Here is a 112,482-nt window from a genome sequence, read left to right on the forward strand (position 1 = left end):
TCGCCCGCCCAGTCGGTCGCGAACGCGCGCTCGGCGGACTACCCGTTCGTCGGGCTCTCCGGGAACGGCATCGACGACACCGTCCTGCGCGCCTCCCAGACCTTCCGCGAGTACCTCGAGCAGCCCGCCCAGCAGGCCGACTTCGCCGCCGCCGGGATCAAGTCCTAGACGCGCGTCCCGTTGTCGAGCTCGGCCACCACGGCGAGGTCGTCGTCGGCCAGCTCGAAGTCGAAGATCCCGAAGTTCTCGCGGGTCCGGGTCGTCGTGGCCGACGCCGCCACCGCGACCGTGTCGGCCTGCAGGTGCCAGCGCAGCACGATCTGGGCCGGCGTCTTGCCGTACTTCGCCGCGAGCGCGGTGACCGTCTCGTCGGCCAGCAGGCCGGCGTTGGCGGCCGGGCTCGACGCCGCGGTCACGATGCCGCGCTCGGCGTGGAACTCGCGCAGCGGGACCTGCTGCAGCCACGGGTGCAGCTCGACCTGGTTCAGCACCGGGACCGCGCCGGTGGCGTCGATCAGCCGGCGCAGTTCCGCGACGCCGAACCCGGCGACGCCGACCGCGCGCACGCGACCGTCCGCGCGAAGCCGGCTCAGGGCGCGCCAGGTGTCGGTGAACGCGCCTTTCGTGCCGTCGAGCAGGCACAGGTCGGCCCGCTCGAGCTGGAGCGCGGCCAGTGCCTGGTCGGCGGCCCGGCGGGCGGCGTCGTAGCCCTGGGCGGGCACCTTCATGCTCACGAACAGCTCGTCGCGGGGCACGCCGGCGAGCGCGTCGCCCACCGCGGCCTCCGTGCCCGGTGCGGTGTCGAACCCGCGGTAGCCGGTGTCGAGGGCGATGCGGACGGCGCGGCCGACTTCGGACGCGGTCAGTCCCGCGACACCGAACAGCAGCTGGGGGATGCGGACTCCGTCGGACAGGGCGAGCGAAGGCGGGACGGCCATCTACCGGTGATCCTCACGTCGGATGCTGCGCGGGTGTCCCCCATCATTCCACCGACGCGGCCCGCTCGCGCAGGTATGCGGCGGTCGCCGCGTCGGCCGGGAAGAACGACTCGATGACCAGTTCCGCGACCGTGACGTCCAGCGGGGTGCCGAACGTCGCCACCGTGCTGAAGAACGTCAGGTCGGTGCCTTCGTGGCGGAACTTCAGCGGCACGAAGATGTCACCCGGTCCAGGGACCTCCACCTCGGGCACCGGCTGGTCGCACGGATAGCCGCGCAGCTCGTCGAGGAGGCCGGTGAGCCCCGGGTCGGCGGTCTGGCCCACCTGGCGCCGGAGCCGGCCGAGCAGGTGGGCGCGCCACTCCCCGAGGTTGAGGACGTGCGGGGCCATGCCGTCGGGGTGCAGCGTCGCGCGCAGGACGTTGGTGGTCAGCTCGGCCGGGATCCCGGCGACGAACAGGCCGGTGGCGGCGTTGGCGTCGACGAGGTCCCAGTTCCGGTCGACGACGGCGGCCGGGTAGGGCTCGTGGCTCGCGAGCAGCTGCCGGACGGCCTGGCGGACGGCGCTCATCTCCGGGTCCCCCAGCGCGTTCTCGGTGTAGGCGGGCGCGAACCCGGCGGCCAGCAGCAGCCGGTTGCGTTCGCGCAGCGGCACGTCGAGGTGCTCGCCGAGCCGCAGCACCATGTCCCGGCTCGGCCGCGAACGCCCGGTCTCCACGAAGCTCAGGTGGCGCGTGGAGATGTCCGCCGAGATCGCGAGATCGAGCTGGCTGATCCGGCGCCGGTCGCGCCATTCCCGGAGGAGCTCCCCGACGGGCCGCTGCCGAGCGGTCTGCACCGTAGTCGTCACGCGAGCGACGCTACGGCGATCACCGGGTGGCTGCCATTACTTCGGGGGTAATGGCCGCAGCTCCGCGCCGGGTGAGCACCAGCCTTCGAGGCGATCCATCAGGTCGCGGAGGGCGTCGTCGGCCGGATCCTCGGCCCCCTCCGGCAGATCGGCGACGACGGCGTCCAGCGCGGCCCCACTTGCCTGCAGCATGGCTTCGCGCGTGACACCGGCCGCGAAGCCGGCCTTGGCGACCGCTTCGAGGGCATCCCACGCCTGCGCGGTCCGAGCCGCGGCGGTCAGGTCCCGGATCAGGTGCTGATCGGCGGGAGCGGATTGGTTCGCCATTGCCCGATTGTGTCGAGCGGCGGCGTGGACGCGCCAGTGATTTCCTGCCGCCGCGGCATTACCTCGCGCGTAATCGACGGGCCGCCGCCGCGCCAGCAGAGTGGGGCTCAGCGCAGGACGACGAAAGCCGTTGTCCCCCAACCGAAGGAGCCCGCCATGAGCGACGTCCGCACGATCGTCGAGCAGTACATCGCCGTCTGGAACGAGACCGATGGCGACAAGCGCCGCGCCCTCGTCGGTGAGCTCTTCACCGCCACCGCCCGCTACACCGACCCGCTCGGGGCCGTCGCCGGGCACGACGGGATCGACCAGTTCGTCGGCGGCGCGCAGCAGCAGTTCGCCGGGCTCACCTTCAGCCTGCCCGCCGAGCCCGACGCGCACCACGACCTCGCGCGGTTCCAGTGGTACCTCGGGACCCCGGGCGCCGAGCCCCTCGCGATCGGGTTCGACGTCGTCGAGCTCGAGGACGGCAAGATCGCCAAGGTGCACGGCTTCCTGGACAAGATCCCGGGCTGACCGCGAACGTGCGGGCTCCCCGCGCCGGGGAGCCCGCACGCGCCGGCTAGCTCTTCAGCGCGCCCCGCCAGCGGACGGTCGGGCGCAGCTTGTCCATGTTCACGCGGTGCTTGTTGGCGCCGACGATGTCGAACATCGACTCGATCAGCGTCTCCGAGACCAGGTGCGGCTCCAGCCCCAGCCCGACCAGCCCGGTGTGCTTCACGTTGTAGTAGTGCTCGAGCGCCTCCGAGCGCGGGTTCTCCAGCTGCTCGATCTGCACCGGGCCGGGGAACCGTTCGGCGACGAGGTCGGCGATCGCGGCCACCGACATGCTCTCGGTCATCTGGTTGAAGACGCGGAACTCCCCCGCTTCGGCCGGGTTCTCCACGGCGAGCCGGATGCACTCGACGGTGTCGCGGATGTCGATCAGGCCGCGCGTCTGGGCGCCGTGGCCGTACACGGTCAGCGGCTGGCCCAGCACCGCCTGGATGACGAACCGGTTCAGCACCGTGCCGAACACCGCGTCGTAGTCGAAGCGGGTCGACAGCCGCGGGTCGAGCGCCGTCTGCGGCGTCTGCTGGCCGTACACGATGCCCTGGTTCAGATCCGTCGCGCGCAGCCCCCAGGCGCGGCACGTGAATTCGATGTTGTGGGAATCGTGCACCTTCGTCAGGTGGTAGAACGACCCCGGCCGTTTGGGGAACAGCACGCGATCGGAGCGCCCGTTGTGCTCCAGATCGAGCCAGCCTTCTTCGATGTCGATGTTGGGCGTGCCGTATTCGCCCATTGTGCCCAGTTTGACCAGGTGGATCGCCGGATCGATCTCCGCGATCGCGTACAGCAGGTTCAGATTGCCGATCACGTTGTTGTGCTGGGTGTACACGGCGTGTTCGCGGTCGATCATCGAGTACGGCGCCGACCGCTGCTCGGCGTAGTGGACGATCGCGTCGGGCGCGAAGTCGCGCAGCGCCCCGAACAGGAACTCCGCGTCCAGCAGGTCGCCTTCGTAGCTGCCGATCGTCGCCCCGGAGACCTCGTGCCACGCGGCGATCCGATCGGCCAGCGATTCGATCGGGACGAGGCTTTCGACGCCGAGTTCGGCGTCATAGCCGCGGCGGGCGAAATTGTCGAGAACGGCTACCTCGTGGCCTTTGTCCGATAAGTGCAACGCGGTCGGCCAGCCCAGATATCCGTCACCGCCGAGAACCAGCACTCGCATTGTGCCGCCTTTCCTGCTCGTTTACGCCCCCCGACGCTATCGATCACCTGCTGATGAAGACCTGGCAATGAGCTGTGAATCTCCTATGCGTAGGGGACCCGGGCGGCGGCGCCCCGGGCCCGCGGGGAGGATGGGGGCATGACGACCGTAACCAACGGCGTGCGGCCCCGCACAACGGAGAAGACCCGCCGCCGCGGCTGGGCCCGGCTGGCGCGCGCCGCGGCGACGTCGGTCGCGGCCACGGTCGTCAGCCAGGTGGTGCTGCTGGCGGTCCTCGCCACCGGCGGCGCCGCGGCCCTGGCGAGCACGCTGGCCTGGGCGGCCGGCGCGGTGCTCAACTTCGTGGTCACCCGCCGCTGGGTGTGGGGCCGCACCGGACGCCCGCGCGTCCGCCGCGAACTGCTGCCCTACCTGGTCGTCATCGGCCTCGGCGGCCTCGCGTCCATCGGCCTGACGACGCTGGCGGGCGCGCTCTTGACGCCCCTCAACCTGCCGCACCTCTGGTGGGTCGTGCTCGTCGACGGCACGTACGTGGCCAGCTACGCGCTGGTGTTTGTCGTCAAGTTCACCCTGCTCGACCGGCTCGTGTTCGGCCGCGGCGCAGCACGTACCCCCGCCACCACGTCCCCGTCATGACCCGGGCGTAGTTGGCGCCGTAGACGACGCTGCCGCCCTTCTTGCTCTTGCCCGCCTTGCGCAGCCGCATGCTCATCGGCAGCTCGACCACCCGCGACCCGCGCGCGGTCACCCCGAGCATCAGCTCCGACGACTGGTACTGCGGCTCGTTGAGCGGCACCGAGCACGCCAGGTCCGCCCGCATCGCCCGGAAGCCGAACGACGTGTCGGTGATCCGCCGGGCGGTCAGCACCGAGGCCAAGACCGCGAACACGCGCACGCCCAGCCACCGGACGCGGCTGTCGGCCTCCTCGTGCCCGAGCCGCCGTGACCCGGTGACGAAGTCCGCGGTGCCGTCGACGACCGGGCTGACCAGGGCTTCGAGCTCGCTGTTGTCGTACTGGCCGTCGGCGTCGGTGGTCACGACGTACTCGGCGCCCGCCTCGGCCGCGAGGTGGTAGCCCAGGCGGAGCGCGGCGCCCTGGCCGCGGTTGCGGGGTGCGACGCAGACGTACGCGCCGTGCTCTTCGGCGATCGCAGCCGTGTCGTCGGTGCCGCCGTCGACCACGACGAGCACGTCGACCCGCATGCCGAGGCACTCGTCCGGCATCTTCTCCAGGACCTCGCCGATGCCGCCGGCCTCGTTGTAGGCCGCGATGACGACGGTCAGCGGCGCCAGCTCCAGGTCCGGGTGACGGCCGTGGAAGTCGTCGAGGGCGCCAGCGTCGACGTCGTCGGGGAACGCGGCGAGGCGCTTCCGGCTGGCCGACGTCAGCGTCGTGAAGCCGAGTGCCCCGGCCACCGAGAAGAGCACGAGCGCGGGAATCTGGTAGCGCCAGGAGAACTGGAACACCGCCGAGGCGAACAGCAGGATCAAGCCGCTCGACGCCGCCAGCAGCGCACCCGCCCGCGCCCGGTCCAGCGGCTTCTTGCGCCGGAACACCGTCAGCAGGCCCAGCAGAGCGCCGATGCCGAGCACCGCGCCGGGGACGTAGCCACCGCCGAGCTGGTAGTCCCGGAGGATCTTGGCCAGCGGCTGGTCGACGCTCGCGTTGATTCCGTCGTTCTGCTGCGTGACCAGGTCGATCAGCGACTGGTCGGCCCACTGCGGGTAGGTGAGCTGGAACTGCCACCGGTCCAGCGGGACGTCCGTCGGGTCCTGCTCACGCGTCCAGGCGAAGCTCTTCGAGAAGTCCTTCAGGATCGCTTCGGCGACGTCGCCGGGCTGTTCCTTCAGGACGTCGATCGCGAACTCGTGCGCCAGCGCGGCCTTGTCCGCGCCCGGCGGCAGCGGTCCCGGCCAGTTCGGGTCGAGGTCGGCGTGGGTGTAGTTGTCCACGAGCCGCGTCTCGCGCGGTTCGGTCGGGCAGAACACCTGCAGCTCGGGCGAAAGGTGGAGGTTCGCGCAGTCGGCGACGGCGGCGGTGCGGCCGTAGAGCATGTTCCCGGACGGCCCGGTCAGCCCCCACTTGCCGGTCTCCGAGTGCACCCGCGCCGCGTAGGGCACGAGCACGACGAGCAGGCCCAGCACGCCCGCGCCGGCTCGGCGCCAGCCCGCCCAGTGCCGCCACGCTCCCCCGACGACGACCAGGTAGACCAGCAGCGGCAGCGCGAGCGAGATCCCGATCAGCCGCGTCAGCACGGCGAACCCGACCAGCAGCCCGGCGGCGCCGGCGCGCTTCCACCCCGGGGCGCCCCAGCCGAGCAGCAGCCAGAGGAGCCCGAGCAGCACGGCTTCGAAGACGACCTCGGACATGATGTTCTGCTCGATCTGCAGCTGGTACGCGTCGAGCAGCACCGGCACCGCGGCGAGCGCGGCGACCCACGGACGGCCGCCGAGGCGCAGCACCAGCGCGTACACACCGATCGCGATCAGCAGACCGCCGACGTGCTGCACCGCCGCGACCCAGGCGAGCCCGCCGACGGCCAGCAGCGGCCGCAGCACCAGGTCGTAGCCGATCGGGTCGAGCTGGTCGGCGCGCAGCGCGTGCAGGTTGTCGATGTAGCGGAACGAGTCGATGTACAGCAGCGCGGGCCGGTAAGCGAGCCACGTCAGCACCCGGAGGGCGATCGCCGGGACGAGGAGCAGGAGCAGCAGCCAATGCCGGCGCAGGAACACCGTCACGGTGTCGCGTTTGGACGGTCGAGGCCGGAGAAGTACTTCCACGCCGTCGCCAAGCCGTCGGTGAGCGAGACTTCCGGGCGGTACCCGATGGTCTCCGCGCTGGCCGAGACGTCGACGACCACCGCGGGCATCTCCCCCGCCGGCGCCTCGACGTGCTCGACCGGCAGCTCGGCGCCGGTCACCTCGCGCACGGCCTCGACCATCTCCAGCACGGAGACCGAGCGTCCAGCGCCGACGATCGCGCGGCCGGTGTGGCCGCTGTCGAGGGCCAGCAGGAGGGCGCGGACGACGTCGTCGACGTGCACGAGGTCGCGGCGCTGGCGGCCGTCGCCGTAGATCTTGACGCTCGCGCCGGTCAGCGCGGCGCGCATCATGCGGGGCACGAAACTGTCCTTGTGGGACATTCCCGGGCCGTAGACGTTGGTGAACCGCAACGCACACGTCGTCATGCCGTACGCGCCGGCGTAGCCCGAGAGCAGCATTTCGCACGCGGCCTTGGTGGCGCCGTAGGGCGTCAGGGGCCGCAGCGGCAGGTCCGGGGTGATCGTCGCGGTGCCGACGTTGCCGATCACCGCGTTGGTCGACGCGAGCAGGAACTTCGGCACCTCGCGGCGGCGCGCCAGCTCCAGCAGCTCCTGGGTCACCAGGACGTTGTCGGCGAAGGTGTCCTCGGGCAGCTCGACCGACTTCAGCACCGACGTCAGCGCGGCGAGGTGCACGATTCCCGCGGTCTCGCGCGTCACGGCCTCCTCGCGGACGGCGGCGTCACGGAGGTCGCCGATCACCACGCGGACGCCGTCTTCGGGGAACGGGACCCGGTCCACGACGGTGACCGGGACACCCCGGTCGCGAAGGGCGTGCACGACGGCCCGGCCGATGAAGCCGCTGCCGCCGGTCACGACCACGGACGTCCGATCAGGACCGTGCGCACTCGCCATGGCGTCAACCTACCTCCCGTTCCTGTGCGGGCCCGGCCCGGCGTACGCACTACTGCGTACGCCGTCGCCCCGGCCGGATCGGTGTCCTTGAGGGGTCATGAAGCCCTACAGCGCGGCGGCCGGGATCAGCGGCATCGCGCAGTCGATGGTCAGCGCCTGCTCGAACACCACGCTGAACGTCCGGTAACCACCGGTTCGTATCGCCCTCGGCTCGCCCGGGTCTTTCTTCACCGGACGAGCCGAGGGGATCACCGGTGGGCAGTGAACTGACGGCGCGGCACCTGGACCGCGCCCTCGAAGTCGTGCGCGAGTTCCGGTCGGCGGCCGGGCTCGGCCGGCTGCGACTTTCGTGTCGTGCACGAGCGCGGAGCACACGACGCGGCGGCTGACCGGTGCGGTCACCGAACGGCCGGAGGACAACCTGATGCGCCACCCGGAGTTCCGGGCGCAGGTGAGCAGGCACCCGGCGTTCGCGGCGCACCGGAGCGGGCGGTTGCCGCTGGGGACGTCGGCCGCGCTGACCGACCTGGCGGACCTGCGCACGCGGCGGGCACTGTCGCTGTACACGGACTTCTACCGCCCGCGCGGCACGATCGACCAGCTGCTGTGCGTGGTCGAGGTCGACCGACCGCGCCGGGCGCATCCTGACGCTCAGCCGGTCACGGCCCGGGTCCTCCTCCCTCGACCGGGCGCTGGCCGACCTGCTCGCGCCGCACCTGGCCCAGGCGCCGGCCCGCGAGGAACGACCGCCGGTCGACGCGGCGGCGACGGAGCTGCTGACCGCCCGCGAGCGGCAGGTGGCGGACGCCGTGACCCGCGCCGCCTGCGACCGGCAGATCGCCCGTCACCTCGGCATCAGCCCGCGGACGGTCCAGAAGCACCTGCAGCGGATCTACCGGAAGCTCGGCCTGACGAGCCGGACCGAGCTGCTGGTCCGGCTGTCCGGCGCCGGCTCGTGAGCGCGCTAGGCGAAGGCCTCCGGGGGCGGGCAGGAGCAGACCAGGTTGCGGTCGCCCGCCGCGCCGTCGATGCGGCGGACCGGCGGCCAGATCTTCGCCGCGCCCGGGCCCGCCGGGAACACCGCCGTCTCGCGGCTGTACGGCCGGTCCCACTCGCCCGCGACGCAGCGCGCCGTGTGCGGGGCCTGCCTCAGCGGCGACTCCGCCAGCGCCCACTCCCCCGCCGCCACGCGGTCGATCTCCGCGCGGATGGCGATCATCGCGTCGCAGAAGCGGTCCAGCTCGGCCAGGTCCTCGCTCTCGGTCGGCTCCACCATGAGCGTGCCCGCCACCGGGAACGACATCGTCGGCGCGTGGAGGCCGTAGTCCGCCAGCCGCTTCGCGACGTCGTCGACGGTCACCCCGGTCGCCTTCGTCAGCGGCCGCAGGTCGAGGATGCACTCGTGCGCGACGAGCCCGCCGTGTCCCGCGTACAGCACCGGGAAGTGCTCGCCGAGCCGGCGAGCGACGTAGTTCGCGTTGGCCACGGCCACGAGCGTCGCCCGGCGCAGGCCGTCCGCGCCCATCATCCGGACGTACGCCCACGAGATCGGCAGGATCGACGCGCTCCCCCACGGCGCCGCGCTGACCGGCCCGACGCCGGTCGCCGGGCCGGCCGCCGGCTGCAGCGGGTGGTTCGGCAGGAACGGCGCCAGGTGCGCGCGGACCCCGATCGGCCCGACCCCGGGTCCGCCGCCGCCGTGCGGGATGCAGAACGTCTTGTGCAGGTTGAGGTGCGAGACGTCGGCGCCGAACCGGCCGTACTGCGCGACGCCGATGAGCGCGTTCAGGTTGGCCCCGTCGACGTACACCTGCCCGCCCGCTTCGTGCACCAGCTCGCACACCTCGCCGACGGTGTCCTCGTAGACCCCGTGCGTCGACGGGTAGGTGATCATGATCGCGGCCAGGTCGGCGCGGTGGTCATCCACAGTGGACCGCAGGTGCGCGAGGTCGATGTTCCCGTCGTCGTCGCACCGGACGACGACCACCCGCATGCCGGCCATCACGGCGCTCGCCGCGTTCGTGCCGTGGGCACTGGCCGGGATGAGGCAGACGTCGCGCTCGCCCTCGCCGCGCGAGCGGTGGTAGGCGCGGATGGCCAGCAGCCCGGCGAACTCGCCCTGGCTGCCCGCGTTGGGCTGCAGGGAAACCGTGTCGTAGCCGGTGATCCGCGCGAGCCACGCGCTCAGGTCGCCGACCACCTCCAGGAGCCCGGCGGCGTCTTCGGCGGGCGCGAACGGGTGCAGCCCGGCGAACTCCGGCCAGGTGACCGGTTCCATTTCGGCCGCGGCGTTGAGCTTCATGGTGCACGAGCCGAGCGGGATCATGCTGCGGTCGAGCGCGACGTCCTTGTCGGACAGCCGGCGCAGGTAGCGCAGCAGCGCGGTTTCCGAGCGGTGGGCGTGGAACACCGGGTGGGTGAGGAACGCACTGGTGCGACGCAACGGCGCCGGGAGCGCGTCCGCCGTGTCCGCGTCGAGGCCGTCCACATCGGACACCGAGACGCCGAATGCCTTCCACACGCACGAAAGCCGCTCGCGGGTGGTCGTCTCGTCGCAGGCGACGCCGACGTGGTCGTCGTCGACGAGCCGCAGGTTCACGCCGAGGTCGCGAGCCGCCGCGACGACCGCTTCCGCCCGCCCGGGCACCGACGCGGTCACGGTGTCGAAGAACTCGCCGTGTCCGACGTCGATGCCGCCTTCGGCGAGGCCGGCGGCGAGCACGGTGGCCATCCGGTGGGCGCGCAGCGCGATCCCGCGCAGCCCGTCGGGCCCGTGGTACACGGCGTACATCGAGGCCATCACCGCCAGCAGGACCTGCGCGGTGCAGATGTTCGACGTCGCCTTCTCGCGGCGGATGTGCTGTTCCCGGGTCTGCAGGGCGAGCCGGTACGCGGGTGCGCCGTCGGCGTCCTTCGAGACGCCGACCAGGCGTCCCGGCAGCTGCCGTTCCAGGCCTTCGCGGACCGCGAGGTAGGCGGCGTGGGGGCCGCCGAAGCCGAGCGGGACCCCGAACCGCTGGGTGGATCCGACGGCGACGTCGGCGCCGAGCTCCCCCGGCGGCCGCAGCAGGGTCAGGGCGAGCGGGTCGGCGGCGACGATCACCGCGGCACCGTGCTTCTTGGCCTCGGAGATCGTCAGGTCGAGCTCGTGCACCGCACCCGACGCACCGGGGTAGGACAGCAGCATCCCGAAGAAGTCGCCGCCGAGGCCAAGTCCGGTGAGACCTTGGGAGAGATCCTCGACGACCAGCTCGATGTCCAGGGGTTCGGCCCGGGTCCGGAGCACGGCGAGGGTCTGCGGCAGGGTGTCCTGGTCGACGACGAACCGGTTCGAAGCGGACTTCCCGGCCCGCCGCACCAGCGTCATGGCCTCGGCGGCAGCGGTGGCCTCGTCGAGCATCGACGCGTTGGCGACGGGCAGCCCGGTCAGATCGGCGACCATGGTCTGGAAGTTGAGCAGCGCCTCGAGCCGGCCTTGCGAGATCTCGGGCTGATACGGCGTGTAAGCGGTGTACCAGGCCGGATTCTCGAGCACGTTCCGCCGGATGACGGGCGGAGTGATGGTGTCGTGGTACCCGAGCCCGATCATCTGGGCCATCGTTCGGTTACGGCCGGCAAGCGCCCGAAGCTCGGCGAGCGCCTGAGCTTCGGTCGCGGCCGGCGGCAGTTCGAGCGGACGAGCGGAGGACCGCAGCGACTCAGGTACAGCACGCTCGGAGAGCTCGTCGAGAGAAGCGACACCGACGACATCGAGAATACGGCGAAGTTCGTCCGGCCCGGGACCGATGTGCCGCTCGGCGAACGGGATGCCCTGTTCCAGCGAGGCGAGTGACAGTTCCACGGAGCCTCCTGGGGACCGCCGAGCCGGGCCGGGGACGATGTCCCCCGGCCTCCCCACTCTGTCCGTACCCCGAGGGGCGCCTGAGAGTTTCGCCCGAGGTTGAGCCGGGCTTGCACCGTCGGCGGGGCCATCAGGTTGTGTCCTGACGACCCGCTTTCCAGAGGCGTCTCGTCCGCGCGGTCCAGGGTGCCTGAGAGGTTCCGGGGAGGACTTGCTCCTTCGGCGCCGAGCTCAAGGTGTGACTCGGACTCTCCCGCGCGGATTCGTCGACCGCGAGGAGAACCTTACTCGACTCCTCGCGGCGGTGATCACCCGGTCTTGCGGGCGTTGCGGCGCTGGGTGAGCTCGTCCGGCTGGTGCGTCTCGACGACACCGCCGTCGGCGCGTTCGGCCTGGAACTCGTGGATGGTGCCGCTGATCTCCTGCATGGCGCCGCTGACCGCGATGCCGAAGACGCCTTGGCCGCCCTGGAGCAGATCGACGATCTCCTCCGGCGAGGTGCATTCGTAGACGGTGGTGCCGTCGGAGAACAGCGTCACGCGCGCGAGGTCACGGACTCCGCGGACGCGCAGGTGGTCGACCGCGACCCGGATGTTCTGGAGGGAGACCCCGGTGTCCAGCAGCCGCTTGACCACCTTGAGGACCAGGATGTCCTTGAACGAGTACAGCCGCTGCGAGCCGGAACCGTGCGCCGTGCGGATGCTGGGTGCGACCAGCTTCGTCCGGGCCCAGTAGTCGAGCTGGCGGTAGGTGATCCCGGCGATCTGGCACGCGGCCGGACCGCGGTAACCCACCAGCTCGTCCGGCAGCGAGTTGTCGGGGAACAGCTCACCCTGCTCGCCAGCCGCGACCTCAACAGGCTGCTTCTCGGAACCAGCCTCGACCACGCAAGCCTCCCCTCGCCCGACCGGACGGCCGGCGAATGACAGTCGGCCGGTCCCAGGAGCGGGACCCACCGGAGATCCATCGCCGCGATCCGGCCCCAGACCGTGAATCACATCGTGGCGATTTACCTCCTTCGACGGTAAGCGCCAGGAGAACACCGGTCAACGCGACGCGCGGCAAGCCTCAACGGTCGGATGAGCGTTTGAGCCGTTCGCCGTACCCCCGAGCCGGTGGTTCAAACCTCTTGACCGGATTTACTCAGCCGAGTAACATTTTACTCATGCAAGTAAACACCGACCTCATGGCCGAGATGGGGCTCAGCGCCGCCGAGGCGGCCCGCCGCGCCCAGATCATCGGCGCCACCATCGGCGTCATCGCCGACCTCGGTTACCGGAAGGCGACGTTCGCCAAGATCAAGGAACGTGCCGGGCTCAGCAGCACCCGGATGATCTCCTACCACTTCACCAACAAGGCCGGCCTGATGCAGGCGGTGCTGAGCACGGTGGTCGAGACGAAGGGCGAGTTCCTGAAGGAGCGCACCGGCGGCGGCCTCGACCCGGCGGACCGGCCCGGCCACCTGCGGGCCCACATCGAGACGTCGATCGCGTTCCTGCGCGCGTACCCGGAGTGCGTCCGGGTCCTGACGGAGCTGGCGGCCAACGCCGACGACGCCGACGGCTGGGTGATGACGAAGGTGCTGGTCGACGACATGCGGGTGCACGGGCTGGCCCGCCAGCTCAAGCAGGGTCAGGCCGAAGGGCTGTTCGGCGACTTCACGCCGGAGGTGATGGCGATGTCCATCGCGCAGGCGATCGACGGGGTCGCCGCGGCCTACGCGGCGGACCCGTCGCTCGACCTGGAGAAGTACGAACGCGAGGTCGCGGACGCCTTCGTCAAAGCGACCGCGCCATGAGCGCCCGGTCGAGGCGGTCTTCGATGCGGGCCTTCGGGAACGCGCCGACGATCGTCTCGACCGGCTCGCCGCCGGCGAACAGGATCATCGTCGGCAGGGACATGACCTGGTAGGAGCGCATGGTCTCCGGGTTCTCGTCCGCGTTGATCTTGCGGACGGCGAGCTTCCCGGTCCGCTCGTCCGCCAGCTGCTCCAGCACCGGGCCGACCATCCGGCACGGTCCGCACCAGGTGGCCCAGAACTCGACCAGCACCGGGACGTCGCTGTCGACGACCTCGGTGAACGTCGCGTCGGTGACTGCGGCGATTTCGGACATGACGGGCTCCTTCACGGGCGCGGGGAATCGGGCACGACACACGGATCCGGCGCCTGCCGGGCCAGGGCGGTGGCGAGCTTCCCGGCCAGTTCGGCGCGGATGCCGCCGAGGCGGGCCAGCAAGGCGTCGGCTTCTTCGAGCTTGCGGCGGTAGACCTCGATCGACGTCAGGCAGGAGTCGCCGGTCTCGTGACCGCTGCGGAGGCAGTCGACGAAGGGGCGGGTCTCGTCGAGGGTCAGGCCGATCGTCTGCAGGGTCTGGATCTCCCGGACCAGCTGCAGGTCGTCCTCGTCGTACTCGCGGTAGCCGTTGGCCGAACGACGGGCCTCGATCAGGCCCTGGGCCTCGTAAAAACGCAGCGCCCGGGTGGTGACACCCGTGCGCCGCGCAAGCTCTCCGATCCGCATACCCCGACGCTAGACGTTGACGTCCGCGTCAAGGCAAGTTCTCAGGTGTCGGCTCCCCGGAAGTCCTCGGGCGAAACGGAGTCGAGGAACTCGCGGAACTTCTCGACCTCGTCCTCCTGCTCGTCCGGGATGATCAGGCCCGCCTCCTCCAGCACCGCGTCCACGGCGTGGATGGGGACACCGATCCGCAGGGCCAGCGCGACCGAGTCGCTCGGCCGGGCGGAGACCCGGATGTCGCCGTCGAAGACGAGCTCGGCGAAGAACGTGCCTTCCTTGAGGTCGGTGATCACGACCTGCTCGAGCTCCCGGCCGAGCGCCCCGATGACCTCTTTCAGCAGGTCATGCGTGAGCGGACGGGCCGGCCGGACTCCCTGTTGCTCCAAGGCGATGGCGGTGGCTTCGACCGAGCCGATCCAGATCGGCAGGTACCGCTCGCCCTCGGTCTCCCGCAGCAACAAGATCGGCTGATTCGCGGGCAGCTCGACCCGCACACCGACGACGCGCATCTCGCTCATCGGGCTTCGCCTCCCTCTCGTGCACACGGGCGCAGGCGCTGATTCGGCCGGACGCCGTCATCGCCGACGCTACCCGTCATCCGTGCGCTGTGCTCGCTGTCGAGACTATCTCGGTTCGCCTGCCGCAAACCCTTGCCTTCACGGTACGGCATGCGGTGCCGAACATTCAGTCATTGACATGGGGCCGCAAAGAGGATCTCAGCGCCCCATCGTTGATCAACACCCCGCGACGCCGCGGATTCCCGCCTTGACGAGGAGCGTGTGGAGGGTCACGGACAGTGCCGCGAGCTCCCGCACCACCTCGTCCGCCCTCGACTTCGCTTCCGGGTCACGGTGCCGATACACCGGTGTCACGATCTGCTCCAGCAACCCGACCTCGCGGTCGGCCGCGGCGCGGAAGGCACGCAGATGTCTCGGCTCGATACCGAATTCGGTCATCGCCTTCACCGTCCGCGCGACCAGCACCGCGTCCGGGTCGAAGAACCCGGCGGGACCGGGCCGGACCAGGCCGTACTGCTGCAGCTCGGCCAGGGCGGGCTCGTCGATGCCGGCCTGCTCCAGGAGCTCCTCCTGGGTCAGGCGCAGCTCTTTGCCGGTGGCGAAGTCCGCCGCCTCCGGCAGGCCGACGTTCTCCGCCGGAGCGTCGATCGGCACCAGCCGGCGCGGCGGGCGGGGCACGGCCGCGACGGGCCCGGCACCCGAGTCCGCCGCGTCCAGCTGCTCCTTGATGACCTTCAGCGGGAGGTAGTGGTCCCGCTGGGCGGCCAGGACGAATCGCAGGCGCTCCACGTCCGCCGCGGCGAACTGCCGGTACCCCGAAGCCGTCCGGCCCGGCTGGACCAGGCCTTCCGCTTCGAGGAACCGGATCTTGGAGATGGTGACATCGGGGAAGTCCGAGCGCAGCTGCGCCAGGACGGCCCCGATGCTCAGTCCGTGATTCTGTGGCCGCCCGGCCGCCGTCACTGCGCTCCCTGGCCCCCGTGACCCGGGCCGGTCAGGAAGACCAGGCGGAACTTCCCGATCTGCACCTCGTCGCCCCCCGCGAGGACGGCCTGGTCGACCGGCTCGCGGTTGACGTAGGTGCCGTTGAGGCTGCCGACGTCGATGACGACGAACTCGCCGCCCTCACGCCGGAACTCGGCGTGCCGGCGGGAGACCGTGACGTCGTCCAGGAAGATGTCGCTGTCCGGGTGGCGCCCGGCGCTGGTCGTGTCGCGGTCGAGCAGGAACCGCGAACCCGCGTTGGGGCCGCGCTTCACCACCAGCAGCGCCGAACCCGCGGGCAGGGCGTCGACGCCCTGGACCGGCGCCTCCGCGGCCGGGGCGGACTCGTGGCCTTCGGCTTCGGCCAGGAAGTCGGCCCGGAAGACAGAGGTCCGCTCCGGAGACTGCTCCGGGGGAACGCCGCCGGGCCCGTCGTTCGTGCTCACCTGAGCTCTCCTCCACACATGCTGTGTTGCCTAGTACTCAAGAACGTGTAGCTGCCAACGTACCGTGCCTGATCGATTCTCCGAGCCCCGGCTCCCCGAACCGGCGCAGTGCCGGCCGGGGCGGCCCGGAGCCGGGCTCAGCCCTTGGTCAGTGCGTCGTACGCCTCGGCTTCCAGCAGGGCTTCGAGCCCCGCCGGGTCGTCGAGCCGGATCTCGATCAGCCAGCCCTCGCCGTAGGGGTCGCTGTTGATCAGCTCCGGCGACTCGGCGACGGCGTCGTTGATCGCGACGACCTCCCCGTCGACCGGCGCGAACAGCTCGGACACGCTCTTCGTCGACTCGACCTCGCCGAAGACGTCGCCCGTGCTCACCTGGCGGCCGACCTCCGGCAGGTCGACGAACACGACGTCGCCGAGCTGGTCCTGCGCGTACTCGGTGATGCCGATGCGGACGAGGGTGTCCTCGCCCCGGGTGGCGACCCACTCGTGTTCCTCGGTGTAGCGAAGCTCTTCAGGAGCGGACACCGCCGGTCCCCTTTCATGCCCTCACTGGCGAAAACGTGCTGGGCGAAGTCTTACACCCACACGGCGCAGCGCGCGGCCCGACCCGGGGATAACCGTCGCGCTCAGTCGCCACCCGCGCCGCGCAGGGCGTTGCGCGCCTGGACCACGTAGAGGACGCCGGACCAGACGTACAGCACGCCGCCCCAGATGGTGAACGCGTAGCCGATCGGCCGGGCGACCGCGGCGACGTCCGAGCCGCCCTGCGCGAGCAGCAGGAACGGGAAGGCGTACATCAGCACGAACGTCGCGCCCTTGCCGATGTAGGTCACCTCCGGTGGGGCGAACCCGCGCCGGCGCAGCGTCAGCACGCAGACGCCCAGCACCGCTTCGCGCACCAGGAGCGGCACCACGACCCACCAGGGGATGATCTCCCGGACCAGGAACGCGATCAGCGTGGCGAGGATGTAGAGCCGGTCGGCGGCCGGGTCGAGGAGCTGGCCCAGCCGGGACATCTGGTTGAGCCAGCGGGCCAGCTTGCCGTCGAGCCAGTCGGTCAGCGCGCTGAAGACCAGCAGCGCGAGCGCCCAGCCGTCCTCCTCCGGACCCAGCAGCAGCCACAGGAACACCGGCACGCCGGCGAGCCGCAGCAGCGACAGCATGTTGGGGACGTTGAAGGCCTGCTTGAGCAGGGACGGCTCGGCGGCGCTCGCCTGCGCGGCTGGTTCGGGTGCGGCTGTGCTCACCCGGCCAGCGTAGTCAGCACGCGCGGCGGCGGCTCCAGCCGCGCCGCTGCAGTTCGGCGCTGCTCAGCGCCTCGGGACGGCCCCGGTAGTCAGTGCCCATCCAGCGGGCGCGGCCGGGGCGCGCCTCCAGGACGTACGGGCGCCCGCAGCACCAGACGACGCTGCTGGGGACGGTCGGGGGGCCGGACGGGCCGGTGGTCTCGTCGGTGCTGGTTTCGGGGCTGGTCACAGCGTCGGCGTTCATCGCTCTCACGGGCTCGGGACGGGTATCGGGGACAGGAAGCTCGTCGGCCTCCACCAAGATCTTCGGCACGCGGAGCCGGATTGTTAACCGATGCGGCCGGAATTAGACCGATCGATTCTTCTTGGCAGTGTGAGGTTTCGGAGCGTGAACGGAATGTTAATTGTCCATTGTGGACACTGTTGGGGCGGCCACCGGACGGGGCCGCCACCCGGCTGGAGTAATCTGCCGCACACCTGTGGGCGAGTCGGCCACGGGGCCCCGGCCCGGATGGGCCAGAATGACCGGGCCAGCCTGACCGGGGAGGACAAGATCGCGGTGCCCCATCCGACCACCACGAGGACGTGGCGGCCGTTGCTCGCCGCCTGCCTCGCCGTGCCCGCGCTCGCGGCCTGCTCCGGCGAGCCAGCCGCCCAGGCGCCGTCGTCTTCGGCGGCCGCCCCGAGTTCGGCGCCGCCGGCTTCCCCGACGACCACTCCCCCGCCACCGCCCACCGGCGGCAGTCCGGCCGCGACCCCGCCGGCGTCCAAGCCGGCCGGGGCCCCGCCGACGGTGCCCGGGGCGTGCGGCACCGTGACCGCCGCCAGCGGGCTGACGCTCTACGTGTTCGACAGCGGCTCCGCCGGCGTCAGCTGCGTCGCGGCGACGAAGCTCGTCGGCGACTTCCACCGCAAGATCGCCGGCCGCCAGGGCGCCGGCTCGAACGACGCGGTGAACGAGACCGTCGACGGCTGGCTGTGCACGTCCGGGCCACCCGCCGCCCAGGGCGGCACCACCTGCACCAAGGGCGAGCAGACGGTGTTCGCCGCCGTCGTGCCGTCCGAGTGACCGCTCCCGATCCGCTTCCGTTCCTGAAGGGCCCATGAAGACACTCGCGTACCCCCTGCTGCTCGTCGCCGCGGCCGCCGCGCTGGCCGGCTGTGGCGCCGACCCCGCGCCCGCGGCGCCGTCCGCCGAGGCGCCGGCGCCCGCCGCGGCCGCCGCGGCCGCGTCGACGGCACCCGGCGTGCCGTGCGGCGACGTCACCGCCACCGGCGGCGCCAAGACGGCGGTCGTCGCGCACGGCAACGTCGACTGCGCCGCGGCCCAGACGCTGCTGAAGGACTACTTCGCGAAGCTGACCCCGGCCGAGGCCGCGTCGGCCGACGGCCCGGGCCCGGTCGTGCTCGACGAGTGGACGTGCGGCAGCGGCCCCAACGACCCGGTGACGGCGTGCTCGACCGAGGACGGCCGCCAGGTCGAGGGCACCCGCTCCTGAGCGGTCCGCCACCGCCGGTCGTGAGTGAGAAACAGTGTTCTGACCCTGTTTCTCACTCACGACCAGCGACCGTCAGGACTTGAGGTCGGGGAAGTCCTCTTCGCGGTACTCGGTCCCCTCCGCGCGCTTCGGGTCGCTCTCGCGGCCGCGCAGCTCGACGCGGCGGATCTTGCCCGAGATCGTCTTCGGGAGTTCCGCGAACTCGAGCCGCCGGATCCGCTTGTACGGCGCCAGGTGCTCGCGGCAGTACGCGAGGATCGCCTTCGCCGTCTCCGGGGTCGGCTCGTGGCCGGTCGCCAGCACGACGTACGCCTTGGGCACCGCGAGCCGGATCGGGTCGGGGGCCGGAACGACCGCGGCCTCGGCCACCGCCTCGTGCTCGATCAGCACGCTCTCCAGCTCGAACGGCGAGATCCGGTAGTCCGACGCCTTGAACACGTCGTCCGTGCGCCCGACGTAGGTGAGGTAGCCGCGTTCGTCGATCGAAGCGACGTCACCGGTGTGGTAGAAACCGCCGCCGAAGGCCGCCGACGTGCGTTCGTCGTCGTCCGCGTAGCCGGTCATCAAGCCGACCGGGCGGTGGTCGAGGTCGAGGCAGATCTCGCCCTCGGCCGCGCGTTCGCCGCTGACCGGGTCGACCAGCGCCACCACGAACCCGGGCAGCGGGCGGCCCATCGAGCCGGGCACGACGTCCTGGCCGGGCGTGTTGGCGATCTGGACGCTGCTTTCGGTCTGGCCGAAGCCGTCGCGGATGGTGACGCCCCACGACTTCCGGACCTGCTCGATCACCTCGGGGTTGAGCGGCTCCCCCGCCCCGACGACCTTGACCGGCGGAGTCTTCAGCGCCGTCAGGTCCGCTTGGATGAGCATCCGCCACACCGTCGGCGGCGCGCAGAAGCTCGTCACGCCGCACCGGTCCATCTGCGCCATCAGCGCGTTCGCGTCGAAGCGGTTGTAGTTGTAGAGGAACACCGTCGCCTCGGCGTTGAACGGGGCGAAGAAGTTGCTCCACGCGTGCTTCGCCCAGCCGGGCGAGGAGATGTTCAGGTGGACGTCGCCCGGCTCCAGCCCGATCCAGTACATCGTGGACAGATGGCCCACCGGGTACGAGACGTGCGTGTGCTGCACCAGCTTCGGCTTCGCCGTCGTGCCGGAGGTGAAGTAGAGCAGCAGCGGGTCCGCCGCCTTCGTCGGACCGTCCGGGGCGTACTCCGGCGACTGCGCGAACGCGGCCGAGTACGGCTGCCAGCCCTCGACCGGCTCCCCGACCGCGATCCGCGTGTAGTCGCCCTCGACGTCGGCGAACTTCGGCGCGTCGACCGACCGGACCACGACGTGCTTGGCGGCGCCGCGCTCGACGCGGTCGGTGAGGTCGGCCGGCCCGAGCAGCGTGGACGCCGGGATGATCACGGCGCCGAGCTTGATCGCGGCGAGGATCGTCTCCCACAGCTCGCCCTGGTTGCCCAGCATCAGGATCAGCCGGTCGCCGCGGCGGACGCCGAGGCTCCGCAGCCAGTTCGCCACCTGGTTGGACCGGCCGGACAGCTCCGGGTAGGTCCAGCGGTTCTCGGTGCCGTCCTCCTCGACGATCCACAGCGCGTACCGCTCGGCGTTGTCCGGGTCGTGCGCGACGACGTCGAACCAGTCGATCGCCCAGTTGAACTCGTCGAGCTCCGGCCAGGTGAAGTCGCGGTACGCCGTGTCGTAGTCCTCGCGGTGGGTCTGCAGGTAGTCCCGCGCCACCCGGAACGCGTGGTGGACCTCCGAAGCGCTCACGCTGCCTCCTAGTTATTCGCCCTTGAACTCCGGCGAACGACGCTCCATGAACGCCTGGACCGCTTCGCCGAGGTCCTTGCTGGGCAGGAACGCCGAGTTCCACGCCGCGACGTACCGGAGGCCGTCGGCGACCTGGCGCTCGGTGTTCGTCGCCAGTACCTGCTTCGTACCCTGCACCACGAGCGGCGGGTTCGCAGCGATCTCCCCGGCGAGTTCGCGCGCGGCCTTCAGCAGCGCGTCGGAGTCCGGGTGGACATCGTTGACGAGACCGATCTTCTCGGCGCGCGCGGCGTCGATGTCCTTGCCGGTCAGGGCCAGTTCCCGCAGGTGCCCTTCGCCGACGATCGAGGCGAGCCGCTGGAGGCTGCCGAGGTCGGCCACGATGGCGACGCGCACCTCGCGGACGCTGAACTTGGCGTCGGCGCTGGCCAGCCGGATGTCCGCGGCGGCGACGACGTCGACCCCGCCGCCGATGCACCAGCCCGAAACGGCCGCGATGACCGGTTTGCGGCATTCCGCGATCGAGCTGACCGCCGCCTGCAGCGACCGGACCTGGTCGAGGAACGCCGTCCGCGGCCCGGCCAGGTTGTCCCCGCCCAGCATCGGCGCCCAGTCGCCCATCATCGCCGGCAGGTCGAGACCGTAGGAGAAGTGCTTGCCGCTGCCGGTCAGCACGACCGCCCTGACCTGCGGGTCGGCGTCCAGCGCGCGGAACACCAGCGGCAGCTCGCGCCAGAAGTCCGGCCCCATCGCGTTGCCCTTGGACGGGCCGAGGAGCGTCACTTCGGCCACGGGGCCGGCGACGTCGACCTTCAGGGAGACGAGGTCGGGCAGACTGTCAGCAGTAGCGGTCATGGGGTCATCTTGACCCATGCCCGCGACGAGCCGCCATTGGCACGTTGTCAATTGATGCGATGGTCACTGTGCCGACGTGGTCATGGGATGTTTTCCTGGACGTAGGTGACCACGACGCGGGGAGGACGGTGGGAGATGAGCCCGGCCGGCAGCGCGACCCTGATCGAGCCGGAGCCCCCGGCCGTCCCGGCGCGGCGCGAGTCCCGCCCGATCGAGCTGACCGGCTCGTTCGACCACGAGGGCCACCGGCTCTGGTACACGGAGTTCGGCAGCGGCGACAAGGTCGTCGTCCTCACCCACGGCATCATGCTGACCCGCCGGATGCACGCCCCGCTCGCGCGCCGGCTGGCCCGCGCCGGGTTCCGGGTGGTCACGCTCGACCTGCTCGGCCACGGCGACTCCGACCGGCCGACCGAGTCGTGGCTTTACTCGATGCCGTCGTTCGCCGAGCAGACCCTGGCACTGCTCGACCACCTCGAGGTCGGCTCGGCGGTGGTCGGCGGGACGTCGCTGGGCGCGAACGTCTCGCTGGAGGTGGCGGTCCAGGCCCCCGACCGCGTGCACGGGCTGATCGTCGAGATGCCGGTGCTGGACAACGCGATCGTCGCGGGGCTGATCACGTTCGCGCCACTGCTGATGGCGGCCCGGTTCCTGCCGGTGACGGTCCAGGCGGTGTCGCTGGTGGCGTCCCTGGTCCCGCACGGCAACCAGTGGGTCGACGTCGTGACGGACACGCTGTCCCAGCGCCCGGCCCCGATGGCGGCGCTGCTGCACGGCGTGCTGTTCGGCCGGATCGCGCCGCCGAAGTCGGTGCGCCGCAAGATCACGACGCGAGCGCTGGTGATCGGCCACCAGGGCGACCCGATCCACCCGTTCGGTGACGCCGACACCCTCGCGGTGGACATGCCGGACGCGGAGTTCGTCCAGGCCCGCAGCCCGGTCGAGCTCAGGTTCGACCCGACCCGCCTGTCGGACGCGATCCGCGACTTCGCCGCGAGCTGCTACGAGGACTGAGCCGATGCCGCTGGTCTGGGTGACCGGCAACGCGGGAGCCGGCAAGTCGGCGGTCTGCGCGTTCCTGAAGAGCCGGCGGAAGTTCGCGGTCGACGCGGACGGGGACGGCTTCAACCACTGGGTGGACCGGACGACGGGACAGGCCGTCGTCGATCCCCCCGATCCGGTGCCCGCCGGCTGGCTCGACCGCTTCGGCTGGCAGACCAGCCGCGCGAAGGTCGAGACCCTGGCGGCGAAGGCGTCCGGCAGGGTCGTGTTCTTCTGCGGTTCCGCCGAAAACGACGCGGAGGTGCGGGACCTCTTCGACCTCGTGATCTGCCTGGTGGTCGACGACGACACCCTCCGGGACCGGCTCCTGACCCGCACCTCGAACAGCTTCGGCAAGCACCCGGAGGAGCTGGCGGCGGCCCTCGACGCCAATGCCGGCGCCGAGGTGGCCTACCGGCGGCTCGGCGCGACGGTCGTGATCGACGGCCGCCGCCCGCTGTCCGAGGTCGCCGACGCGATCCTCGCCGCCGCCTACGAAGCCTGAACCGGCGCGAGGCCGGCCACCGGGCCGATCACGATCACCGCGGGCGGCCGGACCCCCGACGCCGCCGCGTCGGTGACCACCGTGTCCAAAGTGGACCGCAGGGCGCGCTGGGTGCGCATCGTGCCGTCCTCGACGATGGCCACCGGGGTGTCGGCCGGGCGGCCGCCGTCCAGCAGGGCCTTCGCGAACTGCGGGAGCCGCTCCACGCCCATCATCAGCACGATCGTGCCGCGCATGCGGGCCAGCAGCTCCCAGTCCACCAGGGACCGGTCGTCGCCCGGGGCGACGTGGCCGGACACCACCACGACCTCGTGCGCGACGCCGCGGTGGGTCACCGGGACGTCCGCCACCGCCGGGACCGCGAACGCGCTCGTGATGCCCGGGACCATCGTCACCGGGACGCCCGCCTCGGCGCAGGCCAGCACCTCTTCGAAGCCGCGGCCGAACAGGTACGGGTCGCCACCCTTGAGCCGGACGACGAACTTGCCCTCCTTGGCCTTCTCGATCAGCGTGCTGTTGATGACGTCCTGGCTGGCCGCGCGGCCGTACGGGATCTTGGCCGCGTCGACGATCTCGACCTCGGGCGCCAGCTCGTCCAGCAGTTCGCGGGGGGCCAGCCGGTCGACCACGACGACGTCCGCGCGCGACAGCAGCCGGCGGCCGCGGACCGTGATCAGCTCCGGGTCGCCGGGGCCGCCGCCGACCAGCGCGACCCCGGGCAGGCTGCCCTCGGGGTGCGGCTGACGGCCGTCTTCGATCGTGCCGTTGTGCAGGCCGTCGAGCATCGAGTCGCGGACCGCGGCCGAGCGCAGCGGCTCGCCGCCGGACAGGACGCCGAACAGGAGGCCGCCGTGCCGGCCGGAAGCCGGGGTCACCGCGCTGCCCGACTCGCCCTCGTCGGCGCGGACGCAGAACACGCGCTCGCGCTCGGCTTCGGCGCAGATCGCGGCGTTGACCTCGGGATCGTTCGTGCAGGCCAGGGCGTACCAGGCGTCGCGAAGGTCACCGGCGGTGTAGCCGCGTTCGTGCCAGACCAGCTCGCCCGCGTCCACCATCCCCTGCACCGACGGCGTCGTGTGCGGCGACACCAGTTCGACGCGGGCGCCCGCGCTGATCAGCCGGGGCAGCCGCCGCTGGGCGACGGAACCGCCGCCGAACATTACAACGCGGCGGCCCGTGAGCTGGAGGCCGGAGAGGTAGTGCGGGTCGTCCATGGGCCGGAGTTTATTGACGGTTCACCCGCGCGCCAGCCCAGCGTGGGTCACGCCACGCGGAAGACCGGCCCGCGGGCCGCGAAAGCCTCGGCACCAGGTAGGCGTGCTCGCGCCGGGCCGGACGTGGTCGCACCGCGCGTCGGTGATGATCAGGATCGGGCCGTCGGCGGGGAAGTCGTCCGCCCGCCGCAGGAGGTCGACGCCGGGCTGCAGGATCTTGCCGCCACCGCCGCGGACCTTCACCCGGCCAGCGATCTCCTCCACCGCGAGGTACCCGGCGTCGGCGTCGCAGAACACCACGCGCGCCGCCGGGACGTCGCGGGCGAGCGCGTACGACGCGATCGCGCCGAGAGCCTTCCCCAGCAGCTCGGCGTTCATCGACCCGGACGTGTCGAGCACGACGCCGAAGGTGGCGAGCCGGTCGAGCCGCTCGGGGCGGATGCGGCCCGGGCGCGGGATGTCCGGGGTCGCCGACTGGCGGCGCGTAGCTGCGCACCGGCAGCTCCACGCGGACGTGCTCGTCGAACCAGCGGGCCGGCCGCGCGTCCCACGGCAGCGGCGGGTGGTCCAGGGCCCGGATCTCCTGCTCCAGCCCGAGCGGCAGCAGCCCGCGGCCCTGGGCGTGGTGGTCACCCCACGGCAGCGGCCGGCTCTTCCGGGACGGCCGGCGCTGGGCCGCGTCGGGCTCGGAAAGCCAGTCGCCCAGGACGTCGCCGGCGGAGCGCGAGCCGAGGGTGAGCAGCTTGCGGGCGCGGCGGAAATCGGCGGTCAGCGTGTCGTAGACCGACTCCGCGGACATCCCGGTCAGCTGCTGGTCGGGCAGGCTGCCGTCGAGCAGCTCGCCGACGCCCATGGCGACCAGCCGGCCGTTGACGACGTAGTCGCAGGCGACGTTCCACAGGTACGGGTCACGGCCGTGCGCGCGGCGATCGTGGCGCAGGGCAGCGTGCAGCATCTCGTGGGCCGGCACGAACCGCCATTCCTCGGCGGTCAGGGCGGCACCCGGGTTGACGTGGATCCCGCCGTGCTCGGCGTCGAGCGCCGCCATCGCGCCGAGCAGCGGGAACGACGAGACGAACCAGGACAGCGCGTGGTCCCACTCCCCCATGGCCCGCCGGTGGCGGGTCTGCCCCCGCGTGCCGGCGGCGCGTTCCATCGCCTCGGTGGCCGACGCGATCAGCCCACGGGCGAACCGTTCGATCCACGGCTCCGGCTTCCCGCGGGCGGTTGACCGTGAGCACGTCCCAGCCGCCGGCGCTCTCCGTGCTCAGGCTGACGCCGCGGGCGAGGTGCTCGAGGACGGTGTGCGAGCGGGCCCGCGCCCAGCCGTCGTCGATCGCCTTGGTCCGGCGCTCACGGCGTTTGGTCTCGAGGTTCATGTCCGGGCGGCGACCAGCCGCGGCAGGTCTCGGGCGGCTTCGACCAGGAACCACGACGGCAGCCGCGGGTGGCCGGCTTCGTCGTCGGCGATGACCAGCTGGGCCATTTCGAGGGAGATCTCGGCCAGCAGGCTCTTCGCGCGGAACGCGAACTGCCGCACGGCCGTCGACGCGTGACGCTTGTCCGCGGGCAGGTCCTTGACCAGCCGAGCAGGTCGTGGTCGCCGGGCTCGGCCGGCCGGCGCGCGTCGCCCTTGAGGATCGCCTCCAGGTCGAAGGCGTGCCGCGCCACCTTGAGGTACGCGCGGAACGCACCCGCGTGCTGCGGGGTGAGGGTGGCGTAGGCGAGCAACGCGATCGTGTCGTCGCTGTCCGGGTCGCCGTAGGAGTGCAGGAGATCCGAGAGCATGTGCCAGGACCGCGGCGTCGAGAACGGCTCCTCGGTCTTCGGCGGCGGGCTCCACAGGTGGTCCGGCCGGACGACGGCGGTGTTCAGCAGGACTCGGGCAGCTGGGCGGGCGTGACCGTGAGCTGGGCGTGCAAGCGTGGACCCGAGTCAGGACATCCCGGTGCGACGCTCCCCTTCGTTCGCCCATGATCACCCAGCCGCCCAGCCGCCCGCATCCGATTTTACTGAGCGCGCCCCGAAGCCGGGTACGGCAGCAGGGCCATCTCGCGCGCGTTCTTGATCGCCGTGGCGAGCTGTTTCTGTTGCTGCGGCGTCAATCCCGTCACGCGGCGGGCGCGGATCTTGCCGCGGTCGGAGATGAACTTCCGCAGCAGGTCGACGTCCTTCCAGTCGACGTGGGTGATCCGGTGGGCGTGCAGCAGGTTCACCTTGCGCTTGCCGGGACGGTCGCGGTTCGGCTTCGGCATCCGGCTCACCAGCTCGACTTCGTGACGCCGGGCAGCTCGCCGTTGTGCGCGGCCTGGCGCATCTTCACCCGGGACAGCCCGAACTTCCGCAGATACCCCCGCGGCCGTCCGTCGGCGGCGTCCCGGTTGCGGATGCGCGTCGGGCTCGCGTCGCGGGGCAGCTTCTGCAGCGCGACAACGGCTTCGGCCTTCTCCTCCGCGGACGACGACGGCGAGGCGACCAAGGCCTTCAGCGCGCGGCGACGTTCGACGTACCGCGCCGCGACCACCTTTCGCTGCTCGTTCTTCGCGATCTGCGACTTCTTGGCCATCAGCGCTCTTCCTTGAACTCGACGTGCTCGCGCGCGACCGGGTCGTACTTGCGCAGGACCATCCGGTCGGGGTCGTTCCGCCGGTTCTTCTTCGTGACGTAGGTGTAGCCGGTGCCCGCGGTGGACCGCAGCTTGATGATCGGGCGGATGTCGGTGCTCTTCGCCATTACAGCTTCACTCCCCTTGTCTTCAGTTCGGCCACGACGGCCTCGATGCCGCGCTTGTCGATCGTCTTCATGCCCTTGGCGGAGACGCGCAGGCGCACCCAGCGACCTTGGCTGGGCACGAAGTAGCGACGGTTCTGCAGGTTCGGCTCCCAGCGCCGCGACGTGCGGCGGTGCGAGTGCGAGACCTGCTTGCCGTAGCCCGGCTTGCGGCCGGTGACCTGGCACACGGCGGACACGGACCCTCCCGAGTTGATAGTGGTTGTCGTTTTCATCTACTCTACGCACCGTACCCCGCCCGTATTCCTGGAGCCGTAGTGACCCCTGAACCCCGCATCCCGCTCGTCTTGGTGAGCGGCCTCGCCCCGGGACCGAACGCCACGCTCGCCGAGCTGCTGCGCGTCGCCGAGCCCGGCACCGCCGTCGTCCACCACGACCTGCGCGAGATCCACGCCGGCGTCGTCCGCCGCCGGCTGCGGCTGGAGCAGCGCGACCAGCTGACCGTCCTCGAACTGGCCCACGGCTGCGTGTCCTGCACGCTGCGCGAGGACCTGCTGCCCCTGCTGCGGCACCTCGCCCGAATGCCTCAGGTCCGCCGGATCGTCGTCCGGCTCGACGAGGCCATGGAGCCGGAGCCGGTGAGCTGGGCGATCCGGAACGTCCTGGTCGGCGACCACCCGGTGAGCGACGACGTCGACCTGCGCGCCGTGCTCACCGTCGTGGACTGCGCGACCTTCCTCGCCGACGCGACCGGCGACGACGTCCTGGCCGAGCGGAACCTGCAGGGCAGCCCCGAGGACGAGCGCACGGTCGCCCAGGTCGCGCTGTCCCAGGCCGAGTTCGCCGACGTCCTCGTGCTGGCCGGCGCGGCGACCGACGCGTGGACCGCGGCGAAGGCGTCCGCGGTCCTCGACCGGGTCGCGCCCTCGGTCCCGCGCGTCGAACTGAGCCGGAGCGACGGGCACAGCGTGCTCGACGCCGTGCCGAAGGACGCCCGGCGCGGCGAGGTCACCGACATGCACGGCGCCCTGTTGCGCGGCGAGCCGCCGGTGCACGTCGACTGCGGCATCGGCCTGGTCACGTTCACCGCCCAGCGGCCGTTCCACCCCGAACGCCTGCACGACGCGCTCGACGTCCTGCTCGACGGCGTCGTCCGGACCCGCGGGCGCGCGTGGGTGGCGAGCCAGCCGGACGTCGCGTTCTGGATCGAGTCGGCCGGCGGCGGGCTCGGCATCGGGCACGCCGGGCCGTGGCTCGCGGCGCCGGACGGTCCGGCGTGGACGGACGTCTCCCCCGAGCGCCGCACGCTCGCGTCCCTGCGCTGGGACCCGGTGCACGGCGACCGCGCGCAGGAGCTCGTCGTGGTGACCGACCAGACAACGCCCGATGAGATCGACGCGGCCCTGCGCGGCGCTCTACTGACCGACGACGAACTGGCCGCCGGCCCGGCGGAGTGGCAGCGCTACCCCGACCCGTTCGGCGACTGGCACGAAGAGCCGTGCGAGGACACCGAAACCGACCCGGCGCGGCATGACGCGACCGCGGTGAACCGAAAGGAAGACCAGTGAAGACAGGCATCCACCCCGACTACCACCCCGTGGTGTTCAAGGACTCGTCCACCGGCGACGCGTTCCTGACCCGCTCCACCATCACCTCCGACAAGACGGTCGAATGGTCCGACGGGCAGACCTACCCGCTGGTCATGGTCGACATCAGCTCGTGGTCGCACCCGTTCTGGACCGGCACCCAGCGCATCATGGACAGCGCCGGCCAGGTCGAGAAGTTCCACCGCCGCTACGGGAAGCGGGGGACGCGCTGATGGCCGTCCCGAAGCGCAAGAAGTCCCGCAGCAACACCCGGTCCCGGCGTTCGCAGTGGAAGGCCGCGGTGCCGGACCTGGTGCCGATCAAGGTCGACGGTGAGGTTCAGCTGGTCCCGCGCCGGTTGATGCGGCACTTCCACTCGTGACCGTCCCGGTCACGGTGCTGTCCGGCTTCCTCGGCGCGGGCAAGACGACGCTGCTCAACCACATCCTGGCCAACCGGTCCGGGGTGCGGGTGGCGGTGATCGTCAACGACATGAGCGAGGTCAACATCGACGCGGGCCTCGTGCGGTCGCGGGAGCGCCTCGTCGAGCTGACCAACGGGTGCATCTGCTGCACCCTGCGGGAGGACCTCCTCGAGGAGGTGGCCGCGCTGTGTTCGGACGGCCGCTTCGACCACGTGCTGATCGAGTCGAGCGGCATCTCCGAACCGATGCCGGTGGCGGCGACGTTCACGTTCCTGGAGTCCGTCGCCCACCTCGACACCATGGTGACGGTGGTGGACGCGGCGAACTTCGCCCGCGAACTGGCCGCGGGCGACTCGCTCGTCGAGCGGCGGCTCGACCAGTACGCCGGCGACGAGCGGACGGTCAGCGACCTGCTGGTGGACCAGGTCGAGTTCGCCGACGTCCTGCTGCTGAACAAGACCGACCTGGTGCCCGACGTCGACCGCTTGGTGGCGACGCTGCGACGGCTCAACCCCGCCGCGGACGTCGTCACCGGCAGTTTCGGGAAGGTGCCGCTGGAGCGGGTCTTCGGCACCGGCCGGTACGACCCGGTGCGGGCGCAGGAGGCGCCGGGCTGGGTGGCCGAGCTGAACGGCGACCACGTGCCGGAGACCGAGGAGTACGGCATCTCCAGCGTGGTCTTCCGGGCGTCGGAGGCGTTCGACCCGGCGGCGCTGTGGGACCTCGTGACGCGCCGGCTGGACTCCGGCGAGTTCGGGACCGTGCTGCGGTCCAAGGGGTTCTTCGCGCTGGCGTCCCGGCCCGGGGTGACGGGGCTGTGGTCCCAGGCGGGGGCGGTGGCGCGGTTCGAACCCCAGGGCGTGGCGGCCGAGCCGCGTCAGGAGCTGGTGTTCATCGGCGTCGACCTCGCCGGTGACGCGCTGCTGGCCGCGCTTCGCGACTGCCTCGGCGAAGTCAGCGGGCCGGACCGGTTTCCGGAGTGGGGCCCGGTCCACGTCCACTAGTGGTCGTCGTAGTGGTCCTCGTGGGACGCGTGGCGGTGGCCGTCGTGCAGGTAGTCGACGTGCTCGCCGTGGGGCACCGCCACGTGGCCGCAGCCGTCGCCGTGGGCGTGGTCGTGCCCGGTGTGCGGCACGTGGCCGGTCATCTCGCACTCGTCGAAGTGCCCGTCGTGCGCCCGGTGGAGGTGGCCTTCGTGGGCGTAGTCCACGTGGTCGCCGTGCGGGACGGCGGCGTGGCCGCAGCCTTCGCGGTGGACGTGGTCGTGGCCGGCGTGCTCGACGTGGGCGATGGTCATCGGCTGTTCCTCCCTGCTTGTGTCCACTTCGGACGCTAGCCCCGGCGGCCGCGCGAGGCCGGGCGAAAGCTCCCGGCTCACCCGATAGCGGCCGGTCCGTCCGAGTTGATCAACCCAGGTTTATCAGTCTAGGTTGACGATTGTGACGGACGAGGAGCTCCTCCAGGCCAGCGCCGACCTGCGCGTCGCACTGGGGCGGCTGATCCGGCGGCTGCGGCAGGGCTACGTCGTCGGGGAGCTGACGCTGCCCGAGCGCTCGGTGCTGTCCCGGCTCGACCGGGAAGGCCCGGCCACGCCGGGCTGTCTGGCCGACCTGGAACGCGTCAAGCCGCAGGCCATGGGCGTCACGCTCGCCGGGCTCGTCGACCGCGGGCTCGTCGAGCGGCGCAAGGACGACTCCGACGGCCGCAAGGTGCTGATGTCGGTCACCGGCGCCGGCGTCCAGCTGCTCACCGACCGACGATCGCGGACCACCGAAAAGATGGCGACCGCGCTGGCCGAGAAGTTCACCGCGGCCGAGCAGGACGACCTCGTCGCCGCCATCCCGCTGATCGAGCGGCTGGCGGACGAGCTGTGACCGTCACCGGAACGCACAGCCGCTACAAGTGGGTCGCCCTCTCGAACACCACGCTCGGCGTGCTGATGTCCGCGCTCGACGGCTCGATCGTCATCATCTCGCTGCCCGCGATCTTCCGCGGCATCGGCCTCGACCCCCTCGCGCCGGGCAACATCGGTTACCTGCTCTGGATGATCCTCGGCTACCTGCTGGTGCAGGCCGTGCTGGTGGTGACGCTCGGCCGGCTCGGCGACATGTTCGGCCGGGTCAAGATGTACAACCTCGGCTTCGTCGTGTTCAGCGTCGCGTCGGTGGCGCTGTCGTTCGACCCGTTCCACGCCGGTGGCGGCGCCCTGTGGCTGATCGGCTGGCGGATCGTCCAGGCCGTCGGCGGGTCGATGCTGACGGCGAACTCGGCCGCGATCCTCACCGACGCCTTCCCGGCCGAACAACGCGGGATGGCGCTCGGCGTCAACCAGATCACCGCGCTGGCCGGGCAGTTCCTCGGCCTGGTCGCCGGCGGGCTGCTGGCCGAGATCGACTGGCGCGCGGTGTTCTGGGTGAGCGTCCCGTTCGGGCTGCTCGGCACGATCTGGTCGATCCGCAGCCTCCGCGAGGTCGGCACGCCGAAGCGCGCGAAGGTCGACTGGGGCGGCAACATCACCTTCGCCGCCGGGACCGCGTTGCTGCTGGCCGCGATCACCTACGGCATCCAGCCCTACGGCGGCGCGGCGACCGGCTGGGGCAGCCCGTGGGTGCTCGGCGGGATCGGCACCGGCGTGCTGCTGCTCCTGCTGTTCGGGCTCATCGAGACCCGCGTCGCGGCGCCGATGTTCCAGCTGAGCCTGTTCAAGATCCGTGCGTTCGCCGCGGGCAACATCGCCGCTTTGCTGACGTCGGTCGCCCGTGGTGGCATGCAGTTCATGCTCATCATCTGGCTGCAGGGGATCTGGCTGCCGCTGCACGGCTTCGACTACGAGCGGACGCCGTTGTGGGCGGGCATCTACATGCTGCCGCTGACCGTCGGGTTCCTCCTCGCGGGGCCGGTGTCGGGCTACCTGTCCGACCGGTTCGGCGCGCGGCTGTTCTCCACCAGTGGGCTGCTCCTGGTCGCGGCCGCGTTCCTGGGGTTGCTGGCGCTGCCGGTGGACTTCCCGTACCCGGCGTTCGCCGCGCTGCTCGTCGTCAGCGGCATCGGCCAGGGCATGTTCTCCGCGCCCAACACGTCCGCGATCATGAGCAGCGTGCCGACCGAGCAGCGCGGGGTCGCGTCCGGGATGCGGGCGACGTTCCAGAACTCCGGGACGTCGCTGTCGATCGGCGTGTTCTTCTCGCTGATGATCGCCGGCCTCGCGTCGTCGCTGCCGCAGACGCTGACCAGCGGGCTGCAGGCCCACGGCGTCCCGGCGGCCGTCGCCGACGGCGTCGCCCAGCTGCCGCCGGTGAGCACGCTGTTCGCGGCGTTCCTCGGCAGCAACCCGGTCGGGCACCTGCTCGGCCCGGACGTCCTGGCCGGGCTGTCGCCGGCCGACCGGTCGGCCCTGACCGGCGGGGAGTTCTTCCCGCAGCTGGTCTCCGGACCGTTCCACCACGGCCTGGTGGTCGTGTTCACGGCGGCCGCGGTGATGGCCGTCGTCGCCGCGGTGGCGTCCGCTTCGCGCGGCAAGCGCTACTTCCACACCCCCGAGGGATCGAAGGAGAACCGATGACCGACGAGATCGTCGCCGGGACCGTCACCATCACCGGCCACGGCGGTGACGAGCTCGAGGCCTACCTGGCCAAACCGACCGACGCGACCCCGCGCGGCGGAGTCGTGGTGATCCACCACATGCCCGGCTACGACGCGGCGACGAAGGAGATGGTGCGCCGCTTCGCCGTCGAGGGCTACAACGCGCTCTGCCCGAACCTGTACACGCGCGAAGCACCGGGCGCGGACCCGGACGACGCGGCCGCGACGGTCCGCGCGGCCGGCGGCGTCCCGGACGACCGCCTGGTCGGCGACGTCTCCGGCGCGGCGGACTACCTGCGCGCGCTGGAGAACGCGAACGGCCGGATCGGCGTCATCGGGCACTGCTCCGGTGGCCGTCAAGCGTTCCTGTCGGGGTGTTCGCTCGACATCGACGCGGCGGTCGACTGCTACGGCGCGTTCGTCGTCAACGACCCGCCGGAGGCCATGAAGCAGATGAAGCCGCTGCTCGGCCTGTCGTCGCAGCTGTCGTGCCCGCTGCTGGGTCTCTTCGGTGCCGACGACCAGTTCCCCGGCCCGGACGAGGTCGCGGTCCTGGCGGCCGAGCTGGAGAAGCTGGGCAAGGAGCACGAGTTCCACACGTACGCGGGCGCCGGCCACTCGTTCTTCTCGGTGGACCGCCCGAGCTACCGCCCCGAAGCCGCGAAGGACGGCTGGGAACGCATCTTCGACTTCTACTCCCGCACCCTGACGGTCTGAGAGGACTTCGCCATGTGCACTTACCTGACCGAGAAGTTCGCGCTCGAAGGCAGCGGCAAGGGCGCCCGCGGCTGGTTCCGCCTGAACGAGGGAACCGTGTACGTCGACCACCCGGTCCACGCCCCGTACGGCCACACGGTGAACATCGACTTCCGCAACCCGGGGTTGGGAGCTTCGGCGCGGGTTGCGTTGGAGCTGACCGAGGAGGACGCGCTGGCGTTGGCGGATGCCATCGTCGCCGCGGTCAAGTCCGCCCCGGCTGGGTTGGCTTCGCGGAACCAGTGATTCAGGGCGTGTAGAGCGCGCCCAAGAACTCGAGCAACAGCCGCTCCCGCAACGGTCCTGGCGCCGTTGCGAGGAGCGCGTTGATCGGGGCCATTCGCTCCGGAAGCCCGGACGCGCCGCCGAGACCCGCCGCCGCCAGGAGACCCGCGAACTGCTCCGACGTCAGCGTCTCCGGGTCCAACGCCGCCACGAACTCGGCCACGGCCGCGTCGATGACCACCGGACCCGAAGCACGCGCGGCGTCGACCGAAGCCGCCAGGTCCGTCAGGAACTCCTTCTCGCTGCCGTGGTTGGCCGCCGCCACCGTCAGGTGGAGGTTCGCCGGGGACGACAGATGCGCGAACTGCGGCTGGACGTACCAGCCACGCACCTTCATCTCGTCGGCCACCGTGAACAGGTCGAAATCATCGGAACCCGTGAACGCGATCAGCGTCGACACCGGGTCGCCCAGCACGCGCAGGCCGTCGATCTCGGCGATGCCGGACCGGATGTGCGACACAGCTGAACGCGTCGAGGTGGCCAGCTGGAGGTACCCCTCCGAGCCGAGATGACGCACCACCGCCCACGCCGCCGCCAGCGGGCCGCCCGAACGTGTGCTCTGGATCGTCGTGTTCAGCATCGTGTAGCCCGGCCACGCCGCGCTCGCGAAGTAGTGCGAGCGCCGCAGCTCCGCCGACCTGTGCAGCAGCACCGACGTGCCCTTCGGGCAGTACGCGTACTTGTGCAGGTCCACCGAGATGCTCGTGACACCCGGGACGCGGAAGTCGAACGGCGGGACGTCGGCGCCGAGGCGGGCGAAGTACGGCAGCACCCAGCCGCCGATGCACGCGTCGACGTGCATCCGAACGCCCCTGGCAGCAGCCGCCGCCGCGATCGGAGCGATCGGATCCAGGACGCCATGGGCGTACGACGGCGCGCTCGCCACCACCAGCACCGTCGAGTCGTCGATCGCCGCGGCCATCGCCGCCGGGTCGGCGCGGAACGTCACCGGGTCGACCGGGACGTCGATCCGGCGCAGCCCGAACAGGTGCGCCGCCTTGTGGAACGCCGCGTGCGCGGTCGTCGGCAGCACGATCGACGGCGACGCGACAGACGGGTGCGCGTCCCGGGCGGCGAGCACCGCGAGCAAACACGACTCCGTGCCGCCGGAAGTCACCGAACCGACCACACCGGACACCGAGCCGAGCAAGGACGAAGCCGCCGAGACGAGGTCGTTCTCCATCCGCAGCAGGCTCGGGAACGCCGTCGGGTCGAGACCGTTCGCCGACGACGCCAGCGCGTGCGCCGCCGCCCCGAGGGTGTCCACTTCGGACAGACCGCTGTCGTAGACGTAGGCCAGCGTGCGGCCGCCGTGCGTCGGGAGGTCACCCGCGCGCAGCTCCCGCAGCTCCGCCAGGACGTCCTCAGGCGGGTTCATGGCGCGGCTCCAGCACCTTGCGCCGCAGCAGCGGCAGGGCCAGCGCGATCAGCACACCGGGGATGATCGACGCGCCGAACAGGATCGCGACGATCGCGCTGTGCGGCTGGGCCGTGGTCGCGTCGGTGCTCGACACGTACCCGCCGAACGCCAGGATGATCGCCCACAGGCCGCCGCCGAAGGCCAGCCCGAGGGTCTCCCCCGCGGTCCAGACGCCCGCCGCGATCCCCGCCCGGGTCTCACCGGTGCGCTCCTCCTCGGCGGTGATCAGGTCGGGCAGGATGGCCAGCGGGAACACCGAGATCCCGGCGTAGCCGACGCCGCAGAGCGCGACGAAGAGCAGCGTCACGACCAGCGGCAGCGACTGGGCGAAGACCAGGCCGAGCAGGCCCACCGCGAACGCCGCCGTGGCGATCCGGAAGCCGTTGAGCTTGCCGACGCGGTCGCCGAGGCGCGGCCACAGCGGCATCGTGACCAGCGCCGGGCCGACGAAGATCACGAAGATGATCGTCCCGTAGCCCTCGTCGCCGAGGATGCGCTGGGCGAAGAACGGGATCGCGGCGAGCACCGTGCCGATGCCCAGCGCCTGGATGAAGTACGAGCCCAGCAGCCAGCGGAACGGGCGCCAGCCGGCGAGCGTGCGGACCAGTTCCTTCAGGTTCACGGTGTTCGGCCGCAGCGAGCCGACCGGCGCGTCCTTGAGGCCGAAGTACACCAGCAGCGTCGCGGCCAGCACGATCAGCCCGATCACGACGGCCATCACCCGGTAGCCCGCGACCCCGCCGATGCCGGTGCTGATCGCGGGCGCGCCGCCACCGCAGATCAGGATCGTCACGGCCAGCACGCCGATGCGGACACTGGTGAGCTTGGTGCGCTCCGCCCCCGACGAGGTGAGCTCGGCGGGCAGCGCGTTGAACGGCACCTGGAACAGCGCGTACGCCGTGGCGCAGAGGGCGAACGTGATCGCCACGTACAGCGCGTCCGGCAGCGGGGCGCCGAACCCGGGGTGGGCGAACATCGCCGCGAACAGGATCGCGACGCCGATGCCGCCGACGAGCAGGAAGCGACGGCGGCTGCCGGTCTTGAGCAGGTCCGCGTCCGACATCCGGCCGGCGATCGGGTTGAACAGGACGTCCCAGGCCTTGGGCACGAACACGATCGCGGCGGCCCACCCGGCGGGGACGGCCATCGTGTCGGTCAGGTACTTGACCAGCACGAGGCCGGGGACTGTGCCGAAGGACCCGGTGACGAACGAGCCGAGCGAATACCTGAACCGCGTCCGGCCGGACAGCGTCGTCATGGTTCTCCTCGCAGAACGAATACGATGAGGGATCAGTAGTGGATCTCGGCCCGCACCGGGTAGTGGTCGGAGGGAATCGTGCCACCGTCGTAATGCACCAGCCGTACCGGGCCGACCTCGGCGCGTCGCAGCGAGCCGACGTAGTCCAGCGAGTCGCGGTAGGTCGCCGGGACGGACTTCGCCGCGGCCGGGTTGGTGACGGCGTCGAAGGTGTACTCCCCCGCGCCCGTGGTGCGCAGCGAGCCGCCGAGCGCGGCCGCGCCCTGCTCGGCCTGGGTGCGGCCGGCGGCGTCGCGGCGGTCCTGCCCGGCCCGGTACTCGATGTTGAGGTCCCCGGCGACGGCCACCGCGTCCCCGGCCGGGACGCGCGCGGCGGCGAGGTCACGCAGCTCGCCGAGCTGGGCCATCCGGGTCGTGTGCGCCTTCGGCAGGGTCTCCGGGCCTTCGTCGGCCTGCAGGTGCGTGCCGGCGAGCCAGAGCGCCTTGCCGTGGGCGAAGATCCGGACCAGCGCCGCGCCCTTGTTCGCGAGGTAGTCGGCCGTGCCGGAGTAGGAGGTGCGGTAGACGAGCTGGTGCTTCTCGGTGATCGGGTACTTGCTCAGCACGGTCACGCCGCCGTTGACGACGATCGGCGAGTTCGAGCAGTTGCCGCTCACCGACGTCCAGCCCGGCGACGTCGAGCAGGACTGGCCGACCAGCGGCGTCCGGAAGGGATACGCGTCCACGAGCCGGTCGCGCAGGTCCTCGGCCTGGGCGCTGAAGGCCTCTTCGAGGACGACGACGTCGGTGTCTTGAGCGCGGATGACGCGCTCGGCGGCCTGGGCCCGGGCTTCCTTGTCGGAGGTGTTCGGGTTGGCGATCCACGGCAGCTGCCAGAGGTTGAAGCTGAGCACGCTCACCGCGGCGTCCGCGGCCCGGGCGGGCGTGGCGACGAGGGCGAAGGCGGTGACGACGGCGGCGAGAAGGGTGGTCCTGCGCACGCGGGGTCCTTTCCGGGTCAGGAGACGACGAAGGCGCGGGAGGTCCCGCCGAGCTGGGTGATGGCTCCGGTGAGGCCGTGCTTCCAGGCCCCGGAGTGGACGACGCGGTACTTGCCGACCGGGGTGTTCGCGGGGATGTCCCAGGTGACCTCGGCGCGCGACTCGCTGACGAACGTCCGCGTCCACCGGAACTTCGTCGCCCAGTCGCCGTCGTCGGCGTAACGGACCCAAGCGCCGTTCACGTACTGCTGGATCTCGAGGAACGTGCCGTCGCGGCGCAGGTCGTTCTTCGGGTGGCCGGTCACGAAGGCGACCGACACCCGCTCGCCGCGCCGGTAGCTGCTCTTCGCGTCGGTGACGACGTCGCCGAAGCTCTTCAGCAGCGGCGCGCTGTCGAAGACGACGCCGGGCTGGAAGTTCACGAGCTTGCCGCGCAGGTCGCGCGGGACCGGCCCGTGCGGCACCGGCGTCCCCGCCTTCATCGCCTCGGCGAGCTTCCCGAACTCCTGCTGGTACGCGGGCAGCGTGTAGCGGCCGAAGAGCGTCGACGCGCCTTCGTACTGCTGCGAGTCGTACTCCTCCGGGGTCGTGACGTACTGGCTGTAGGCGTTGGAGTAGCCCTGCATCAGGACGTTCTCCAGCGGCACGCCCAGCGCCTCGGCGACGGTCTTCCGGATCCGCAGCCCGGCGACGATCGTGTACTCCGCGGGCCCGGCGACGAGGTGCAGCTGCCCGATCCGGACGATCTGCAGCGGCAGCACCTCGGGCGCCCACGGGTAGGGCTTCATCGCGCCGAACGGCACGGCGACGACCTTCGGCGCCTGCGCGTCGGCGAGGGCCCGCGGGATCGGCGCGTCGATGCCGCCGAGCCAGTCGATGAAGGGGTTCTTGACGCCTTCGGGCAGCGGCAGGCCGGGCCCGTCTTCGGTGCTGCCGGCGAGCATCGAGACGCCGATGGCGGCGGTGCAGGTCCGATGTGGACGGCCGTCCGGGGTGAACGTCGGGTCCACGTCGACGCCCGCCATGTCCACGTAGGTCAGCCGGTGGTCGACGCCGCCGGTGATCGTCTCGGTCGCCGCGTCGAACGCGCGTTTCGCCGCCTGGAACTGGAGTTCGCCGATGCGCCGGGTGTTCTCGAACTCCGTCTCGGGCGTGCCGGGCTTCAGGTTCAGGTTCGGCGTCATGTCGCCGGAGTTGGTCTGGGCGAAGGCGGCGACGAACCCGGGCGGGCCGTCGAGGTAGCGGACGCCGGCGTGGTCGTGCTCCCACGTGTAGGCGGCGTACCCCTTGTTGTCACTGCTGATCAGGTGGTTGCCGTTGCTCATCGACGTGCCGTGCGTGGCGAACCAGGTGATCGCGCCGACGTCCCGGCCGCCTTGCCGGAACCGCAGGACGGTGACGGCGGGGTCGATCGAGAGCGGGAAGTGGTCCTTGTCCGGGTTGAGCTCGAAGGCGACCCTCGACCGGTTGGCGCTGGCTTCGGTCAGCTCGGTGCGGCCGAGGGTGAGCTCGCCCGGCTTGAGGTCGTCGTGGGCCCGGCCGATCGCGTCGGTGATGCCGGCGACGACGGCGTCGTAGGTCTGCTGCTGGAACCCGAGGATCGACAGGTCGTAGGCGGCGTAGTGCGAGTCGCCGCCGCACGCCGAATGCGTGTGGGTGGCGTTGAGCAGGACGTTCTGCTCGGTGTAGCGGTCGCCGTACTTCTTTGCCAGTTCGCGGAGAACGCCCTGGTGGACGGACTGGAACAGGGCGCCCAGCTCGGCGGTGACGAAGACGATCCGCTTCGTCCCGTCGTCGACGATGTAGGCGCGGGCCCGGGTGCGCAGGTGGATGCCGGCGGTCTGCTGCTGCGGCATCGAGTAGCCCATCATGCCGTTCTCGGCGGCGGGCCCGGTGACGTCGCCGATCCCGACGCCGACCAGGAGCGGGGTCGCGGCTTCGGCGGTTCTCCCGCCGAGCGCGGCGGCGAACGGGAGCGCGGTGGCTCCGGCCAGGACGGTACGACGACTCACCCGCATACGGTCTCCCGACTAACGTGAACGACTTTCGCGTTAGTCGGGGACCGTACGTGAGCCCCGCCACCCGGGCAACCCGACAAAAGTGCCGTCAAGCCGCCCGGGCGCCGTCGATTCGCCGGTCAGCCGAGGGCTTCGGCGATCTTCGTCAGCGTCGCCGCGTCCCCGCGGAGCAGCAGCTGGGTCACCACCGTCTCCTCCCAGGCCTGCAGTTCGTCACGGATCTTCGCCGCCGGCCCGATCAGCGACGTGTCCTCCACGAGCGACGTCGGGATCGCGGCGGTCGCTTCGTCCTTGCGGCCCGCCAGGTACAGCTCCTGCACCTTGTCGGCCACGTCCTCGTAGCCCAGCCGGGCGAAGACGTCGTGGTGGAAGTTCACGCTCTTCGCGCCCATCCCGCCGATGTACAGCGCCAGCGACGGCTTGATCCACGAAGCCGCCTCCTCGACGTCGTCGTGCACGATCACCGGGATCGAGCACGGCACCTCGAACGTCTCCAGCGTGTGCCGGGCACCTTCGCGGGCGAAGCCCTCCTCCAGCGCCGCCTTGTAGAAGGCGTTGCTCTTGGGCGAGAAGAACAGCGGCAGCCAGCCGTCGCCGATCTCGGCGGAAAGGGCGACATTCTTGGGGCCCTCCGCGGCCAGGTGGATCGGGATCTCCTTGCGCAGCGGGTGGACCGTCGGCTTGAGCGCCTTGCCGAGCCCGGTGCCGCCCTTGAGCGGCAGCTGGAAGTGCTGGCCGTCCAGGGTCACCGGGGCCTCGCGGGCGATCACCTGCCGGACGATGTCGACGTACTCCCGGGTCCGGGCGAGCGGCTTCGGGTACGGCTGGCCGTACCAGCCCTCGACGACCTGCGGCCCGGACGCGCCGAGCCCGAGCACCATCCGGCCGCCGGAGAGGTGGTCGAGGGTCATCGCGCTCATCGCCGTCGCGGTCGGGGTGCGCGCGGCCATCTGCACGATGTTCGTGCCCAGGCGGATCCGGCTGGTCGAGGCGCCGTACCAGGCCAGCGGAGTGAACGCGTCCGAGCCGTACGCCTCCGCCGTCCACACCGAGTCGAAGCCGAGCTCCTCGGCCTTGAGCACCGCTTCCAGTGCGCCCGGCGTCGGGCCGCTGCCCCAGTACCCGACGTGGAATCCCAGCTTCACGAATGCCTCCTAGACGTTCGGCGCGTAGTGCTCGGGCTTGCCCCGCTCCGACAGCGGCGGCAGGTTCCTCCGTGGAGTCTCGACCAACGCGGCCCCGGGAGCCACCTCGCCGCGCACGCGACGCCAGCCGGCGCGGGCCCGGGGGTGGTAGCGGCGGTCGTGCGGGACGAGCTTGAAGACGGCGTTGATCAGCTTCCCGACCCGGCGGTGCCGGCGCGCGTCGCGATCGGACCAGCGCAAGCCCAGCAGGTCGCGGATCTCGGGGTCGTAGAGGCCGGTCGTCAGCCAGCGGAAGGTGCGCGCGATCAGCGCGCTCACCGGCCGCCACAGCGGGTCCGGCAGCCACGGCAGGAACGGCGGCTTCGAGATCCCGCGCAGGTCCAGGACGTCGCGGGTCGCCTTGTTGTCCTCCAGGACCTCGGCGCACATGCGCTTCCAGTACCGTTGGAAGTCTTCCCAGCTCGCCGGCACCGGCCGCATCGTCATGGCGTACATCCGCCACCACGTGACGTGCTCGTCGAACAGCCGCCGCTTCTCCGCTTCGCCGATGCCGCCCATGAAGTGGTCGGCGATGAGGATCGTGCTGACGAAGAACGTCGAGTGCGCCCAGTAGTAGGTGTCCGGGTCGAGCGCGTGGTACCGGCGTCCCCGGGCGTCGACGCCCTTGATGCGGTCGTGGTAGCCGCGCACTTCGAGGGCCGTCGCGTGGGCGCGCGGGCCGTCGTAGACCACGCCGCCGATCGGGTAGAGCGAGCGGAACAGCCGCTGCCAGCGCTCCTCGAAGAACCGCGAGTGCTGCTCGACGCCGGCGCCGAGGCCCGGGTGCATGTTCTGCATCGAGCCGGCCCACAGCGCGATGAGCAGGCCACGCCAGTCCCCGAAGTACTTCCACGTCAACGAGCCCGGGCCCAGCGGTTCGGGGGCGTCCATCGGCACTCCTCGTCGAGTCGAACTGACTACGTGTGTTGTCAGGCTAGGATCTGACAACACACGTAGTCAACCGAGGAGTGACCATGCCGGGCCGCACGTGGGCGGGCACGACCCTGGACGACCGGAAGGCGCTGCGGCGCGAGCAGCTCGTGTCCGCGGGCCTCGAGCTGCTCGGCACCGAGGGCTCGGCCGGGACGAGCGTGCGCGCGGTCTGCCGGCACGCGAAGCTCACCGAGCGGTACTTCTACGAGAGCTTCGCCGACCGCGAGGAGCTCGTCGCGGCGGTCTACGAGCACGTCGGTGAGCAGGCCCGGCAGGCGCTGGTCGACGCGGTCCGCGACGCGCCGACCCCGGCACTGCGGGCCGAGCACGCCGTGCGTGCGTTCGTCGAGCTGATCGTCGACGACCCGCGCCAGGGCCGGGTCCTGCTGCTCGCGCCGCTGACCGACCCCGCGTTGACCCGCCGGGGCCTGCACCTGCTGCCGGTGTTCGCCGCGCTCGTCGGCGAGCAGCTGTCCCACGGGGACGAGACCGAGCGCCAGATGGTCGCCATCGGTCTGGTGGGCGCGCTGAGCAACGTCTTCATCGCCTACCTCGACGGCTCGCTGAAGGTCTCGCGCGACCGGCTCGTCGCCCACTGCGTGCGGCTCGTGCTCGGCGCCGACCACCACTGACCTCACCTCCGACCTCGTGACAGTGCTCGTGACACTGGCGGGGAAGATCGGGCACACTCAACCCATGCGTACCGCTGGGCGGAACGACGGCACGAGCGGCGACGGTCTCGTCGCGGCCCGGCTCGCCGCGCTCCTGGAAGCCTTCCGGCCGGGTGACGAGACCCTCGGCGTCTCCGAACTGGCCCGCCGGACCGGGCTGGCGAAGACGACCGTCCACCGGCTGGTGGGTCATCTCGCCGACACCGGCCTGCTCACCCGTGAGGGGGGTGCGGTGCGGCTCGGGCTGCGGCTGTTCGAAATCGGCCAACTCGCCTCGCCCCGCCGTGGGCTGGTCGAAGCGGCCCGCCCGTACCTCGCCGACCTCCGCGAAGCGACGCGCAACACCGTCCACCTCGCCATCCTCGAAGGCACCGAAGTCGTCTACCTCGACGTGCTGCGCGGCCCGGACGCGCCGACGCTGCCGTCGCGCATCGGCGGCCGGTTCCCCGCGCACGCCACCGGAGTCGGGAAGGCGATCCTCGCTTTTTCTCCGGAATCCGTGGTTAACCAGGTCATCGACGCCGGATTACCCAGGATGAGCCCGAAGACGATCACCGCGCCGGGTCTGCTGCGCCGCCAGCTCACCCGGGTCCGGGAGGACGGGATCGCGCTGGAGCGCGAGGAATCCGGCGTCGGCGTCGTGTGCGCGGCCAGCCCGCTGCTCGACGCCCGCGGCGTCGCGGTGGCGGCGGTCTCGATCTCCGGCTGGGCCAACCGGATGCGGACCGAACGGGTCGCGCCCGCCGTCCGCACGGTCGCACTCGCGTTGACCCGCACACTCTCCGGATCCACTCGGGACAGTCGGAAATAATCTTGCGGGACAACGCTTTCGCGATCTCTAGGCCGTCCGGCTGACGTAACCGTCCCGAGCTGGACGGGTGATCGGAAGCGGCTACGATCCGTCGAATGGCCCAGCACAGCTGGGGGACGACGTTCTCGGGCCGCTCCCCCGCGACCCTTTCCGAGCCGGCGGCCGGTCACCGGCTGCTGTCGCTCGACATCGTGCTCGCGCTGCTGGCCCTCGCCGGCGGCCTGCGGGTGCTCTACCTCGCCGCGCCGAGCCCGGCCCTGCCCGCCGAAGCCGCGAACGTCGCCCACGCCTACGCGCTCGGCCACTTCACGCCGTTCACCGACGCGGGCGGCGCCGGCGTCAGCCCGTTCGGCTGGTGGCAGCTCTCGGCCTACACGATGGTTTCGGACGCGTTCGGCCGCTCGGCCACGGCGCTGGCGGCGGTCCGCGAGACGATGCTCGTCGCCGCGGTCATCGGGGCCGTGCTGCTGTGGGTGCTGGCGCGCCGGCTCGGCCTGACGCGGTGGGCGTCGGCGGCCGCGGTGCTGCTGCTCGCCGCGTCCCCGCTGGCGCTCGGCCTGCAGCGGCTGGTCGTCGTCGAGCACCTGGCGGCCGTGTGGGCGCTGGGCGCGCTGGTGCTGGTCACCCGGCCCGACGCCCGGATCCGGCACGACGTCCTGGCCGCGGTGTGCCTGCTGGCGGCGGTGCTCACTTCGCCGCTCGCGCTGGTCTTCCTGCCCGCGGCCGGCTGGCTGCTGGTGCGCCGCGCGCCCGTGCGGGCCGCGCTGGTGGCGGTGCTGCTCAACCTCGGGCTCGGCATCGCGTTCGGCCCGGCGGCGGGGATCCTCCGGCCGCACCTCGCGGCCGCGGGCCGCCCGTCGGTCGCCGACTGGGTCGCGCTCGACCCGGCGTGGGCGGTGCTGTCGACCTTCGCGCTGGTAGCCGCGCTCGCCGTGACGTCCCTGCGGCCGTTCGCGGTGTCCGGCCTGCTGCTCGCCGCCACCTTGGCCGTCCCGGGTGTGCCGCACACCGCCGTGCTCGCCCTGCTGCTGCCGGTGACGCCGCTGCTGCTGGCCGGGGTCGTGCAGGCCGTGACCCGGCAGCGCGCGGCCGCGCACCGGTCGGCAGACGGCAGGCGGCGCGGGACCGGCGTCGCACTCGCCGCGGTCGTCCTCGTCGCCATCGTCGCCGCCGGCTGGGTGTACGGCTACCCGGCGCTGCGGCCGACGACCGACCGGGGCGGCCCGATGGCCGACGCGCAGGAGTGGTTGCGGGTCAACGCTTCCGGCTCTCGCGTGCTCGTCGACGACGCCGCCTGGGCCGAGCTGGCCAAGGCAGGCTGGCCGACCGGCATGCTCGTCGCGCCCGCCGCGTGCGTCGCCACGTGCCCGCCCGCCGAGTGGGCGGTCTTCGCGGACGACGCGACGGATCTCCGCCGGCACTACCCGGCCCTCGACGCCGCTTTCGACAACTCCGGCGCGACCGCCGTGTTCGGGACCGACCCCGCGGTCAAGGTCACCGTCTCGCGCCTCGGCCTGCCGCCGGCCGACCCCGCCGCGTCGTCGGAGTCGTCGGCGCGCGCCCACGCCGGCGAGGCCCTCCAGGCGTCGGCCCGCATCGCGTTCGCCCCCGACGCCGCCGCCGAGCTCCGCGCGGGCCATGTCGACCCTCGGCTGATCGCGACGATCGCCGCGCTCGCGGCCCTGCAGCCGGTCCGGGTCGCGGCGTTCCCCGAGGTCCCCGGCGAAGACCCCGCCGGGCAACCACGCCGCCGCGTCCTGCTGACCGGTGGCGAAGACGGCGCGGCCGCGTTCTACACCGGCCAGCGCGACCTGTTCCGCCCCTCGTCGGTCGCCCGGACCGGCGGTGGCGTGCTCGTCACCTATCCGCTGTTCGCGCCCCCGGGACTGCTCGTCCCGTTCTCCTCCCCCTGACCGGCGAAAGGCCTTCCGATGCGCACCCTCCCCAAGCTCCTGCTCAGACCCGGCGGGCTGGCCGCCGCGGCGTTCCTGCTCGTCGCGCTGACGCCGGTGACGGCCGAGGCGGCGACCGCCCCCGGCCCGGGCGTCGGCTGGATCCGGGTCGGCCACCTGTCCCCCAAGGTGCCGCCGGTGGACATCTACTTCGCGCCGTTCGGCCAGGCCGAGAAGGTCGTCATCCGCAAGGCGGGCTACGGCGCGGTCACGCCCTATTCGTCGCTCGACCCCGGCAAGTACACGCTGTCGATGCGGCCCGCCGACGCCGCGTCCAGCACCCCGCCCGCGCTGTCGGCGACCATCGAGGTCGCCGAGCGCAGCGCCTACTCGCTGCTGGTGTTCGCGAACGGCCCGGACGGCACGCTCAAGGGCGACCTGGTCACCGACGACCTCAGCGCGCCCGCCGCCGGCAAGGGCCGGGTCCGGGTGGTCGAAGGGGCGGCGGCGATCACGCCGGTCAGCGTCGCGGGCCCGACGGGCCTGTCGATCGCCAAGGACGCGGCCTACGGCCAGACGTCGTCCTATGTGGACGTTCCGGAAGGGCGCTGGCCGCTGCAGCTCACCGGCGGCACCGTGCAGTCGACCGCCAACGTCGACGTCAAGGCCGGGACGTCGACGACGCTGCTGGTCACCGAGAACGCCGGGGCGCTCAAGGCGAACCCGATCTCCGACGGCGCGTCGCTGCCCGAACCGCCGAGGCTCGGCGTCGAGACCGGTGGTGGCGGCACGGCGCCGTCGTCCGGTCTGCCGCTCTGGCCGGTGTTCGCGGCGGCCGGGCTGCTGGCCGCGTTCGTGGCCGGGCGCCGGTTGGTCCGTGCGCGCTGACCTCGGCGCGCTGCTCGTCGCGGTGCTGCTGGCCGCGGGCTGCTCGGCGGCCCCGGCCGCGGCCCCGCCTCCGTCGCCGGTCTCCCCGACGACGGCACCGGCGCCGACCGGCGGGCCGCAGCCCCTGCCCCGGGCGGCCGACGTCCGCCCGGTCCGCCTGCGGATCCCCGCCATCGGCGTCGACGCGCCCGCGCTCGTCCCGCTCGGGCTGGGCGCCGACCATGAACTCGAGGCACCCGCGCGCTTCGAAGACGTCGGCTGGTACGCCGCCGGTCCGGTGCCGGGAGACCCCGGGCCGGCGGTGATCGCCGCCCACGTCGACTCCCGGTCCGGGCCGGCGCCGTTCTTCCGGCTGCGCGACCTGCGCGACGGCGACCCGGTGTTCGTCACGCGTTCCGACGGCCAGGAGCTCCGGTTCGTCGTGGACACCGTCCAGCGCTACCCGAAGAACGCCTTCCCGACCGACGCGGTGTACGGGCCGGCGCCGGGCAGCGCGCTGCGGCTCATCACCTGTGGCGGCAGCTTCGACGCGGCGAAACGGTCCTACCGCGACAACATCGTCGTCTACGCCTCGACGCGCTGGGGCTAGGACTCCTTGATCAGCCCGCGCCGGGCCAGCTCGGGCCGGACGCCGTCGCCGAACCAGTACGCCTCTTCGAGGTGCGGGTAGCCCGACAGCACGAACTCGCTCACGCCGACGCTGTGGTACTCCTCGATCAGGTCCGCGACCTCGCTGTGGCTGCCGACCAGCGCGGTGCCCGCGCCGCCGCGGACCAGGCCGACGCCGGCCCAGAGGTTCGGGTGGATCTCCAGCCCGCGCACGCCGCCGTCGGTCCGGCCGCCGTGCAGCGCGACCATCCGCTGCTGCCCGATCGACTCGCTCGCCGCGAGCTGCGCCTGCGCCTTCGCGACCTGCTCGGGGCTCAGCGCGTCCAGGAGCTTCTGCGCCTCCGCCCACGCTTCGGCCGGCGTGTCCCGCGAGATCGTGTGCAACCGGACGCCGAACCGGATCGGACGGTCGCCGGCCAGCTCGCGGACCTTGCCGATCTTCTCCGCCACCTGCGCGGGCGGCTCGCCCCAGGTGAGGTAGACGTCGGCGTGCCGGGCCGCGACCGGGAGCGCGGCCGGTGACGACCCGCCGAAGTAGATCGGCGGCACCGGGTCCGGCGCGGCCAGCGTCGTCGCGCCTTCGACGCGCAGGTGCTCGCCCTCGAAGGTGAACGGCTGCCCGGACCAGACGCCGCGGACGATGGTGAGGAACTCGTCGGTGCGCGCGTACCGGGCGTCGTGGTCGTGCCAGTCGCCGAAGCGCCGCTGCTCGACCGCGTCGCCGCCGGTGACGATGTTGAGCAGCACGCGGCCCGCCGAGAGCCGCTGGAAGGTGCCGGCCATCTGCGCGGCGAGCGTCGGGGAGATGACGCCGGGCCGGAACGCGACCAGGAACTTCAGCCGGGTCGTCTCGCGGATCAGCGCGGCCGTGGTCAGCCACGCGTCCTCGCACCACGTGCCGGTCGGGGTCAGGACGCCTTCGAAGCCCTGCCGCTCGGCGGCGCGGGCGACCTGGGCCAGGTAGTCCAGGTCGGGTTCGCGATGGGCCGACGGGCCCGCGGACCGGTTGGCGTGGAAGCGTTCCACGATCGTGCGGCCGTCGCCGCTGGTGGGCAGGAACCAGTGCAGCCTGATGCTCATCCGTTGCTCCTCGCCTGATCCAGGTCGGAGGCGAACCGCCGGTCGGCGAACGCGGCGAAGTCCACCTTGCCCGGCAGAGTCTTCTCGTCGGTGAAGGCGTCCGCGAGCTGCTGTTCGGACGCCACCACGGCGTCGTCCAGCGGGATCGGCTGGTCTCGGCCCGCGTCGACGGCCTTCTGGGCCACTTCGAGCTTCAGCCCGGTCTCCTTGGCCCAGGCCGCCGCCCATTCCGGCCGGTGCGTGTCGGCCCACTTCTGGGCCTTGACCACCCGGATCACGAAGTCGCGGATCGCCGAGTTCCGGCCGGGATCGGCCAGCGCCGCGGTGCTCGCGGTCTCGAAAGCCAGCCCGTTGGACGCGCCGCGCCCGTCCGCCAGCACCCGGGCCTTGGCCTCGATCTGGGCCTGCGCGGTGTAGGGGTCCCAGATCGCCCACGCGTCGATCGTGTGCTGGGTGAACGCCGCGTAGGCCTCGGCCGGCTGCAGGAAGCTCACCTTGATGTCCTTGGTGGACAGTCCGTTCTTGTGCAGCGTGTTCAGCAGCTGGCCGTGCGCGGAACTGCCCTTCGCGACCCCGACCGTCTTGCCCTTCAGCGAGGCGACGTCCGTCAGCGGTGAATCGGGCGGGACCAGGATGGTCTCCCGCTCGACGTTGCTGCGCGCGACGCTGACGACCGCGATCTTGGCCTTCGCCGCGGCCGCGAAGATCGGCGGCGTGTTGCCGACGCGGCCGATGTCGATCGCGCCCGCCGAGGCCGCTTCGAGCAGCGGCGGTCCGGAGGTGAAGGTGGACCATTCGATCTTGTACGGCGTGCCGTCGAGCTGGCCCGCCGCGGTGAGCAGCGACTTCACGCCGCCCTTCTGGTCGCCGACCTTCAGCGTCACCTTCGCCAGGTCGGCCGCACTCACCGGACCCGGAACGGCAGCCGGTCCCGAGCCGGAGCTCGCCGCCGAGCCGCACCCGGCCAGCACGATGGCCGCCGCCACGAGCGCGATTCCGTTACGCCACCGCATCTTCGGTCACCCCCAGGTCCGCCAGCACGCGCCGGCGGAGGTCGTCGTGGTCGGCTTCGCGCGGCCGGTGCTCGGCCACGATCCGGCCGCCGTCGAGCACCAGGACCCGCCCGGCGAGCCGCAGCGCCTCGTCGACGTCGTGGGTCACCAGCAGCACGCCCGGCTGGTGGCGCCGCCAGAGGTCCTGGACGAGCCCGTGCATCGCGATCCGCGTGAGCGCGTCGAGGGCGCCGAACGGCTCGTCGAGCAGGAGCAAGTCGGGTTCCCGCACCAACGCGCGGGCGAGCGACACGCGTTGCGCCTCACCGCCGGAGAGGGTGAGCGGCCAGTCGTCGGCGTGGTCGGTCAGGTGGACCTCGGCGAGCGCTTTCTCCGCCAGCGCGCGGTTGCGGGCCTTCGAGACGCCGTCCTGGCGCAGGCCGAGGACGACGTTGCGCCAGACCTTCCGCCACGGCAGCAGCCGCGGCTGCTGGAAGGCGACCGAGACGGTGCCGGTGACCTCCGCTTTACCGTCCACGTCGTCGTCGAGCCCGGCCAGCACCCGCAGGAGCGTCGACTTGCCGGAGCCGCTGCGGCCCAGCAGCGCGACGAACTCACCGCGGTCGACCGTCAGGTCCAGTCCGCTGAGGATGGTCCGGTCGCCGAACTTCTTCGTGAGGTTCCGGACCTCGGCTACCGGGTTCGCCACCGCAGCACCCTCCGTTCGAGCAGCCGGACCAGCGCGTCGGTGACCAGGCCGAGCAGGGCGTACAGGACGAGCCCGACGACCACGACGTCGGTGCGCAGGAACTCGCGGGCGTTGTTGATGAGGTAGCCGACCCCGGCGTCGGCGTTGACCGTCTCGCCGACGATCAGCGCCAGCCAGGCGATGCCGAGCGACTGCCGCAGCCCGACGAGCGCCTGCGGCAACGCACCGGGGATCACCACGTGCCAGAGCCGTTCCGCCCGGCTGAACCCGAGCGCCCGGGACGCCTCGACGAGGTTCGGGTCGGCACCGCGGATTCCCGAGTGGACGTTCAGGTAGAGCGGGAAGGCCACCCCGAGGGCGACCAGCACGATCTTCGTTTCCTCGCCGATGCCGAACCACAGGATGAACAGCGGGATCAGGCCGAGGAACGGCAGCGTCCGCAGCATCTGCACCGGCGGGTCGACCAGCACCTCGCCCCAGCGCGACAGCCCGGCCACGATGCCCAGCACCACCCCGACCACGGCGCCGATCGCGAACCCGGCGCCGACTCGCCCGAGCGACACCGCGAACGCCTCACCGAGCTCGCCGCTGCGTGCGACTTCGACGCCGGCCCGCACGACCGTCCACGGTGAACTGAGCTTGTCGGACGGCAGCACTCCGGTGCCGCTGGCGAGCTGCCAGGCGGCGACGAGCACCACCGGGCTGATCCAGCGCCGCAGGTCGGGCCGGCGCAGCGTGCGGCGCGGCGCACCTTCGGCGCGTTTCCGGGCGCGCGGAAGCACGCCCGTGGTGGAAATCGACACGGATTTCTCCCGGGGACGGGGATGTTCGGGCTTGCGTGATCCCGACATTCGGGCCCCGGGCCGGCAAAGTCAATCGGTGCCCAGTCCGTGAAATCGCGGGGTTTCACCCCGTGGACGCGCTTGCTCAGCCGCCGAACATGACCTTCCATTCGTCCAGCGACCGCGGCCGGTAGACGAAGTTGGTGCGTTTGACGTCGGACAGCGCGGCCGACGGTTCGGCCGAGTACTGGTGCCCGGGGTAGACGACGGGGTCGCCGTCGAGGCCGGCGAGGGCCTGCAGGCTGCGGTAGATCTCCTCGGCGTCGCCGCCGGGGAAGTCGGTGCGGCCGCAGCCTTCCAGGAAGAGCGTGTCGCCGGAGACGAGCTTGTCCTCGACGAGGAAGCACTGGCTGCCGGGCGTGTGACCGGGGGTGTGCAGCATCCGCACCGGGATCGCCCCGACCTCGAGGACGTCGTCGTGGTCGTGCGCGCGCAGATCGGTGTCCGAGACCCCGGTGACGCGCCGGACCCACTCGCTTTCGGCGCCGTTGACGTGGATCGGCACGGGCTTGATCGCGAGCAGCTCGGCGATCCCGGGCAGCTCGAAGCCCATCATCGCGCCCCCGACGTGGTCGGGGTGGTGGTGCGTGGCGAGCACACCGGTGAGCCGCATGCCATCGGCCTCGAGGACGTCGAGCAGGTCCTGCACGGCATAGGCCGGGTCGACGACCACGGCATCCCGGGTTTCCCGGTCGCCGATGAGGTAGGCGAAGTTCACCATCTGCGTCGCGACGGGATCGCCGACGGCGAAGTCCCGCCCGGCGAGCAGCTGCCGGAAGTAGAGCCGATCTGCCATGGCCACACCCTACGGGTCAGCTTTTCGACGGGGTCAGCACGATCCTCCCGAACACCTCGCCGGCCTGCATCTTCCGGTGCGCCACCACCGCTTCCTCCAGCGGCAGCACCTCGTGCACCACCGAGGTCAGCTCGCCCCTGTTCGCCGCGGCGAACAGGGGCGCGGTGACCGCGCGCCGGTCGGCTTGGGGCACGGTGTTCGCGCTGAACGTCGCGAACGACCACGACTGCTGGAACGACGCGAACAGGTGCTTGCCGAAGTCGGCCGGTGGGTCGCCGGCGACCGCGCCGACCGCCACCAGGCGGCCGTTCGGGCTCAGCTTCGCGAAGAACGATGGCAGGCCCGGGCCCGCGACGACGTCGAGGATGACGTCGTAGGTGTCCGCCGTCCCCTCGCCGGCGCGGTCCAGCACGCGGGTCGCGCCGAGCTCGCGCAGGCGGTCGGCGCGCTCGGGCGACGACGTCGTGACGGCGATCGCGCCCGCCCCGGACCGGGCCGCGAGCTGGACCGCCATGATCCCGATGCCGCCCGCCGCCCCGCGGACCAGCACCGACTCGCCCGGGGCGAAGTGGGCGTGGCGGAGGCCGAAGTGGGCCACGGCGCCGGAGCTGCCGAGCGTCACCGCGTCCACGGCGGACGTCGCCGCCGGGAGCGGGACGAGCGTCTCGGCCGGGGCGACCGCCTGCTCGGCGTAGCCCCCGCCCACGCCGGTGAAGGCCCACACCCGCTGCCCGAGCCAGTTAGGGTCGACGCCCGGCCCGGTCGCGGTCACCGTGCCCGCGATCTCGCCGCCGAGGACGTGCCCGTCCCGGAACCCGTACGCGGCGAGGGCGCCGCTGCGGATCACGGCGTCGACGCCACCCACGCCGATCGCCTCGGTGGCGACGAGCACCTGTCCTCCGGCCGGTTCCGGCACCGGGAGGTCGATGACCGCCAGCCCCTCGGGACCGCCGAACGCTTGCACCGCAACTGCTTTCATGCGTCCGACGGTAGTGGACGCCGGCGTCCGGTTGGCTAAAGTGAGAGCGTGGCCGATCACTTGCCTCACCTGCTGCGCTCCGACGCCCGCGACAACCGCGAGCGCATCCTCGACGCGGCCCGCGCGGTGTTCGCCGCCGACGGCCTGGACGTGCCGATGCGCGAGATCGCCCGGCGCGCCGGCGTCGGGCCGGCCACCCTGTACCGGCGGTTCCCGACCAAGGAACTGCTGGTCACCGCGGCGTTCACGGACCAGATGCGGGCGTGCTACGCCCTCGTCGACGAGGGGCTGGCCGATCCCGACCCGGGGCGCGGCTTCGCCCGGATGGTCGAGCGGCTCTGCGAGCTGCACGCCCGCGACCGCGGCTTCACCGCGGCCTTCGTGTCGGCGTTCCCGCACGCGATCGACTTCGCCGCGGAGCGTCAGCGGGCGCTCCGGTCGATCGCCGAACTGATCCGCCGCGCGCAGGAGGCCGGCCACGTGCGCCCCGACGTCGTCCTCGACGACCTCGTCCTCATCCTCATGGCCAACGGCGGCATCCAGGCGGCGTCACCGGAGGCGCGTGTCCTCGCGTCACGACGCTTCGCCGCGCTCGCACTCCGCGGGCTGCGAACCTGACCCCTGGTGCAAGGCGGCGTACGCGCGGTCGCGCAGGACGTTCGCCTCGCGGTCCGACAGGGTCGTGTCCAGCGGCCGCAGCACCAGCCGGACCAGGAGGTTCTTCTGGTCCGCGGTGGTACCGAGCCGGGCAAGCGCCTGGGGCGGCAGGTCCGCACACGGCGTCTCCTGGAGTATTTCGACCGACTCGACGACGTCGGCGTCGTCACCGAGGGCAGTGCGGACGCGGTCGCCGAGGTCCTCGGCGCGGTCGTCGTGCGCCACCGCGATGGAGAGGTCGCGGCGCACCGGCGGGAGGGTCGAGACCGGACGGTACGGCTCGAGGTCGCCGAGCTGCGCGGCGACGGCCGGGTGCGGCGACCGCAGGAGGCGGATGTCCGGGATGTCCTTGAGCAGCATCAGCATCCGGTCGAGGCCCATGCCGAGGGCGAGCCCGGACCAGCTCTCTTCGAGGCCGGCCCTCGCGAGGACGTCGGGGTGGGCGAGGCCGCATTCGGCGATCTCGACCCACTCGCCGTGGTGGCGGACGTCGAGCTGGGCACCGTCCACTGTGTACGGATGACGGCGGGGTTCGAGCCGCCACCGGCGTCCCGGCAGGAGCGCGGTGGCGAGTCCTTCCACCAGCCGCTCGAGGTCCGGCTTGTTCGTGCGCGTGATCCGCCAGAGGTCGAGCTGGTGCGGAGTGCCGGTGTGCAGCCGGTCGATGCTGTCCCGCCGGTAGACGATGCCCGGGCAGACGAGCAGGACGTCATCGGCGGGGCAGGCCTTGAGCGCCCGCAGGGCGGCGGGGACGAGGGCGCTGGAATGGCTGCGCAGCACGTGACCGGCGTCGACGTAGCGGGTGTAGCGCGCGTCGCGGGTGACGTCGGCGGGGTCGTAGCCGAGGTTGTCGTAGTTGTCGGCGACGGTGACGATGCGATCGCCCGGCCACCACCGCACTTCGGTCCGCGGCCCCTTGGCGGCGGCGACGGCTTGCTCGACGACGAGCTGGAGGGCGTGCGGGCCGGCCGCGGGATCGGTGAGATCGCGGATGGCGAGGTCGCGGGTGAGCTGGGTGGGGGTGAGTGTTTCGGGCATGACGGGACCTTCCTGTGGTGAACGGGGTGAGGGGTGACGGCTCCCCCTGGCCCGGACACCAGGCGAGGTTCGTTGCGGCTTGGTCATGGCTCGGCTGTAGTGGTGCAGACCGAACCGCGCGGGCAACGCTCAGACAGCGCCGACCGCGGACATGGCACCGGAACCCCGCTGGCACCCGCAAAGGGCCAGGGGGCCGGTAAATCGGCGGTACTCCGCAACGACGGCCACGAACCCAGGCTATCGGGCCGTGTCACGCGGATTTCGCCCACGGGCGGCCGCAGGGACCGGTCGTGGAGCAAGCCGCAGCCGGCCGCGAGCCACGGCCGCTAACCGCCCCGGGCACAGGCCGGCCGAAAGCCGCCGGCCGCCGCCACCGACAAGCGTCGAGCACCCGACTCAGCCCGACCGCGGCGGAATCGGCCCCGCTGGCAAGCCGCGGCCGCCAGCGCACAGGCACAAGCCAGCTGCTAGCCGCCGGCGCCGCAAGCCCGCTCCGCCAGCTGCCATCACCCGGCACCCGACTCAGGTCCACCGCGAGCGGAATCGCTCAGCGGGCAAGTCACAGCCGGCCGCCGGCCACTGCAACCAACCACCCCCAGCACAGGCCGACCGCAAGCCGCCAGCTGCAGCCAGCACCCATCAGCCGAACGCACCCCCTTCGCCCAGCCAGCACCTCACCCCTCCATCACTCGCCCACCTCCCCGTCGGCCAGCTCCCGCAGCAGATCCAGGTGCCCCACGTGCCGGGCCGTCTCCTGTACGACATGCCCCACCACCCACCGGACCGTGAACTCCGACCGTCGCCGGGTCCGGTCGTCCGGGCCCAGCCGGCGCAACGACTTCTCCGACCGTGCCCACTCGGCCTTGTACGCCGCCACCACCGAAGCCGGGGTGTCGTCCGGACCCACGTCCCAGCTCGGGTCCGGGGACCCCGCCCACAGCGACGGCAGGTCCGCTCCCCCCGCCTCGATCGACAACCACCAGCGCTCCACCGCCGTCAGATGCTTCACCACCCCCAGCGCGCTCAACCGCGGCGATGTCGAGAACGGGGTGGCCGCCGCCAAGTCCGCCGGCAACCCCGCCAGCTTGTTCACCGCCGTCGCGCGGAGGAACTGCAGGAAGTCCAGCTGGAGGCGCAGCTCGTCGCCGGCCAGTGGGGCCGGCCAGGACCGATGCGTCTTCGAACTCGTGTTCGACATGACCGGAACGTACCGCACCGGTCCGACAAAATAGAGTGATCGGCATGTGGTGGGGACTCCTCTGCGCCCTCGGCGCCGCAATCGCGTACGGCGTGGCCTCGGTCATGCAGTCGGTCGCCGCGCGGGCGACCGAAGACTCCGGTGCGGCCGGGGTCGATCCGAAGCTGCTCGTGCGCGTCCTCGGCCAGTGGAAGTTCGTGCTGGGCCTGGTGCTGGACGTCCTCGGCTTCGTCGCGCAGATCGCCGCCCTGCACGTCCTGCCGCTGTTCGTCGTGCAGGCCGCGCTCGCCGCGAGCCTCGCCGTGACCGCCGTCGCCGCGCGGTTCCTCGGGATCCGCCTCGGCAAACGGGAATGGGCGGCCGTCGCCGTCGTGTGCGCCGGGCTCGGGCTGCTCGGCGCGGCCGCCGAGAGCGAGGGCTCCGACCCGGTCGGGCTCGGCTTCCGGCTCGGGCTGATCGGGGCCGTCGTCGTGCTGGCGGCCGCCGGGATCGCCGCCGGGAAGGCGAGCCGGCACATCAGGACACCCGCGCTCGGGCTCGTCGCCGGGCTCAGCTTCGGGGTCGTCGCCATCTCCGGGCGGATCATCCCCAGCCTCGCCCCGCTGGACCTGCTCACCGACCCGGCCACCTACACCGTGGCCGTCGCGGGCGGGATGGCGATGCTGTTCTACGCGACGGCGTTGCAACGCGGGAGCGTCACGACGAGCACCGCGATGATGGTGCTCGGCGAGACGATCTTCCCGTCGCTGGTCGGCGTCTTCGTCCTCGGCGACCGCACCCGGCCCGGGTTCGCCGTCGTCGCGCTCGCCGGGTTCGTCCTCGCCGTGGCCGCCGCGCTCGCGCTGGCCCGCTTCGGGGAACCGGCGACCGAGGGAAATGAGACGAAGCCGACCGTGTTCCCGTAACTTGTTTACTTAGACTAGCCTTACCTATCCCACAACCAGGACAGGGAGGCGCGGGTGAGCACGACCGGACGGGAAGTCCTCCGCCGTTCGATCACCGGGCAACGACGATCGGTGACCCTCGCGGCGCTGCTGACGGCGGGCCACCAGGGCGGCGAAGCGCTGGTGCCGGTGGTGATCGGCGTGGTGATCGACCAGGCCGTCGCGGGCGGCTCGGTGGGCACGCTGCTCTTCTGGCTGGCGGTGCTGGGCGTGCTGTTCGCCGCGCTGTCCACCAGCTACCGCCTCGGTGCCCGGTTCGGCGAGCGCGCCGCCGAACGCGCCGCCCACGACCTGCGCCTCGACGTCGGACGCCGAGTGCTGCACCCCGGCGGCGGCGCCGAGGCCGGCAACCTCGCGGGCGAGCTCGTCAGCATCGGGACGTCGGACGCGAAGCGGGTCGGCCAGCTCAACGGCGTCCTGCCCTTCGGCGTCGCCGGCCTGGCCGGGCTCCTCGTCAGCGCGATCGTGCTGCTCACCATGAGCGTCCCGCTCGGCCTGCTGGTGCTGCTCGGCACGCCGCCGATGCTGTACCTGGCGCACCTGATCGGCAAGCCCCTAGAGCGCCGCAGCGAGGCCGAGCAGGAGCGCTCCGCCTTCGCCTCAGGCATCGCCACCGACCTCGTCGCGGGCCTGCGCGTGCTCAAGGGCGTCGGGGCCGAACGCGCCGCCGTCGACCGCTACCGCCGCACCAGCCAGGATTCGCTGCACGCCACCCTGCGCGCCGCACGCGCCCAGGCCTGGCACAACGGCGCACTGCTCGCACTGACCGGCATCTTCATCGCCGTCGTCGCGCTCGTCGGCGGAAACCTCGCGGCGGCGGGCGACATCAGCGTCGGCGACCTCGTCGCCGCGGTCGGCCTGGCGCAGTACCTGATCACGCCGTTCTCGATCTTCTCGTGGGTCAACGGCGAGCTCGCGCAGGGCCGCGCGTCGGCCGCGCGCATCGCCGACGTGCTGAACGCACCGCCCGCCGTCGGCACCGGTGACGCCACGCTGCCCTCGCCGGCCGCCGGGCACGTGCGGCTTTCCGCGCTCGGCCGGGGTGCGCTGCGCGACGTCGACTTCGAAGCCCGCCCGGGTGAGCTCCTCGGCGTCGTCGCCACCGACCCGGCCGCCGCGACCGACCTCCTGGACTGCCTCGGCCGCGCGGCCGACCCCGCGACCGGCTCGGTGTCGGTCGACGCGGTCGACCTGTCCACTGTGGACCCGAGCCGGGTCCGCGAGGTGGTGCTGGTCGCCGCGCACGACGCGGACCTGTTCGCCGGGACCGTCGCCGAGAACTTCGAAACCGGTCCGCTCAGCGAAGAAGCGCTCACCGCGGCCGCCGTCGACGAGGTGGCCGGCGCGCTGCCCGACGGCGTCGCGACCGAAGTCACCGAACGCGGGCGGTCGCTGTCGGGCGGCCAGCGTCAGCGGGTCGCGCTCGCCCGCGCCCTCGCCGTCGACGCGCCGGTGCTCGTCCTGCACGACCCGACGACCGCCGTCGACACCGTCACCGAGGCCCGCATCGCCGCGGGCCTGGCCGAGCTGCGGCGCGGCCGCACGACCATCCTCGTGACCACCAGCCCGGCGCTGCTCGCCGCGACCGACCGCGTCGTCATCTTGGACGGCGGGCGGATCGCCGGCGTTGGCAGCCACGCCGAGCTGGCCGGTCGCGCCGACTACCGGGCGGCGGTGCTGTCATGACCCGTGAACTCCTCCCCGTGGCCGACGGCCGGCGGATCCGCGCCGTCGTCGGCGAGCTCGTCGGCCGGTCGAAGGGCCGCGCCGCCGCCGCGTTCACGATGCTGGTCGCGGCCACCGCGATCGGGCTGCTCACCGCGCCCCTGCTCGGCCGGGTCGTCGACCTCGTCGCGACGCGGCGGCCGGCGGCCGACCTGGTCACGCCGGTCGTCGAGCTGGTCGGCGTCGCCATCGGGCAGGCCATCGCGACCGCGGTCGGCGTGTCGCTGGTGGCGCGGCTGGGCGAGACGATCCTGGCCGAGCTGCGCGAACGCTTCGTCGAGCGCGCGCTCGGGTTGCCGCTCGACCAGCTCGAGCGCGCCGGGTCCGGCGACCTGACCACGCGCGTGACGAACGACGTCTCGGTCGTCGCGGAAGGCGTCCGGCAGGCGCTGCCCGAGCTGGGCCGCTCGGTGCTGACGGTCGTCCTGACGCTGGGCGCGCTGGCCGTGCTGGACTGGCGGTTCCTGCTGGCCGCGCTGGTCGCCGTGCCGATCCAGCTGTGGACGGTGCGCTGGTACGTGCCGCGCGCGAAGCCGCTGTACGCGAGCCAGCGCGAGGCCGTCGGCGCGCAACAGCAGCAGCTGCTGGACACCATCGGCGGCGCGAAGACCGTCCGCGCGTTCCGGCTGGCGGACACGCACCTGGACCGGGTGCGGCAGCGGTCCGACACGGCCGTCGACCTGGCGCTGCGCGGGATCCGGCTGGTGACGCGGTTCTACGCGCGGCTCAACCTGGCGGAGTTCGTCGGGCTGTCCGCCGTGCTGGCCGTGGGGTTCCTGCTGGTCGGCGCGAACGCGGTGACGGTCGGCGTCGCGACGGCGGCGGCACTGTACTTCCACAGCCTCTTCGGCCCGATCACGACGGCGCTCGCCCTGGTCGACGACGCGCAGGCGGCCGCGGCCGGCCTCGCGCGGCTGATCGGCGTCGCCGACCTGCCCGCCGAGGCGTCGCCTTCGCAGCCGGCGCGGCCGGTGGACGCGTCGGTGAAGACGGCGGCGACCGGTTTCTCCTATGTGGACGGTCACCCGGTGCTGCGCGACGTCGACCTCGGCGTCGCGCCCGGCGAGCGGGTGGCGCTGGTCGGGGCGAGCGGGGCCGGGAAGACGACGCTGGCCAAGCTGATCGCCGGGATCCACCGCCCGTCCTCGGGTTCGGTGACGCTCGGCGGGGTTCCCCTGGACGAGCTCGGCCCGGAAGCCACGCGCCGGACCGTCGCGCTGATCAGCCAGGAGGTCCACGTCTTCGCGGGACCGCTGGCCGAAGACCTCCGCCTCGCGCACCCGTCGGCGTCCGACGCGGACCTGCGGGCGGCGCTGGCGAAGGTGGGCGCACTGTCCTGGGTGGACAGTCTGCCCGACGGCCTGGCGACGGTGGTCGGCGAAGGCGGTCACCAGCTGACGGTGACCCAGGCGCAGCAGCTCGCCCTGGTCCGGCTGGTGCTGGCCGACCCGCCGATCGCGATCCTCGACGAGGCCACGGCGGAGGCCGGCAGCGCCGGTTCACGGGTCCTGGAGTCGGCGGCCGCGGCCGCCCTCGAAGGACGGACGGCGCTGGTGGTGGCCCACCGGCTGACCCAGGCGGCGGCGTCGGACCGGATCGTGGTCCTGGACGCGGGCGCCGTGGTCGAGTCCGGCACGCACGACGACCTCGTCGCGGCGGGCGGCCAGTACGCGAAGCTCTGGGCGGCCTGGTCGGGCCAGCGCGCCTGACCCCGTGTCGTCCCGCCGATCACGCGTGTCGACCTTCTGATCACGCGAGTCGCCCCTTCGGGCACACGGGATTCGCTTACGCCAACCGGATCCCGCGTGTCCGGCGGGGCATCTCGCGTGATTGAAGAGGCATCACGTGTGATTGGAGGGGCATCACTCGTGATTGGGGGGTCGACACGAACGAAAAGCGCCGGGAGCGGACGAGCTCCCGGCGCTTTTCTCGGAGAAGGGTCAGTTGTCCATGGCGTCAGCCAGGGACCTGGGCCGCATGTCCGTCCAGTTCGCTTCCACGTGGTCCAGGCACTCCTGGCGGCCGGACGGGCCGAAGGCGACCGTCCAGCCGGCCGGGACCTCCACGAACTCCGGCCACAGGCTGTGCTGGTTCTCCGCGTTCACCAGCACCAGGTACGTACCGGACGGGTCTTCGAACGGGTTGGTCATGCCAGGCCTCCTCAGGCGGTGATGTCCGTGCGGGCGCCCTTGACGACCTCGGTCAGCTTCTGGAGGACCGGGGTGGCGAGGACCGGGTTGAACCGGGGTTCGGTGGACCAGTCGGCGAGCTGGTTCGCCTTCACCGCGGGCAGCTGCGCCCACGTCGGGATCGCCGCCAGCTGCGCGCGCGACAGCGCGTACGTGCGGCTGTCGGACAGGATCAGGTCGGCCGGGTACTTGCCGGCCTGCTCCCAGCTGAGCGTCTCGAAGTAGTCGTCGGAGCCGGCGCCGTCGACGATGTCCAGGCCGAGCTCGCGGTAGTAGGCCAGGTCCGCGAAGAACTCCGGCTTGCAGACGTAGAGGTTGTCCTTGTCGCTGGACACCACGAGCACCTTGAGGCCCGGCTTGGCCTTGATGGCCGCCTTCAGGTCGTCGGACGCCTTCCGGAAGTCGTCCTTGCCCTTCTTGATCGCGGCGGAGTTCGCGTCACCGCCCAGCGCGACGGCGAGCTGCTCGAAGCGCTCGATCACCTTGGGCAGCGTGACCTTGTACTCCGAGATCGCGACGATCGGCGCGATCGCCTGCACCTTCGGGCCGAGGTCGTCCTTCAGCACCCACAGGTCGGTCGGCTTGGTGCCGGTCAGGCCGGTGACGACCAGGTCCGGCTTGAGCGCCGCGAACTTCTCCATGCTGAAGTCGTCCCAGGCGTTGCCGATCGACGTGACGGCGTTCAGGTCGATGTTGCCGGCCTGGATCTCCTTGGCGCCGTCGGCCGTCTTCTGCGGGCCGAACACGCCGAGCGGGTGGACGCCGTAGTCCCACAGCGCGGCGGCCGAGCTCGCGTAGGCCACGACGCGGGTCGGACGCTGGTCGCGAGACGCCTTCTGGCCGCGGTCGTCGGTGAACTCCCACGGGCCCGAGGCCGCCGGGGCGGCCTTGTCGTCACTGCTGCCGCACGCGGTGAGGACCGCGGTCGCCGCGAGGCCACCCGCCCCGATCAGGAAACCACGCCGGCCGAACCCGGGCCCACCTTGAAACACGGACATGAGAACCTCTCGCAGAGCTTTAGGATAGGCACACCTTATTTAGGGCAGCCTGTCAAAAGCAACCACCGCAACCGTCCTGTGTCCACGCCCACGCACGTCAGCTTCGGCCGGACAACTGGGCCTCCGCGCCGGGCACCGGCTCGGCCGGGTCGTGTCCCAGGTGGACCTGGCGGTTGTCCGCGTCCACGTGCACCACGCGCGGCCGGTGCCGCGCGCGCTCGGCCTCGTCGACCTGGGCGTAGGTGATGATGATGACCAGGTCGCCGGGGTGCACGAGGTGCGCGGCGGCACCGTTGACACCGATGACGCCGGTGCCCGGATCGCCGGTGATGGCGTAGGTCTCCAGGCGGGCGCCGTTGGTGATGTCGACGACCTGGACGCGTTCGCCCTCGACGATGTCCGCGGCGGCCATCAGGTCCGCGTCGATCGTCAGCGAACCCACGTAGTGCAGGTCGGCCTGCGTCACGGTGGCGCGGTGGATCTTGGCGTTCATCAGGGTGCGGTGCACGTCTACCTCGCGTCTCGGTTCAGCAGCGCGGCCAGTCCGGCTGCCGTGGGGGTGCGGAAGAACTCGGCGATCGGGAGCTCGGTCCCGAGCCGCTCGGTGATCCGGTTGCGCAGGACCACCAGCAGCATGGAATGCCCGCCGAGGGCGAACAGGTCGTCGTCGGCGCCGACGGCGGCGACGTCCAGCACCTCCGCGAAGATCTCGCAGAGGGAATTCTCCAGCGGCGTCTCGGGTGCCCGGCCGCGGGCCTCGAACTCGGGCACCGGCAGAGCGGTCTTGTCGAGCTTCCCGTTGGGCGTCACGGGGAACGCTTCGAGGGGGACGATCGCCGCGGGCACCATGTACTCCGGCAACGACCGGGCCACGAACTCCCGCAGCCGCACGGGATCCGCCGTCGCCGGCCTGGTGTAGGCGACCAACCGGTCGTCCCGGACGACGACGAGCGCCTGCTCCACGTCGTCGTGGCGCGCCAGGGCCGTCTCGATCTCGCCCGGCTCGATCCGGAAGCCGCGGATCTTGACCTGGTCGTCGGTGCGGCCGAGGTACTCGAGCTGCCCGTCGGGCCGCCACCGCACCAGGTCGCCGGTGCGGTACATCCGCTCCCCCGGCGGCCCGAACGGGTCGGCGACGAACCGGTCGGCCGTGAGCGCGGGACGCTCGTGGTAGCCCCGGGCCAGCCCGGCGCCGGCCAGGTACAGCTCGCCGGGCACGCCGGCCGGGACCGGCGTCAGGCCGCCGTCGAGGACGTACGCGCGGGCGTTGTGCACCGGGCGCCCGACCACCGGCCGGTCCGCGTCGGCGAACCGGCCGACGAGCGCGTCCACCGTGGCCTCGGTCGGGCCGTAGAGGTTGTACGCCTCGGTTCCCGGCATCGACCGCAGCGACTCCCACAGCGTCTGCGACACCGCTTCGCCGCCGACGCCGACGACACCCAGCGCGCACTTCCCGTCTTCGACGACGCCGGCCGCGGCCAGCTGAGCGAAGTGCGACGGCGTCAGCTCGAGGAAGTCGAGCCCGCGGTCGCGCACCACCGCGGCGAGGCGATCGGGGTCGCGGCGCGTGTCGTCGTCGACGACGTGCACCTCGTGCCCGTCGAGCAGCCACAGCTGCGGCTGCCAGGAGGCGTCGAAGAAGAACGCCCACGCGTGCCCGACCCGCAGCCGCCGCCCGCCCGCCGCCGCGACCGCCGGGCGGTAGAGCGTCTCGCGGTGGCTGTGGAACAGGTTCACCAGCCCGGAATGCGGGATGACGACGCCCTTGGGCTTGCCCGTGGACCCGGACGTGTAGAGCACGTACGCCGGGTTCGCGGGCGACGGCGGGGTCAGGACAGCGTCACTGTCCACAATGTCCTCGACGAACAGCGCTCCGGGGACCGGCGAAGCCAGCGCGCGGCTCGTGAGCACCAGCGTGGCACCGGAGTCGTCGAGGATCGACGCGATCCGGTCGGCCGGCTGGTCCGGATCGACCGGCAGGTACGCCGCACCGGACTTGAACACGCCGAAGATCGCCTCGACGACGGACGCCGTCCGCGGCAGCACCAGCGCGACGACCTTCTCGGGACCGGCACCCTGGGACGCGAGCCACCGGGCGAGCCGGTCGGTCCGCCCCGCGAACTCCGCGAACGTGACACTCGAGACCGCGTCGCTCAGCGCGGTCGCGCCCGGCGTCGCCGCCACCTGCGCGGCCAGGCGGTCGACGACCGTCGGCGCGGACGTCGTCAGCGGTTCGCCACGCCCCCATTCGGCGACGATCCGGTGCCGCTCGGCCGTATCCAGGACGTCGATCCGGCTCAGCGGCCGGTCCGGGTCGGCGACGACGGCGGTCATCAGCCGCACCAGCCGCTCGGTCAGCGTCCGGGCGGTCGGCTCGTCGAACAGGTCGAGGCTGAACTCGAGGTCGCCCTCGATGCCCTCGGGGGTTTCGACCAGGTCGAACGACAGGTCGAACTTCGCCTGCCGCAGCCCGGTGTCCCGGTAGGACGACTCGAGCCCGAGCAGCCGCTCCGGCGCCGAACCCGCGTGGTAGACCGCGAGCATGACCTGGAACAGCGGGTGCCGCGCCAGGGACCGGGCGGGGTTGAGCAGCTCGACGAGGTGCTCGAACGGCAGGTCCTGGTGGGCGTACGCGGCCAGGTCGGCCTCGCGGACGCGGTCCAGGAGGTCCCGGAACGTCGGGTCGCCTGCGGTGTCGGTGCGCAGGACCAGCGAGTTGACGAAGAACCCGGCGAGGTCCTCCAGCGCGTGGTCCATCCGGCCGGCGACCGGCGTGCCGAGCGGGATGTCGGTGCCCGCGCCGAGCCGGGTGAGCAGCGCCGCGAGGGCGGCCTGCAACACCATGAACGTGCTGGTGTCGCTGCCGTGGGCCAGCTCGCGCAGGCCGCGGTGGACGTCGGCCGGCACGGTGAACGGCACGGCCGCGCCCCGGTTCGTCGAGCGCGCCGGGCGGGGCCGGTCCACCGGGAGCGCCAGCTCGTCGGGGATCCCGGCGAGGGTGTCGCGCCAGAAGGCCGCCTGCCGGCCGAGGAGGCTGTCCGGGTCGTCGGACCGGCCGAACATCTCCCGCTGCCACAGCGTGTAGTCCGCGTACTGCACCGGCAACGGCGTCCACTGTGGACGCTCACCGCGCAGGCGCGCGGCGTAGGCGGTGTCGAGGTCGCGCTTCAACGGCGGGAGCGACCAGCCGTCGCCGGCGATGTGGTGCACCAGCAGGACGAACACGTGCCGGTCGGGCCCGGCCGAGACGAGCGTCGCGCGGACCGGGATCTCGGCGTCGAGGGTGAAGCAGTACGACGCCGCGGCGGTGACGCTCTCCTCGAGGTCGGCGGCCGTTTCGGTGACCAACACCGGCCGCGCGCGGGCATCACCCGCCGCCAGGACCACCTGCGACGGCGTGCCCTGCTCTTCGACCAGGATCGTCCGGAGAATCTCGTGCCGGGCGACGACGTCACCCAGCGCCGCCCGGAGCGCGTCGGCGTCGACCAGTCCGGTCAGCTCCCACGCCCACGGGATGTTGTAGGTCGCGCTCAACCCGTCGAGCCGGTCGAGGAACCACAGCCGCTGCTGGGCGAACGACAGCGGCAGCACCTCGGGCCGCTCGACCGGCACCAGCGCGGGACGGCTTTGCCGCCCCGGATCCAGGAGCTCGGCCAGGCGGGCCGGGGTGGGTGCGTCGAACACCGCCCGGATCGGGACCTCGACGCCGAGCAGCGCGCGGATCCGGCTGACCAGCCGCGTCGCCAGGAGCGAGTGCCCGCCGAGGGTGAAGAACCCGTCGTCCGGGCCGACCCGCGGCACACCGAGGACGTCGGCGAAGAGGTCGCACAGCGCCTGCTCGGCCGGGGTTCGCGCGACGCGGCCGGAGGTCCGGATCTCCGGGTCGGGCAGCGCGGCGCGGTCGAGCTTGCCGTTGGCGTTCAGCGGCAGCTCCGGCAGCACGACGATCGCCGAGGGCACCAGGTACTCCGGCAGTCGCTCGGCGACGCGCGCCCGCAGCGCGGCCGGGTCGCCCGCCGGCGTGACGTAGGCGATCAGCCGGTCGTCCCGGGCGATCACCACCGCGCGCGCCACCGAGGCATCGGCGGTCAGTGCGGCTTCGACCTCGCCCGGCTCGACGCGGAAGCCGCGGATCTTGAGCTGCTGGTCGGCACGTCCCAGGAACTCGAGCGCGCCGTCGGCCCGGCGGCGGACGAGGTCGCCGGTGCGGTACATCCGCTCCCCCGGCTCGAACGGCGACGCCACGAACCGTTCCGCGCTGAGCGCCGGACGGCCGAGGTAGCCGCGGGCGAGCCCGGCGCCGGCCAGGTACAGCTCGCCGCGGACGCCGGGCGGGACCGGCCGCAGCGCCGCGTCGAGGACGTACGCGCGGGTGTTCGCGACCGGCCGTCCGATGGCCACCGGCCCGCAGACCTGGGCCAGGCTGTCGCCCGCGACTTCGGAACAGCCGTACAGGTTGACCAGCTTCGCCGACGGCCACCGCCGGGCCACCTTCTCGGCCAGCACGCCGGAAAGCGGCTCACCACTGGTGATCCACGTGGTCACGGAGTCGAACGCGTCGGCCGAGGTGTCCTCGGCGAAGGTGTCGAGGAGGCTCGGGACGACGGTCAGCACCTGGGCGCCGGACGTGCGCACCAGTTCGGCGAGCGCGTGCGGGTCGGTGGCCGTCGCGTCGTCGGCGAGGACCACGGCGTCGCCCGCGACGAGCCCGCCGAGCAGCTCGGTCGACCCGTCGATGAAGGTCAGCGCGCTCTTGGCCACGCGCACGCCGTGGGCGACGTCCCGGCCCCAGTGCAGCCGGTTGGCCAGCGCGCGCTGGGTCCCGGCGACGGCCTTCGGGCGCCCGGTCGAGCCGGACGTGAAGATCACGTACGCCGGGTTGTCCGGGCTGATCGACGGCCAGACCGGCTCGGCGCCCGTGTCACTCGGCCGGACCAGCCGATCTCCGAAGCCGTCTTCCGCGACGACGAGGTGCGGCGCGGCGTCGGCGAGCATCAGCTCGACGCGCTCGGCCGGGTGGTTGAGGTCCAGGGGCAGGTAGGCGGCGCCGGTCTTGAGCACCGCGAGCAGCGCGGTGACCAGGCCGGCCGACCGCGGCAGCGCGACGGCCACCACCCGCTCCGGCCCGGCACCCCGCGCGAGCAGCGCCCGGGCAAGCGTCGTCGCGCGTGTGTCCAGGTCCGCGTAGGTCAGGCGCTCCTCCCCGAACACCAGCGCGGTGGCGTCCGGGGTGCGGGACACCTGGGCGGCGAACAGCTCCGCGACCGTCTCCGCGGGCAGCGGCGTCGCGGGGGCGGCGGCGAGCTGGTCGTGTTCCGCCTCGGTGAGCAGGTCGATCGTGCCGATCCGGGTGTCCGGGTCGCCCACGACGGCCCGCAGCAACGTCCGGAGCCGGTCGAGGATCGCTTCGACGCTCGCGCGGTCGAAGACGTCGCTGTTGTACTCGGCCGTGCCGCGGATGCCGGTCTGGTGACCGGGCCGCTCGCCGACGAAGAACACCAGGTCGGCGCGGGCGGTGCCGGTGCGGACCGGTTCCTCCGCGACGGTCAGGCCGGGCAGCGCGAGGTCGGCGACGGCGTTGTTCTGCCAGGCCAGCATCGTCTGGAACAGCGGGTGGTACGACAGTGACCGCGCCGGGTTGAGCACCTCGACCAGGCGCTCGAACGGGACGTCCTGGTGGGCGTACGCGTCGAGGCTGCGGTCCCGCACGCGGGCGACGAGGTCGCGGAACGACGGGTCGCCGCCGCTGTCCACGCGCAGCACGAGGGTGTTGACGAAGAAGCCGACGAGGTCGTCGAGGGCCTGGTCGGTCCGGCCGGCGATGGACGTGCCGAGCGGGATGTCGGTGCCCGCGCCGAGCCGGGTGAGCACGGCGGTCAGCCCGGCGTGCACGACCATGAACACGCTGGCCCCGCAGGCACGCGCCAGCTCGACGAGTCCACTGTGGAGCTCGGCGTCCCAGCCGAACGCGAACTGCTCGCCCCGGTAGGACGCTTCCGCCGGGTGCGGCCGGTCGGTCGGCAGCTCGATGCGCTCCGGCAGGTCCGCCAGCGCGTCGCGCCAGTAGGCCAGCTGCGGTTCGATGACCGGCTCGCCGAGGACGTCCCGCTGCCACAACGTGTAGTCCGCATACTGCACCGGCAGCGGAGTCCACTGAGGAGCTTCCCCGGCCTGCCGGGCGGTGTAGGCCGTCGCGAGGTCGCGCCACAGCGGCGCGGTCGACCAGCCGTCCGAGGCGATGTGGTGAAACACCAGAACGAGGACGTGCTCCTCGGCGCCCAGCCGCAGCAGTTCCGCGCGCAGCGGGATCTCGGACTCCAGCTCGAACACCGTGCCCGCGACGTCCGACACCGCCGCGGCGAGCGTGGCCGCGGTGACCTCGCGGACCGGCAGCGGGATCGTGACGTCCTCGAGGATCTGCTGCCGGGCTTCGCCGTCGATCTCCGGGAAGACCGTGCGCAGGGCTTCGTGGCGTTCGACCACATCGGACAGTGCGATCTTCAACGCGGAAACGTCGAGGTCGCCGGCGAGCCGGACCGCGGTCGGCATGTTGTACGTCGCCGACGGACCTTCCAGGCGGTGCAGGAACCACAGCCGCTGCTGGGCGAACGACAACGGCAGCACGTCCGGCCGCGGCTCGGCGCGCTCCAGCGCGGGCCGGGCGGCCGTCGAGTCCGAAGTGGACAGCAGCGTGGCCAGGCCGGCGACGGTCGGCGTCTCGAACACCGACCGCACCTGCAGCTCGACGCCGAACACCGCGCGCAGCCGCGCGACCAGGCGCGTCGCCATGAGCGAGTGCCCGCCGAGGGCGAAGAAGTCGTCGTCGACGCCGATCGTCGCGGTGTCGAGGACCTCGGCGAACAGGCCGCAGAGGACTTCCTCGACCGGGGTTCGCGGCGCCCGGCCGGCCGTGACGGCCTGCTGGTCGGGGCTCGGCAACGCGCGGCGGTCGAGCTTGCCCGAGGCGAGCAGCGGCAGCCGGTCCAGGACGACGAACGCCGACGGCACCATGTACTGCGGCAGCCGGTCGCGGACGTGCGCCCGCAGCGCCGTGACCAGGGCACTCGTGTCCCGCTGCCCGGCCGGGTGGTTGCCCAGCGTGGCCAGGGCGGCGCGCACCGGACGGGCGCGGTGGATGCGCGTCGGCTCGCCGGAGGTGAACACGACTTCGAGCACGCCTTGCTGCCCCGGTGCCGCGTAGACGCTGTAACCGAGGTCTCGCAGCGTCTCGATGTCCACTCCGGACGGCTCGGCGTCCAAAGCGGACAGTGCCGCGTCGGCGTCGCCGTCGGCGAGCGCGGCGACCGCGGCCAGCTCACCGGACAGCCGCGCGTCCGGCACACCGGTGACCCGCAGCCGCGCCGGACGCTCGGCCAGCAGCCGCTCCAGCTCGTCGAGCGTGGTGAACGCGACGACGGTCTCCTCGACCGGCGCCGGCTTCGGCGCCTTCCGCAGGACGACGTCGTAGCGGTGCCGGGTCAGCTCGTTGTGCGCGTGTCCCCGCTTCATCCGGAGGTCGACGTCGTCGAAGCCGTCCAGTTCCCGGGCCAGCGCGCCGAAGAAGTCCGGGTCGAGCACGAGTTCGCCTTCGCGCGCGATGGCCTGGTCGACCGCGGCCGCGCTCCGGCGGCCGTGGCGCAGCTCGGTCGCCGTCCGGAACGCCCGCAGCGAACGCAGGTTCCGGATGTCGCCGAGGAAGAGCACACCGCCCGGCCGGACGTGCGCCGCGGCGGTCCGGATGACCTCGGCGAGGTAGTCCACGCTCGGGAAGTACTGCGCGACCGAGTTGATGATGACGGTGTCGAACGGCTCGTCCGGCAGATCGCCGAGGTCGTGCGCGGGGCGGGCCGCGACGTGGACCTTGTCCGCGTACGGCGTCCCCGACAGTTCGCGCCGGAGGTTGGCGATCGCCTTCTCCGACAGGTCGACACCCCAGTACGCCTCGGCGTCCGGGGCGATCCGGGACAGGATCAGGCCACTGCCGACGCCGATCTCGAGCACCCGCTTCGGCTTCAGCGCCTGGATGCGCTCGATCGTCGCCGCGTGCCACTCGCGCATCTCGCCGAGGGGGATTTCGGTGCCGTCGTAGCTGGAGTTCCAGCCGGTGAAGTTCTCCTCCAGCCCGCCGGACGCCGCTTCGGTGAAGACGTTCTCGTGCAGCTCGCGCCACTCGCCGACGTGGTCCAGCTCGGCCTCTTCGTCGCGGCCGGCGGCCGGGACGGCGTAGGCGATGAGCCGGCCGTCCTGCGCGAGGACGACGGACTGCCCGACCGCCGGGTGCTCGGTGAGCACGGCTTCGATCTCGCCCGGTTCGATGCGGTAGCCGCGGATCTTGACCTGGTCGTCCGCGCGGCCCAGGAACACCAGCCGCCCGTCCGGCAGCCATTTGACGAGGTCACCGGTGCGGTAGAGGCGGCCGCCGTCGGCGAACGGGTCGGCTACGAACCGTTCCGACGTCAGCGCGGCGCGCCCGAGGTACCCGCGGGCCAGGCCGGAGCCGGCGAGGTACAGCTCCCCCACCACGCCGGGCGGGACCGGCCGCAGCCCGGCGTCGAGCACGTACGCCCGCGTGCCGGGGTCGGGGATGCCGATCGGGACGACGGTCGCGTCCGCCAGCTCGACCGGGTCGCTCTCGCCGAGCGTCGAGTTGGTCGTGGCCTCGGTCGGGCCGTAGGCGTTGAACATCCGGCGCCCCGGTGCCCACCTTTTGACGAGCTCGGGCGACACGCGCTCGGTACCCGCCAGCAGGACGCTGTCACGCGGCAGGTCGCAGTCCGCCGGCATCGCGTCGAGCAGCGCGGGCGGGAGGATCATGAAGTCGACGCCGTGCTGGTGCGCGTACTCGGTCAGCGCGGACCCGGCGACTCGGCGCTCGGCCGGGACCACAACCAGCCGTCCGCCGGAAAGCAGACCGAGGCAGAGGTCCCAGAACGCGACGTCGAAGCTCGGCGACGCGAACTGCAGCACCCGGCTGTGCGGCCCGATCCCGAAGCGCTCGACCTGGGTGGCGACCAGCTTCGCGACGCCCGAGTGCTGGAGGACGACACCCTTCGGCCGGCCGGAGGAGCCGGACGTGTAGATGACGTAGGCCGCGTTCTCCGGCTTCACGACGACGTCCGGGTCCGCTGTGGACATTCCGTTGAGGACGGTGTCGTCGAGGAGGACGCGGGGAACGTCCGCGGGGAGCTTTGCCTCGATCTCGCGGGTCGTCACGACGCAGACCGGGCGGGCGTCCTCGACCATGTAGGTGATCCGGTCGCCGGGGTAGTCGACGTCGATCGGGAGGTACGCGGCGCCGGCCTTGAGCACAGCCAGCTCCGCGACGATCATGTCGACCGACCGCGGCACGGCCAGCGCGACCACGCGCTCCGGCCCGGCACCGCGGTCGAGGAGCAGGCGCGCGAGCCGGTTGGCCCGGGCGTTGACCTCGGCGTACGTCAGCTCGACGTCCTCGAAGACCAGCGCGACGGCGTCCGGAGCTTCGGCGACGCGGCGGGCGAACAGCCCGGGGAACGTCTCGGTGCCGGCCGGTTTCAAGGACCCGGCCCATTCGGTCAGGACCTGGTCGCGCTCGTCGCCTTCGAGGAGGTCCAGGGCGCCGACCGGGCGGTCCGGTTCGGCCAGTGCCGCGCGCAGCAGCACTTCGAGACGGCGCAGGATCGCGTCGGCGCCCGGGTGGTCGAAGACGTCGGCGTTGAACTCCAGGACGCCCGCGATCCCGGCCTCGCGCTCGGTCAGCGAGATCGCCAGGTCGAACTTGGACGTCCCGGTGGTCACCGGGATCTCGGTGACGGTCAGGCCGGGCAGGGTGACGTCGGCGCGGGTGTTGTTCTGCCCGGCGATCATCACCTGGAACAGCGGGTGGTAGGACAGCGAGCGCGCCGGGTTGAGCACTTCAACCAGGCGTTCGAACGGGACGTCCTGGTGGGCGTACGCGTCGAGGTTGCGTTCGCGGACGCGGGCCACGAGGTCGCGGAACGACGGCTCGCCGCCGGTGTCGACCCGCAGCACGAGGGTGTTGACGAAGAACCCGACGAGGTCGTCGAGGGCCTGGTCGGTCCGGCCGGCGATGGGCGAGCCGATCGGGACGTCGGTCCCCGCGCCCAGCCGGGTGAGCAGGGCGGCCAGCGCCGCGTGGACGACCATGAACACGCTGGCGCCGGACTCGCGCGCCAGCTCGGTCAGGCGGGCGTGCAGCTCGGCGTCCCAGGTGAAGGTGTGCAGCTCACCGCGGAAGGTCGCGGTCGCCGGGTGCGGGCGGTCCAGGGGCAGCTCGATGCGGTCGGGCAGACCGTCGAGGGTGTCGCGCCAGTAGTCCAGCTGGGTGCTGAGCACGCTGTCCGGGTCGTTCTCGGCGCCGAGGAGATCCTGCTGCCACAGCGTGTAGTCGGCGTACTGCACCGGCAGTGGCGTCCACTGTGGAGTCTCGCCGACGCGCCGGGCGGCGTAGGCCGTGGCGATGTCGCGCCAGAGCGGGGCCATCGACCAGCCGTCGGAGGCGATGTGGTGGAACACCAGGGCCAGGACGTGCGCACGCTCGTCGAGCCGCAGCAGTTCCGCGCGCATCGGTGCCTGGCGTTCCAGGTCGAACGAGCCGCGGACGAGACCGGTCAGCGCGGTGTCGAGGTCGGTGACCTCCCGGACGGGCAGGTCGACGTCACCGGCGGGGAGGATGTCCTGGTACGGAACGCCGTCGTGCTGCGGGAACCGCGTCCGCAGCGCTTCGTGGCGTTCGACCACATCGGACAGTGCAGTGCGCAGCGCCTCGACGTCGACCTCGCCGTCCAGGCGCATGATCAGCGGGACGTTGTAGGTGGCCGACGGGCCTTCGAGGTGGTGCAGGAACCACAGCCGCTGCTGCGCGCCGGACAGCGGCACGAGCGCGGGCCGGGCCATCGGGACCAGCTCCGGCCGCGCGGTCCCGGTACCGGCGCCGACCAGCGCCGCGAGGCCGGCGGCGGTGGGCGTCTCGAACACCGACCGGACTTCCAGCTCGGCGTTCAGCGCCGTGCGGATGCGCGCGATCAGGCGGGTGGCCAGCAGCGAATGGCCGCCGAGGGCGAAGAAGCTGTCGTCCGGGCCGACCCGAGGGAGGCCCAGGACGTCGGCGAACAGCTCACACAGCTGCCGTTCGACGGGCGTGCGCGGCTCGCGGTCGGACGTCGGCGCGACCGGGTCCGGCGAAGGCAGGGCACGGCGGTCGAGCTTGCCGTTGGCCGTCACCGGCAGCGCGTCGAGGACGACGATCGCCGACGGGACCATGTGCTCCGGCAGCCGGTCGACGGCGAGGGTCCGCAGGTCCGCGGTGAGCGAGCTGATCCGGCGGAAGCGGCCGGGGTTGCCGGTGTAGGACAGCAGCGGAGCGGTTCCGGGCCGGAAGGCGCCGGCGGTCTCGCCGGTCGTGAACACGACATCGACGGAGCCGTCGCCCTCCGCGGACCACGTGACGACCGTGCGGTAGCCGTGCGCGTCACCGAACGCGTACCAGTCTTCGGGGTCCACCCCGCCCGGTGCGGTGCGGCCGTTCGGAACGCGTTCGATCCGGCTCGGACCGGCGACCTCGTCCACAGTGGAGAGATCGGTACACCACGCGAGCGCCGGGAGCTCGGGAGCCTCAGTCGAGCCGGGGCGCAGGACCACGTCGTAGCGGTACCGGGTCAGCTCGTTGACCGCCCGGCCGCGCTTGACCCGGATGTCCGCGGTGACCCCGTCGAGGCCGGCGAAGAACTCGGGCGCGACGAGGAGTTCCTTCTCCCGCAGGAGGTTCTGCTCGACATCGCCCCCGCGCGCTTCGGCGACCGCCGTGTGGAACGCCCGGACCTGACGCAGGTCGCGGACGTCGCCGACGAACAGCGACCCACCCGGCGCGAGCAGTGCGAGGGCCTGGCGCAGCACCTCCAGCAGGTACGTCCCGCTCGGGAAGTACTGGACGACGGAGTTGAGCACGATGGTGTCGAAGAACCCGGACGGCAGTCCGGTGACGTCGGCGGCGTCGCCGGTGCGCAGGTCGACGCGCCCGGCGAGCGCCGGGTCGGCCGCGACCCGTTCACCCAGGGAAGCGATGACCTCGGCGGAGAAGTCCTTGCCCCAGTAGGACTCGCAGTCCGGGGCCAGCTCGGTCAGCAGCAGGCCGGTGCCGACGCCGATCTCCAGCACCCGCTTCGGCCGCAAGTCACGGATCCGCGTGACAATTGCGTCCCGCCACTCCCGCATCTCTTCGCGCGGGATCGGTTCGCCGGTGTAGCTGGAGTTCCAGCCTTCGAACTCGTCGGCGGCGCCCGCGTACATCGAGTCGTACAGTTCGCGCCACTCGCCGACCTGCTCGGTCTCGTCCGATGGAGACAGTTCGGCGGGCACGACATACCCGACCAGACGGACGTCGCCGGGCCGGTCCTCGCGGGCCACGACCACGGCGTGGGCGACGTCGTCGTGCGTGGCGAGGGTCGCGGCGATCTCGCCGGGCTCGACGCGGAAGCCGCGGATCTTGATCTGCTCGTCGCCGCGGCCGAGGAACTCGAGGACGCCGTCGGGGCGGAAGCGGGCGACGTCACCGGTGCGGTACATCCGCTCCCCCGGTTCGAACGGCGAGGCGACGAACCGCTCCGCGCTCAGGCCGGGACGGCCGAGGTAGCCGCGGGCCAGCTGGACGCCGGCGAGGTACAACTCGCCGGCGGTGCCGGGCGGCACCGGGCGCAGGGCGGCGTCGAGGACGTAGGTCCGGGTGTTCCACACCGGACGTCCGATCGGGACGGTCGTGTCCTCAGGAGACGTCCGCCACGACGTGACGTCGACCGACGCTTCGGTGGGGCCGTAGAGGTTGTGCAGCTCGGCGTCGAGGACCTGTCCGAACTGGACGACCGCGTCGGCCGGCAGGGCTTCGCCGCTGCACAGGACCCGGCGCAGGCTCGTGCACTCCCCCGCGGCCGGCTCCTGCAGGAAGACCTGGAGCATCGACGGGACGAAGTGGACGGTCGTGACGCCGCGGTCGCGGATCAGCCGGGCCAGGTAGGCCGGGTCCTTGTGGCCGTCCGGCCGGGCGACGACCTCGGTGCCGCCGGTGATCAGCGGCCAGAGGAACTCCCAGACGGAGACGTCGAAGCTGGACGGCGTCTTCTGCAGCACGCGGTCGTCGCCGGTCAGGCCGTACTCGTCCTGCATCCACAGCAGCCGGTTGACGATGCCCGCGTGCGGCACGACGACGCCCTTGGGGCGGCCCGTCGACCCGGACGTGTAGATGACGTACGCCGGGTTTTCCGGCCGGAGTACGACGTCGAGCGGCGCGTCCGAAACGCCGTCGAGGAGGTCCGGGTCGTCCAGCCGGACCGCGTGCGGCAGGTCGTCGCCGGTCGCCAGGACCAGCGCCGGAGCGGCGTCTTCGAGCATGAACGCGAGGCGCTCGGCCGGGTAGCCCGGGTCGAGCGGGAGGTAGGCCGCGCCGGTCTTGAGCACCGCGAGGACGGCCGTGACCAGGTGCGTCGACCGCGGCAACGCCAAGGCGACGACGCGCTCGGGCCCGGCACCGCGCCCGGCCAGCACGCGGGCGAGGCGGTTCGAGACGGCGTCCAGCTCGGCGTAGGTCAGCTCTTCGTCCTCGAAGACGAGCGCCGTCGCGTCCGGCGTCCGCGCGACCTGGGCGGCGAACAGCTCGGGCACGGTGACCGCGGGGACGTCCTCGACGGTCCCCGACCAGACCGCGGGCAGGGCCTCGCGTTCCGCCGGGGTGAGGACGTCGAGGCTGCCGAGCCGGCGGTCCGGCGCGGAGACGACCTGACGCAGCAGGACTTCGAGGCGGTCGAGCAGGCCGGTCACGGTGGCGTGGTCGAACACCTCGGCGTTGAACTCGGCCTGGCCGTGGATGCCGTCGGCGCGCTCGGTGAGGGAGAACCAGAGGTCGAACTTGGCCGTGCCGGTGCCGACGGGCCGCTCGGTGACGGTCAGCCCGGGCAGCTCGACACCCGCGCCGGGCGTGTTCTGCCAGGCGAGCATCGTCTGGAACAGCGGGTGGTGCGCCAGCGACCGCGCCGGGTTCAGCGCCTCGACGAGGCGTTCGAACGGGACGTCTTGGTGCGCGTAGGCGTCCAGGCTGCGCTCCCGCACCCGGGCGACGAGGTCGCGGAACGACGGGTCGCCGCCGGCGTCGACGCGCAGGACGAGCGTGTTGACGAAGAAGCCGACGAGGTCGTCGAGCGCCGGGTCGGTGCGGCCGGCGATCGGGGTGCCGATCGGGATGTCCGTCCCGCCGCCGAGCCGTGAAAGCAACGCGGTCAGGCCCGCGTGCACGACCATGAACGGGCTCGCGCCGCACGCCCGCGCGAGATCGGTCAGCCCGGCCTGCAGACCGGCGTCCCAGGCGAAGGTGAAGAACTCCCCGCGGTAGGCCGACACCGTGGGGTGCGGCCGGTCGAGCGGGAGCGGGATGCGCTCGGGCAGGCCGTCGAGAGCGGACCGCCAGTAGTCGAGCTGAACCGTCTCTTCGGCTTCCAGGAGTTCACGCTGCCAGAGCGTGTAGTCCGCGTACTGCACCGGCAACGGAGTCCATTGTGGAGCGTCCCCTCGCAGCCGGGCGCGGTAGGCCGTCGCGATGTCGCGCCACAAGGGAGCGAGCGACCAGCCGTCGGCGGCGATGTGGTGCACGACGAGGACCAGCACGTGCCGTCGCGGGTCGACGGTCAGCAGTGCGGCCCGCACCGGGACGCCGGCGCCGAGGTCGAAGACACCGCGAACGAGTGTGTCCACTTCGGATTCCACTTCGGACACCGTGCGCACGGTCAGCTCGACCTCGGCATCGGCCAGAACCTGCTGATACGGCACGCCGTCGGCGGTCGGGAACACCGTCCGCAGGGCCTCGTGCCGATCGAGGACGTCGTGCAAGGCCGCCCGCAGCGCGTCGACGTCCAGCTCACCCGCGAGCCGCATGACGAGCGGGACGTTGTAGGTCGCCGACCCGCCTTCCAGGCCGTGCAGGAACCAGAGGCGCTGCTGCGCGAACGACAGCGGCAGCCGCTCGGGCCGGTCGGTGACGGGGGTGAGCGGGCGCCGATCGGTGCCGGTCACCGCCCCCGCCAGGAGCTCGGCGAGCGCGGCCGGGGTCGGCGCGTCGAACACCGCCCGCACCGGCACCTCGGCGCCGACCGCCGCCCGGATCCGCTGGATCAGGCGCGTCGCCAGCAGCGAATGCCCGCCGAGGGCGAAGAAGTCGTCGTCCGGTCCGGCCTGCGGTACCCCGAGGACGTCGGCGAACATCTCGCAGAGCAGCTGCTCGACGGGGTTGCGCGGCGCGCGGCCCGGCCCGGCGGTGAACCGCTCCGGGCTCGGCAGGGCCTTGCGGTCGAGCTTGCCCGAGGCGAGCACCGGCAGCTTGTCCAGCACGACGAACGCCGAAGGCACCATGTACAGCGGCAGCCGGTCGCGCACGTGGGTACGCAGAGACGCCACCAGCGCACCGGTCTCCCGCCGGGCCGCCGGGTTGTTGGCGTACGACGCGGGTGTGCCGGTCTGCCGCCCCGGGCGGTAGGCGGGGCCGTCCTCCCCCCTCGAGAAGACGGCCTCCAGCGCACCGGCCTCGGCCGCCCAGGTCACCGCCACCCAGTACCCGGCGCGGTCGCCGAGGTCGTGCAGGGCTTCGGGATCGACGCCGTCGCGGCGTTCGAGCGCGGTCACCGCCCGCGGATCACCCTCGTCCAGGGCCCGCACCGCCGCCAGCTCGCCGGCCAGCCGCGCGTCGGGGATCCCGGTGACCCGCAGCCGGACGGGCGTCTCGGCGGCCAGGAACCGTTCCACCACCCCGAGATCGCCGAACGCGACGACCTGCTCGTCGGCCGCGGCCGGTTTCGGCGCCTTGCGGAGGACGACGTCGTAGCGGTGCCGGGTCAGCTCGTTGTGCGCGGTGCCGCGCTTGACCCACAGGTCGACGTCGTCGAAACCGTCCAGGTCGCGGGCGAGAGCCGGGAAGAAGTCCGGGTCGAGCACCAGCTCGCCCTCGCGCGCGATCGCCTGGTCGACCGCAGCGACGTCGGCCCGGCCGTGCCGCAGCTCGACGGCGGTGCGGAACGCGCGCAGCGAGCGGAGGTTGCGGATGTCGCCGAGGAAGATCGTGCCGCCGGGCTTCACGAGACCTGCCGCGGTCCGGACGACCTCGGCGAGGTAGTCGGCGCTCGGGAAGTACTGCGCGACCGAGTTGATGATCACCGTGTCGAACGGCTCGTCCGGCAGGTCACCCAGGTCGTGCGCCGGGCGGGCGGCGAGGTGGACCCGGTCGGCGAAAGACGTCGCGGCGACCTCGCGCCGGACGTTCTCGATCGCGCTCTCGGACAGGTCGACGCCCCAGTACGTCTCGGCGTCCGGCGCGATCCGCGAGAGGATGAGCCCGCTGCCGACGCCGATCTCGAGGACCCGCTTCGGCCGCAGGGACCGGATCCGCTCGATCGTCGCCGCGTGCCACTCGCGCATCTCTTCCAGGGGGATGTCGGAGCCGTCGTAGCTGGAGTTCCAGCCGGCGAAGTTCTCCTCGATGCCGGTGGACCCGGCGAGCATCTCCTCGTGGACGTCGTGCCATTCCTCGACGTGCCCTCGCTCGGCCGCCTGGTCGCGGTCGGGCACCGGCACGGCGTAGGCGACGAGCTGCCCGTCCTGCGCGACGACGACCGACTGGCCGACGCGCGGGTGCTCGGCGAGGACCGACTCGATCTCGCCGAGCTCGATGCGGTAGCCGCGGATCTTGACCTGGTCGTCGGCCCGGCCGAGGAACACGAGTCGGCCGTCCGGCAGCCACTTCACGAGGTCACCGGTGCGGTAGAGACGGCCGCCCGAACCGAAGGGGTCGGCCACGAACCGTTCCGCCGTCAGCCCCGGCCGCCCGAGATACCCGCGCGCGAGGCCGGATCCGGCGAGGTACAGCTCGCCGACGACGCCGACCGGGACCGGCGCGAGGGACGCGTCGAGGACGTACGCGCGGGTGCCGGGGTCCGGCACGCCGATCGGCACGGCCGAGCCGGGCGCGATCTCCGGGTCGCACAGCCCGAGCGTCGAGTTGGTCGTGGCCTCGGTCGGGCCGTAGGCGTTGAACATCCGGCGGCCCGGCGCCCACCTTTTGACGAGTTCCGGCGACACGCGCTCGGTGCCGGCCAGCAGCACGCTGTCGCGCGGCAGGTCGCAGTCGTCGGGGAACTCGGCGAGCAGCGCGGGCGGCAGGATCATGAAGTCGACGCCCTGGGCGTGGGCGTAGTCCGCCAGCTCGGGGCCGGGTACCCGCCGTTCGGCGGGGACGATCACCAGGCGCCCGCCCGAAAGCAGGCCGAGGCACAGGTCCCAGAACGCGACGTCGAAGCTCGGCGACGCGAACTGCAGCACCCGGCTGTGCGGCCCGATACCGAAGCGCTCCGACTGCGTCGCGACGAGCTTCGCGACCCCGGCGTGGGACACGACGACGCCCTTGGGCCGGCCGGTCGAGCCGGAGGTGTAGATGACGTAGGCCGCGTTGGCCGGGACGATCACCGCGGCCGGGTCCGTGTCCGGGGCGGCGTCGAGGTCGAGTTCGTCGAGCAGAAGAGCACTCTCGAAGTTTTCGGCGAGCTCGGTGGTGGTCACGACGCAGACCGGGCGGGCGTCGGTGACCATGAACGCGATGCGCTCGGCCGGGTAGTCCGGGTCCAGCGGCAGGTAGGCGGCGCCGGCCTTGAGCACGGCCAGCTCGGCCACGATCATGTCCGGGGAGCGCGGCACGGCGAGCGCGACCACCCGTTCCGGCCCGGCTCCCCGCCCGATCAGGACGTGGGCGAGCCGGTTCGCGCGGGCGTCCAGCTCGGCGTAGGTCAGCTGCTCGTCCTCGAAGACGAGGGCCACGGCGTCCGGCGTCTCCCGGACGCGGGCGGCGAAGAGCTCCGACAGCGTCGACAGCGGCGTGTCGAGGTCGGTGTCGTTCCACTCTTCGACGATTCGGCGCAGTTCCGGCTCCGGCACGAGGTCCAGGCGTTCAACCGGCCACTGTGGACGGTTCAGGGCGTCGTCGAGGAGGTGCTCGAGGTGTCCGAGCATCCGGTCCACTGTGGACTCGTCGAGGACGTCGGCGCGGTAGTCGGCGACCAGCGCTTCGCCGTCGACGCGCAGGTTCAGGTCGAGCGGCAGGCCGGTCTCGGCGCCGAAGCCGACGTTGACGAGCACCGATCCCCCGCGACCGGGCTCGGGCTCGACCTCGGCGACCAGGTCGGCGAAGGGAACTTGGTGGCTCAATGCCTCTTCGCGCGCCTCGCGCACGCGCGCGACGACATCCGCGAAACCGGGCGAGCCACCGAGGTCGACCCGCAGCGGCACCAGCGAGCCGATGCCGAGCACGACGTCGGCGGTTCCCGCGTACCGGGACAGCAGCACCGCGAAGGCGGCGAGCAGCGTCAGTTCGTCGACCGCCGGCAGCGGCCGGGTCACCCGGGCCGGGACGGGCTCCGCGACGTACGGCCGGTCGACCGGCAGGGCGAGCTCCTTCGGCGCCGAGGCGAGGCGGTCACGCCAGAATCCGAGCTCCGCCATCTGCTGCACAGCGTCACCGTTGCTCACCGGTAGACCAGCCTCCCGCTGCTCACGACGCCCCGAACGGGGCGCAAACTTAGGTGACCCTAACAAACGGATGGTGAGGATGCACTCCTGTACCATCGGTTAGCCTTACCTAAAAGAAGTACCAGTCGGAGGTGCGGTGCGAACAGACCCCGGAGGGATCGCTCTCACGCGACGCCCGCCACACACGGGCCGCGCCCTCGGTCTCTTGGCCGCCTTCGGCGTCCTCGTTCTCCTGTGCCTGCTGAGCATCTGGCTGGGGTCGAAGGAGATCTCGTTCGGCGCCGTCTGGCAGGTGCTGTGGCACGACGACGGCTCCGCGGACGCCGTGATCATCCACAGTGTGCGGATGCCGCGGACGCTGCTCGCGGTGCTGGTGGGCGCCGGACTCGGGCTCGCCGGCACGGTCATGCAGGCGCTGACCCGCAATCCGCTGGCCGACCCGGGTCTGCTCGGCGTCAGCGCCGGGGCCGCGTTCGCGATCGTGTTCTCGATCACCGTGCTGGGCATCAGCTCGCTCTACGGCTACATCTGGTTCGCCTTCGCCGGCGCGCTCCTCGCCACGGCCGTCGTCTACTACCTCGGCACGCGCGGGCGCGCGGGGTCGAGCCCGGTCAAGCTCGCGCTCGCCGGCGCCGCCGTCACGGCTCTGCTGTCGTCGTTCACCAGCGCGATGGTGCTGTCGGACCCGGTGGCGCTCAACCGCTACCGCTTCTGGTCGGCCGGCTCGCTGTCCGGTGTGGACGCGAACGCGTTGCTGCAGGTGCTGCCGTTCCTCGTCATCGGGGTGGTGCTGGCGGTCGCGAGCGGCCCGGCGCTCAACAGCCTCGCGCTCGGTGACGACGTCGCGATCGCGCTCGGCCGGAAGCTGGGGCCGCTGCGGCTGCGCGGCGCGCTGGCGATCACCCTGCTGACCGGCGCCGCCGTCGCCGTCGCCGGGCCGATCGTGTTCCTCGGCCTGATCGTCCCGCACGCGGTGCGGTTCCTGATCGGACCGGATCACCGCTGGTTGCTGCCCTACACCGCGATTCTCGCGCCGTGCCTGCTGCTCGCCGCGGACATCCTGGGCCGGATCATGGCGCGCCCGAGCGAGATCCGCGCCGGTGTGATCGTCGCGTTCCTCGGCGCGCCGTTCTTCATCTACCTGGTCCGCCGCCGCAAGCTCGTGGAGTCCTGACATGAGCCTGCTGCAGATCCGGACCGACCGCGTCACCTTCCGCGCCGGCGCGGTGTCCGGCCGCGTCCGGCCGCGACTGCTGCTCGTCTCGATCGTCCTCGCCGTGCTCGTGTTCGTGCTCTTCTGCGTGGGCATGACGATCGGCGACGTCCCGATGAGCGTGTCCGACGTGCTGTCCGGCCTGTTCGGCGGTGGCGACAGCGGGAACGGCTACATCGTGCAGGAGCTGCGGCTGCCCCGGGCGCTGACCGGGCTGCTGGCCGGGCTCGCGTTCGGCGCGTCGGGCGCGGTGTTCCAGACGATCACCCGCAACCCGCTGGCCAGCCCGGACATGATCGGCATCAACGCGGGCGCGGCGACGTTCGTCGTCGCCGGGATCGCGTTCGGCTTCGGCGGCGGGCTCGGCACCACCACGCTCGGCCTCCTCGGCGGCCTGCTCACGGCGCTGCTGGTCTACGCGCTGGCGTGGCGGCGCGGCACCACCGGGTACCGGATCCTCCTGGTGGGCATCGGCATCTTCGCGATGTGCACCAGCCTCACCGACTACCTGCTGAGCAAGGCACAGATCACCGAGGCGCAGGCGTCGATCGGCTGGCTGGTCGGCAACCTCGCCAACCGCGGCTGGGAGCACGTCGTCCCGCTGTTCTTCGCGCTCCTCGTGCTGTTCCCGGTGGTGCTGGCGCTGTCCCGCTGGATGCAGACGCTGCTGCTCGGCGACGACGTGGCGGCCGGGCTCGGCACGCCGGTGCAGCCGGTCCGGCTGGGCCTGCTGCTGGCCGGCGCCGGCCTGGTCGCGTTCGCGACGGCGTCGGCGGGCCCGATCTCGTTCGTCGCACTGACTTCGCCGCAGATCGCGCAGCGGCTCGCCAAGCTGTCCTCGCCGCCGATCACGGCGTCCGCGCTCACCGGCGCGGTCGTGGTGCTGGGCAGCGACATCATCGCGCGTTCGCTGACGGCGTCGGCGCTCCCGGTCGGCATCGTGACCGGCGTGCTCGGCGCCCCGCTGCTGCTCTGGCTGCTGGCCAGGGCCAATCGATCCGGCTCCGGAGGCTGACCCATGACACCATCCCTGCGCGTGCAGGACCTCCGCGTCGCCTACGACGACCGGGTCGTCATCGACGGTCTCGACCTCGACATCCCGCCGGAGCAGATCACCGCGATCGTCGGGCCGAACGCGTGTGGCAAGTCGACGCTGCTGCGCACCCTCGCCCGGCTGCTGACGCCGAAGTCGGGCGTGGTGTACCTGGACGGCCGCTCGATCCACGACCTGCCGACCCGTCAGGTCGCCCAGCGCCTCGGGATCCTGCCGCAGTCCCCGGTGGCGCCCGAGGGCATGACGGTGGCGGACCTCGTCGGCCGCGGCCGAGCCCCCCACCAGAGCTGGTGGCGCCAGTGGTCCACATCGGACGAAGGTGCGGTCGCGTCGGCACTGGAAGCGACGTCCATGACGGACCTGGCGGACCGCCCGGTGGACGAGCTGTCCGGCGGCCAGCGCCAGCGAGCGTGGATCGCGATGGCGGTCGCGCAGGGCACACCGGTGCTGCTGCTGGACGAGCCGACGACGTACCTCGACCTGGCCCACCAGATCGACGTGCTCGACCTGGTGGTCGACCTCAACCGCACCGAGGGCCGCACGGTGGTCATGGTCCTGCACGACCTGCCGCAGGCGTGCCGCTACGCCGACCACGTGATCGCGATGAAGTCCGGGCGGATCGTGGCATCGGGCAAGCCGGTCGAGGTCATCACTGAGGAGCTGGTGGACGAGGTGTTCGACGTCCGCTGCCAGGTGACCCCGGACCCGGTGAGCGGGACCCCGATGGTGATCCCGATCAGCCGCCACCACCCGGCGCCGGTCGACTAGCGCTATCCTGGGCGTGGCCCGCCTCGTGCCGTTCCGAGGTCCGTCCGGCCACCACCCCGTTGAGGAGCTGACCCTGTGTTCGTGCTGCCCGAAATCACCACCGGATCCGAGCGTCACCTGCTGGAGGCGTCGATGGACCGCCAGCGCCGCGCGGTCGCCGACACCGCGCGCGGCCTGTCCGAAGCCGACGTCCGGCGGCGCCTGGTCACGTCCATGACCACGCCGATCGGCCTGGTCAAGCACGCCGCGATGGCCGAACGCCGGTGGTTCCAGCTCCTCCTGCTCGGCCTCGACGAGTCCGAGTGCGACGGGCCCACGACCCCGGGCGACGCCAGTTTCGCCGTCGCCGAAAGCGAAACCCTCGCCGACGTGATCGCCGAGTTCGAGCGGGCGAGCGCTCGCTCACGCGAGATCGCGGCCCGCTTCGAACTCGACGACACCTGGACGCACGACGTCCTCGGCGAGGTCAACCTCCGGTTCGTCTACCTGCTCCTGATCGAGGACTTCGCCCGGCACGCCGGCCACAGCGACATCCTCCGGGAGCAGCTCACCGCGCGCTGACCGCGTACTCCCCCTCGGGCGCCGCGACGACTCGGCGGTCCACAATGGACTGCAGGATCTCCCCCACCCGCACCGCGGTGTTCGACAGCAGCGACGACGTGATCCCGTGCGTGTGCTCGGTGCCGCCCTGCAGGTAGATCCCGCCGCGCAGGGGCGGCTCCGTCGTGAGCCGGTAGTCGCGCTCGACGCGCAGGCGGCCTTCGTCGTCGCGCAGGCACCGCGGGCCGAGCTCGCCCAGCAGCGGCGTCGGGTCCGCGGGCCGGTAGCCCGTGGCGTACACGACCGCGTCGGCCTCGAGCACCGTCCGCGAACCCGTCGTCAGCGACTCGACGGTCACCGTTCCCGCGCCGGTCACCTCGACCGGGCGCGACACGTTGAACAGCCGCAACCGCTCCACCCCCAGCACCTTCTCGCGGTACATCCGGCGGTACAGCTCGTCGATCAGGTCGATGTCGACGGCCGAGTAGTTCGTCGCGCCGTGGTAGCGCATCAGGCGGTCCTTGACCGGCTCGCCCGCGCGGTAGAACTGGTCGACGGCGTCGGGGTCGAAGATCCGGTTCGCGAACGAGCTGTCGTCGGCCGGGCTGTAGCCGTAGCGCGCGAACACCGCGCACACCTCGGCGCGCGGGAACTCGTCGTGCAGCAGCGCCGCGACCTCCGCGGCGCTCTGCCCGGCGCCGACCACGACGAACCGCTTCGGATCCGCGTCACGCAAGGCGTCCACGCGGAACAGCAGCTCGCTGTTGTGCCAGATCCGGTCGCCGGCGGTGACGCCGTCGGGCAGCTGGGGCCGCAAACCCGTGCCCACCACCAGGTTCCGGGCGCGCAGCGACGAACCGTCCGAAGCCTCGACGTCGAAGTACGCGACCTCGTCACCGTCGTGGACCGGCTTCACCGCGACGACCTCGGTGCCGTAGGAGACGACGTCGTCGACCTTCGCGGCCGCCCACTCGAAGTAGTCGTGGAACTCGACGCGCAGCGGGAACAGGTTCTTGTGGTTGATGAAGTCGACGAGCCGGTCGGCCGCGTGCAGGTAGTTGAGGAAGCTGAACTCGCTGGTCGGGTTGCGCATGGTGACCAGGTCCTTGAGGAACGAGACCTGCATCGTCGCGGTGTCGATCAGCATCCCGCGGTGCCAGCCGAAGCGCGGCTGCCGCTCGAGGAAGTGCGCGGTCACCGGCTCCCCCGGGCCCGCGTTGTGCTCGGCGAGAGCGATGGCGAGGGCCAGGTTCGACGGGCCGAAGCCCACCCCGACGACGTCGTAGATCGGGATCTGTTCGCCGGCCTCTGCAGTCATGTTGCTCCCTTGCGCGCTCCGGTACCGTTCAGGGAACCCTAACCTAAGTAAGGCGAGCCTCGCCTAGTACGTTCGTGGTGATGTTCGTCCCCCGATCACGAAAGGGCACTCTCGAATGCGCGTGGCGATGTTCGGCTACCAGACCTGGGGGCACCGGACCCTCCAGGCGCTCATCGACGCCGGCCACGAGGTCGCTCTCGTGGTCACGCACCCGAAGAGCGACCACGCCTACGAGCGGATCTGGGCCGACTCGGTCGCCGACCTCGCGGAGGCCAACGGCATCCGCGTCCTGCTGCGCAACCGCCCGGACGACGCCGAGCTGCTGGCCGAGCTGAAGGCGGCGGAGCTCGACCTGATCGTGGCGAACAACTGGCGCACGTGGCTGCCGCCGGAGATCTTCGCGCTCCCGCGCCACGGGACCCTGAACATCCACGACTCGCTCCTGCCGTCCTACGCGGGTTTCTCGCCGCTGATCTGGGCGATGATCAACGGCGAGCCGGAAGTCGGCGTCACCGCCCACATGATGGACGGCGAGCTCGACGCGGGCGACATCGTCCTGCAGCGCGCGATCCCGGTCGGCCCGGCCGACACGACGACGGACCTGTTCCACCGCACGGTCGACCTGATCGCGCCGATCACGGCGGAGGCGATCTCGAAGATCGAGACGGGCTACACGCCGGTGCCGCAGGACCGGACGAAGGCCAGCTTCTTCCACAAGCGCGCGGCCCGGGACAGCCTCGTCGACTGGACGTCGCCGCCGGCGGACATCGAGCGGTTCGTGCGCGCACTGTCCGACCCGTACCCGAACGCGTTCACCTACCACCGGGGCGAGCAGCTGCGGATCCTCCGCGCGTCGGTGTCCCGCGGCCACTACGGCGGCACGCCGGGCCGCATCTTCATCCGGGAGGGCGAGGGCGTGGTGATCGTGGCCGGGCCGGACGCGCGTCGCGGGCAGTCGCCGGGACTGCTGGTCGAGCGGGTCCGCACGGCGGACGGCACCGACCTGCCCGCGGCCGACTACTTCAAGACCATGGGCGGGTACCTCACCGACCGGCCCTGACCGATCAGCGGGACACCCCTTGGCGCCCGGTCGCCCCGGCGCCAGGATGGCCCGCATGGCCGGGATCCGCTTCCTCGAAGACCACCGCGCGTGGGTGCTCGCCACCGCGTCGAGCACCTACGCGCTGCGGCTCGACGAGGACGACGTCCCGACTCACGTCCACTGGGGCCCGAAGCTGCCCGCCGAGGACGTCCCGGACCTCATCGGGAAAACCCTTCCCTGGTGGGACGGCTTCAACGACCCCAACGAAGGCCTCGACGAACTGGCCGCCGACGGCGGGACCAAGTTCTGGACCCCCGCCCTGCAGCTCCGCTTCGCCGACGGCACCCGCGCGCTCGAATGGCGCTACGCCACCCACGAGATCGACCACGACCACCTGAAGATCCGCTTCACCGACCGCCACTACCCCCTCCGGATCACCCTCCACTACCGCCTGAAAGGTCCGGTCCTCGAGCGGTGGACCGAACTGGCCGCCGACACCGACGTCGAGGTCGTCCGGGCCGACTCCGCGACCTGGGTGCTGCCCGTCCGGGACGACTACCGGCTCAGCCACGTCACCGGCCGGTGGGCCGCGGAAACCCAGCTCCACCGCACCCCGGCGCCCCACGGTGAGACGACGTTCGCGAGCCGCCGCGGGATCACCGGCCACCACGCCAACCCGTGGGTCATGGTCGACGACGGCACCGCGACCGAGCGCCACGGCGAGGTCCACGGCGTCGCCCTCGCGTGGAGCGGGTCCTGGCGCCTGACCGCCACCCGCTCGTCCACCGGCCGGCTGACCGTCAGCGGCGGCTTCGGCCAGGACGGCGTCGTGCACCGCGTCGGGCCGGGCAAGCCGCTGACGACACCGGTCGCCGCCGGGCTCTACACCGACGGCGGGTTCGGTGCCGCCAGCCGCGTCTGGCACGCCTACGTCCGGGACCATGTCCTCCCCCACCCGCACGAGCTGCGACCGGTGCTCTACAACTCTTGGGAGGCAACGGGTTTCGACGTCTCCGAGAAGGGACAGCGCCTGCTCGCCGAGCGCGCCGCCGCACTCGGCGTCGAACTGTTCGTCATGGACGACGGCTGGTTCGGCGAACGGACCGGAGACCACGCCGGGCTCGGTGACTGGCACGTCAACCGCGACCGCTTTCCCGACGGCCTCGAGCCCCTCGTCGACGCGGTGCACGGGCTCGGCATGCGGTTCGGCCTCTGGGTCGAGCCCGAAATGGTCAACCCCGCCAGCGACCTCTACCGCGCGCACCCCGACTGGGTCCTGTACCACCCGCACCGGCGCCGGTCGGAGCTGCGCAACCAGCTCGTCCTCAACTTCGCCCGGCCCGACGTCGCGGCCTGGGCGCACGACTGGCTCGACCGGCTCGTCGGCGACCACGGCGTCGACTTCCTCAAGTGGGACATGAACCGCCCGTTCAGCGAAGCGGGCTGGCCGGGCGACGCGGACCCGGACCGCCTGTGGGTCGAGCACACCCGGGCCGTCCACGCGCTCATGGACCGCCTCCGGGCGGACCACCCGGGCCTGCGCATCGAGGCGTGCGCCGGCGGCGGTGGCCGGATCGACCTCGGCGTGCTCGCGCGCGCCGACCAGGTGTGGACGTCGGACAACACCGACGCCCTCGACCGGCTGCGGATCCAGCACGGCTACGGCCAGCTCTACCCGGCCCGCGCGATGTCCGCGTGGGTCACCGACAACCCCGGCTTCGTCACGGGCCGCTCGGTGCCGCTGCGGTTCCGGTTCCACGTCGCCATGGCCGGCGTGCTCGGCATCGGCGGCGACATCGCGCGCTGGCCGGACGACGACCTCGCGCTCGCCCATGAGCTGATCGCGCTCTACCAGGACATCCGGCCCGTGGTCCAGCACGGCGCGCTGTACCGGCTGCGGCCGCCGGTCGACGACGGGGTCACGGCGATCCAGTACGTCCACGAGGATCGGGTGGTCGTCTTCGCCTACCGGCAGGCCGCGCACTTCAACGCGCCGGAGCGCCCGCTGCGGCTCGACGGCCTCGATCCCACTCACCGGTACCTCGATTCGGAGTCCGGAACCTCGTACCGCGGAGCCGTGCTGCTCGCCCACGGGCTGCCCCTCGGCCTGCCGACCGGCGACTTCGCGAGCAGAGTCGTCCAATTGCATCGAAAGATCTGATCTCTCGACGGATCAACGCGGGATTCGACGGGATTCGACGCTTGACACCGCATCAGAGGTCCGATCAAATGCGTCGTACATCACATATGGTGGGTGGCATGTGGGAGGAACGATGAGACGGTCCCTGGCGCTCGGAGCGGCAGTGCTCCTCGCTGTGAGCGGATGCTCGGTCGGCGCGAACACCGGCGGGAGCGGCAGCGCGGAAATCACGTTCCTGACCTTCGAAACGCCGAACCTCACGCCGGCCTACTGGGACGCCGCCATCAAGCGCGTCACCGACAAGAACCCGGGGATCAAGGTCAAGAAGCTCGTCGCCCCGACCGCCGACGGGCGGACGTCGTACGCGAAGCAGCTCCTGCAGTCCGGCCAGTTCCCGGACGTGATGATCGCCGTCGACTCGGCGGGGTTCGCCGAGGCGGGCAACCTCTACGCGTGGACGCCCGACGAGCTGAAGGACTTCCAGTTCCCGGACGCGAACCCGGTGCGGGGCAAGTACTTCCAGCTGCCGGCGAACACCCAGACCATCCCGCCGATCTACTACAACAAGAAGCTGTTCGCCGACGCGGGCATCACCACGACCCCGAAGACCTGGGCCGAGCTGGAAACCGACGCCGGCAAGCTGAAGGACAAGGGCATCGCGCCGTTCACCATCGGCGGCGGCAAGGACGGCTTCCCGTCGTCGATGATCCTTTCCGGACTGGTCAGCACCGAGGTGTACAACACGATCCCGGACTGGCTGACCCAGCGCCGTCAGGACAAGGTCAAGTTCGCCGATCCCACGTTCCAGAAAGCGTTTTCGAAGCTTGCCGACCTCGCCACGAAGGGGTACGTGGACAAGACGAGCGTGTCGCGCGACTACGCGGCCACCGAGCAGGCCTTCCTCGACGGCAAGAGCGCGATGTACCCGATGGGCAACTGGTTCGCCGCCAACGCCGACACCAAGAAGCACAACTTCGAGGTCGGCGTCTTCAACTTCCCGACCGAGGACGGCAAGCTCGTCGTCCCGGCCTACACCGGCGGCGGCATGATCGTGAACGCCAAGGCGGCCAACCTGGACGCCGCCAAGAAGTTCGCCCTCGGCTTCCAGCTCGACAAGGACCAGCTCGACGCGTCGGTCAAGGCCGACGGCCTGTTCCCCGCAATCAAGGGCTACACCCCGCCGGCGGACGTCGGGCCGACCTTCAAGGCCGGCTACGACCTCTACACGGAGGCGGTGCAGCAGAAAGCCGTCGTGCACGCGTTCCGCTGGGAGACCGCCGACGACGGCCTGCTGCCCGGCATGAAGGACAAGGTCGACCAGGCCGCCCAGGACGTGATCACCGGCCGCAAGTCCGTGGCCGACGCGTGCGCGTTCCTGGACACCGAGTGGGCGAAGGCGAGCTGACGCACTTGACCGCCGTCGTCAGTCCCCCCGCTCCCCTCTCGTCCCGGCGGAGGCCGGCCCACCGCAAGCGGCGCAAGCCGATCCTGCCGCGGGTGTGGCACTTCGCGTCGTTCGGCGCGCCGGGCGTGCTGGTCTACCTGTGCTTCGTGATGGCGCCGATCCTGATCAGCTTCGGGTACAGCCTCACCAATTACAACCCGTTCAACCCGCCGGTGAAGTTCGTCGGCTTCGACAACTACCGGCTGCTCTTCACCGACGAACAGTTCCTCACGGCGCTGAAGGTCACCACGATCCTGACGCTGATCGTGGTGATCGTGCCGAACGTGCTGGGCCTGGGCGTGGCGCTGCTGCTGGACCGGAAAGGCTGGCTCTACAACGCTTTGCGCAGCGTGTTCTTCACGCCGGTGATCCTCAGCTCGGTCGTCGTCTCGATCGTCTGGTCGCGGCTGCTCGACGACCAGGGTCCGCTCAACAACCTGCTGCGGGCGGTCGGGATCGAGCACCCGCCGGGCTGGCTTTCGGATCCCGACGTGGCGTTGTACTCGGTCGCGTCGATCGTGTGCTGGCAGATGCTCGGGTTCTGCGTCGTCGTCTACCTCGCGGGGTTGCAGGGGGTGCCCACCGAGCTGCTGGAGGCCGCCGAGATCGACGGCGCCGGGCCGCTGCGGCGGTTCCGCGCTGTGACGTGGCCGCTGCTCGCGCCGTCGCTGACGATCAACACGGTGGTGCTGCTCATTTCGGCGTTCAAGACCTACGACTACGTCAAGGTGATCACCAACGGCGGCCCGGGCTCCGGCGCCACCGCGACGATCGCGTTCGACGTGCTGCAGACCGGCTTCGACTCGAACCACGTCGGCTACGCGTCCGCGATGGCCGTGTTGATGCTGGTGATCGTCGCGGTCGTGACGACGGTCGTGCTGAACTTCCTCCGCCGCCGGGAGGTGGACCTGTGACCCGCTCCTGGCTGCGGCCGTCGGTGGCGCTGGTCGTCAGCGCGATGTTCTTCGTACCGTTGTATTTGGTGCTGGCCAACGTGATCAAGCACGGCGACCGGATCGCCGCGGAGCCGGCGTCGCTCCCGCTGCCACCGACGCTGGCGAACATCCACGCGGTGCTGACCCGCCCGGACGGGCTGTTCTGGGTCAGCCTGACCAACAGCGTCGTCGTCACGACGCTGTCGATCCTGGTGCTGACGGTGCTGTCGGCCATGCTCGGCCACTACCTGGCGCGGTCGGGCAAGCGGTGGACGAAGGTTCTGACGCTGGTGCTGCTGGCCGGGCTGATGATCCCGCCGCAGGTGATCCTGATCCCGATCACGGACGTCCTGCGGGTGACGCACCTGATGGCGACGTTGCAGGGGCTGATCCTGTTCAACGTCGGGTACTACGTGCCGTTCGGGGTCTTCGTGTTCAGCGGGTTCATCCGGAGTGTGCCGGTGGAGCTGGAGGAGGCGGCGTTGCTGGACGGAGCGAGCCGCATGCAGGTGTTCTGGCGCGTGGTGTTCCCGCTGTTGCGCCCGGCGACGGCATCGGTGCTGATTTTCTTGGGCGTGTGGATCTGGAACGACTTCATCGACCCGCTGATCATCCTCGGCCCCAGCCAGGGCACGACGATCACGACGGGGATCTATCGTTCGATCGGCCAGTACCAGGCCGACTTGGGCAGCGTGTTCGCGCTGATGTTCTTGGCGACGCTTCCGGTGCTGATCTTCTATCTGGCGTTGCAGAAGCAGTTCGTCAAGGGCCTGACCGGCGGCGCGACGAAGGGGTGAGCAGCGGTCACCTTCGAGAGCAGTGCTCACTTACGCGGGCGAGCAGCGCTCCCACCCAAGAGCACCGCTCTCCCGCAGCAGTGAACAGCGCTCGACTTCGAGAGCACCGCTCACCCGCAACAGGAAGCGGCGCCAGGTTCCGAGAGCACCGCTCACCCGCGGCGGCGGGCACTGCCCTCACCCGCGAGCACCGCTCCGTCAAGCTCTGCGCCGCGTTCAGGACCCGAGAGCACCGCTCTTCCCACGACGGCAGCGGCACTCAGTTTCGAGAGCGCCGCTCACCAGCTACAGAGAGCAGCGCCCAGCTTCGGGAGCACTGCTCACACGCGACTGCGAGCGCCGATCAGGTTAGAGAGCACTGCTCACCGGCACCACGACCGAGCCCACCAGCGGTCAAAGCTCCCGAACCTTCCCCCCATCAACCTCAAACCGCCGAGTGACGTGCACAGCGTCAAGCATCCGACGGTCGTGAGTCACCAGCAAAAGCGTGCCCGGGTACCTATCCAACGCCGCCTCGAGCTGCTCGATCGCCGGCAGGTCAAGATGGTTCGTCGGCTCATCCAGCACCAGCAGATTCACCCCACGGGCCTGCAGCAACGCCAGCCCAGCACGCGTCCGTTCCCCCGGCGACAGCGTCGCAGCGGAGCGCAGCACGTGGGCCGCCTTGAGACCGAACTTGGCCAGCAGCGTCCGAACATCGGCGTCGGGCAGCTCCGGCACCTCCCGGGCGAACGCCGTAGCCAGCGGCACGTCCCCAAGGAACAGCCGCCGGGCCTGGTCGACCTCGCCGACCACCACACCCGGGCCGAGCGCCGCGTCGCCGTCGGACAACGGCAGCTGACCGAGGAGCGCGGCCAGCAGCGTCGACTTGCCGGAGCCGTTCGCGCCGGTGATGGCGACCTTGTCCGCCCAGTCGATCTGCAGGTCGACCGGCCCCAGCGTGAACCCGCCGCGCCGGACGACCGCGCCGCGCAGGGTCGAGACCACCGCGCCCGCGCGGGGGGCCGCCGCGATCTCCATCCGCAGCTCCCACTCCTTGCGCGGCTCCTCGACGACGTCCAGTCGCTCGATCATCCGGTCGGTCTGCCGGGCCTTCGACGCCTGCTTCTCGGTGGCCTCGCTGCGGAACTTGCGGCCGATCTTGTCGTTGTCGGGCGCCTTGCGGCGGGCGTTCTTGACGCCCTTCTCCATCCACCCGCGCTGCATCCGCCCGCGCGCCTCCAGTGACGCCTTCGTGTCGGCGTACTCGTCGTACTCCTCACGCGCGTGCCGGCGCGCGACCTCGCGCTCTTCGAGGTACGCCTCGTAGCCACCGCCGTAGACGTTGACCTGCTGCTGCGCCAGGTCCAGCTCGACGACGCGGTCGACCGTCCGGGCCAGGAACTCGCGATCATGACTGACCAGGACGGTCGCCGACCGCAGCCCGGACACGAACCGCTCCAGCCGGGCCAGCCCGTCCAGGTCGAGGTCGTTGGTCGGCTCGTCGAGCAGGAAGACGTCGTAGCGGCTCAGCAGCAGCGACGCGAGCCCGGCGCGCGCGGCCTGCCCGCCCGACAGCGACGTCATCGGCTGGTCGAGGTCGACGGCCAGCCCGAGGTCGGCGGCGACCTCGGCGGCGCGGTCGTCGAGGTCCGCGCCACCCAGGTCGAGCCACCGGTCCAGTGCCACGGCGTACTGGTCGTCCGCACCCACCGAGCCCGCGGTCAGCGCCGACGTCGCCGCGTCGAGGTCCGCCTGCGCCGCCGACACGCCGGTGCGCCGAGCCAGGAACGCGCGCACCGACTCGCCTTCGCGCCGCTCGGGCTCCTGGGGCAGGTGCCCGACGGTCGCGGTCGGCGGGTTCAGCCGGATCTCGCCGTCGTCGGGTTTCGCGAGCCCGGCCAGCGTCCGCAGGAGCGTCGACTTGCCGGCGCCGTTGACGCCGACCAGGCCGACGACGTCGCCGGGGGCGACCACGAGATCGAGGCCGGAGAAGAGGATGCGGTCACCGTGGCCCGCGGCCAGGTCCTTCGCGACGAGAGTTGCGCTCATGAGGTGGTCAAGTCTACGGGGCCGTGCTGAACTGTCAGATCATGGTCAAACGCACCGACTGTGTGTGTCCGGTGGCGCTTTGATCACTCAGTGTGGGTAACCTGTTCGGTTGTCGCTACCCCCGCGCAGTGAGGTGAAAGAGCATGGGCGAATCCGCTCCCCCGGTCACCATCGGCCGCAGGCCGAAACCGAGGGAAGGCCGCTCGTCCGCGCCCCGGCCCACGGTGAGCCGGCGGCGCGAGGTCAGCCACGCCAGCGCGCGGTCGCTGCTGATGACCGTGCTCGGCGAGTACACGCTGCCGCGCGACAAGCCGGTCTGGACGTCGATGCTGGTCGAGGTGCTCGGCATCCTCGACATCGAGGAGAAGTCGGCGCGCCAGGCGCTGGCCCGCTCCGCCGCCGAGGGCTGGATGGTCTCCGAGCGCGTCGGGCGCCGGGTCCGCTGGTCGCTGACGCCGCCGGGGCGTCGCCTCCTGACCGAGGGCGCCGAGCGGATCTACGCGTTCGGCCGCGAAGAGCGCCCCTGGAACGGCCAGTGGCTGATGCTGATCGTCTCCGTGCCCGAGGCCAAACGCGACCTGCGGCACCGCCTGCGCACGCGGCTGACCTGGGCGGGCTTCGGCTCACCGGTCGCCGGGGTGTGGGTCAGCCCGGACCTGAGCCGCCAGCGGGAGGCCCAGCAGATCGTCAGCGAGCTCGGTCTCGACGCGCAGGCGATGTCGTTCACCGCCACCTACGGCGAGGTCGGCGAGCAGGAGACCATGGTCGCCCGCTCCTGGGACCTCACCGAGCTGAAGGACCGCTACGAGGACTTCATCGACCGGTTCACCGGCCTGCACCCCACCGGCGGCCGGGCGGTGCTGCGGGCGCAGACCGAGCTGGTGCACGAGTGGCGGCGATTCCCGTTCCTCGACCCGCAGCTGCCCGCCGAGCTCCTGCCGGCGAAGTGGAGCGGGACGAAAGCGGCGGAGCTGTTCCATCACAAACACGTCGACTGGCGCCCGGAGGCCCAGCAGTATTGGGACGACATCGTCGCCGCCGAAGAAGCAGGGTGAACATGACCGACCAGGTCCGCCTCGACCGTGACGGCGGGCTCGCCGTCCTGACCATCGACGCCCCGCCGTTGAACCTCTACACCGCTTCCCTGCAGGATTCACTCTCTTCGGCGATCGACGAGCTGGAGAAAGACCCCGCGCGGGCGCTGCTGATCCGCGCCGAGGGCAAGGTCGTCAGCGGCGGCGTGGACGTCTCCCTGTTCGACGCCCAGGGCTCGCCCGCCGAGGCGAAGGTGCTCTTCGACGCGATGCTCGCGGTGCCGGACAGGATCGCGGCGCTGCCGTTCCCGACGGTGTTCTCCGCGCACGGCCTGTGCCTGACCTGGGCGTTCGAGGTGGCCGTGGCGTGCGACCTGATCCTCGCCGCGTCGCGCGCGAAGTTCGGGCTGGTCGAGAAGGTCGTCGGGCTGACGCCGACCATGGGCGGCACCCAGCGGCTCGCCGCGCGTGCCGGCGTCGGCCGCGCCAAGGAGTTCGTGATGACCGGCGACACCTACGACGCCGCGACGCTCGAACGCTGGAACGTCGTCAACCGCGTCCTGCCCGACGAAGGGTTCGACGTCGCGGCCCGGGCCTTCGCCGCGCGGCTCGCGTCGGGTCCGACCCGGGCTCACGCGGCGACAAAGCGCGTCCTCAACCACTTCGCCGCCGGCGGTGTCCCGGAAGCGAACGCGAACATCACGTCGATCGCCGCCGAGCTGTTCGAAACCGAGGACCTTCGGAACGCCGTGAAGTCGTTCCTCGCCGACGGGCCCGGGAAGGCGACCTTCACGGGGCGGTGAAACCTCCGTTCGGACAACGGCTTCGGCCGTTCGGGGGCGCGCCCGTTTCGTCTTGATCGATGTGGTCTAGACCGGTTACCCGGCGCGGGTTACATTCGGACGTGGTCTAGACCACAGTCCGTCTGCCTCGTGCCGCTTGGAGAACCGCCATGAGACGCACTCCCGCACGACTACGCTCCGCGCTCGCCGCCGTACTGATCGCAGCCGGCGGCGTCGCGGCGCTCGCGCCACCCGCCGCCGCGGCCGGTTCGCTGACCGCCACCCTGGCGATGAGCGGAACGACCGGCACCTACACCGTCGCGAACACCGGCACCGCGTCGGTGAGCAACTGGGCGATCACCTTCACGCTGCCCGCCGGGATCACCGCCAGCACCGGCGAAAACGGCACGGTGACCCAGAACGGCACCCAGGTCACGCTCACCCCGGCGTACTACATCGCGACGCTGGCGCCGGGCCGGAACACCTACCCGTACAGCCCGACGTTCCGGCTCAGCGCCGCCGCGACGCCGGCGCAGTGCCGCGTCGACAACGCGAACTGCGACGGTTCACCCGACACTCCCCCGGGCGCGCCAGCCAACCTGCGGCTGGTCGCGAAGACCACCAAGACGGTCGCGCTGGCCTGGAACACCTCGACCGCCGGCTCGCTGCCGGTGACCGGTTACGACGTCTACCAGGGCACGGCCTTGGCCGCGTCGGTGACCGGTACGAGCGCCACGATCAGCGGGCTCACGCCGAGCACGGCGTACTCGTTCACGGTGAAGGCCAAGGACGCCAAGGGCACGACGTCCGCGGCGAGCGCCGCCTTGTCCGTGACCACGAACAACCCGGCCGACGACACTTCCCCGCCTTCGGCGCCGGGTGGGCTGCGCGCGACGGCCGCCGACTCGGGAAGCGTCTCCCTGGCCTGGACGGCGTCGACGGACAACACCGGCGTCGTGAGCTACGACGTCTACCGCGGGTCCACTCTGGCCACCACGGTGACCACGACGTCCGCCGTCGTGACGGGCCTGGCACCGTCCACTTCGTACACCTTCACGGTGCGCGCGCGGGACGGCTACGACAACGTGTCCGCGCCGAGTGCCGCGGTGACCGCCCGGACCGGCGACATCGTCGCGGGCTACGCGAAGGTCGGCTACTTCGTGCAGTGGGGCATCTACGGGCGCCAGTACTTCGTGAAGAACCTCGAGACGTCGGGTGCGGCCGCCAAGCTCACGCACCTGCTGTACGCGTTCGAGAACATCGACCCGGTGAACCTGACGTGCCTGTCCGGCGTCACGAAGGGCACGACGGCGAACCCGCAGGACCCCAACCAGGGCGACGGCGCGGGTGACGCCGAAGCCGACTACTCGCGGCCGTTCGCGGCGGCGCAGTCGGTGGACGGCGTGGCCGACACGGGCTGGGAGTCGTTGCGCGGCAACTTCAACCAGCTCAAGAAGCTCAAGGCGAAGCACCCGAACCTCAAGGTGCTGGTCTCGCTGGGCGGCTGGACGTACTCGAAGTACTTCTCCGATGTCGCGGCCACGGACGCGTCGCGGAAGAAGTTCGTCTCGTCGTGCCTCGACACGTGGATCAAGGGCAACCTCGCGTCCTACGGCGGCGCCGGCGGCCCGGGTACCGCGGCCGGCATCTTCGACGGCATCGACCTCGACTGGGAGTGGCCCGCGAGCGCCGACGGCCACCCGGGCAACCACTGGAGCCCGAACGACAAGAACAACCTAACGGCGTTGCTGGCCGAGTTCCGCACGCAGCTCGACGCGTACGGTGCGACGACCGGCAAGCGGTACCAGCTGCACGCGTTCACCCCGGCGGACCCGGCGAAGGTCGCGTCCGGCTGGGACCTGTCGAAGGTGTTCGGCTACCTCGACGTGGCGAACGTGCAGGGGTACGACTTCCACGGGTCGGGCAGCGACAACTCGTGGGAGCCGAACCGCACCGGGCACCAGGGCAACCTGTACGCGGACGCGGACGACCCGTACAACTTCCACTTCAGCGCGGAAGCGGCGATCAACGCCTACACGAACGCGGGCGTCGATCCACGGCGGCTGACGCTGGGCCTGGCGTTCTACGGTCGTGGCTGGCAGGGCGTCGCGGACGGCGGGAAGCACGGTGAGTGGCAGTCGGCCACCGGCGCGGCGCCGGGCCAGTTCGCCGAGGAGGCGGGCACCCGGGGTTACGCGAACCTGGTGGCGAGCGTGCCGGCGTGCACGGTCTACCACGACACCGCGGCGGTCGCGACGTCGTGTTACACGGGCAACGGCGGTCAGTGGTGGACGTTCGACGACGCATGGTCGATCGGGCTGAAGACGACGTGGCTGAAGCAGCGCGGCCTGCTCGGCGTGATGGCGTGGGAGATGTCGGGTGACACCGGGACGTTGATGAACGCGGTCAGCGCCGGTCTCGGCTGATTTGTTCAGCCCGCTGAACGGAAAACGCCTTCCGTTCAGCGGGCTGAACATTTTCCCGGCTATTTCTTCAGGAGGCGAAGAAAGGGCTCCCCGGTTCTTGACGGGCCGTGGTCTGGACCATGAGACTGGGCGCAGCGCGCTGCCCCGGACACCGTCGTCTCGAGGAGAGCCATGTCCCGCTTGAGAAAAGTCGTCACGCTCGCCGCACTGGTGCCACTGGCCCTCGGCCTGGTCGCCACCCCGGCCCCCGCGGCACCGGCGACGTTCACCCACCCCGGAGTGCTGGTCAGCCGTCCGCAGCTGGACTTCGTGAAAACGCAGGTGAACGCCGGCGCCCAGCCGTGGAAAGCCGCTTACGACCAAGCCAAAGCGAGTGCGTACGCGTCGCTTTCGCGGACGCCGAAACCGCGTTCGGTGGTCGAATGCGGCCCGTATTCGAACCCGAACAACGGGTGTACCGACGAGCGGGAAGACGCGATCGCGGCGTACACGGACGCCCTGATCTGGTACATCTCCGGCGACGCCCGCTACGCACAGAAGGCGATCGCGCTGATGGACGCGTGGTAGGCGACGATCACCAACCACACCAACAGCAACGCCCCGCTGCAGACGGGCTGGGCGGGCTCGTCCTGGCCCCGCGCGGCGGAGATCATCAAGTACACGTACACGAGCTGGCCGAACTCCGGCCGTTTCGGCACGATGCTGCGCAACGTGTACCTGAACAAAATCATCAACGGCAGCAACAGCAACGGCAACTGGGAACTGTCCATGATGGAGGCCGCGGTCGGCATCTCGGTGTTCCTGGAGGACAAGACGAACTTCGACAAGGCGGTGACCCGCTACCGCAACCGCGTCGCGGCGTACGTTTATCTGTCGTCCGACGGCGCGTTGCCGAAGACGGTCCCGGGCAGCGGACTGTCCACACGCGACCAGATCGTGGGCTACTGGCAAGGGCAGGGAACGTTCGTGGACGGCCTGACCCAGGAGACGTGCCGCGACTTCACGCACACGGGCTACGGCATCGCGGCGATCGCGGACGTGGCGGAGACGCTGCGCATCCAGGGCCAGGACGTGTACGGAACGGACGTGGGCGAGCGCCTGCGCCAGGCACTGGGGTTCCAGTCGAAGTACCAGCTGGGCACGGCGGCGCCGTCCTGGCTGTGCGGCGGTTCGTTGAAGCTGGGCCTCGGCCCGGTGACGGAGGTGGGCTTCAACGCGCTCCACACGCGCTTGGGGATCGCGATGGCGAACACGCAGACGTTGACGGAGCGCCAGCGCCCGGCGGGCTCGAACAACCTGTTCGTGGCGTGGCAGACGCTGACCCACGCCGGCAACGCTGCGTGAGGGCTCTTGGTTCGCCTGACCTGTTTCCGCAGGTCAGGCGGATCGAGGCCCCGCGTGCAAGCCCGTTGGACGGGCACGCTAAAGTACTTCTCACGCACTCAGCGAGTGCGGGTCCGGGCTGTGGCGCAGTTTGGTAGCGCACTTGACTGGGGGTCAAGGGGTCGCAGGTTCAAATCCTGTCAGCCCGACGGACAAGCCACGTTTACGCAGGTAAACGTGGCTTTCGTCGTATCTGGGGTCCGCTCGGACGCCGAAGGAGAGAGATGTTCGCACTTGTCGTCCGGTTCGAGCTGCACGACGAGGCGCGAGCCGCCGAGTTCGATCTTCTCGTCGAACGGACCGGAGGGGGCATCGCCGACCACGAACCCGGGACTCTCGTCTACGTCACCCACCGCGTCGCCGATGCTCCTCTCGCTCGCGTCTTCTACGAGGTCTACCGGGACCGCGATGCCTTCGACGAGCACGAGCGCCAGCCGCACACCCGGCACTTCCTCGCCGAACGGGACAAGTACGTGAAGTCCACGCGCGTCGAGTTCGTGACACCCGTCACCACCACCGGGCTGCCCGGCTGACTTCTCGATCGGCGGACCCCCGGAACCTGCCGGTACGGTCGGGGCACGAGACAAAACGTCCGCCGAACCGGAGGAATCGTTCATGCCGCAGCCCGAACCGGCCGCGAAGAATCCTGACAAGGGGCATCTTGCCCTGCTCGGCTGGAGCCTCAATGCCGTCGAGGCCCTCGATCGCTTCGACCGTCGCTATCTCGTAGTAGCGCCGGAGTGGGCCGAGGAATACTGCGTCGAGCACGACATCCCTTACGTGCCTTGGAACTTCGAGCGGCTCAACGACCGGTCGATGGAGATCGCCGAGATCCTCAAGGACAGAGGCGTCGACGTCGCCATCCCGCTGTTCGAAGAGACCGTCGAATGGGCCGGCGCCATCAACTCCGTGCTGCTCGACAACCCCCGCCTCTTCGGTCAGGCCATGCTGTTGCGGGACAAGGCTTTGATGAAACGGCGCGCGCAGCTCGGCGGGATCCGGGTCGGGATCTTCGAAGAGGCGCACGACCGGGACGACGTGATCCGCTTCCTCAAGCGCGTCAACCAGACGCTGCTCAAGCTGGACGGCGATCCCAACGACCCCATCCACCTCAAGGCGTTCGACAAGGCCGGCTGCCTCGGGCACCGCGTCATCCGCACGCCCGACGAGATCGACACGATCCCGGACGACGAGTTCCCCGTGCTCATGGAGTCCCATTTGGACGGCTGGGAGTTCGCCGTCGAAGCGTGGATCCACCAGGGGAAGATCAAGTTCCTCAACATCTCCGAATACGTCACCCTCGGGTACTCGGTGTTCGTGCCCGCGACGTCGGAGCTGGAGAAGTACCGGCCGCAGATCACCGCGCAGATCGAGAAGCTCATCAAGACCTTCGACATCGAGTTCGGCTTCGTGCACCCGGAGTACTTCGTCACCAGCGACGGCGAGATGTACTTCGGCGAGGTCGCCTACCGGCCGCCGGGGTTCAAGGTCTTCGAGCTGCTCGAGCGGGCCTACGGCTTCAACGCCTACCAGGGCCTCGCGCTGGCCTTCGACCCCAAAACGACCGAGGAGGAGATCGACGCCTTCTTCCCGCGCGAGGTCGTCGACGCGGCCGGTGTCGCGGGCTGCTTCGGCGTCTACCCGCGCCGGCGGGTCGTCAGCGAACTGCGGATCCCCGAGCAAACCCAGGACGACGACTACTACGAGTCGCACGACCTCTCGGCCCCGCTTGAAGAGACGGTCACCAAGCGGACCGCGTTCGGCACCCACTGGGGCCTGCTGTACTTCTTCGGCGACGACGCCTACCGGATGCGGGATCTACTGAAGGAACAGGAAGACTACGACTTCTACGTCTGATGTGGACCGAAACTTGGGGAACCTCGTGACGCTGGACAAGCGCATGGCCGCGCTCGACGACGCCGTCCGGGCGATGGCCGAGACCCGTGACTTCGGCAAGCACACGAAACTGCGGCGCGTCCTGGAGGCGCTGCGGCGGGTCCTGCTGCTGCCGGGCGGTCCCGCGGCGATCCAGGCCAGGGCGCAGGCCATCGAGGAGGCCGGCCTGTTCCTGGGCACGGACTGGGCCACGCCGGAGATCCTCGTGCCGTCGCTGGTCGGGCCGGGGCTGCGCAGCGACAACGCGGACACCGTCGTGATCGAGGCGACCAGCGAGCTGCGGATGCTCGCGGTCGCCCGCGGCGACTTCCCGCACCCGACGCTGTCGGCCGACGACGCCCGCCAGTTCCTGTCGCAGGTCCTCGCGATGAACCTGGAGCTGCTGTTCACGCCGCCCACCGAGGCGGAGCGGGTCCGGCAGGGCCGGACCGCGCAGCTGATCCGGGACCTGTTCCGGCACATCGCCGACGAGGTCGGCTACGACAGCGTCCTGGACGAGCTGGTCGACGAGATCTGGCGGATCCTGCGCCAGCGCCCGATCCAGGTCGACCAGGTGCAGTCGCTGATCACCCGGATCGCGGTCTACCGCGGCGATCCGGACGTCGCGCTGGGAGCGTCGTCCGGCCAGGGCCTCGACCGGCTCATCACCAGCCTGTTCGGCACCACCGAAGCGTGCCGGGAGGATCCCGGTGTCGACGTCTTCCGCTCGCGGCTGGAGGCGATGGACACCGTCGGCCTGCAGTACGAGGCCACCGGGTTCGCCCGGGCGATGCACGACACGGGCCTCGTGTCGCCGTACCACGCGGAGCTGCTGCGGTTCCTGCGCTACGAGAGCGACTACCTGCTCGGCGAGGCACTCGGCCTGTCCGACACCGGCCGGAACTGCCTGCTGCGCTACCGCGACCTCGTGCACCGGCTGATCGAGGTGGCGGTGCACCCGCAGACCGCGCAGTGCATCTACGGGCTCGCACTGCTGCTCGACCGCGGCATCCTCTACGAGCCGCCGGTGGTGCCCGCGCTGTGGCGCCAGCTGGCGCTGGAACTCGCGCCGGCCGCGCGCGAACGGCTGACGACGGTGTTCGGCGACCAGCCGGGACCGGCGGCGCGGCTCGTCGCCGGGGTGCTGTCGATGCTGGGCCTGCCGCTCGGTGTCGGGCAGGGCGACAACCCGACGTGCCAGTCGGCGCGCGCGTTGTCGATGTGGGCGTACAACGACCCGGACTACCTGCTGCAGATCGTCGCCTGGGCCGCCCGCGACGACGAGGTCATCATGCACTTCGAGGGGCAGCCGATCTCGTCGAAGGACGCCGTCGCCGGGCTGGCGGCCACGCCGCCGGCGGACCTGGATCCCGTGTCGCTGCTCGTGGTGCCGCACCTGGACCGGATCTACGCCGAGATGGGACGCCGCTGCGCCGACCGGCCCGGGGACCCGCACCGGTGGGTCAACCCGGAGTTCCACGGCTGGTGGACCGCCCGCGGCTTCCGGATCAACGTCGACGTCGCCACCGGGCAGCTGATCGACCTCGACGACTTCTACCGGTACTTCCACGCGAGCTACCACCCGTCCTACAACGGCGGGCAGCCGCTGATCCACCCGCAGCCGGCCGGGGTCGCGGTCACCGACAGCGCGGCGCGTTACGTCGGCTGGCACGCGATCACGATCCTGCGGGCCGCCCCGGACCCCCACGACGTCATGCGGGTGTACTTCTTCAACCCCAACAACGACAGCGGCCAGGACTGGGGCGACGGCGTCGTCGTCTCCACCGCGGGGAACGGCGAGCGGTTCGGTGAGGCTTCGCTGCCTTTCGACCAGTTCGCTTCGCGGCTTTACATCTTCCACGTCGATCCGCTTGAGCGCGGGTTGCCGGAGAAGGTGCCGGCTGAGGACGTTACGCGGATTGTCGGGTACGTCGAGCGCAGCTGGGGGGCCGACCGGCTTACGGCCGAAAGCCGCTAAGGTGGGTGCGCCGAAGGGGACTCGCGGGGTGACCACGCATGACGGACATCGAGACTTACGACTACGACATCGCCGTGTCGTTCGCCGGCGAGGATCGGAAGCTTGTCAAGGACGTGGTGAACGGCCTCAAACAGCATGACGTAAAGGTCTTCTTCGACGAAGACAGCACTGCTGAGATGTGGGGAGAAAACCTCGTCGACTTCCTTCAGTCGATCTACAGCCGTCACGCGCGTTATGCCGTTCTCTTCATCTCGAGCCACTACGTCGCCAAGAAGTGGACGACCTACGAACGGAAAGCAGCGCAGGACCGCGCCTTCCAGCAGGCCGCTTCCTACATTCTTCCGGTGCGCATCGACGATTCGGAGCTGCCAGGACTCCTGTCCACCGTCGGTTACGTCGACGCCGGGTTCTCCGGCGCCCCCGGCATCGGGCGCCCCGGACGCCGGAAGCCATCGCTGTCGTCCTCGGCGAACGGCCTCCTGGCTGGGAGTTCCTCCTGTACGGCGGGCTCCTCCACCGAGGAATCGCCGACCTCGAAGACAGGTACCGGGACCACCTCATCGAATACGCGCCGCACAACGGGCAGGTGGTCCTCGAGGACGACGGGCTGTCGTGGCTGGGGAGCAAGCTGACCTCGGTCAGCACGATCGCCGCCAACCTCGAGCGCGTGTTGTCGGATGACGCGCAGACCGCGGCCTTCGGGAAGCCCGGTGAAGCGGGCGATCCGGAGCGGATCATCCACCTGGCGAACCGGCTGACCGCGATCTACGGCGAGTTGCTCGGCTGGGCCGCCGGGATCCGGGCGACCGGGTTCGAAAACGACTCGATACAGCACATCGCCACGGTCGAAGCGCGGCTCGCCGACTCGCCGATCCAGCGGCTCCACGGATTCGTCGAAGACTTCCTCCGGCAAATGGACGGACTCACCGGAAGCCTCCTCGCAGGCGAGGACGTGAACCTCACCTTCGACGTGAAGATCGAGATGGACGCCGCGAAGCTGGACGACTACTACCGCGCCCTCCGGGCTCACGCCGCCAAGCTGTCCGGCAACTCGTAACGAGCATTCCCGCTAAGGTAGGCCCAGCCGATTCGAGGGGGATGCGATGACCGATCAGGAGGGCGCGGACTGGATCCCGCCCGATGCCGACCTTTCGCGGCCCAGTGCCGCTCGGATCTACGACTACCTGCTCGGTGGGGCTCACAACCTCGCCGCCGATCGGGCTGTTGCGGCGAAACTCGAGGCCATTCAGCCGCAGGTTGCCAGTGTTGCCCGGCGGAACCGGGCCTTCCTGCGGCGCGTTGTGCGGTTCATGCTCGACCAAGGCATCCGGCAGTTCCTCGACCTCGGGTCCGGGATTCCGACCGTCGGCAACGTGCACGAGGTCGCCCAGGCTGTCGATCCGCGGGCGAAGGTCGTCTACGTCGACTATGAACCCGTTGCCGTCGCGCACAGTCTCATGCTGCTCAAGGACAATCCGAACGCCGAGGCCTTCGAGGCCGATGCCACCGATACCGACGCCGTTCTCGGCTCCGAGTCCGTGCGGAAGCTGCTTGATCTCAGCCAGCCCGTCGGGCTGCTGGCCATCACCCTCGGGCACTACCTGCCGGACGTGCGGGGTGTCTTCGGGACCTATCGCGACGCGCTCGCGTCCGGCAGCCACCTCGCGCTCACCCACCTCACCAACGACTACGCCGTCCTGCGCGATCCCAAGATCGCCGAGACCATGCGGTCGACGCAGGACCACATCTACCCGCGCTCGCGGGCCGAGGTGCTGGCCCTGTTCGACGGCTTCGAGCTCGTCGAACCCGGGCTCACCACGTCCGCGAACTGGCGGCCGGACCGGCTCGCCGCCGTCGTCGATCCCGAAGAGGACGGCCTCTACGCGGGTGTCGGCGTCAAGCCGTAGCCGAACCGAAGCGCTCCCACGCCGACTGGCGGGTCATCCCCAGCGCCTCGCCGATCTGCGCCCACGTGCCGCCCAGGGTGCGCGCCTTGCCGACCCACGCGGCCAGGTTCTGCTGCACCTGCGTGGTCGCCGCCGCGACCGGGCCGAGGTTGTGCAGCACCTGCTCGAGCGGCAGGTCGTGCTCCCACGGCGCGATCATCGGCGCGTCCGACGGCTTGCCGTCGATCACCGAGACGCACAGCTGGACGCACCCGTCGCAGATGAACACCCCCGGACCGCCGACGAGCGTGTCCACCTCCGTGTTCGGCTTCGCGCAGAACGAACACCTTGCGATGACAGCCATCCCGACCTCCTTGTCAGGAGTGACCTTACGCGTGTAAGGACGAGCCTGACAAGCTCAAGAACCCCGACGTCCACTCGGCGAGCTCCGTCATCCGCGCGGTCAGCTCCTCGATCTCGGCCCAGCGGCGGTGCTCACGTCCGAGGTCGGGCACCAGGAAGTCCTCGACCAGCTGCAGCAACGTGGCGATCTCGTAGGCGACGTCGGCGAGCTGCAGGAACGGCCGGTACTCGGCCTCGGCGCCGGTCCCGTTGCGCGTGGCCCAGTCGCGGGCGCCGTGCCCGGCGGTGCGGCACACCGCGACGACGGTGCGGCGCAGATCCCCGCGCCGGGACTCCGGCCGCCCTTCGGTCAGCGGGGCGACGTTCCAGGCCACGGACAGCAGGCAGCAGCCCGCGTCGTCCATCGAGTTGTTCATCACCGGACGTACTGTGGTGACCCCTGGGCACACTCCGGCCGTTCCGACTCGCGCGGTCACGCCATCGTGTGAAGAACCGGCCCCTATCGAGCGAGCGCCGGCACGGAGATGAAGTCCGCCAAGGCCTGCTGGCCCGCCACGTTCGCGTGGATTCCGTCGCCGTTGTCGTACGCCGGCAGGATGCTGTTCGGTTTCAGCGGATCTTTCAGCACCTGGTCGAAGTCGATGACGCCGGAACAGGCGCCGCCGCAGGTCGACCAGCGGGACACGAACAGCCCGATCTCGTGGCGCGCCAGGTTCGCCGCGTCGTTGTAGCCCGGGCGGGGCGTGCTCGGCGTGACGTACACGGCGATCCCGGCTTCTCGCAGCCGCTGGAAGACTTCGCGGTAGCTGGCCAGGATCGTCTCCGCGTCGCAGCCGTACGCCAGGTCGTTCGTCCCGTAGTAGTAGATCACCGACTTGACGCCGTGCAGCGCCAGAACGTCCCGGTCGAGGCGGCTCGCGGCGTCCAGGCCCGCGACCGACGGCGGCATTCCGGGGCACGACCGGGCACTGGTCGTGCCCGAGACGCCGGCGTTGGCCACGGCCAGCTGGGCCGAAGCCGGCGCCTCCGCGACGATCCGGCGCGCCAGGTCGTCGGTCCAGCGCCGGTCCGCGCCGAGCTGGGTGCAGCCGGGGCCGCAGTTGGTGCTGCCGATGCCGTCGACGACCGAGCTGCCGAACGGGACGACCGTGCCCTTCAGCGAAGGATTGTGCACGTCGACCGCGCTGACGACGTACGTCGAGCCGACCGTGGCGGTGAAAGCGGTGCCGGAGGCATCGGCCGCGTGGTCGCCCGAACCCTCCGCGGTCAGGTAGTTGTCCCGCAGCGCCGCGCCGTGGCGGCCGGGAGTGGCCGTGCCCGCCACGAACATGCTCACCGCGAGGTTCGTGTCGGGGCGCGTCACGAGCCGGGTTTCGTCGCTCCAGACGTCGCCGCCGACCGGGATCGTGACGGCGGACCGGCCGAAGAAGGTCAGGTCACGCACTCCCGAAACCGCTGCGCCGGAAGTGCTCAGCCCGGCGGTGGCGTGGTCGATGGTCAGCGGCCCGGTGCCGAAGGTGTTCTGGAGCCGGACGCGCACGCCGTCGCCGCCTTGGCTCAGGTGGGTGATCATGCGCAGCGACCGGCCGGACACGGGCGCGTCCGCGTGCCCGTCCTGGGACTGCGCCCACGTCGTGAACCAGGCGTGTCCCGCCCCGTCGGCGCCCGGCGCCGAGGCGACGACGACCGCGGAAATCGTGGCCAGTACGGCGATCCGATGGGCTGCTCGCATCCGATCGATGGTAGGGAGCAGATCACGAAACCGGCAAGCAGCTTGTCCGTTCTTGTCAGCGCCCCGGTTTCCGGGTTCGATCGGCGGACATGACGCTGCGAAGCCTGCCGAGACCGGGTCGAGGCGAGCCCCGGACCTTCGGCGAACCGTACGAGACAGCCGACGGCACGACCGTCATCACCGTGACGAACCCGCCCGGGGTGTTCGCGATCCGCGAGGGTCAGGTCAAGTTCGAGCCGGCGATCGACGCGACGCGCATCGCCCTGCTGGCCGTCGGCACCGGGCTGGTCGCGGCGACCCTCGGCACGCTCGCCGTGCTGCGCCGGCCGCCGTGGCCGGACCTGAAGGGCACCTGGCAGCGCTAAGCCGCCCCGCCGGCCAGCGCCACGACCCGGCCGAACGGGCCGTTGTAGTAGTTCTGGTCGCCCGGGAGACCGCCGCCGCGCGCGAACTGCCAGATGCTCTGCTTGTCCCAGCCCGCCGGGAGCTCCCCGACCTCCGGGCCGTACCGCGCGAGCCACAGCGGGTTCGTGTTCCCGAACCCGGACGCGTTGCCCGTGCACTGCTTCCACCACGTCGTGCTGGTGTAGATCAGGGCGCTGCGCTTGACCTTCGCCAGGTACGTCCGGGTGAAGTCGGCGATCCACGCCGTCATGTCGGCCGGGTTCTTGCCGTAGCAGACGTCGCCGTACGGGTTGTATTCGATGTCCAGCGCGCCCGGGAGCGTCTTGCCGTCGGACCGCCAGCCGCCGCCGTGGGCGATGAAGTACTCCGCCTGCTGCGCGCCGCCCGAGATGTCGGGGCGGGCGAAGTGGTACGCGCCGCGGATCAGCCCGGCCGCGTGCGCGCCGTCGTACTGCTGGCTGTACTGCGGGTTGACGAACCCGGTGCCCTCGGTCGCCTTGACGTAGGTGAACTTCGCGCCGCCGGTCGTCGCCGCGGACCAGTCGACGGCGCCCTGGTGCCCGCTGACGTCGTGGCCGAGCGTCTGGTCGGTCGTGTCGGCTCGCGCGGATCCGGGCACCACGCCTTCGTGCAGCGCGATCTGCGTGCCAGCGTAGTTCGTGTCGGCGAGGGAGTAGTCGGCTTCGGTGGCTTCAACGGGGGCGGCGACGACCACCGAAGCGAGCGCGGCCAAGGCGCCCGCTGCGGCGAGCCGCGGCCGCCACCGCTGTTCGTCGTGTCCGGCAACGGTTCGGCTCATCGGGGCTCCGATCTCGACACTGGTCACGTCCGGAGCCCATGCTGCCTGGCCTGATCGCTCCCCGCGAGCGATGTGTCACTCGATGTGGTGATCTATAGCTCGGTGGTGATGATCGCTTCGACCAGCACCTCCCCCGCCCGGGTGAGTTCGACGACGCCGGGACGCAGCTCGACGAGCCCCCGCTCGGCCAGCGAGCGGAACTTCCCCAGCCACGGTTCCGCGAACAGCGAACGCCCCGGGAACCGCGCCGCGTGCAGGGAATCCCGCACCGGCTGCAACGTCGTCAGCGCCATCTTCACCGCCCGCGCCTCCTGCGCCTCGGGCGTGAACCGCGTCGCCGAACCCAGCGGGATGCGCCCGTCCGTCACGGTTTCGATGTAGCGCCGGGAGTTGACGTCGGTGATCGCCTCGGACGCGCGGCAGCTCGACGAACCGCCCAGGCCGATCGCCACCTCGGCCTCCTGCTTGTCCTGGTCGACCATGATGGCCTTCCACTTCTCGGGCCCGAGGCCGGCGCGCGCGAAGTACATCGTCGGGTGTTCGGTGTAGCCCGCGGCCCGCAGGCCGTCGGTGAGCAGCTCCCGCATCTGGTACTGCTCGCCGAGCGTCGGCCAGCGGTGGCCGTCGCGCACCAGCTTGTCCCGATAGGACGGCAGCTGCCACGCCGCCGGCTTCTCGCCGGTGACGCCGGTGCGCGTGTCGCTGTAGGACGCCAGGTGCAGCTTCGTGCAGACCACGGCCGTGACTTCGTTGTCCAGCACGACGTCGAGGTCGCGGCGGACGCTGTCCAGGGTCTGGTCGAGCAGCCCGTACATCAGGTCGATGCTGACCCACTCGAAGCCCAGCCGCTGGGCGTTGCGGACGAAGTCGACGCACATTTCAGCGCTGTGCTCACGGCCGCACAGCTCCAGGACGTGGTCGTCGAACGACTGGACACCGCTGGACAGCTTGGTGCAGCCCAAGTCCCGCAGGAGCTCGAGCTTGGCCGGGGTGAACGTGCTCGGGTCGCCCTCGAACCGGATCGTCGTGTCGGCCGTGAAGCCGAACTCCGACCGGTAGAACTCCAGCAACCGGCGGATCTCCGGCTCCGGCAGCAGCGACGGCGTGCCGCCGAAGACGTTGAACTCCCCCACTTCGGCGCCGGCCAGGTGGGGCACGGCGTCGAGCCACAGCCGGGCTTCGGCGATGTTGAGGTCGACCCAGTGCTTCGCCTTTTCGTACTGCACCTCGGGCTTCCCCTTGACCAGCACCACCGGGTACTGGCAGAACCGGCAGCGGTAGGCACACGTCGGGATGTACGACCAGAGATGAATGGGACGCGAAGAAGCCAGCTGCGCGTCCAGGTCGCGCAGGAAGTCCGCCGGCGAACCAGGGACGTTGCCCGGGAACACGTGCGCCCCGAACGGGTCCTCCTGCACGAAGTCCAGGAGGTGCCGATTCTCCGGTGCCTCGAGGACGTCGAGCACGGCGGGCCGCGGCCACGCCGGGTCGAGCGTGTGCAGCGAGCCGATCGCCTCTTCGTAGGCGAGAGTCATCAGAACACCCCTCCGTTGCCGAAGTAGTTGTGAGCCTCTCCGGATTCCCGGTCCTCGCAGTAGTAGTGGACGAACTCCGCGAACCGGTCCGCCGGGATCTCCGCCAGGCACGGCGGCAGTGGCGGCGGGAAGCCGATGTCCTCGCCGACGTGCCGGCGCAGGCAGGCGAACAGCTCGTCCGCGAACTCGAAGTACAGCCGGTACGACGGCGTCTTGTACGCGTGGATCGGCGTGAAGTCGACGACGCGCATCTCCACGCGGATCTCGGCGATCCGCCGCGCGAGCCGGGACGCCAGATCGGCGCCGAAGAACGCGATGACGGCGTCGTCCTCCAGGAGCGCAGGCGTCAGCAGCACCGGCAGGATCGTGTTCTTCGGCGTGAAGTCCTTGATCGAGAACTCCCACGCCTGCAGCGCCTCGGCTTCGGTCAGGTCGCCGGGAACCGCCGGCACCGACGGCCGGATGTCGCGCATGACGATGATGCCGTCGGAGCCGTAGGCCCGGCCGGCGATCACCTCGTCGATGGCGTGGTCGACGCGGCGCGGGTTGATCTCGACGCGCGAGCGCGGCGCGTAGGTGATCGCGTCGCCGCCGCTCGCGACCTTGATCCCGAAGTCCCAGTCGTCGGAGAGGTGGCTGACGAACTTCCCGTCCCGCAGCTGGTAGAAGATCTCGATGCCGCCGGCGCGCTCGTAGGCGTCGCGCTCGACGGCGAAGCCCTTGCCGTCCGGGAAGCCGCCGAACAGCGAGAACGTGACGGCGCGGCACCGCAGGGTCCGCTGGATCGCGTCCCACAGCCTCGGGCGCCCGACGAAGTGCGAAGCGTTGTAGTAGTAGTCGCAGACGCCGATGGCCGCCTTGGTCGTCTCCATCGCGTCCAGGAGCTCGCTCAGCCAGTGCGGGTCGACGCGGCAGTCCGCGTCGGCCGACACGAGGTAGAACCGCTCCCCCGGGTCGGTGTCCGGCCGGTTGCGGCTGCGCGCCGCGGCGAAGTCCATGCCCGCCCGCCGCGCGCACGACACGCCCTGCTCGGGCTCGTGGATGACGTGCAGCGCGAGATCGGGCTGCGCCGCCGCGAAAGCGTGCGCCACGGCCACGGTGTCGTCGGTCGAGTTGTTGTCGACCAGCACGACCTCGTACCGGCCTTTGTCCAGGGGCGCGTCGCCGTCACGCTGGTCGTGCAGCGTCCGCAGGACCTCCGACAGGTTCGCGGCCTCGTTGAAGACGGGCAGCACGACGGAGAGCCGCGTGCCGGCCGCCATCGGTGGCGGGTAGAGCCGGTCGACGAGGTCGTCGACGACCCGCGTCCCGAAGTGCGCCTGCCCGAGTTCGGAGTTCGCCCGCACCACGTCCGCCCGTTTCCCTTCGTCGGTGATCAGCTCGGCCACTTCGCGCGCGAACGCCGCGTCCGGCAGGTCGCGGGCCCGGATGTCCAGCACCGGAGCCCGGAAACCCTTGCGGCCGTAGACGACGTCGTACAGCTCGTAGCCGCTGGTGATGTACGGCGTCCCGGAGGCGATCGCCTCGCTCACCGGGTTGCCGTAACTCTCGTAGTCATAGGAGGTCAAGAAGGACACGATCGTCGCGTGCGCGAGGAGGTCGCGCACCGAGTACCGGCCGGGCACGGCGGTGTCGTACGGCGTCAGCCAGCCGCCGAACACGACGCGGTCGCGGACGCCGAGCACCCCGGCCAGTGCGACCAGCCGGTCGTGCTCCGCGGGCGCCTCGGCGACGTCCCCGGCGACGAACAGCCACGCGTCCGGCAGCAGGGTGAGCAGGTGCAGGTCCCGGTCGATGCGCTTCTGCGGGATGATCCGCGTGATCCGGGCGAGCAGCGGGACGTCGCCGGGAATGCCGTGGTCACGGCGGAAACCCGCGTTGCGCTCGTGGACCCCCGCCGGCGCGATGGCGAACGCGTTGGGCAGGACGTCGATGTTCCGCAGGCCGGGAACCCACTCCAGGGTTTTCGTCAACGCCTGCTCGTGCAGCGCGAAGTAGTGGATGTGCGGGGAGTTCCGCGGCGCGGGGACGCCAGGGTACGGGAAGTGGCCGTACTTGGCGATGCCGGGTTCGCTCTGCCACATCAGGTCGTGGTCGCGCCAGAACACGAACCGGCCCAGGCGATGGCGGGTGCCGTAGCGGTCGATCGCGCGGTAGAGCGCTTCGGTGTAGACGAGGTTCTCCGGCAGCGTGCCGTTCTCGACCATCACCATCGTGACGCCGAGCCGTTCCCAGGTGGCCACGATCTTCTCGGCCAGCTCACCGGCGATCCGATCGATCTCCGGACGCGACGTCTCGTCGCCGTGCTGGACGACTTCGCGCAGGACCCGCTCGACGAACTCCCGGTCGTAGCCGCGAATCCCGTCGACGCCTTCGACGCGGTCGAGCGTGACCCACCCGGGCAGCAGCCCGGCTTCGTCGCGGTAGGGCCGGAAGAACGCGCCCTTGTCGGCCTTGATGTCGTAGCCGAGGTCGAGGTGGACGCGGTGCCCGGCGAACCGGCGCGCCGTCTTGAGGAACTCGACCACGACGCCGGAAAGCGGAGTGGCGTCGAAGGACACGCCCCAGAGGACTGACATCGATGTCGGACTCCCGTCTCGGCTTCGCCGTCGTTCCCAGCCTAAGCGGCCGGAGTCCGGGCGGCCGTGTGAGCGCACGGTTGACCGCGGGCGCCGGACGCCCCAGAGTGGCCGCATGAACCGGGCCCTCGGGGTGCTGACCTGCGGCGCCTTCCTCTCGATCGTGCTCGGGGTCCTCGGGTCCGGGGAGCCCGTGCTCGCGCTGGTTTTCGGCGCGGTCTTCACGGTGCTCGCGACAGCGGGCTTCGGCTGGGTGCGCACCCGCGAAGGCTGGACGTGGCCGGCCGCGTACGTCGGCGTCCAGCTGCCGCTGGCCTTCGTGACGTTCACGATCAGCGCCGGCGTCGGGGCGACGCTGTTCCTCGTCGTGCTGGTCAGCCAGTGCGTGCTGCTGCGCCTGCCGCTGCCGGTGGTCGCGCTCGTCATCGCCGTGGTGCCGCTCGTGCACCTCGGGATGTCGCTGGGCGCGGGCCTGCGGGAAGGCCTGGGGACGCTGGTCTCGGTGGTGTTCGCGGCCGTGATCACCGAGTTGCTGGTGCGCGAACAGCGGTCGCGCGGCGAACTCGCCGAAGCGCACGAGAAGCTGCGCGACTACGCCACCCAGGCCGAACGGCTGGCGACGGCGCAGGAGCGCAACCGCGTCGCGCGGGACATCCACGACGGGCTCGGGCACTCGCTCACCGTCGTGCAGATGCAGGTCAAGGCCGCGCGGGCGGTGCTGCCGACCGACCCGGGCAAGGCCGACGACGTCCTCGCGAAGGCCCAGGAGCAAGCCGAGAATGCGCTTTCCGAGGTGCGCCGCTCGGTGAAGGCGTTGCGCGAACCGCGGCCGACGCCGTTGCCGGACGCGTTGCGGGCGCTGGTCTCGGAAGCCGGTGTCCCGGCCGAACTGACGGTGTCCGGCGTCGAACGGCCATTGCCCGAGGAGCACCGCGAAGCGCTTTTCCGGACGGCGCAGGAAGGGCTGACGAACGTCCGCAAGCACGCGAACGCCGACCACGCCGACCTGGTCCTGGACTACGCGGACACCGCGGTCCGGGTGTCGGTCCGCGACGACGGCGCCGGCAGCGACGGCGGCGCGTCGACCGGCTTCGGGCTGCTGGGGCTGCGGGAACGGGCCGCGCAGCTGGGTGGCAAGCTCGACTTCACCTCGGCGCCGGGCGAGGGCAGCGCGCTGAGCATGGAGGTTCCGGGATGACACCGGTCCGCGTCCTGCTCGTCGACGACCAGGCGCTGTTCCGCGAAGCCCTCGCCACCCTGCTGGCGACGCACGACGGCATCGACGTCGCCGGCGAGGCGGGCAACGGCGAGGAGGCGCTGAGCCAGGCCGCCGCACTGGCGCCGGACGTCGTCCTGATGGACCTGCGCATGCCGGTCCTCGACGGCATCGCCGCGACCCGGCGGCTTCGGCGGGAACACCCGGAGGTCCGGATCATCGCGCTGACGACGTTCGACGACGACGAAGACGTCTTCGCCGCCCTGCGCGCGGGAGCGGTCGGGTACCTGCTCAAGGACGTGTCGTCGGCCCGGTTGATCGAGGCGGTGCTGGCGGCCGCGCGGGGCGAGTCGGTGCTGCAGCCGTCGGTGGCCGCGAAGGTCGTCGCGCGGTTCGCGGAGCTGCCCGAGCCGGCGCCCCAGCCGCTCGTGGCACCACTGTCCGAGCGGGAGCTCGACGTGCTGCGCCAGCTCGCGGACGGCCGCAGCAACCGCGAAATCGCCGCGAAGCTGTTCCTCGCCGAGGGCACGG

The 112,482-nt window shown here is 71.4% G+C and carries 100 protein-coding genes, 1 tRNA gene, 2 pseudogenes and 1 riboswitch (2 of these 104 only partly in view); of the genes and pseudogenes, 49 read left to right on the top strand and 54 right to left on the bottom strand.

The window, feature by feature from the left end:
• Positions 1-168, top strand: partial view of a hypothetical protein gene (locus ACZ7OU_RS32915; protein ID WP_470258202.1) — the 3' portion only. Its footprint begins 522 nt before the window's first position; the window shows 168 of its 690 coding nt (coding positions 523-690); the start codon falls outside the window, past its left edge; it ends in the stop codon at positions 166-168.
• Here ACZ7OU_RS32915 and ACZ7OU_RS32920 read toward each other — a convergent pair.
• From ACZ7OU_RS32920 to ACZ7OU_RS32930, 3 genes are read right to left on the bottom strand one after another with little or no spacing between them, the layout of a single operon-like run.
• Positions 165-938: an aldo/keto reductase gene (locus tag ACZ7OU_RS32920; protein WP_470258203.1), complete on the bottom strand. Its 774-nt coding sequence runs from the start codon at positions 936-938 to the stop codon at positions 165-167. The genes ACZ7OU_RS32915 and ACZ7OU_RS32920 overlap by 4 nt on opposite strands.
• Positions 939-981: 43 nt before the next feature.
• The gene (locus ACZ7OU_RS32925; RefSeq protein ID WP_470258204.1) at positions 982-1,788 is read right to left on the bottom strand and encodes a helix-turn-helix domain-containing protein; all 807 of its coding nucleotides are present in this window, start codon (positions 1,786-1,788) and stop codon (positions 982-984) included.
• A gap of 36 nt (positions 1,789-1,824) precedes the next feature.
• A complete protein-coding gene (locus ACZ7OU_RS32930) occupies positions 1,825-2,115 on the bottom strand; it encodes a hypothetical protein (RefSeq protein ID WP_470258205.1) in 291 nt (96 codons plus the stop codon).
• A gap of 156 nt (positions 2,116-2,271) precedes the next feature.
• Between ACZ7OU_RS32930 and ACZ7OU_RS32935 the strand changes: the two genes are divergently transcribed.
• Positions 2,272-2,631, top strand: a complete 360-nt coding sequence (locus ACZ7OU_RS32935) for a nuclear transport factor 2 family protein (protein ID WP_470258206.1) — start codon at positions 2,272-2,274, stop codon at positions 2,629-2,631.
• Between the two features lie 46 nt (positions 2,632-2,677).
• Here the strand turns inward: ACZ7OU_RS32935 and ACZ7OU_RS32940 are convergent, their stop codons facing one another.
• Positions 2,678-3,832 carry an NAD-dependent epimerase/dehydratase family protein gene (locus ACZ7OU_RS32940; protein WP_470258207.1) on the bottom strand — a complete coding sequence of 385 codons (1,155 nt, stop codon included), beginning with the start codon at positions 3,830-3,832 and terminating at the stop codon, positions 2,678-2,680.
• Between the two features lie 138 nt (positions 3,833-3,970).
• On the opposite strand from ACZ7OU_RS32940, the gene ACZ7OU_RS32945 reads away from it, so the two are divergent.
• Positions 3,971-4,468, top strand: a complete 498-nt coding sequence (locus ACZ7OU_RS32945) for a GtrA family protein (protein ID WP_470258208.1) — start codon at positions 3,971-3,973, stop codon at positions 4,466-4,468.
• On the opposite strand, the gene ACZ7OU_RS32950 is transcribed toward ACZ7OU_RS32945, so the two are convergent.
• The 3 genes from ACZ7OU_RS32950 to ACZ7OU_RS32960 form a co-directional block, all read right to left on the bottom strand.
• Complete coding sequence (locus tag ACZ7OU_RS32950; RefSeq protein WP_470258209.1) at positions 4,398-6,572, bottom strand: glycosyltransferase family 2 protein; 2,175 nt, start codon at positions 6,570-6,572, stop codon at positions 4,398-4,400. The two genes, ACZ7OU_RS32945 and ACZ7OU_RS32950, sit on opposite strands and share 71 nt — an antisense overlap.
• Entirely contained in the window at positions 6,569-7,510 is a 942-nt protein-coding gene (locus ACZ7OU_RS32955) for an NAD-dependent epimerase/dehydratase family protein (RefSeq protein WP_470258210.1), read from the bottom strand. The genes ACZ7OU_RS32950 and ACZ7OU_RS32955 overlap by 4 nt, the downstream gene beginning before the upstream one ends.
• Before the next feature lie 105 nt (positions 7,511-7,615).
• A complete protein-coding gene (locus ACZ7OU_RS32960) occupies positions 7,616-7,741 on the bottom strand; it encodes a hypothetical protein (protein ID WP_470258211.1) in 126 nt (41 codons plus the stop codon).
• 545 nt (positions 7,742-8,286) lie between these two features.
• On the opposite strand from ACZ7OU_RS32960, the gene ACZ7OU_RS32965 reads away from it, so the two are divergent.
• A complete protein-coding gene (locus ACZ7OU_RS32965) occupies positions 8,287-8,469 on the top strand; it encodes a response regulator transcription factor (protein WP_470259019.1) in 183 nt (60 codons plus the stop codon).
• 5 nt (positions 8,470-8,474) lie between these two features.
• On the opposite strand, the gene gcvP is transcribed toward ACZ7OU_RS32965, so the two are convergent.
• Both gcvP and ACZ7OU_RS32975 read right to left on the bottom strand, forming a co-directional pair.
• The gene (gene gcvP / locus ACZ7OU_RS32970; RefSeq protein ID WP_470258213.1) at positions 8,475-11,351 is read right to left on the bottom strand and encodes an aminomethyl-transferring glycine dehydrogenase; all 2,877 of its coding nucleotides are present in this window, start codon (positions 11,349-11,351) and stop codon (positions 8,475-8,477) included.
• 167 nt (positions 11,352-11,518) lie between these two features.
• Positions 11,519-11,617, bottom strand: a riboswitch (glycine riboswitch).
• A 42-nt stretch (positions 11,618-11,659) separates the two neighbouring features.
• The gene (locus ACZ7OU_RS32975) at positions 11,660-12,238 is read right to left on the bottom strand and encodes a MerR family transcriptional regulator (RefSeq protein WP_364379688.1); all 579 of its coding nucleotides are present in this window, start codon (positions 12,236-12,238) and stop codon (positions 11,660-11,662) included.
• Positions 12,239-12,516: 278 nt separating this feature from the next.
• Here ACZ7OU_RS32975 and ACZ7OU_RS32980 point away from each other — a divergent pair, with 278 nt between their 5' ends.
• Entirely contained in the window at positions 12,517-13,149 is a 633-nt protein-coding gene (locus tag ACZ7OU_RS32980; RefSeq protein WP_470244346.1) for a TetR/AcrR family transcriptional regulator, read from the top strand.
• Here ACZ7OU_RS32980 and trxA read toward each other — a convergent pair.
• From trxA to ACZ7OU_RS33020, 8 genes are all read right to left on the bottom strand, one after another.
• Positions 13,130-13,465: a thioredoxin gene (gene trxA, locus ACZ7OU_RS32985; protein ID WP_470258214.1), complete on the bottom strand. Its 336-nt coding sequence runs from the start codon at positions 13,463-13,465 to the stop codon at positions 13,130-13,132. The genes ACZ7OU_RS32980 and trxA overlap by 20 nt on opposite strands.
• An 11-nt stretch (positions 13,466-13,476) precedes the next feature.
• On the bottom strand, positions 13,477-13,872 hold the full coding sequence (locus ACZ7OU_RS32990) for a MerR family transcriptional regulator (protein WP_470258215.1): 396 nt from the start codon (positions 13,870-13,872) through the stop codon (positions 13,477-13,479).
• 41 nt (positions 13,873-13,913) lie between these two features.
• A complete protein-coding gene (locus ACZ7OU_RS32995; RefSeq protein ID WP_009078856.1) occupies positions 13,914-14,387 on the bottom strand; it encodes a bifunctional nuclease family protein in 474 nt (157 codons plus the stop codon).
• Positions 14,388-14,603: 216 nt separating this feature from the next.
• A complete protein-coding gene (gene ftsR / locus ACZ7OU_RS33000; protein ID WP_470244349.1) occupies positions 14,604-15,350 on the bottom strand; it encodes a transcriptional regulator FtsR in 747 nt (248 codons plus the stop codon).
• Positions 15,347-15,817, bottom strand: coding sequence for a glycogen accumulation regulator GarA (gene garA / locus ACZ7OU_RS33005; protein WP_284750621.1), 471 nt, complete (start codon positions 15,815-15,817; stop codon positions 15,347-15,349). The genes ftsR and garA overlap by 4 nt, the downstream gene beginning before the upstream one ends.
• Before the next feature lie 137 nt (positions 15,818-15,954).
• Positions 15,955-16,341, bottom strand: a complete 387-nt coding sequence (gene gcvH / locus ACZ7OU_RS33010; protein ID WP_470244350.1) for a glycine cleavage system protein GcvH — start codon at positions 16,339-16,341, stop codon at positions 15,955-15,957.
• 101 nt (positions 16,342-16,442) lie between these two features.
• Positions 16,443-17,063 carry a cardiolipin synthase ClsA gene (locus ACZ7OU_RS33015; protein ID WP_470244351.1) on the bottom strand — a complete coding sequence of 207 codons (621 nt, stop codon included), beginning with the start codon at positions 17,061-17,063 and terminating at the stop codon, positions 16,443-16,445.
• A gap of 13 nt (positions 17,064-17,076) precedes the next feature.
• Positions 17,077-17,307, bottom strand: a complete 231-nt coding sequence (locus ACZ7OU_RS33020; protein WP_470258216.1) for a hypothetical protein — start codon at positions 17,305-17,307, stop codon at positions 17,077-17,079.
• 267 nt (positions 17,308-17,574) lie between these two features.
• Between ACZ7OU_RS33020 and ACZ7OU_RS33025 the strand changes: the two genes are divergently transcribed.
• Positions 17,575-18,132 (top strand): hypothetical protein, encoded by a 558-nt coding sequence (locus ACZ7OU_RS33025; protein WP_470258217.1) that lies wholly within the window; start codon positions 17,575-17,577, stop codon positions 18,130-18,132.
• A 34-nt stretch (positions 18,133-18,166) separates the two neighbouring features.
• Entirely contained in the window at positions 18,167-18,562 is a 396-nt protein-coding gene (locus tag ACZ7OU_RS33030) for a hypothetical protein (protein WP_470258218.1), read from the top strand.
• Positions 18,563-18,634: 72 nt separating this feature from the next.
• Here the strand turns inward: ACZ7OU_RS33030 and ACZ7OU_RS33035 are convergent, their stop codons facing one another.
• Both ACZ7OU_RS33035 and ACZ7OU_RS33040 read right to left on the bottom strand, forming a co-directional pair.
• The gene (locus ACZ7OU_RS33035) at positions 18,635-20,338 is read right to left on the bottom strand and encodes an AMP-binding protein (RefSeq protein ID WP_470258220.1); all 1,704 of its coding nucleotides are present in this window, start codon (positions 20,336-20,338) and stop codon (positions 18,635-18,637) included.
• A gap of 12 nt (positions 20,339-20,350) precedes the next feature.
• Positions 20,351-21,193: a crotonase/enoyl-CoA hydratase family protein gene (locus tag ACZ7OU_RS33040; RefSeq protein ID WP_470258221.1), complete on the bottom strand. Its 843-nt coding sequence runs from the start codon at positions 21,191-21,193 to the stop codon at positions 20,351-20,353.
• A 135-nt stretch (positions 21,194-21,328) separates the two neighbouring features.
• On the opposite strand from ACZ7OU_RS33040, the gene ACZ7OU_RS33045 reads away from it, so the two are divergent.
• Positions 21,329-22,207: an alpha/beta fold hydrolase gene (locus tag ACZ7OU_RS33045; RefSeq protein WP_470259020.1), complete on the top strand. Its 879-nt coding sequence runs from the start codon at positions 21,329-21,331 to the stop codon at positions 22,205-22,207.
• A gap of 4 nt (positions 22,208-22,211) precedes the next feature.
• Entirely contained in the window at positions 22,212-22,739 is a 528-nt protein-coding gene (locus ACZ7OU_RS33050; RefSeq protein ID WP_470258222.1) for an AAA family ATPase, read from the top strand.
• On the opposite strand, the gene cobA is transcribed toward ACZ7OU_RS33050, so the two are convergent.
• The 8 genes and pseudogenes from cobA to rpmB form a co-directional block, all read right to left on the bottom strand.
• Entirely contained in the window at positions 22,727-23,953 is a 1,227-nt protein-coding gene (gene cobA / locus ACZ7OU_RS33055) for a uroporphyrinogen-III C-methyltransferase (protein WP_470258223.1), read from the bottom strand. The two genes, ACZ7OU_RS33050 and cobA, sit on opposite strands and share 13 nt — an antisense overlap.
• 21 nt (positions 23,954-23,974) lie before the next feature.
• A complete protein-coding gene (locus ACZ7OU_RS33060; protein ID WP_470259048.1) occupies positions 23,975-24,352 on the bottom strand; it encodes a hypothetical protein in 378 nt (125 codons plus the stop codon).
• A gap of 142 nt (positions 24,353-24,494) precedes the next feature.
• Positions 24,495-25,109, bottom strand: a pseudogene (locus ACZ7OU_RS33065) (DUF2201 family putative metallopeptidase); the annotation flags it as partial.
• 219 nt (positions 25,110-25,328) lie between these two features.
• Positions 25,329-25,493 carry a hypothetical protein gene (locus ACZ7OU_RS33070; protein ID WP_470258225.1) on the bottom strand — a complete coding sequence of 55 codons (165 nt, stop codon included), beginning with the start codon at positions 25,491-25,493 and terminating at the stop codon, positions 25,329-25,331.
• Between the two features lie 469 nt (positions 25,494-25,962).
• Positions 25,963-26,217, bottom strand: a complete 255-nt coding sequence (rpsR, locus tag ACZ7OU_RS33075; RefSeq protein WP_470258226.1) for a 30S ribosomal protein S18 — start codon at positions 26,215-26,217, stop codon at positions 25,963-25,965.
• Positions 26,214-26,519, bottom strand: a complete 306-nt coding sequence (rpsN, locus tag ACZ7OU_RS33080) for a 30S ribosomal protein S14 (RefSeq protein WP_470258227.1) — start codon at positions 26,517-26,519, stop codon at positions 26,214-26,216. The genes rpsR and rpsN overlap by 4 nt, the downstream gene beginning before the upstream one ends.
• The gene (gene rpmG, locus ACZ7OU_RS33085; RefSeq protein WP_155549872.1) at positions 26,519-26,686 is read right to left on the bottom strand and encodes a 50S ribosomal protein L33; all 168 of its coding nucleotides are present in this window, start codon (positions 26,684-26,686) and stop codon (positions 26,519-26,521) included. The genes rpsN and rpmG overlap by 1 nt, the downstream gene beginning before the upstream one ends.
• The gene (gene rpmB, locus ACZ7OU_RS33090; protein WP_470258228.1) at positions 26,686-26,922 is read right to left on the bottom strand and encodes a 50S ribosomal protein L28; all 237 of its coding nucleotides are present in this window, start codon (positions 26,920-26,922) and stop codon (positions 26,686-26,688) included. Before rpmB ends, rpmG begins: the two co-directional genes overlap by 1 nt.
• 78 nt (positions 26,923-27,000) lie before the next feature.
• Here rpmB and mrf point away from each other — a divergent pair, with 78 nt between their 5' ends.
• From mrf to ACZ7OU_RS33110, 4 genes are read left to right on the top strand one after another with little or no spacing between them, the layout of a single operon-like run.
• A complete protein-coding gene (gene mrf, locus ACZ7OU_RS33095; RefSeq protein ID WP_470258229.1) occupies positions 27,001-28,251 on the top strand; it encodes a ribosome hibernation factor-recruiting GTPase MRF in 1,251 nt (416 codons plus the stop codon).
• On the top strand, positions 28,248-28,502 hold the full coding sequence (locus tag ACZ7OU_RS33100) for a type B 50S ribosomal protein L31 (protein WP_364379636.1): 255 nt from the start codon (positions 28,248-28,250) through the stop codon (positions 28,500-28,502). The genes mrf and ACZ7OU_RS33100 overlap by 4 nt, the downstream gene beginning before the upstream one ends.
• On the top strand, positions 28,502-28,651 hold the full coding sequence (gene rpmF / locus ACZ7OU_RS33105; protein WP_155549868.1) for a 50S ribosomal protein L32: 150 nt from the start codon (positions 28,502-28,504) through the stop codon (positions 28,649-28,651). The genes ACZ7OU_RS33100 and rpmF overlap by 1 nt, the downstream gene beginning before the upstream one ends.
• Positions 28,648-29,697 carry a GTP-binding protein gene (locus ACZ7OU_RS33110; RefSeq protein WP_470258230.1) on the top strand — a complete coding sequence of 350 codons (1,050 nt, stop codon included), beginning with the start codon at positions 28,648-28,650 and terminating at the stop codon, positions 29,695-29,697. Before rpmF ends, ACZ7OU_RS33110 begins: the two co-directional genes overlap by 4 nt.
• Here the strand turns inward: ACZ7OU_RS33110 and ACZ7OU_RS33115 are convergent.
• The gene (locus ACZ7OU_RS33115) at positions 29,694-29,990 is read right to left on the bottom strand and encodes a hypothetical protein (protein WP_470258231.1); all 297 of its coding nucleotides are present in this window, start codon (positions 29,988-29,990) and stop codon (positions 29,694-29,696) included. The genes ACZ7OU_RS33110 and ACZ7OU_RS33115 overlap by 4 nt on opposite strands.
• A 142-nt stretch (positions 29,991-30,132) precedes the next feature.
• Here ACZ7OU_RS33115 and ACZ7OU_RS33120 point away from each other — a divergent pair, with 142 nt between their 5' ends.
• Genes ACZ7OU_RS33120 through ACZ7OU_RS33135 form a run of 4 tightly spaced genes read left to right on the top strand, consistent with a single transcriptional unit; the run spans position 30,133 to position 33,277 of the window.
• Positions 30,133-30,567, top strand: a complete 435-nt coding sequence (locus tag ACZ7OU_RS33120) for a MarR family winged helix-turn-helix transcriptional regulator (protein WP_470259021.1) — start codon at positions 30,133-30,135, stop codon at positions 30,565-30,567.
• Entirely contained in the window at positions 30,564-32,255 is a 1,692-nt protein-coding gene (locus ACZ7OU_RS33125; RefSeq protein WP_470258232.1) for an MFS transporter, read from the top strand. The genes ACZ7OU_RS33120 and ACZ7OU_RS33125 overlap by 4 nt, the downstream gene beginning before the upstream one ends.
• Positions 32,252-32,992 carry a dienelactone hydrolase family protein gene (locus ACZ7OU_RS33130; protein WP_470244370.1) on the top strand — a complete coding sequence of 247 codons (741 nt, stop codon included), beginning with the start codon at positions 32,252-32,254 and terminating at the stop codon, positions 32,990-32,992. The genes ACZ7OU_RS33125 and ACZ7OU_RS33130 overlap by 4 nt, the downstream gene beginning before the upstream one ends.
• Before the next feature lie 12 nt (positions 32,993-33,004).
• Positions 33,005-33,277, top strand: a complete 273-nt coding sequence (locus ACZ7OU_RS33135; RefSeq protein ID WP_470244371.1) for a DUF6295 family protein — start codon at positions 33,005-33,007, stop codon at positions 33,275-33,277.
• Position 33,278: 1 nt separating this feature from the next.
• On the opposite strand, the gene ACZ7OU_RS33140 is transcribed toward ACZ7OU_RS33135, so the two are convergent.
• The 6 genes from ACZ7OU_RS33140 to ACZ7OU_RS33165 all read right to left on the bottom strand — a co-directional run bounded on the left by ACZ7OU_RS33140 (position 33,279) and on the right by ACZ7OU_RS33165 (position 41,067).
• On the bottom strand, positions 33,279-34,694 hold the full coding sequence (locus ACZ7OU_RS33140; protein WP_470258233.1) for an aminotransferase class V-fold PLP-dependent enzyme: 1,416 nt from the start codon (positions 34,692-34,694) through the stop codon (positions 33,279-33,281).
• Positions 34,681-35,994, bottom strand: coding sequence for an MFS transporter (locus ACZ7OU_RS33145; RefSeq protein ID WP_470244374.1), 1,314 nt, complete (start codon positions 35,992-35,994; stop codon positions 34,681-34,683). The genes ACZ7OU_RS33140 and ACZ7OU_RS33145 overlap by 14 nt, the downstream gene beginning before the upstream one ends.
• A gap of 32 nt (positions 35,995-36,026) precedes the next feature.
• Positions 36,027-36,974 (bottom strand): sphingomyelin phosphodiesterase, encoded by a 948-nt coding sequence (locus tag ACZ7OU_RS33150; protein ID WP_470258234.1) that lies wholly within the window; start codon positions 36,972-36,974, stop codon positions 36,027-36,029.
• A 17-nt stretch (positions 36,975-36,991) separates the two neighbouring features.
• On the bottom strand, positions 36,992-38,992 hold the full coding sequence (locus ACZ7OU_RS33155) for a neutral/alkaline ceramidase (RefSeq protein WP_470258235.1): 2,001 nt from the start codon (positions 38,990-38,992) through the stop codon (positions 36,992-36,994).
• A 119-nt stretch (positions 38,993-39,111) separates the two neighbouring features.
• Positions 39,112-40,137 carry an LLM class F420-dependent oxidoreductase gene (locus tag ACZ7OU_RS33160; protein WP_470244376.1) on the bottom strand — a complete coding sequence of 342 codons (1,026 nt, stop codon included), beginning with the start codon at positions 40,135-40,137 and terminating at the stop codon, positions 39,112-39,114.
• A 9-nt stretch (positions 40,138-40,146) separates the two neighbouring features.
• The gene (locus ACZ7OU_RS33165) at positions 40,147-41,067 is read right to left on the bottom strand and encodes an oxygenase MpaB family protein (protein ID WP_470258236.1); all 921 of its coding nucleotides are present in this window, start codon (positions 41,065-41,067) and stop codon (positions 40,147-40,149) included.
• Positions 41,068-41,150: 83 nt separating this feature from the next.
• Between ACZ7OU_RS33165 and ACZ7OU_RS33170 the strand changes: the two genes are divergently transcribed.
• The 5 genes from ACZ7OU_RS33170 to ACZ7OU_RS33190 all read left to right on the top strand — a co-directional run bounded on the left by ACZ7OU_RS33170 (position 41,151) and on the right by ACZ7OU_RS33190 (position 45,960).
• Positions 41,151-41,741: a TetR/AcrR family transcriptional regulator gene (locus tag ACZ7OU_RS33170; RefSeq protein ID WP_470258237.1), complete on the top strand. Its 591-nt coding sequence runs from the start codon at positions 41,151-41,153 to the stop codon at positions 41,739-41,741.
• A gap of 64 nt (positions 41,742-41,805) precedes the next feature.
• Positions 41,806-42,591: an IclR family transcriptional regulator gene (locus ACZ7OU_RS33175; RefSeq protein ID WP_470258238.1), complete on the top strand. Its 786-nt coding sequence runs from the start codon at positions 41,806-41,808 to the stop codon at positions 42,589-42,591.
• A gap of 95 nt (positions 42,592-42,686) precedes the next feature.
• Complete coding sequence (locus ACZ7OU_RS33180; protein ID WP_470258239.1) at positions 42,687-44,504, top strand: glycosyl transferase; 1,818 nt, start codon at positions 42,687-42,689, stop codon at positions 44,502-44,504.
• Positions 44,505-44,522: 18 nt separating this feature from the next.
• The gene (locus ACZ7OU_RS33185) at positions 44,523-45,371 is read left to right on the top strand and encodes a DUF4397 domain-containing protein (RefSeq protein ID WP_470258240.1); all 849 of its coding nucleotides are present in this window, start codon (positions 44,523-44,525) and stop codon (positions 45,369-45,371) included.
• Positions 45,361-45,960 carry a class F sortase gene (locus tag ACZ7OU_RS33190; RefSeq protein WP_470258241.1) on the top strand — a complete coding sequence of 200 codons (600 nt, stop codon included), beginning with the start codon at positions 45,361-45,363 and terminating at the stop codon, positions 45,958-45,960. The genes ACZ7OU_RS33185 and ACZ7OU_RS33190 overlap by 11 nt, the downstream gene beginning before the upstream one ends.
• Here ACZ7OU_RS33190 and ACZ7OU_RS33195 read toward each other — a convergent pair.
• The 6 genes from ACZ7OU_RS33195 to ACZ7OU_RS33220 form a co-directional block, all read right to left on the bottom strand.
• On the bottom strand, positions 45,957-47,060 hold the full coding sequence (locus tag ACZ7OU_RS33195) for an LLM class flavin-dependent oxidoreductase (RefSeq protein WP_470258242.1): 1,104 nt from the start codon (positions 47,058-47,060) through the stop codon (positions 45,957-45,959). The genes ACZ7OU_RS33190 and ACZ7OU_RS33195 overlap by 4 nt on opposite strands.
• On the bottom strand, positions 47,057-48,073 hold the full coding sequence (locus ACZ7OU_RS33200; RefSeq protein WP_470258243.1) for an ABC transporter substrate-binding protein: 1,017 nt from the start codon (positions 48,071-48,073) through the stop codon (positions 47,057-47,059). Before ACZ7OU_RS33200 ends, ACZ7OU_RS33195 begins: the two co-directional genes overlap by 4 nt.
• Complete coding sequence (locus ACZ7OU_RS33205) at positions 48,060-48,761, bottom strand: ABC transporter ATP-binding protein (RefSeq protein ID WP_470258244.1); 702 nt, start codon at positions 48,759-48,761, stop codon at positions 48,060-48,062. Before ACZ7OU_RS33205 ends, ACZ7OU_RS33200 begins: the two co-directional genes overlap by 14 nt.
• On the bottom strand, positions 48,746-49,564 hold the full coding sequence (locus tag ACZ7OU_RS33210; protein WP_470258245.1) for an ABC transporter permease: 819 nt from the start codon (positions 49,562-49,564) through the stop codon (positions 48,746-48,748). Before ACZ7OU_RS33210 ends, ACZ7OU_RS33205 begins: the two co-directional genes overlap by 16 nt.
• A 124-nt stretch (positions 49,565-49,688) precedes the next feature.
• Complete coding sequence (locus tag ACZ7OU_RS33215) at positions 49,689-50,399, bottom strand: MBL fold metallo-hydrolase (RefSeq protein WP_470258246.1); 711 nt, start codon at positions 50,397-50,399, stop codon at positions 49,689-49,691.
• Positions 50,400-50,415: 16 nt separating this feature from the next.
• The gene (locus ACZ7OU_RS33220) at positions 50,416-51,378 is read right to left on the bottom strand and encodes a zinc-dependent alcohol dehydrogenase family protein (protein WP_470258247.1); all 963 of its coding nucleotides are present in this window, start codon (positions 51,376-51,378) and stop codon (positions 50,416-50,418) included.
• A 48-nt stretch (positions 51,379-51,426) separates the two neighbouring features.
• Between ACZ7OU_RS33220 and ACZ7OU_RS33225 the strand changes: the two genes are divergently transcribed.
• The gene (locus ACZ7OU_RS33225; RefSeq protein ID WP_470258248.1) at positions 51,427-51,996 is read left to right on the top strand and encodes a TetR/AcrR family transcriptional regulator; all 570 of its coding nucleotides are present in this window, start codon (positions 51,427-51,429) and stop codon (positions 51,994-51,996) included.
• Here the strand turns inward: ACZ7OU_RS33225 and srmL are convergent.
• Both srmL and ACZ7OU_RS33235 read right to left on the bottom strand, forming a co-directional pair.
• Positions 51,952-53,073, bottom strand: a complete 1,122-nt coding sequence (gene srmL, locus ACZ7OU_RS33230; RefSeq protein WP_470258249.1) for a PheS-related mystery ligase SrmL — start codon at positions 53,071-53,073, stop codon at positions 51,952-51,954. The two genes, ACZ7OU_RS33225 and srmL, sit on opposite strands and share 45 nt — an antisense overlap.
• 685 nt (positions 53,074-53,758) lie before the next feature.
• Positions 53,759-54,271, bottom strand: a complete 513-nt coding sequence (locus ACZ7OU_RS33235) for a DinB family protein (protein ID WP_470244391.1) — start codon at positions 54,269-54,271, stop codon at positions 53,759-53,761.
• 44 nt (positions 54,272-54,315) lie between these two features.
• On the opposite strand from ACZ7OU_RS33235, the gene ACZ7OU_RS33240 reads away from it, so the two are divergent.
• Genes ACZ7OU_RS33240 through ACZ7OU_RS33250 form a run of 3 tightly spaced genes read left to right on the top strand, consistent with a single transcriptional unit; the run spans position 54,316 to position 58,649 of the window.
• Positions 54,316-55,176, top strand: coding sequence for a DMT family protein (locus ACZ7OU_RS33240; protein WP_470258250.1), 861 nt, complete (start codon positions 54,316-54,318; stop codon positions 55,174-55,176).
• Between the two features lie 54 nt (positions 55,177-55,230).
• A complete protein-coding gene (locus ACZ7OU_RS33245) occupies positions 55,231-56,901 on the top strand; it encodes an ABC transporter ATP-binding protein (protein WP_470258251.1) in 1,671 nt (556 codons plus the stop codon).
• A complete protein-coding gene (locus ACZ7OU_RS33250) occupies positions 56,898-58,649 on the top strand; it encodes an ABC transporter ATP-binding protein (RefSeq protein WP_470258252.1) in 1,752 nt (583 codons plus the stop codon). The genes ACZ7OU_RS33245 and ACZ7OU_RS33250 overlap by 4 nt, the downstream gene beginning before the upstream one ends.
• Before the next feature lie 231 nt (positions 58,650-58,880).
• Here ACZ7OU_RS33250 and ACZ7OU_RS33255 read toward each other — a convergent pair whose 3' ends face one another.
• The 4 genes from ACZ7OU_RS33255 to ACZ7OU_RS33270 all read right to left on the bottom strand — a co-directional run bounded on the left by ACZ7OU_RS33255 (position 58,881) and on the right by ACZ7OU_RS33270 (position 78,676).
• The gene (locus ACZ7OU_RS33255) at positions 58,881-59,090 is read right to left on the bottom strand and encodes an MbtH family protein (protein WP_470258253.1); all 210 of its coding nucleotides are present in this window, start codon (positions 59,088-59,090) and stop codon (positions 58,881-58,883) included.
• A gap of 11 nt (positions 59,091-59,101) precedes the next feature.
• On the bottom strand, positions 59,102-60,127 hold the full coding sequence (locus ACZ7OU_RS33260) for an ABC transporter substrate-binding protein (protein WP_470244396.1): 1,026 nt from the start codon (positions 60,125-60,127) through the stop codon (positions 59,102-59,104).
• 97 nt (positions 60,128-60,224) lie between these two features.
• Positions 60,225-60,635: an aspartate 1-decarboxylase gene (gene panD / locus ACZ7OU_RS33265; RefSeq protein ID WP_470258254.1), complete on the bottom strand. Its 411-nt coding sequence runs from the start codon at positions 60,633-60,635 to the stop codon at positions 60,225-60,227.
• Between the two features lie 2 nt (positions 60,636-60,637).
• Complete coding sequence (locus ACZ7OU_RS33270; protein WP_470258255.1) at positions 60,638-78,676, bottom strand: non-ribosomal peptide synthetase; 18,039 nt, start codon at positions 78,674-78,676, stop codon at positions 60,638-60,640.
• Between the two features lie 136 nt (positions 78,677-78,812).
• On the opposite strand from ACZ7OU_RS33270, the gene ACZ7OU_RS33275 reads away from it, so the two are divergent.
• The 4 genes from ACZ7OU_RS33275 to ACZ7OU_RS33290 all read left to right on the top strand — a co-directional run bounded on the left by ACZ7OU_RS33275 (position 78,813) and on the right by ACZ7OU_RS33290 (position 82,272).
• A complete protein-coding gene (locus ACZ7OU_RS33275) occupies positions 78,813-79,850 on the top strand; it encodes a FecCD family ABC transporter permease (protein WP_470258256.1) in 1,038 nt (345 codons plus the stop codon).
• Between the two features lies 1 nt (position 79,851).
• Complete coding sequence (locus ACZ7OU_RS33280; protein WP_470258257.1) at positions 79,852-80,904, top strand: FecCD family ABC transporter permease; 1,053 nt, start codon at positions 79,852-79,854, stop codon at positions 80,902-80,904.
• A gap of 3 nt (positions 80,905-80,907) precedes the next feature.
• Positions 80,908-81,711: an ABC transporter ATP-binding protein gene (locus ACZ7OU_RS33285; RefSeq protein WP_470258258.1), complete on the top strand. Its 804-nt coding sequence runs from the start codon at positions 80,908-80,910 to the stop codon at positions 81,709-81,711.
• 75 nt (positions 81,712-81,786) lie between these two features.
• Positions 81,787-82,272, top strand: coding sequence for a DinB family protein (locus ACZ7OU_RS33290; protein WP_470258259.1), 486 nt, complete (start codon positions 81,787-81,789; stop codon positions 82,270-82,272).
• Here ACZ7OU_RS33290 and ACZ7OU_RS33295 read toward each other — a convergent pair.
• On the bottom strand, positions 82,259-83,569 hold the full coding sequence (locus tag ACZ7OU_RS33295; RefSeq protein ID WP_470258260.1) for a lysine N(6)-hydroxylase/L-ornithine N(5)-oxygenase family protein: 1,311 nt from the start codon (positions 83,567-83,569) through the stop codon (positions 82,259-82,261). The genes ACZ7OU_RS33290 and ACZ7OU_RS33295 overlap by 14 nt on opposite strands.
• A 115-nt stretch (positions 83,570-83,684) precedes the next feature.
• Here ACZ7OU_RS33295 and ACZ7OU_RS33300 point away from each other — a divergent pair, with 115 nt between their 5' ends.
• The 5 genes from ACZ7OU_RS33300 (at position 83,685) to ACZ7OU_RS33320 (ending at position 89,927) form a co-directional block, all read left to right on the top strand.
• On the top strand, positions 83,685-84,629 hold the full coding sequence (locus ACZ7OU_RS33300) for a methionyl-tRNA formyltransferase (RefSeq protein ID WP_470258261.1): 945 nt from the start codon (positions 83,685-83,687) through the stop codon (positions 84,627-84,629).
• Between the two features lie 55 nt (positions 84,630-84,684).
• Positions 84,685-86,772, top strand: a complete 2,088-nt coding sequence (locus tag ACZ7OU_RS33305) for an alpha-galactosidase (RefSeq protein ID WP_470258262.1) — start codon at positions 84,685-84,687, stop codon at positions 86,770-86,772.
• A 112-nt stretch (positions 86,773-86,884) separates the two neighbouring features.
• Positions 86,885-88,156, top strand: a complete 1,272-nt coding sequence (locus ACZ7OU_RS33310; RefSeq protein WP_470258263.1) for an extracellular solute-binding protein — start codon at positions 86,885-86,887, stop codon at positions 88,154-88,156.
• Positions 88,138-89,109 (top strand): carbohydrate ABC transporter permease, encoded by a 972-nt coding sequence (locus ACZ7OU_RS33315; RefSeq protein WP_470258264.1) that lies wholly within the window; start codon positions 88,138-88,140, stop codon positions 89,107-89,109. Before ACZ7OU_RS33310 ends, ACZ7OU_RS33315 begins: the two co-directional genes overlap by 19 nt.
• Complete coding sequence (locus ACZ7OU_RS33320) at positions 89,106-89,927, top strand: carbohydrate ABC transporter permease (RefSeq protein ID WP_470258265.1); 822 nt, start codon at positions 89,106-89,108, stop codon at positions 89,925-89,927. Before ACZ7OU_RS33315 ends, ACZ7OU_RS33320 begins: the two co-directional genes overlap by 4 nt.
• A gap of 393 nt (positions 89,928-90,320) precedes the next feature.
• Here ACZ7OU_RS33320 and ACZ7OU_RS33325 read toward each other — a convergent pair whose 3' ends face one another.
• Complete coding sequence (locus tag ACZ7OU_RS33325) at positions 90,321-91,958, bottom strand: ABC-F family ATP-binding cassette domain-containing protein (RefSeq protein WP_470258266.1); 1,638 nt, start codon at positions 91,956-91,958, stop codon at positions 90,321-90,323.
• 143 nt (positions 91,959-92,101) lie between these two features.
• On the opposite strand from ACZ7OU_RS33325, the gene ACZ7OU_RS33330 reads away from it, so the two are divergent.
• The 11 genes and pseudogenes from ACZ7OU_RS33330 (at position 92,102) to ACZ7OU_RS33380 (ending at position 103,343) form a co-directional block, all read left to right on the top strand.
• The gene (locus ACZ7OU_RS33330; RefSeq protein ID WP_470244410.1) at positions 92,102-93,013 is read left to right on the top strand and encodes a PaaX family transcriptional regulator; all 912 of its coding nucleotides are present in this window, start codon (positions 92,102-92,104) and stop codon (positions 93,011-93,013) included.
• A gap of 2 nt (positions 93,014-93,015) precedes the next feature.
• Positions 93,016-93,795, top strand: coding sequence for an enoyl-CoA hydratase/isomerase family protein (locus ACZ7OU_RS33335; protein ID WP_470258267.1), 780 nt, complete (start codon positions 93,016-93,018; stop codon positions 93,793-93,795).
• Positions 93,796-93,944: 149 nt separating this feature from the next.
• Complete coding sequence (locus ACZ7OU_RS33340) at positions 93,945-96,200, top strand: glycosyl hydrolase family 18 protein (protein ID WP_470258268.1); 2,256 nt, start codon at positions 93,945-93,947, stop codon at positions 96,198-96,200.
• 171 nt (positions 96,201-96,371) lie between these two features.
• Positions 96,372-97,544, top strand: a pseudogene (locus ACZ7OU_RS33345) (alginate lyase family protein).
• A gap of 114 nt (positions 97,545-97,658) precedes the next feature.
• Positions 97,659-97,732, top strand: a tRNA-Pro gene (locus ACZ7OU_RS33350).
• Positions 97,733-97,807: 75 nt separating this feature from the next.
• Complete coding sequence (locus ACZ7OU_RS33355) at positions 97,808-98,116, top strand: putative quinol monooxygenase (RefSeq protein ID WP_470258269.1); 309 nt, start codon at positions 97,808-97,810, stop codon at positions 98,114-98,116.
• Positions 98,117-98,198: 82 nt separating this feature from the next.
• Entirely contained in the window at positions 98,199-99,440 is a 1,242-nt protein-coding gene (locus ACZ7OU_RS33360) for an ATP-grasp domain-containing protein (RefSeq protein WP_470244415.1), read from the top strand.
• 13 nt (positions 99,441-99,453) lie between these two features.
• Positions 99,454-101,436 carry a hypothetical protein gene (locus ACZ7OU_RS33365; RefSeq protein WP_470258270.1) on the top strand — a complete coding sequence of 661 codons (1,983 nt, stop codon included), beginning with the start codon at positions 99,454-99,456 and terminating at the stop codon, positions 101,434-101,436.
• Between the two features lie 38 nt (positions 101,437-101,474).
• Complete coding sequence (locus ACZ7OU_RS33370) at positions 101,475-102,068, top strand: TIR domain-containing protein (protein WP_470258271.1); 594 nt, start codon at positions 101,475-101,477, stop codon at positions 102,066-102,068.
• Positions 102,023-102,493 carry a hypothetical protein gene (locus ACZ7OU_RS33375; protein ID WP_470258272.1) on the top strand — a complete coding sequence of 157 codons (471 nt, stop codon included), beginning with the start codon at positions 102,023-102,025 and terminating at the stop codon, positions 102,491-102,493. Before ACZ7OU_RS33370 ends, ACZ7OU_RS33375 begins: the two co-directional genes overlap by 46 nt.
• 46 nt (positions 102,494-102,539) lie before the next feature.
• Positions 102,540-103,343 (top strand): SAM-dependent methyltransferase, encoded by an 804-nt coding sequence (locus ACZ7OU_RS33380; protein ID WP_470244417.1) that lies wholly within the window; start codon positions 102,540-102,542, stop codon positions 103,341-103,343.
• Here ACZ7OU_RS33380 and ACZ7OU_RS33385 read toward each other — a convergent pair.
• From ACZ7OU_RS33385 to ACZ7OU_RS33395, 3 genes are all read right to left on the bottom strand, one after another.
• A complete protein-coding gene (locus ACZ7OU_RS33385; RefSeq protein WP_470258273.1) occupies positions 103,333-103,686 on the bottom strand; it encodes a ClpX C4-type zinc finger protein in 354 nt (117 codons plus the stop codon). The genes ACZ7OU_RS33380 and ACZ7OU_RS33385 overlap by 11 nt on opposite strands.
• 25 nt (positions 103,687-103,711) lie before the next feature.
• Positions 103,712-104,101 (bottom strand): hypothetical protein, encoded by a 390-nt coding sequence (locus ACZ7OU_RS33390; RefSeq protein ID WP_470259022.1) that lies wholly within the window; start codon positions 104,099-104,101, stop codon positions 103,712-103,714.
• Between the two features lie 83 nt (positions 104,102-104,184).
• Complete coding sequence (locus ACZ7OU_RS33395) at positions 104,185-105,417, bottom strand: GDSL-type esterase/lipase family protein (RefSeq protein ID WP_470258274.1); 1,233 nt, start codon at positions 105,415-105,417, stop codon at positions 104,185-104,187.
• 89 nt (positions 105,418-105,506) lie between these two features.
• On the opposite strand from ACZ7OU_RS33395, the gene ACZ7OU_RS33400 reads away from it, so the two are divergent.
• Positions 105,507-105,782, top strand: coding sequence for a hypothetical protein (locus ACZ7OU_RS33400; RefSeq protein WP_470244420.1), 276 nt, complete (start codon positions 105,507-105,509; stop codon positions 105,780-105,782).
• Here ACZ7OU_RS33400 and ACZ7OU_RS33405 read toward each other — a convergent pair.
• From ACZ7OU_RS33405 to ACZ7OU_RS33415, 3 genes are all read right to left on the bottom strand, one after another.
• Entirely contained in the window at positions 105,779-106,621 is an 843-nt protein-coding gene (locus tag ACZ7OU_RS33405) for a lysozyme (protein ID WP_470244421.1), read from the bottom strand. The genes ACZ7OU_RS33400 and ACZ7OU_RS33405 overlap by 4 nt on opposite strands.
• Before the next feature lie 92 nt (positions 106,622-106,713).
• Entirely contained in the window at positions 106,714-108,156 is a 1,443-nt protein-coding gene (locus tag ACZ7OU_RS33410; RefSeq protein WP_470258275.1) for a radical SAM protein, read from the bottom strand.
• A complete protein-coding gene (locus tag ACZ7OU_RS33415; RefSeq protein WP_470258276.1) occupies positions 108,156-110,735 on the bottom strand; it encodes a glycosyltransferase in 2,580 nt (859 codons plus the stop codon). Before ACZ7OU_RS33415 ends, ACZ7OU_RS33410 begins: the two co-directional genes overlap by 1 nt.
• 115 nt (positions 110,736-110,850) lie before the next feature.
• On the opposite strand from ACZ7OU_RS33415, the gene ACZ7OU_RS33420 reads away from it, so the two are divergent.
• Together ACZ7OU_RS33420 and ACZ7OU_RS33425 are read left to right on the top strand one after the other, a co-directional pair.
• A complete protein-coding gene (locus ACZ7OU_RS33420; RefSeq protein WP_470258277.1) occupies positions 110,851-111,933 on the top strand; it encodes a sensor histidine kinase in 1,083 nt (360 codons plus the stop codon).
• On the top strand, positions 111,930-112,482 hold the 5' portion of the coding sequence (locus ACZ7OU_RS33425; protein WP_470244425.1) for a response regulator. 92 nt of this gene lie beyond the right edge of the window; only the first 553 of its 645 coding nucleotides appear in the window; it begins with the start codon at positions 111,930-111,932; its stop codon lies off the right edge, out of view. The genes ACZ7OU_RS33420 and ACZ7OU_RS33425 overlap by 4 nt, the downstream gene beginning before the upstream one ends.

Source organism: Amycolatopsis sp. NPDC114505, assembly GCF_055633615.1.

Bases quoted from the DNA above. Each gene is read 5' to 3' on its own strand.
- trxA (WP_470258214.1), bottom strand. From the start codon at position 13,465: ATGTCCGAAATCGCCGCAGTCACCGACGCGACGTTCACCGAGGTCGTC.
- ACZ7OU_RS33390 (WP_470259022.1), bottom strand. From the start codon at position 104,101: ATGAACAACTCGATGGACGACGCGGGCTGCTGCCTGCTGTCCGTGGCC.
- ACZ7OU_RS33170 (WP_470258237.1), top strand. From the start codon at position 41,151: ATGCCGGGCCGCACGTGGGCGGGCACGACCCTGGACGACCGGAAGGCG.
- ACZ7OU_RS32940 (WP_470258207.1), bottom strand. From the start codon at position 3,832: ATGCGAGTGCTGGTTCTCGGCGGTGACGGATATCTGGGCTGGCCGACC.
- rpsN (WP_470258227.1), bottom strand. From the start codon at position 26,519: ATGGCCAAGAAGTCGCAGATCGCGAAGAACGAGCAGCGAAAGGTGGTC.
- ACZ7OU_RS33240 (WP_470258250.1), top strand. From the start codon at position 54,316: ATGTGGTGGGGACTCCTCTGCGCCCTCGGCGCCGCAATCGCGTACGGC.
- ACZ7OU_RS33030 (WP_470258218.1), top strand. From the start codon at position 18,167: ATGAAGACACTCGCGTACCCCCTGCTGCTCGTCGCCGCGGCCGCCGCG.
- rpmG (WP_155549872.1), bottom strand. From the start codon at position 26,686: ATGGCGAAGAGCACCGACATCCGCCCGATCATCAAGCTGCGGTCCACC.
- rpmF (WP_155549868.1), top strand. From the start codon at position 28,502: ATGGCCGTCCCGAAGCGCAAGAAGTCCCGCAGCAACACCCGGTCCCGG.
- ACZ7OU_RS33045 (WP_470259020.1), top strand. From the start codon at position 21,329: ATGAGCCCGGCCGGCAGCGCGACCCTGATCGAGCCGGAGCCCCCGGCC.
- ACZ7OU_RS33295 (WP_470258260.1), bottom strand. From the start codon at position 83,569: ATGACTGCAGAGGCCGGCGAACAGATCCCGATCTACGACGTCGTCGGG.
- ACZ7OU_RS33145 (WP_470244374.1), bottom strand. From the start codon at position 35,994: ATGACGACGCTGTCCGGCCGGACGCGGTTCAGGTATTCGCTCGGCTCG.
- ACZ7OU_RS33180 (WP_470258239.1), top strand. From the start codon at position 42,687: ATGGCCCAGCACAGCTGGGGGACGACGTTCTCGGGCCGCTCCCCCGCG.
- ACZ7OU_RS33310 (WP_470258263.1), top strand. From the start codon at position 86,885: ATGAGACGGTCCCTGGCGCTCGGAGCGGCAGTGCTCCTCGCTGTGAGC.
- ACZ7OU_RS32920 (WP_470258203.1), bottom strand. From the start codon at position 938: ATGGCCGTCCCGCCTTCGCTCGCCCTGTCCGACGGAGTCCGCATCCCC.
- ACZ7OU_RS33360 (WP_470244415.1), top strand. From the start codon at position 98,199: ATGCCGCAGCCCGAACCGGCCGCGAAGAATCCTGACAAGGGGCATCTT.
- ACZ7OU_RS33235 (WP_470244391.1), bottom strand. From the start codon at position 54,271: ATGTCGAACACGAGTTCGAAGACGCATCGGTCCTGGCCGGCCCCACTG.
- ACZ7OU_RS33130 (WP_470244370.1), top strand. From the start codon at position 32,252: ATGACCGACGAGATCGTCGCCGGGACCGTCACCATCACCGGCCACGGC.
- ACZ7OU_RS33175 (WP_470258238.1), top strand. From the start codon at position 41,806: ATGCGTACCGCTGGGCGGAACGACGGCACGAGCGGCGACGGTCTCGTC.
- ACZ7OU_RS33135 (WP_470244371.1), top strand. From the start codon at position 33,005: ATGTGCACTTACCTGACCGAGAAGTTCGCGCTCGAAGGCAGCGGCAAG.
- ACZ7OU_RS33250 (WP_470258252.1), top strand. From the start codon at position 56,898: ATGACCCGTGAACTCCTCCCCGTGGCCGACGGCCGGCGGATCCGCGCC.
- ACZ7OU_RS33040 (WP_470258221.1), bottom strand. From the start codon at position 21,193: ATGACCGCTACTGCTGACAGTCTGCCCGACCTCGTCTCCCTGAAGGTC.
- ACZ7OU_RS33385 (WP_470258273.1), bottom strand. From the start codon at position 103,686: ATGGCTGTCATCGCAAGGTGTTCGTTCTGCGCGAAGCCGAACACGGAG.
- ACZ7OU_RS32945 (WP_470258208.1), top strand. From the start codon at position 3,971: ATGACGACCGTAACCAACGGCGTGCGGCCCCGCACAACGGAGAAGACC.
- ACZ7OU_RS33330 (WP_470244410.1), top strand. From the start codon at position 92,102: ATGGGCGAATCCGCTCCCCCGGTCACCATCGGCCGCAGGCCGAAACCG.
- ACZ7OU_RS33420 (WP_470258277.1), top strand. From the start codon at position 110,851: ATGAACCGGGCCCTCGGGGTGCTGACCTGCGGCGCCTTCCTCTCGATC.
- ACZ7OU_RS32990 (WP_470258215.1), bottom strand. From the start codon at position 13,872: ATGCGGATCGGAGAGCTTGCGCGGCGCACGGGTGTCACCACCCGGGCG.
- ACZ7OU_RS33415 (WP_470258276.1), bottom strand. From the start codon at position 110,735: ATGTCAGTCCTCTGGGGCGTGTCCTTCGACGCCACTCCGCTTTCCGGC.
- ACZ7OU_RS33020 (WP_470258216.1), bottom strand. From the start codon at position 17,307: ATGAACGCCGACGCTGTGACCAGCCCCGAAACCAGCACCGACGAGACC.
- ACZ7OU_RS33200 (WP_470258243.1), bottom strand. From the start codon at position 48,073: ATGCGGTGGCGTAACGGAATCGCGCTCGTGGCGGCGGCCATCGTGCTG.
- ACZ7OU_RS33300 (WP_470258261.1), top strand. From the start codon at position 83,685: ATGCGCGTGGCGATGTTCGGCTACCAGACCTGGGGGCACCGGACCCTC.
- ACZ7OU_RS33215 (WP_470258246.1), bottom strand. From the start codon at position 50,399: ATGGCAGATCGGCTCTACTTCCGGCAGCTGCTCGCCGGGCGGGACTTC.
- ACZ7OU_RS33400 (WP_470244420.1), top strand. From the start codon at position 105,507: ATGACGCTGCGAAGCCTGCCGAGACCGGGTCGAGGCGAGCCCCGGACC.
- ACZ7OU_RS33185 (WP_470258240.1), top strand. From the start codon at position 44,523: ATGCGCACCCTCCCCAAGCTCCTGCTCAGACCCGGCGGGCTGGCCGCC.
- ACZ7OU_RS33195 (WP_470258242.1), bottom strand. From the start codon at position 47,060: ATGAGCATCAGGCTGCACTGGTTCCTGCCCACCAGCGGCGACGGCCGC.
- ACZ7OU_RS32980 (WP_470244346.1), top strand. From the start codon at position 12,517: ATGCAAGTAAACACCGACCTCATGGCCGAGATGGGGCTCAGCGCCGCC.
- ACZ7OU_RS33340 (WP_470258268.1), top strand. From the start codon at position 93,945: ATGAGACGCACTCCCGCACGACTACGCTCCGCGCTCGCCGCCGTACTG.
- ACZ7OU_RS33155 (WP_470258235.1), bottom strand. From the start codon at position 38,992: ATGCGGGTGAGTCGTCGTACCGTCCTGGCCGGAGCCACCGCGCTCCCG.
- ACZ7OU_RS33335 (WP_470258267.1), top strand. From the start codon at position 93,016: ATGACCGACCAGGTCCGCCTCGACCGTGACGGCGGGCTCGCCGTCCTG.
- ACZ7OU_RS33380 (WP_470244417.1), top strand. From the start codon at position 102,540: ATGACCGATCAGGAGGGCGCGGACTGGATCCCGCCCGATGCCGACCTT.
- ACZ7OU_RS33280 (WP_470258257.1), top strand. From the start codon at position 79,852: ATGAGCCTGCTGCAGATCCGGACCGACCGCGTCACCTTCCGCGCCGGC.
- ACZ7OU_RS33165 (WP_470258236.1), bottom strand. From the start codon at position 41,067: ATGGACGCCCCCGAACCGCTGGGCCCGGGCTCGTTGACGTGGAAGTAC.
- ACZ7OU_RS33285 (WP_470258258.1), top strand. From the start codon at position 80,908: ATGACACCATCCCTGCGCGTGCAGGACCTCCGCGTCGCCTACGACGAC.
- ACZ7OU_RS33140 (WP_470258233.1), bottom strand. From the start codon at position 34,694: ATGAACCCGCCTGAGGACGTCCTGGCGGAGCTGCGGGAGCTGCGCGCG.
- ACZ7OU_RS33410 (WP_470258275.1), bottom strand. From the start codon at position 108,156: ATGACTCTCGCCTACGAAGAGGCGATCGGCTCGCTGCACACGCTCGAC.
- ACZ7OU_RS33260 (WP_470244396.1), bottom strand. From the start codon at position 60,127: ATGTCCGTGTTTCAAGGTGGGCCCGGGTTCGGCCGGCGTGGTTTCCTG.
- ACZ7OU_RS33255 (WP_470258253.1), bottom strand. From the start codon at position 59,090: ATGACCAACCCGTTCGAAGACCCGTCCGGTACGTACCTGGTGCTGGTG.
- ACZ7OU_RS33050 (WP_470258222.1), top strand. From the start codon at position 22,212: ATGCCGCTGGTCTGGGTGACCGGCAACGCGGGAGCCGGCAAGTCGGCG.
- ACZ7OU_RS32935 (WP_470258206.1), top strand. From the start codon at position 2,272: ATGAGCGACGTCCGCACGATCGTCGAGCAGTACATCGCCGTCTGGAAC.
- ACZ7OU_RS33370 (WP_470258271.1), top strand. From the start codon at position 101,475: ATGACGGACATCGAGACTTACGACTACGACATCGCCGTGTCGTTCGCC.
- ACZ7OU_RS33325 (WP_470258266.1), bottom strand. From the start codon at position 91,958: ATGAGCGCAACTCTCGTCGCGAAGGACCTGGCCGCGGGCCACGGTGAC.
- ACZ7OU_RS32995 (WP_009078856.1), bottom strand. From the start codon at position 14,387: ATGAGCGAGATGCGCGTCGTCGGTGTGCGGGTCGAGCTGCCCGCGAAT.
- ACZ7OU_RS33115 (WP_470258231.1), bottom strand. From the start codon at position 29,990: ATGACCATCGCCCACGTCGAGCACGCCGGCCACGACCACGTCCACCGC.
- ACZ7OU_RS33405 (WP_470244421.1), bottom strand. From the start codon at position 106,621: ATGAGCCGAACCGTTGCCGGACACGACGAACAGCGGTGGCGGCCGCGG.
- srmL (WP_470258249.1), bottom strand. From the start codon at position 53,073: ATGCCCGAAACACTCACCCCCACCCAGCTCACCCGCGACCTCGCCATC.
- ACZ7OU_RS32955 (WP_470258210.1), bottom strand. From the start codon at position 7,510: ATGGCGAGTGCGCACGGTCCTGATCGGACGTCCGTGGTCGTGACCGGC.
- cobA (WP_470258223.1), bottom strand. From the start codon at position 23,953: ATGGACGACCCGCACTACCTCTCCGGCCTCCAGCTCACGGGCCGCCGC.
- ACZ7OU_RS33305 (WP_470258262.1), top strand. From the start codon at position 84,685: ATGGCCGGGATCCGCTTCCTCGAAGACCACCGCGCGTGGGTGCTCGCC.
- ACZ7OU_RS33220 (WP_470258247.1), bottom strand. From the start codon at position 51,378: ATGAAAGCAGTTGCGGTGCAAGCGTTCGGCGGTCCCGAGGGGCTGGCG.
- ACZ7OU_RS33355 (WP_470258269.1), top strand. From the start codon at position 97,808: ATGTTCGCACTTGTCGTCCGGTTCGAGCTGCACGACGAGGCGCGAGCC.
- ACZ7OU_RS32930 (WP_470258205.1), bottom strand. From the start codon at position 2,115: ATGGCGAACCAATCCGCTCCCGCCGATCAGCACCTGATCCGGGACCTG.
- ACZ7OU_RS33395 (WP_470258274.1), bottom strand. From the start codon at position 105,417: ATGCGAGCAGCCCATCGGATCGCCGTACTGGCCACGATTTCCGCGGTC.
- ACZ7OU_RS33025 (WP_470258217.1), top strand. From the start codon at position 17,575: ATGGGCCAGAATGACCGGGCCAGCCTGACCGGGGAGGACAAGATCGCG.